The 113090-nt window shown below is 60.2% G+C and carries 107 protein-coding genes, 3 tRNA genes and 1 pseudogene (1 of these 111 running past the window's edge); 60 read left to right on the top strand and 51 right to left on the bottom strand.

The genetic code is table 11. The annotated features are described in order from the left end of the window. The 15 genes from bamA to ispD all read left to right on the top strand — a co-directional run. Positions 1–1987 carry the 3' portion of an outer membrane protein assembly factor BamA gene (bamA, locus tag CKW25_RS02615; protein ID WP_095077475.1) on the top strand. Its footprint begins 422 nt before the window's first position, so only the last 1987 of its 2409 coding nucleotides appear in the window; its start codon lies beyond the left edge, outside the window; its stop codon occupies positions 1985–1987. Between the two features lie 45 nt (positions 1988–2032). Next, on the top strand, positions 2033–2536 hold the full coding sequence (locus tag CKW25_RS02610) for an OmpH family outer membrane protein (protein WP_095077474.1): 504 nt from the start codon (positions 2033–2035) through the stop codon (positions 2534–2536). Between the two features lie 3 nt (positions 2537–2539). After that, positions 2540–3595 (top strand): UDP-3-O-(3-hydroxymyristoyl)glucosamine N-acyltransferase, encoded by a 1056-nt coding sequence (gene lpxD, locus CKW25_RS02605; RefSeq protein WP_095077473.1) that lies wholly within the window; start codon positions 2540–2542, stop codon positions 3593–3595. Between the two features lie 108 nt (positions 3596–3703). Beyond that, complete coding sequence (gene fabZ, locus CKW25_RS02600; RefSeq protein WP_095077472.1) at positions 3704–4144, top strand: 3-hydroxyacyl-ACP dehydratase FabZ; 441 nt, start codon at positions 3704–3706, stop codon at positions 4142–4144. Continuing rightward, entirely contained in the window at positions 4141–4917 is a 777-nt protein-coding gene (lpxA, locus tag CKW25_RS02595; protein WP_095077471.1) for an acyl-ACP--UDP-N-acetylglucosamine O-acyltransferase, read from the top strand. Before fabZ ends, lpxA begins: the two co-directional genes overlap by 4 nt. 2 nt (positions 4918–4919) lie before the next feature. Further along, on the top strand, positions 4920–6050 hold the full coding sequence (gene lpxB / locus CKW25_RS02590; protein WP_095077470.1) for a lipid-A-disaccharide synthase: 1131 nt from the start codon (positions 4920–4922) through the stop codon (positions 6048–6050). An 11-nt stretch (positions 6051–6061) separates the two neighbouring features. Then, complete coding sequence (gene rnhB / locus CKW25_RS02585) at positions 6062–6688, top strand: ribonuclease HII (protein WP_095077469.1); 627 nt, start codon at positions 6062–6064, stop codon at positions 6686–6688. A 131-nt stretch (positions 6689–6819) separates the two neighbouring features. Then, the gene (gene dnaE, locus CKW25_RS02580; RefSeq protein WP_095077468.1) at positions 6820–10341 is read left to right on the top strand and encodes a DNA polymerase III subunit alpha; all 3522 of its coding nucleotides are present in this window, start codon (positions 6820–6822) and stop codon (positions 10339–10341) included. A 140-nt stretch (positions 10342–10481) separates the two neighbouring features. After that, positions 10482–11429 carry an acetyl-CoA carboxylase carboxyltransferase subunit alpha gene (locus CKW25_RS02575; RefSeq protein ID WP_095077467.1) on the top strand — a complete coding sequence of 316 codons (948 nt, stop codon included), beginning with the start codon at positions 10482–10484 and terminating at the stop codon, positions 11427–11429. A gap of 129 nt (positions 11430–11558) precedes the next feature. After that, the gene (gene tilS / locus CKW25_RS02570; protein WP_095077916.1) at positions 11559–12887 is read left to right on the top strand and encodes a tRNA lysidine(34) synthetase TilS; all 1329 of its coding nucleotides are present in this window, start codon (positions 11559–11561) and stop codon (positions 12885–12887) included. A 274-nt stretch (positions 12888–13161) separates the two neighbouring features. Next, a complete protein-coding gene (locus tag CKW25_RS02565) occupies positions 13162–14793 on the top strand; it encodes a CTP synthase (protein WP_095077466.1) in 1632 nt (543 codons plus the stop codon). 5 nt (positions 14794–14798) lie between these two features. Further along, positions 14799–15644, top strand: a complete 846-nt coding sequence (gene kdsA, locus CKW25_RS02560) for a 3-deoxy-8-phosphooctulonate synthase (protein ID WP_095077915.1) — start codon at positions 14799–14801, stop codon at positions 15642–15644. Positions 15645–15801: 157 nt separating this feature from the next. Beyond that, positions 15802–17091, top strand: a complete 1290-nt coding sequence (gene eno / locus CKW25_RS02555; RefSeq protein ID WP_095077465.1) for a phosphopyruvate hydratase — start codon at positions 15802–15804, stop codon at positions 17089–17091. 171 nt (positions 17092–17262) lie between these two features. Then, positions 17263–17541, top strand: a complete 279-nt coding sequence (ftsB, locus tag CKW25_RS02550; RefSeq protein ID WP_027619031.1) for a cell division protein FtsB — start codon at positions 17263–17265, stop codon at positions 17539–17541. Further along, on the top strand, positions 17538–18251 hold the full coding sequence (gene ispD / locus CKW25_RS02545) for a 2-C-methyl-D-erythritol 4-phosphate cytidylyltransferase (RefSeq protein ID WP_095077464.1): 714 nt from the start codon (positions 17538–17540) through the stop codon (positions 18249–18251). The genes ftsB and ispD overlap by 4 nt, the downstream gene beginning before the upstream one ends. A 497-nt stretch (positions 18252–18748) precedes the next feature. Here ispD and CKW25_RS02540 read toward each other — a convergent pair whose 3' ends face one another. Further along, positions 18749–19645 carry a LysR substrate-binding domain-containing protein gene (locus tag CKW25_RS02540; RefSeq protein ID WP_095077463.1) on the bottom strand — a complete coding sequence of 299 codons (897 nt, stop codon included), beginning with the start codon at positions 19643–19645 and terminating at the stop codon, positions 18749–18751. Between the two features lie 106 nt (positions 19646–19751). On the opposite strand from CKW25_RS02540, the gene CKW25_RS02535 reads away from it, so the two are divergent. The 8 genes from CKW25_RS02535 to rpoS all read left to right on the top strand — a co-directional run bounded on the left by CKW25_RS02535 (position 19752) and on the right by rpoS (position 26961). Beyond that, entirely contained in the window at positions 19752–20864 is a 1113-nt protein-coding gene (locus CKW25_RS02535; protein ID WP_095077462.1) for an S-(hydroxymethyl)glutathione dehydrogenase/class III alcohol dehydrogenase, read from the top strand. 87 nt (positions 20865–20951) lie between these two features. Continuing rightward, positions 20952–21797: an S-formylglutathione hydrolase gene (fghA, locus tag CKW25_RS02530; RefSeq protein WP_095077461.1), complete on the top strand. Its 846-nt coding sequence runs from the start codon at positions 20952–20954 to the stop codon at positions 21795–21797. Positions 21798–21839: 42 nt separating this feature from the next. Further along, a complete protein-coding gene (ispF, locus tag CKW25_RS02525; protein ID WP_095077460.1) occupies positions 21840–22313 on the top strand; it encodes a 2-C-methyl-D-erythritol 2,4-cyclodiphosphate synthase in 474 nt (157 codons plus the stop codon). After that, positions 22310–23368, top strand: a complete 1059-nt coding sequence (gene truD / locus CKW25_RS02520) for a tRNA pseudouridine(13) synthase TruD (RefSeq protein WP_095077459.1) — start codon at positions 22310–22312, stop codon at positions 23366–23368. The genes ispF and truD overlap by 4 nt, the downstream gene beginning before the upstream one ends. Continuing rightward, on the top strand, positions 23356–24105 hold the full coding sequence (gene surE / locus CKW25_RS02515; protein WP_095077458.1) for a 5'/3'-nucleotidase SurE: 750 nt from the start codon (positions 23356–23358) through the stop codon (positions 24103–24105). Before truD ends, surE begins: the two co-directional genes overlap by 13 nt. Positions 24106–24146: 41 nt before the next feature. Further along, positions 24147–24782, top strand: coding sequence for a protein-L-isoaspartate(D-aspartate) O-methyltransferase (locus CKW25_RS02510; RefSeq protein ID WP_172736405.1), 636 nt, complete (start codon positions 24147–24149; stop codon positions 24780–24782). A gap of 211 nt (positions 24783–24993) precedes the next feature. Further along, on the top strand, positions 24994–25851 hold the full coding sequence (locus CKW25_RS02505) for a peptidoglycan DD-metalloendopeptidase family protein (protein WP_095077914.1): 858 nt from the start codon (positions 24994–24996) through the stop codon (positions 25849–25851). Positions 25852–25956: 105 nt separating this feature from the next. Next, the gene (gene rpoS / locus CKW25_RS02500; RefSeq protein WP_095077456.1) at positions 25957–26961 is read left to right on the top strand and encodes an RNA polymerase sigma factor RpoS; all 1005 of its coding nucleotides are present in this window, start codon (positions 25957–25959) and stop codon (positions 26959–26961) included. A 511-nt stretch (positions 26962–27472) separates the two neighbouring features. Here the strand turns inward: rpoS and fdxA are convergent. Beyond that, complete coding sequence (gene fdxA, locus CKW25_RS02495) at positions 27473–27796, bottom strand: ferredoxin FdxA (RefSeq protein WP_007908827.1); 324 nt, start codon at positions 27794–27796, stop codon at positions 27473–27475. A 142-nt stretch (positions 27797–27938) separates the two neighbouring features. Next, positions 27939–30518: a DNA mismatch repair protein MutS gene (gene mutS, locus CKW25_RS02490; protein ID WP_095077455.1), complete on the bottom strand. Its 2580-nt coding sequence runs from the start codon at positions 30516–30518 to the stop codon at positions 27939–27941. Positions 30519–30708: 190 nt separating this feature from the next. Here mutS and CKW25_RS02485 point away from each other — a divergent pair, with 190 nt between their 5' ends. The 5 genes from CKW25_RS02485 to recX all read left to right on the top strand — a co-directional run bounded on the left by CKW25_RS02485 (position 30709) and on the right by recX (position 34491). Beyond that, complete coding sequence (locus tag CKW25_RS02485; RefSeq protein WP_095077454.1) at positions 30709–31452, top strand: S24 family peptidase; 744 nt, start codon at positions 30709–30711, stop codon at positions 31450–31452. Between the two features lie 458 nt (positions 31453–31910). Then, a complete protein-coding gene (locus tag CKW25_RS02480) occupies positions 31911–32261 on the top strand; it encodes a phage holin family protein (protein WP_095077453.1) in 351 nt (116 codons plus the stop codon). A gap of 102 nt (positions 32262–32363) precedes the next feature. Further along, a complete protein-coding gene (locus CKW25_RS02475) occupies positions 32364–32864 on the top strand; it encodes a CinA family protein (protein ID WP_095077452.1) in 501 nt (166 codons plus the stop codon). Positions 32865–32947: 83 nt separating this feature from the next. Continuing rightward, complete coding sequence (recA, locus tag CKW25_RS02470) at positions 32948–34015, top strand: recombinase RecA (protein ID WP_095077451.1); 1068 nt, start codon at positions 32948–32950, stop codon at positions 34013–34015. A gap of 8 nt (positions 34016–34023) precedes the next feature. Then, positions 34024–34491, top strand: coding sequence for a recombination regulator RecX (gene recX / locus CKW25_RS02465; protein ID WP_095077450.1), 468 nt, complete (start codon positions 34024–34026; stop codon positions 34489–34491). Positions 34492–34523: 32 nt separating this feature from the next. On the opposite strand, the gene CKW25_RS02460 is transcribed toward recX, so the two are convergent. Next, positions 34524–35642, bottom strand: coding sequence for a TIGR00730 family Rossman fold protein (locus CKW25_RS02460; RefSeq protein WP_095077449.1), 1119 nt, complete (start codon positions 35640–35642; stop codon positions 34524–34526). A gap of 477 nt (positions 35643–36119) precedes the next feature. On the opposite strand from CKW25_RS02460, the gene CKW25_RS02455 reads away from it, so the two are divergent. Continuing rightward, positions 36120–36314, top strand: coding sequence for a hypothetical protein (locus CKW25_RS02455; RefSeq protein ID WP_095077448.1), 195 nt, complete (start codon positions 36120–36122; stop codon positions 36312–36314). Here CKW25_RS02455 and CKW25_RS02450 read toward each other — a convergent pair whose 3' ends face one another. Continuing rightward, positions 36315–36740, bottom strand: coding sequence for a PA3611 family quorum-sensing-regulated virulence factor (locus CKW25_RS02450; RefSeq protein ID WP_095077447.1), 426 nt, complete (start codon positions 36738–36740; stop codon positions 36315–36317). A gap of 190 nt (positions 36741–36930) precedes the next feature. Here CKW25_RS02450 and CKW25_RS02445 point away from each other — a divergent pair, with 190 nt between their 5' ends. After that, positions 36931–37641 carry a tRNA-uridine aminocarboxypropyltransferase gene (locus CKW25_RS02445; RefSeq protein WP_095077446.1) on the top strand — a complete coding sequence of 237 codons (711 nt, stop codon included), beginning with the start codon at positions 36931–36933 and terminating at the stop codon, positions 37639–37641. 3 nt (positions 37642–37644) lie between these two features. On the opposite strand, the gene CKW25_RS02440 is transcribed toward CKW25_RS02445, so the two are convergent. Together CKW25_RS02440 and CKW25_RS26930 are read right to left on the bottom strand one after the other, a co-directional pair. After that, entirely contained in the window at positions 37645–38538 is an 894-nt protein-coding gene (locus CKW25_RS02440; protein ID WP_095077445.1) for a DMT family transporter, read from the bottom strand. Between the two features lie 119 nt (positions 38539–38657). Beyond that, on the bottom strand, positions 38658–38783 hold the full coding sequence (locus CKW25_RS26930) for a hypothetical protein (RefSeq protein ID WP_256577910.1): 126 nt from the start codon (positions 38781–38783) through the stop codon (positions 38658–38660). Between CKW25_RS26930 and erdR the strand changes: the two genes are divergently transcribed. Together erdR and CKW25_RS02430 are read left to right on the top strand one after the other, a co-directional pair. Further along, positions 38776–39426: a response regulator transcription factor ErdR gene (erdR, locus tag CKW25_RS02435; protein ID WP_095077444.1), complete on the top strand. Its 651-nt coding sequence runs from the start codon at positions 38776–38778 to the stop codon at positions 39424–39426. The genes CKW25_RS26930 and erdR overlap by 8 nt on opposite strands. A 75-nt stretch (positions 39427–39501) precedes the next feature. Then, positions 39502–39864, top strand: a complete 363-nt coding sequence (locus CKW25_RS02430; RefSeq protein ID WP_095077443.1) for a diacylglycerol kinase — start codon at positions 39502–39504, stop codon at positions 39862–39864. Between the two features lie 3 nt (positions 39865–39867). Here the strand turns inward: CKW25_RS02430 and CKW25_RS02425 are convergent, their stop codons facing one another. Next, the gene (locus tag CKW25_RS02425; protein ID WP_095077442.1) at positions 39868–40794 is read right to left on the bottom strand and encodes a LysR family transcriptional regulator; all 927 of its coding nucleotides are present in this window, start codon (positions 40792–40794) and stop codon (positions 39868–39870) included. Between the two features lie 122 nt (positions 40795–40916). On the opposite strand from CKW25_RS02425, the gene CKW25_RS02420 reads away from it, so the two are divergent. Further along, entirely contained in the window at positions 40917–41696 is a 780-nt protein-coding gene (locus CKW25_RS02420) for a ferredoxin--NADP reductase (RefSeq protein ID WP_095077441.1), read from the top strand. Between the two features lie 107 nt (positions 41697–41803). Here the strand turns inward: CKW25_RS02420 and tsaA are convergent, their stop codons facing one another. The 5 genes from tsaA to rimO all read right to left on the bottom strand — a co-directional run bounded on the left by tsaA (position 41804) and on the right by rimO (position 45822). Beyond that, positions 41804–42502 (bottom strand): tRNA (N6-threonylcarbamoyladenosine(37)-N6)-methyltransferase TrmO, encoded by a 699-nt coding sequence (gene tsaA / locus CKW25_RS02415; RefSeq protein ID WP_095077440.1) that lies wholly within the window; start codon positions 42500–42502, stop codon positions 41804–41806. A 68-nt stretch (positions 42503–42570) separates the two neighbouring features. After that, positions 42571–43038 carry a DUF1456 family protein gene (locus CKW25_RS02410; protein ID WP_095077439.1) on the bottom strand — a complete coding sequence of 156 codons (468 nt, stop codon included), beginning with the start codon at positions 43036–43038 and terminating at the stop codon, positions 42571–42573. Positions 43039–43114: 76 nt separating this feature from the next. Continuing rightward, positions 43115–43825, bottom strand: coding sequence for an rRNA pseudouridine synthase (locus CKW25_RS02405; protein WP_095077438.1), 711 nt, complete (start codon positions 43823–43825; stop codon positions 43115–43117). Positions 43826–43907: 82 nt separating this feature from the next. Continuing rightward, positions 43908–44381, bottom strand: coding sequence for a GNAT family N-acetyltransferase (locus tag CKW25_RS02400; RefSeq protein WP_095077437.1), 474 nt, complete (start codon positions 44379–44381; stop codon positions 43908–43910). Positions 44382–44478: 97 nt separating this feature from the next. Then, the gene (rimO, locus tag CKW25_RS02395) at positions 44479–45822 is read right to left on the bottom strand and encodes a 30S ribosomal protein S12 methylthiotransferase RimO (RefSeq protein ID WP_095077436.1); all 1344 of its coding nucleotides are present in this window, start codon (positions 45820–45822) and stop codon (positions 44479–44481) included. Between the two features lie 500 nt (positions 45823–46322). On the opposite strand from rimO, the gene CKW25_RS02385 reads away from it, so the two are divergent. Beyond that, positions 46323–48164, top strand: a complete 1842-nt coding sequence (locus tag CKW25_RS02385) for a potassium transporter Kup (protein WP_371854640.1) — start codon at positions 46323–46325, stop codon at positions 48162–48164. Positions 48165–48227: 63 nt separating this feature from the next. Here the strand turns inward: CKW25_RS02385 and CKW25_RS02380 are convergent, their stop codons facing one another. From CKW25_RS02380 to CKW25_RS02360, 5 genes are all read right to left on the bottom strand, one after another. Continuing rightward, entirely contained in the window at positions 48228–49523 is a 1296-nt protein-coding gene (locus CKW25_RS02380) for a virulence factor family protein (RefSeq protein WP_095077433.1), read from the bottom strand. After that, entirely contained in the window at positions 49523–52165 is a 2643-nt protein-coding gene (gene mprF, locus CKW25_RS02375) for a bifunctional lysylphosphatidylglycerol flippase/synthetase MprF (protein ID WP_095077432.1), read from the bottom strand. The genes CKW25_RS02380 and mprF overlap by 1 nt, the downstream gene beginning before the upstream one ends. Before the next feature lie 271 nt (positions 52166–52436). Continuing rightward, positions 52437–52513: transfer RNA gene (locus CKW25_RS02370), tRNA-Met, on the bottom strand. A gap of 221 nt (positions 52514–52734) precedes the next feature. Continuing rightward, positions 52735–52811 (bottom strand) — tRNA-Met (locus tag CKW25_RS02365). Positions 52812–53031: 220 nt separating this feature from the next. Continuing rightward, positions 53032–53108, bottom strand: a tRNA-Met gene (locus tag CKW25_RS02360). 299 nt (positions 53109–53407) lie between these two features. Between CKW25_RS02360 and dinB the strand changes: the two genes are divergently transcribed. Further along, positions 53408–54469 carry a DNA polymerase IV gene (dinB, locus tag CKW25_RS02355; protein WP_095077431.1) on the top strand — a complete coding sequence of 354 codons (1062 nt, stop codon included), beginning with the start codon at positions 53408–53410 and terminating at the stop codon, positions 54467–54469. A gap of 50 nt (positions 54470–54519) precedes the next feature. Here dinB and CKW25_RS02350 read toward each other — a convergent pair whose 3' ends face one another. The 4 genes from CKW25_RS02350 to CKW25_RS02335 all read right to left on the bottom strand — a co-directional run bounded on the left by CKW25_RS02350 (position 54520) and on the right by CKW25_RS02335 (position 59293). Further along, entirely contained in the window at positions 54520–55473 is a 954-nt protein-coding gene (locus CKW25_RS02350; RefSeq protein WP_095077430.1) for a hypothetical protein, read from the bottom strand. Between the two features lie 17 nt (positions 55474–55490). After that, positions 55491–57206 (bottom strand): proline--tRNA ligase, encoded by a 1716-nt coding sequence (locus tag CKW25_RS02345; protein WP_095077429.1) that lies wholly within the window; start codon positions 57204–57206, stop codon positions 55491–55493. Positions 57207–57332: 126 nt separating this feature from the next. Next, a complete protein-coding gene (locus CKW25_RS02340; protein WP_095077428.1) occupies positions 57333–58895 on the bottom strand; it encodes an AmpG family muropeptide MFS transporter in 1563 nt (520 codons plus the stop codon). A gap of 44 nt (positions 58896–58939) precedes the next feature. After that, positions 58940–59293 carry an MGMT family protein gene (locus CKW25_RS02335; RefSeq protein WP_095077427.1) on the bottom strand — a complete coding sequence of 118 codons (354 nt, stop codon included), beginning with the start codon at positions 59291–59293 and terminating at the stop codon, positions 58940–58942. A 164-nt stretch (positions 59294–59457) separates the two neighbouring features. On the opposite strand from CKW25_RS02335, the gene CKW25_RS02330 reads away from it, so the two are divergent. Continuing rightward, complete coding sequence (locus CKW25_RS02330; protein WP_095077426.1) at positions 59458–60465, top strand: DUF481 domain-containing protein; 1008 nt, start codon at positions 59458–59460, stop codon at positions 60463–60465. 109 nt (positions 60466–60574) lie between these two features. Here the strand turns inward: CKW25_RS02330 and CKW25_RS02325 are convergent, their stop codons facing one another. Next, positions 60575–60784, bottom strand: coding sequence for a cold-shock protein (locus CKW25_RS02325; RefSeq protein WP_002554837.1), 210 nt, complete (start codon positions 60782–60784; stop codon positions 60575–60577). A 355-nt stretch (positions 60785–61139) separates the two neighbouring features. Between CKW25_RS02325 and dcd the strand changes: the two genes are divergently transcribed. The 3 genes from dcd to CKW25_RS02310 all read left to right on the top strand — a co-directional run bounded on the left by dcd (position 61140) and on the right by CKW25_RS02310 (position 62558). Continuing rightward, positions 61140–61706, top strand: coding sequence for a dCTP deaminase (gene dcd / locus CKW25_RS02320; RefSeq protein WP_095077425.1), 567 nt, complete (start codon positions 61140–61142; stop codon positions 61704–61706). A 107-nt stretch (positions 61707–61813) separates the two neighbouring features. Then, positions 61814–62023 carry a hypothetical protein gene (locus tag CKW25_RS02315; RefSeq protein ID WP_095077424.1) on the top strand — a complete coding sequence of 70 codons (210 nt, stop codon included), beginning with the start codon at positions 61814–61816 and terminating at the stop codon, positions 62021–62023. Between the two features lie 157 nt (positions 62024–62180). Further along, entirely contained in the window at positions 62181–62558 is a 378-nt protein-coding gene (locus CKW25_RS02310) for a hypothetical protein (protein WP_256577909.1), read from the top strand. Between the two features lie 45 nt (positions 62559–62603). On the opposite strand, the gene CKW25_RS02305 is transcribed toward CKW25_RS02310, so the two are convergent. From CKW25_RS02305 to CKW25_RS02280, 6 genes are all read right to left on the bottom strand, one after another. Next, entirely contained in the window at positions 62604–63368 is a 765-nt protein-coding gene (locus CKW25_RS02305) for an ABC transporter ATP-binding protein (protein ID WP_095077422.1), read from the bottom strand. A gap of 13 nt (positions 63369–63381) precedes the next feature. Beyond that, the gene (locus tag CKW25_RS02300; protein ID WP_095077421.1) at positions 63382–64500 is read right to left on the bottom strand and encodes a succinylglutamate desuccinylase/aspartoacylase family protein; all 1119 of its coding nucleotides are present in this window, start codon (positions 64498–64500) and stop codon (positions 63382–63384) included. A 12-nt stretch (positions 64501–64512) separates the two neighbouring features. Beyond that, on the bottom strand, positions 64513–65223 hold the full coding sequence (locus CKW25_RS02295) for an ABC transporter permease (RefSeq protein ID WP_095077420.1): 711 nt from the start codon (positions 65221–65223) through the stop codon (positions 64513–64515). After that, on the bottom strand, positions 65220–65948 hold the full coding sequence (locus CKW25_RS02290; RefSeq protein ID WP_095077419.1) for an ABC transporter permease: 729 nt from the start codon (positions 65946–65948) through the stop codon (positions 65220–65222). The genes CKW25_RS02295 and CKW25_RS02290 overlap by 4 nt, the downstream gene beginning before the upstream one ends. A gap of 58 nt (positions 65949–66006) precedes the next feature. Then, a complete protein-coding gene (locus CKW25_RS02285; RefSeq protein WP_095077418.1) occupies positions 66007–66789 on the bottom strand; it encodes a transporter substrate-binding domain-containing protein in 783 nt (260 codons plus the stop codon). A gap of 244 nt (positions 66790–67033) precedes the next feature. Next, positions 67034–69484: a penicillin acylase family protein gene (locus CKW25_RS02280; protein ID WP_095077417.1), complete on the bottom strand. Its 2451-nt coding sequence runs from the start codon at positions 69482–69484 to the stop codon at positions 67034–67036. A 208-nt stretch (positions 69485–69692) separates the two neighbouring features. Between CKW25_RS02280 and CKW25_RS02275 the strand changes: the two genes are divergently transcribed. Continuing rightward, entirely contained in the window at positions 69693–70277 is a 585-nt protein-coding gene (locus tag CKW25_RS02275) for a cysteine hydrolase family protein (protein ID WP_095077416.1), read from the top strand. Positions 70278–70281: 4 nt separating this feature from the next. Here the strand turns inward: CKW25_RS02275 and CKW25_RS02270 are convergent, their stop codons facing one another. The 4 genes from CKW25_RS02270 to CKW25_RS02255 are packed head-to-tail and all read right to left on the bottom strand — an operon-like array spanning position 70282 to position 72004. After that, positions 70282–70491: an SEC-C metal-binding domain-containing protein gene (locus CKW25_RS02270; protein ID WP_095077415.1), complete on the bottom strand. Its 210-nt coding sequence runs from the start codon at positions 70489–70491 to the stop codon at positions 70282–70284. Positions 70492–70496: 5 nt separating this feature from the next. Further along, on the bottom strand, positions 70497–70982 hold the full coding sequence (locus CKW25_RS02265) for an LEA type 2 family protein (RefSeq protein WP_095077414.1): 486 nt from the start codon (positions 70980–70982) through the stop codon (positions 70497–70499). 46 nt (positions 70983–71028) lie between these two features. After that, the gene (locus CKW25_RS02260) at positions 71029–71502 is read right to left on the bottom strand and encodes a YchJ family protein (RefSeq protein WP_095077413.1); all 474 of its coding nucleotides are present in this window, start codon (positions 71500–71502) and stop codon (positions 71029–71031) included. A gap of 4 nt (positions 71503–71506) precedes the next feature. After that, on the bottom strand, positions 71507–72004 hold the full coding sequence (locus CKW25_RS02255; protein WP_095077412.1) for a DUF6231 family protein: 498 nt from the start codon (positions 72002–72004) through the stop codon (positions 71507–71509). 190 nt (positions 72005–72194) lie between these two features. Here CKW25_RS02255 and CKW25_RS02250 point away from each other — a divergent pair, with 190 nt between their 5' ends. The 5 genes from CKW25_RS02250 to CKW25_RS26800 all read left to right on the top strand — a co-directional run bounded on the left by CKW25_RS02250 (position 72195) and on the right by CKW25_RS26800 (position 75386). After that, complete coding sequence (locus CKW25_RS02250; RefSeq protein ID WP_095077411.1) at positions 72195–72884, top strand: OmpA family protein; 690 nt, start codon at positions 72195–72197, stop codon at positions 72882–72884. A 90-nt stretch (positions 72885–72974) separates the two neighbouring features. Continuing rightward, positions 72975–73694 (top strand): OmpA family protein, encoded by a 720-nt coding sequence (locus CKW25_RS02245; RefSeq protein ID WP_095077410.1) that lies wholly within the window; start codon positions 72975–72977, stop codon positions 73692–73694. Between the two features lie 139 nt (positions 73695–73833). Then, positions 73834–74112 carry a DUF1145 domain-containing protein gene (locus CKW25_RS02240; protein WP_095077409.1) on the top strand — a complete coding sequence of 93 codons (279 nt, stop codon included), beginning with the start codon at positions 73834–73836 and terminating at the stop codon, positions 74110–74112. Further along, positions 74105–74863 (top strand): hypothetical protein, encoded by a 759-nt coding sequence (locus tag CKW25_RS02235; RefSeq protein ID WP_095077408.1) that lies wholly within the window; start codon positions 74105–74107, stop codon positions 74861–74863. Before CKW25_RS02240 ends, CKW25_RS02235 begins: the two co-directional genes overlap by 8 nt. A gap of 295 nt (positions 74864–75158) precedes the next feature. Continuing rightward, complete coding sequence (locus CKW25_RS26800) at positions 75159–75386, top strand: hypothetical protein (RefSeq protein WP_177409876.1); 228 nt, start codon at positions 75159–75161, stop codon at positions 75384–75386. Here CKW25_RS26800 and CKW25_RS02225 read toward each other — a convergent pair. Next, positions 75383–75847: a CopD family protein gene (locus CKW25_RS02225; protein WP_095077407.1), complete on the bottom strand. Its 465-nt coding sequence runs from the start codon at positions 75845–75847 to the stop codon at positions 75383–75385. The genes CKW25_RS26800 and CKW25_RS02225 overlap by 4 nt on opposite strands. Positions 75848–75946: 99 nt before the next feature. Between CKW25_RS02225 and dinG the strand changes: the two genes are divergently transcribed. The 5 genes from dinG (at position 75947) to pdxH (ending at position 83839) form a co-directional block, all read left to right on the top strand. Beyond that, positions 75947–78091, top strand: a complete 2145-nt coding sequence (gene dinG / locus CKW25_RS02220; protein WP_095077406.1) for an ATP-dependent DNA helicase DinG — start codon at positions 75947–75949, stop codon at positions 78089–78091. Positions 78092–78173: 82 nt separating this feature from the next. Then, positions 78174–80558, top strand: coding sequence for a beta-agarase (locus CKW25_RS02215; RefSeq protein ID WP_095077405.1), 2385 nt, complete (start codon positions 78174–78176; stop codon positions 80556–80558). Positions 80559–80675: 117 nt separating this feature from the next. Then, entirely contained in the window at positions 80676–81821 is a 1146-nt protein-coding gene (locus CKW25_RS02210; RefSeq protein WP_095077404.1) for a serine hydrolase domain-containing protein, read from the top strand. A gap of 121 nt (positions 81822–81942) precedes the next feature. Beyond that, complete coding sequence (locus CKW25_RS02205) at positions 81943–83151, top strand: OmpA family protein (protein WP_095077403.1); 1209 nt, start codon at positions 81943–81945, stop codon at positions 83149–83151. A 40-nt stretch (positions 83152–83191) separates the two neighbouring features. Beyond that, positions 83192–83839, top strand: a complete 648-nt coding sequence (gene pdxH, locus CKW25_RS02200) for a pyridoxamine 5'-phosphate oxidase (RefSeq protein ID WP_095077913.1) — start codon at positions 83192–83194, stop codon at positions 83837–83839. 5 nt (positions 83840–83844) lie between these two features. On the opposite strand, the gene CKW25_RS02195 is transcribed toward pdxH, so the two are convergent. After that, a complete protein-coding gene (locus CKW25_RS02195) occupies positions 83845–84081 on the bottom strand; it encodes a hypothetical protein (protein WP_095077402.1) in 237 nt (78 codons plus the stop codon). Positions 84082–84250: 169 nt separating this feature from the next. On the opposite strand from CKW25_RS02195, the gene CKW25_RS02190 reads away from it, so the two are divergent. Then, entirely contained in the window at positions 84251–84715 is a 465-nt protein-coding gene (locus CKW25_RS02190) for a glycine zipper 2TM domain-containing protein (RefSeq protein WP_095077401.1), read from the top strand. An 80-nt stretch (positions 84716–84795) separates the two neighbouring features. On the opposite strand, the gene nhaA is transcribed toward CKW25_RS02190, so the two are convergent. Then, positions 84796–85983, bottom strand: a complete 1188-nt coding sequence (gene nhaA / locus CKW25_RS02185; protein WP_095077400.1) for a Na+/H+ antiporter NhaA — start codon at positions 85981–85983, stop codon at positions 84796–84798. A gap of 273 nt (positions 85984–86256) precedes the next feature. Here nhaA and CKW25_RS02180 point away from each other — a divergent pair, with 273 nt between their 5' ends. Further along, on the top strand, positions 86257–87351 hold the full coding sequence (locus CKW25_RS02180; protein WP_095077399.1) for a PLP-dependent cysteine synthase family protein: 1095 nt from the start codon (positions 86257–86259) through the stop codon (positions 87349–87351). A gap of 134 nt (positions 87352–87485) precedes the next feature. Here CKW25_RS02180 and CKW25_RS02175 read toward each other — a convergent pair whose 3' ends face one another. From CKW25_RS02175 to CKW25_RS02165, 3 genes are all read right to left on the bottom strand, one after another. Then, the gene (locus CKW25_RS02175) at positions 87486–89099 is read right to left on the bottom strand and encodes an NAD(P)/FAD-dependent oxidoreductase (protein WP_095077398.1); all 1614 of its coding nucleotides are present in this window, start codon (positions 89097–89099) and stop codon (positions 87486–87488) included. A 108-nt stretch (positions 89100–89207) separates the two neighbouring features. After that, positions 89208–89882: a COG3650 family protein gene (locus tag CKW25_RS02170; protein ID WP_095077397.1), complete on the bottom strand. Its 675-nt coding sequence runs from the start codon at positions 89880–89882 to the stop codon at positions 89208–89210. A 62-nt stretch (positions 89883–89944) separates the two neighbouring features. After that, positions 89945–90544 (bottom strand): short chain dehydrogenase, encoded by a 600-nt coding sequence (locus CKW25_RS02165; RefSeq protein ID WP_095077396.1) that lies wholly within the window; start codon positions 90542–90544, stop codon positions 89945–89947. A 105-nt stretch (positions 90545–90649) separates the two neighbouring features. Between CKW25_RS02165 and CKW25_RS02160 the strand changes: the two genes are divergently transcribed. Continuing rightward, entirely contained in the window at positions 90650–91564 is a 915-nt protein-coding gene (locus CKW25_RS02160) for a LysR family transcriptional regulator (RefSeq protein ID WP_095077395.1), read from the top strand. Here CKW25_RS02160 and CKW25_RS02155 read toward each other — a convergent pair. The 9 genes from CKW25_RS02155 to CKW25_RS02115 form a co-directional block, all read right to left on the bottom strand. Continuing rightward, positions 91555–92058, bottom strand: coding sequence for a DoxX family protein (locus CKW25_RS02155; protein WP_095077394.1), 504 nt, complete (start codon positions 92056–92058; stop codon positions 91555–91557). The genes CKW25_RS02160 and CKW25_RS02155 overlap by 10 nt on opposite strands. Further along, positions 92055–92831 carry a DUF2063 domain-containing protein gene (locus CKW25_RS02150; protein ID WP_095077393.1) on the bottom strand — a complete coding sequence of 259 codons (777 nt, stop codon included), beginning with the start codon at positions 92829–92831 and terminating at the stop codon, positions 92055–92057. The genes CKW25_RS02155 and CKW25_RS02150 overlap by 4 nt, the downstream gene beginning before the upstream one ends. Then, complete coding sequence (locus CKW25_RS02145) at positions 92828–93721, bottom strand: DUF692 domain-containing protein (protein ID WP_095077392.1); 894 nt, start codon at positions 93719–93721, stop codon at positions 92828–92830. The genes CKW25_RS02150 and CKW25_RS02145 overlap by 4 nt, the downstream gene beginning before the upstream one ends. A 23-nt stretch (positions 93722–93744) precedes the next feature. Further along, positions 93745–94050, bottom strand: coding sequence for a DUF2282 domain-containing protein (locus CKW25_RS02140; RefSeq protein ID WP_095077391.1), 306 nt, complete (start codon positions 94048–94050; stop codon positions 93745–93747). Between the two features lie 323 nt (positions 94051–94373). Next, positions 94374–95075, bottom strand: coding sequence for an ABC transporter ATP-binding protein (locus CKW25_RS02135; protein WP_095077390.1), 702 nt, complete (start codon positions 95073–95075; stop codon positions 94374–94376). Next, a complete protein-coding gene (gene livG / locus CKW25_RS02130; protein WP_095077389.1) occupies positions 95076–95843 on the bottom strand; it encodes a high-affinity branched-chain amino acid ABC transporter ATP-binding protein LivG in 768 nt (255 codons plus the stop codon). It abuts the gene before it with no gap. Then, complete coding sequence (locus CKW25_RS02125; protein WP_095077388.1) at positions 95840–97096, bottom strand: high-affinity branched-chain amino acid ABC transporter permease LivM; 1257 nt, start codon at positions 97094–97096, stop codon at positions 95840–95842. Before CKW25_RS02125 ends, livG begins: the two co-directional genes overlap by 4 nt. Beyond that, on the bottom strand, positions 97093–98016 hold the full coding sequence (gene livH, locus CKW25_RS02120; protein ID WP_095077387.1) for a high-affinity branched-chain amino acid ABC transporter permease LivH: 924 nt from the start codon (positions 98014–98016) through the stop codon (positions 97093–97095). Before livH ends, CKW25_RS02125 begins: the two co-directional genes overlap by 4 nt. Before the next feature lie 230 nt (positions 98017–98246). Then, complete coding sequence (locus tag CKW25_RS02115) at positions 98247–99374, bottom strand: branched-chain amino acid ABC transporter substrate-binding protein (protein WP_095077386.1); 1128 nt, start codon at positions 99372–99374, stop codon at positions 98247–98249. 348 nt (positions 99375–99722) lie between these two features. On the opposite strand from CKW25_RS02115, the gene CKW25_RS02110 reads away from it, so the two are divergent. Beyond that, the gene (locus CKW25_RS02110) at positions 99723–100028 is read left to right on the top strand and encodes a DUF2288 domain-containing protein (protein WP_095077385.1); all 306 of its coding nucleotides are present in this window, start codon (positions 99723–99725) and stop codon (positions 100026–100028) included. A gap of 335 nt (positions 100029–100363) precedes the next feature. On the opposite strand, the gene CKW25_RS02105 is transcribed toward CKW25_RS02110, so the two are convergent. Continuing rightward, a complete protein-coding gene (locus CKW25_RS02105) occupies positions 100364–102541 on the bottom strand; it encodes a hypothetical protein (protein ID WP_095077384.1) in 2178 nt (725 codons plus the stop codon). Positions 102542–102735: 194 nt separating this feature from the next. Between CKW25_RS02105 and CKW25_RS02100 the strand changes: the two genes are divergently transcribed. Beyond that, positions 102736–103632 carry an NAD(P)-dependent oxidoreductase gene (locus CKW25_RS02100; protein WP_095077383.1) on the top strand — a complete coding sequence of 299 codons (897 nt, stop codon included), beginning with the start codon at positions 102736–102738 and terminating at the stop codon, positions 103630–103632. Here the strand turns inward: CKW25_RS02100 and CKW25_RS02095 are convergent. After that, on the bottom strand, positions 103523–105808 hold the full coding sequence (locus CKW25_RS02095; RefSeq protein WP_095077382.1) for a bifunctional diguanylate cyclase/phosphodiesterase: 2286 nt from the start codon (positions 105806–105808) through the stop codon (positions 103523–103525). The two genes, CKW25_RS02100 and CKW25_RS02095, sit on opposite strands and share 110 nt — an antisense overlap. Before the next feature lie 293 nt (positions 105809–106101). Here CKW25_RS02095 and CKW25_RS02090 point away from each other — a divergent pair, with 293 nt between their 5' ends. Beyond that, entirely contained in the window at positions 106102–107451 is a 1350-nt protein-coding gene (locus CKW25_RS02090) for an MFS transporter (RefSeq protein ID WP_095077381.1), read from the top strand. A 234-nt stretch (positions 107452–107685) separates the two neighbouring features. On the opposite strand, the gene rapA is transcribed toward CKW25_RS02090, so the two are convergent. Further along, entirely contained in the window at positions 107686–110532 is a 2847-nt protein-coding gene (gene rapA / locus CKW25_RS02085) for an RNA polymerase-associated protein RapA (RefSeq protein ID WP_095077380.1), read from the bottom strand. Positions 110533–110738: 206 nt separating this feature from the next. Here rapA and CKW25_RS02080 point away from each other — a divergent pair, with 206 nt between their 5' ends. From CKW25_RS02080 to CKW25_RS02065, 4 genes and pseudogenes are all read left to right on the top strand, one after another. After that, the gene (locus CKW25_RS02080) at positions 110739–111080 is read left to right on the top strand and encodes an aspartate-semialdehyde dehydrogenase (protein WP_095077379.1); all 342 of its coding nucleotides are present in this window, start codon (positions 110739–110741) and stop codon (positions 111078–111080) included. A gap of 141 nt (positions 111081–111221) precedes the next feature. Then, positions 111222–111383: a hypothetical protein gene (locus CKW25_RS26610; protein ID WP_007959203.1), complete on the top strand. Its 162-nt coding sequence runs from the start codon at positions 111222–111224 to the stop codon at positions 111381–111383. Between the two features lie 143 nt (positions 111384–111526). Then, positions 111527–111643, top strand: a complete 117-nt coding sequence (gene ccoM, locus CKW25_RS27255; RefSeq protein WP_007926603.1) for a cytochrome c oxidase subunit CcoM — start codon at positions 111527–111529, stop codon at positions 111641–111643. 488 nt (positions 111644–112131) lie between these two features. Continuing rightward, positions 112132–113090, top strand: a pseudogene (locus CKW25_RS02065) (group II intron maturase-specific domain-containing protein); the annotation flags it as partial.

Raw genomic sequence — 113090 nt, 5'->3', positions numbered from 1 at the left:
AGCCCAGGGTCGCTACTCGGCGACCGTCGATACCGAAGTCGTTCCCCAGCCACGCAACCGCGTTGGCCTCAAGGTCAATATCAACGAAGGCACCGTTGCCGCGATCCAGCACATCAACGTGGTGGGTAACACGGTATTTGCCGACGAAGACCTGATCGACCTGTTCGAACTCAGGACCACCAACTGGTTGTCGTTCTTCAAGAACGACGACAAGTACGCGCGTGAAAAACTGTCGGGTGACCTGGAACGTCTGCGTTCCTACTACCTGGACCGTGGCTATATCAACATGGATATCGCCTCGACCCAGGTGTCCATCACCCCGGATAAAAAACACGTCTACATCACCGTCAACGTCAACGAAGGCCAGAAGTACAACGTTCGTGACGTGAAACTCAGCGGTGACCTGAAAGTCCCTGAAGACCAGGTCAAGGCGCTGTTGCTGGTGCAAAAAGGCCAGGTGTTCTCGCGCAAGCTGATGACCACCACCTCCGACCTGATCACCCGTCGCCTGGGTAACGAGGGCTATACCTTCGCCAACGTCAACGGTGTGCCTCAGCCCCATGACGACGATCACACGGTCGACATCACCTTTGTGGTCGATCCTGGCAAGCGCGCTTACGTGAACCGTATCAACTTCCGTGGCAACACCAAGTCGGAAGACGAAGTGCTGCGTCGTGAAATGCGTCAGATGGAAGGTGGCTGGGCTTCGACCTACCTGATCGACCAGTCCAAGGTCCGCCTGGAGCGCCTGGGCTTCTTCAAGGAAGTCAACGTCGAGACGCCGGCCGTGCCGGGTGTCGATGACCAGGTTGACGTGAACTACAGCGTTGAAGAGCAGGCGTCCGGCTCCATTACCGCCAGCGTCGGTTTTGCCCAGAGCGCCGGTCTGATCCTGGGTGGCTCGATCACGCAGAACAACTTCCTGGGTACGGGTAACAAGGTCAGCGTCGGCTTGACCCGCAGTGAATACCAGAGCAGCTACAACTTCGGTTATGTGGACCCCTACTGGACGGCCGATGGCGTGAGCCTGGGCTACAACGCGTTCTATCGCACCACCGACTACGATGAACTCGATACTGACGTTTCCAGCTATTCGGTTGACAGCATGGGTGCCGGTGTCAGCGTCGGTTATCCGATCAGCGAGACGTCGCGCCTGACCTTTGGTCTGACCGCGCAGCAGGACGAGATCCAGACCGGCCAGTACACTGTCGACGAAATTTTCGACTTCGTGAACCGTGAAGGCGACAAGTACCTGAACTTCAAGGCGTCGGCCGGCTGGTCCGAATCGACACTGAACAAAGGCGTATTGGCAACCCGTGGTCACTCCCAGAGCGTGACCGTGGAAGCGACCACGCCGGGTAGCGACCTGTCGTTCTTCAAGCTCGATTACCGTGGCCAGTTGTTCCAGCCGCTGACTGACACCTACACCATGCGTTTCCACACCGAACTGGGTTACGGTGACGGCTACGGTTCGACCGATGGCTTGCCATTCTACGAAAACTACTATGCTGGTGGCTTCAACTCGGTTCGCGGCTTCAAGGACAGCAGCCTGGGTCCTCGCAGTACGCCGAGTCGTGGGGCTAACGGTCCGAACGGTGCAGGTGGCGGTACGGGTAACCCGGGTACAATCTACGACCCGGACCAGGATCCACTGCCGTTCGGTGGTAACGTCCTGATCCAGGGTGGTGCGGAGCTGTTGTTCCCGATGCCATTCGTCAAGGACCAGCGTTCGCTGCGTACTTCCGTGTTCTGGGACGTGGGTAACGTATTCGACTCCAAGTGCGAGCAGGCGATCAACACCAATGGCACGAAGTCCAACACACAGTGCGAAGACGTCAGCCTGAGCAACCTGGCCAGTTCCGTGGGTGTCGGCGTGACCTGGGTTACCGCATTGGGTCCGTTGAGCTTTGCTCTGGCCATGCCGGTGAAGAAGCCTGACGACGCTGAGACTCAAGTGTTCCAATTCTCCCTCGGTCAGACGTTCTAAGCGTCTGTCCCAAGATAACGACAATGGATTTTGTAGGAGTGCATCGTGCGTAAGTTGACTCAATTGGTTCTCCTGGCAACTGTCCTGGTAGCAACCCCGGCATTTGCCGAGATGAAAATCGCAGTACTGAACTACCAGATGGCCCTGCTGGAGTCTGACGCGGCGAAGAAGTACGCCGTGGATGCCGAGAAGAAGTTCGGCCCGCAGCTGTCCAAGCTCAAGACCCTGGAAAGCAGTGCCAAAGGCATCCAGGATCGTCTGGTGAGCGGTGGCGACAAGATGGCCCAGGGCGAGCGTGAGCGCCTTGAGCTGGAATTCAAGCAAAAGGCCCGCGACTTCCAGTTCCAGTCCAAGGAATTGAACGAAGCCAAAGCCGTTGCCGACCGTGAAATGCTGAAGCAGCTCAAGCCGAAACTGGACAGCGCTGTGGAAGAAGTCATCAAGAAAGGTGCTTTTGACCTGGTCTTCGAGCGTGGCGCAGTGATTGATGTCAAGCCTCAGTACGACATCACGCGCCAGGTTATCGAGCGCATGAATCAGCTGAAGTAATCCATGACAGTGACTAAAAAGCTCGGCCAGTTAGCCGAGTTCCTTGGCGCCACCCTTCGTGGCGACCCGGAAAGAGACATTACTGGGCTGGCCACTTTGCAAGAGGCTGGCCCAGCTCAGTTGAGCTTTCTGGCAAACCCCCAATACCGTAAATACCTGGCCGACAGCCAGGCCGCAGCCGTGTTGCTGAAGGCCGCTGACGCCGAAGGGTTTGCCGGGGATGCGCTGGTCGTGCCTGACCCCTATGCCGCCTATGCGCGGGTTTCCCACCTGTTTGATCCCAAGCCCAAGTCGGCAGCCGGTATTCACCCGACAGCGGTGATTGCGGCGGATGCGGTGGTTGATCCGGCCGCGAGTGTTGGCCCTTTTGTCGTGATCGAGAGCGGGGCACGCATTGCTGCCGGGGTGACCCTTGGCGCGCATTGCTTCGTCGGCGCTCGCAGCGAGATCGGTGAGGGTGGCTGGCTGGCACCGCGGGTGACGCTGTACCACGACGTGCGCATCGGCAAGCGTGTGGTCATACAGTCCGGTGCGGTACTGGGCGGCGAAGGTTTCGGTTTTGCCAACGAGAAAGGCATCTGGCAGAAAATCGCCCAGGTCGGTGGTGTGTCGATCGGTGACGACGTGGAGATTGGCGTAAATACCGCTATCGACCGCGGTGCGTTGGCTGACACCATCATCGGCAACGGTGTGAAGCTGGATAACCAGATTCAGATCGCCCACAACGTACAGGTCGGTGATCACACCGCCATGGCCGCGTGCGTGGGGATTTCCGGCAGTACCAAAATCGGCAAGCATTGCATGCTGGCTGGCGGTGTCGGCCTGGTTGGACATATCGATATCTGCGACAACGTATTCCTGACCGGCATGACCATGGTCACCCATTCGATCACCGAACCGGGTGCCTATTCGTCCGGTACCGCCATGCAACCGGCTGCCGAGTGGCGCAAAAGCGCGGCACGCATCCGTCAGCTCGATGACATCGCGCGACGCCTGCGACAGCTGGAAAAGCACGTAGGGGAAGTGACCCCTGGCGGCAATGCTTCATCAGATGGCTGATACCATTTCCACATCAAGTGTGCACAGCCGTTAGACTGCCTCCTTGATTTGCTAGAGGAGTGTGCGTCCGTCGCGCGCTCCCAATCTTTACATAGGCTTCCCCCCGAAATGATGGACATCAACGAGATTCGCGAATACCTGCCTCACCGTTACCCGTTCCTGCTGGTGGACCGGGTAGTGGACCTGGATGTTGAGGGCAAGTGCATTCGTGCCTACAAGAATGTCAGCATCAACGAACCCTTCTTCAATGGTCACTTTCCCGCGCATCCAATCATGCCGGGTGTACTGATCATCGAGGCGATGGCTCAGGCTGCCGGAATCCTTGGTTTCAAAATGCTCGACGTGAAGCCTGCCGATGGCACGCTCTACTACTTTGTCGGCTCTGACAAATTGCGCTTCCGCCAGCCGGTGCTGCCGGGCGACCAGCTTGTGCTGGAGGCGAAGTTCCTGAGCTGCAAGCGTCAGATCTGGAAGTTCGAATGCCAGGCTTCGGTCGATGGCAAGCCGGTCTGCTCTGCTGAAATCATCTGTGCGGAACGCAAACTATGAGTTTGATTGACCCTCGCGCAATCATCGATCCGACGGCCATTCTGGCCGAAGGCGTCGAGGTCGGCCCTTGGTCGATCGTCGGTGCAGGTGTGGAAATCGGCGAGGGAACAGTGATCGGCCCGCACGTGGTGCTCAAGGGGCCGACCCGGATCGGCAAGCACAACCGTATCTACCAGTTCTCCTCGGTAGGTGAGGACACGCCTGATCTGAAGTACAAAGGCGAAGAAACCCGCCTGGTGATCGGAGATCACAATGTCATCCGTGAAGGGGTGACCATTCACCGGGGGACCATCCAGGATCGTTCCGAAACCACCCTGGGTGACCACAACCTGATCATGGCCTATGCCCACATCGGTCATGACAGCGTTATCGGCAATCACTGCATCCTGGTCAACAACACGGCGTTGGCTGGCCACGTGCACGTGGATGACTGGGCGATCCTGTCTGGTTTCACCCTGGTTCATCAGTACTGCCACATTGGCGCCCACAGCTTTTCCGGCATGGGTACCGCCATCGGCAAGGACGTTCCGGCCTATGTCACGGTGTTCGGTAACCCAGCGGAAGCGCGCAGCATGAACTTCGAGGGCATGCGCCGTCGTGGGTTCAGCGAGGAGGCGATCCATGCCCTGCGTCGTGCCTACAAGGTGGTGTACCGCCAGGGGCTGACCGTCGAGCAGGCGCTGGCCGAACTGGCCGAGCCTTCGGCGCAGTTTCCCGAAGTCGCTGTGTTCCGCGACTCGATCCAGTCGTCGACCCGCGGCATTACTCGCTGATCATGGCCAATCTGCGGATTGCGCTGGTGGCGGGTGAGGCCTCCGGCGATATTCTGGGCGCCGGATTGATGCGGGCACTCAAGGCTCAGCATCCGGCGGTCGAGTTCATCGGGGTCGGTGGCCCGCTGATGGAGGCCGAAGGCCTGGTGTCCTACTTCCCCATGGAGCGCTTGTCGGTCATGGGGCTGGTGGAGGTTCTGGGTCGGTTGCGTGAACTCCTGGCCCGGCGCAAAAAGCTGATCAAGACGCTGGTCGCCGAAAAGCCCGATGTGTTCATTGGCATCGATGCGCCGGACTTCACCCTCAATATCGAACTGAAACTGCGTCAGGCCGGGATCAAGACGGTGCACTACGTCAGTCCTTCGGTCTGGGCCTGGCGTCAGAAGCGTGTGCTGAAGATCCGCGAAGGCTGCGATCTGATGCTGACCCTGCTGCCATTCGAAGCCCGATTCTATGAAGAGAAGGGCGTGCCGGTGCGGTTTGTCGGTCACACCCTGGCCGATGCGATCCCGCTGGAGGCTGACCGCTCGGCGGCACGTGCCGAACTGGGCTTGCCGGACGGGCCGCTGGTTGCCCTGATGCCAGGTAGCCGTGGCGGTGAGGTCGGTCGCCTGGGGGGCTTGTTCCTCGATGCCGCCGAGCGTTTACGCGCCATGCGCCCCGGTGTGCGGTTCGTCATACCCTGCGCCAGTCCCCAGCGCCGTGTGCAGCTCGAAGAGCTGTTGGCCGGTCGCGATTTGCCGGTGACCCTGCTCGACGGGCGTTCTCACCAGGCGCTGGCGGCTTGCAATGCGGTATTGATTGCATCGGGCACGGCCACGCTGGAGGCGCTGTTGTTCAAGCGGCCGATGGTGGTGGCCTACCGCCTGGCGCCGCTGACCTACTGGATTCTCAAGCGCATGGTGAAAAGCCCTTACGTTTCGCTGCCCAACTTGCTGGCTCAGCGTCTGCTGGTGCCCGAGTTGCTGCAGGACGACGCAACGCCCGAGGCGCTGGCATTGACCCTGTCGCCGCTGATCGATGGTGGGGAAGAGCAAACCACCGGGTTTGACCAGATCCACCGGACCTTGCGCCGCGACGCCTCCAACCAGGCGGCCACAGCTGTACTCACGCTGATCGGCAGCCCGCAATGAGTAATGTGAAGATGCAAATGGGGCTGGACTTTACCCTGGTCGCAGACGCCGAAGACCTGGTCGCTGGCGTGGACGAGGTTGGCCGTGGCCCGTTGTGTGGCGCGGTGGTGACGGCGGCGGTGATCCTGGATCCGAACCGGCCGATTCTCGGGCTCAATGACTCCAAGAAGCTCACCGAAGCGCGTCGCGAGAAGCTCTACGACGAAATCCGTGAAAAAGCCCTGAGCTGGTGTATTGCCCGCGCCGAGGTCGAGGAAATCGATGAGCTGAACATTCTGCATGCCACCATGCTGGCCATGCAGCGTGCGGTCGAAGGGCTGCATATCACGCCGAAACTGGCGATGATCGACGGTAACCGTTGCCCGAAGCTGGCGATGCCGGCCGAGGCCGTGGTCAAGGGCGATAGCAAGGTGCCGGCGATCGCGGCGGCCTCGATCCTGGCGAAAGTCAGCCGTGATCGGGAAATGGCGGCATTTGAATTGATTTACCCGGGGTACGGCATCGGTGGCCACAAGGGCTATCCAACTCCCGTTCATCTGGAAGCCTTGGCCCGCCTGGGGCCGACGCCGATTCACCGGCGCTCGTTCGCCCCCGTGAGGCTGGCGTACGAGGCGCGCGAGGGTTTGCTCGAGACCTAGGGCCTGTTGACGTTGGGCGCCGTCGCGGTCGTCACCCAGCGTCAACAGACCCTGGTCGCAAGGCTGATGTTTTTGCCAAGGCCCGGTACAATCCGGGCCTTGTTGTCTTTACGTTTCTGGACAGGATCACTATGCCGGCTTCATTCGTTCACCTGCGCCTGCACACTGAGTATTCCCTGGTCGACGGCCTGGTGCGGATCAAGCCGCTGGTCAAGACGCTGGTCGGCATGAACATGCCGGCCGTGGCCGTGACCGACCAGAACAACCTGTGTTCCCTGGTCAAGTTCTACAAAAACACCATGGGTGCCGGGATCAAGCCGATCTGCGGCGCCGACTTGTGGCTGTCGAACAAGGACCCCGATAACGCGCTCAGCCGGATCAGCTTTCTGGTGATGAATGCCACTGGCTATCGCAACCTTACCGAGCTGATTTCCCGCGGCTTCATCGATGGCCAGCGCAATGGCCAGATCATCATCGAGCGCGAGTGGGTGGCCGAGGCCAACGAAGGCTTGATCATGCTGTCGGCGGCGAAAGAGGGCGAGATTGGTGTCGCGCTGCTCAGTGGCAACCCGGAAGAAGCCGAAATCCTGGCCCGCGAGTGGATGGCAGTGTTCCCGGACCGTTTCTATCTGGAGATCCAGCGCACCAACCGGCCAAACGACGAAGAACAACTGCACGCCGCTGTAACCCTGGCCGACAGGATCGGCGCGCCGCTGGTCGCCACCAACGACGTGCGCTTCATCAAGCAGGAAGACTTCGCCGCCCACGAAACCCGCGTGTGCATCGGCGAGGGCCGAGCCCTCGACGATCCACGGCGCTCGAAGAACTACAGCGATCAGCAATACCTCAAGAGCGCCGAGGAGATGGCCGAGCTGTTCAGCGACCTGCCCGAGGCGCTGGAAAACACGGTCGAGATCGCCAAGCGCTGCAACATCGAAGTGAAGCTGGGGACGCACTTCCTGCCCAACTTCCCGATTCCCGATGGCATGACCATCGACGAGTATTTCCGCAAGGTGTCCTTCGATGGCCTGGAAGAGCGCTTGTCCGTCCTGCTGCCCAAGGACACCACTGAAGACTATGAGGCCAAGCGCCAGGTCTACGTCGATCGGCTGAATTTCGAGCTGGATATCATCATCCAGATGGGGTTTCCCGGTTACTTCCTGATCGTGATGGACTTTATCCAGTGGGCCAAGAGCAACGGCGTCCCGGTGGGCCCCGGCCGTGGGTCGGGTGCCGGATCGCTGGTGGCCTATGTGCAGAAGATCACCGACCTCGACCCGCTGGAATATGACCTGCTGTTCGAACGTTTCCTGAACCCGGAACGGGTCTCCATGCCCGACTTCGACGTCGACTTCTGCATGGATGGCCGTGACCGCGTCATCGACTACGTGGCCGAGAAGTACGGTCGCAACGCGGTCAGCCAGATCATCACCTTCGGCTCCATGGCCGCCAAGGCGGTGGTCCGTGACGTGGCGCGGGTGCAGGGCAAGTCCTACGGCCTGGCGGATCGCCTGTCGAAGATGATCCCCTTCGAAGTCGGCATGACCCTGGAAAAAGCCTACGAACAGGAAGAAATCCTGCGTGACTTCATCAAGGTCGATGAAGAAGCCGCGGAAATCTGGGAAATGGCCCGCAAGCTGGAAGGGGTTGTGCGTAACGTCGGCAAGCACGCCGGTGGCGTGGTAATTGCGCCGACCAAGTTGACCGACTTCTCGCCGATCTATTGCGACGAAGAGGGCGGAGGCCTGGTTACCCAGTTCGACAAGGATGACGTCGAGGCTGCCGGCCTGGTGAAGTTCGACTTCCTGGGGCTGCGGACTCTGACGGTCATCGATTGGGCGCTGAAAACCATCAACCGCGACCGCGCAAAGGTCGACCAACCGCCGCTGGACATCGCGTTCATCCCGCTGGACGACAAGCCGACTTACCAGTTGCTGCAAAAAGCTGAAACCACCGCAGTGTTCCAGCTTGAGTCGCGCGGCATGAAAGAGCTGATCAAAAAGCTCAAGCCCGACTGCCTGGAAGACTTGATCGCACTGGTGGCCCTGTTCCGTCCGGGCCCATTGCAATCGGGCATGGTGGACGACTTCATCAACCGTAAGCACGGTCGCGCCGAACTGGCGTACCCGCACTCGGACTACCAGTACGAAGGCCTCAAGCCGGTATTGGCGCCAACCTACGGCATCATCCTGTACCAGGAACAGGTGATGCAGATCGCCCAGGTCATGGCCGGATACACCCTCGGCGGTGCGGACATGCTGCGTCGGGCGATGGGTAAGAAAAAGCCCGAAGAAATGGCCAAGCAGCGCGGCGGTTTCATTGAAGGTTGCACCGCTAACAATATCGACGCGGACCTGGCCGGTAACATTTTCGACCTGGTAGAGAAGTTCGCTGGTTACGGCTTCAACAAGTCCCACTCTGCCGCCTACGGCCTGGTGTCGTACCAGACGGCGTGGCTGAAAACCCACTACCCGGCGCCGTTCATGGCGGCGGTGCTTTCGGCGGACATGCACAACACCGACAAGGTCGTGACCTTGATCGAAGAAATTCGCACCATGAAGCTGCGTCTCGACGCGCCGGATGTGAATACATCGGAGTTCAAGTTCACGGTTAATGACGAAGGCCGCATTATTTATGGGCTGGGTGCGATCAAGGGGGTTGGCGAAGGGCCGGTCGAGGCGATTACCGAGGCGCGTCAGGAAGGTCCGTTCACGGATCTGTTCGACTTCTGCGCCCGTGTCGACCTCAAGCGTATCAACAAGCGCACCCTGGACGGTTTGATCCGCAGCGGTGCACTGGATCGTCTTGGCCCTTACTTCCATGACGAGCCGAAAGCCTATCAGGCCAATATCGACCGCAACCGGGCGGTCTTGCTGACGGCTATGGAAGAAGCGATCAAGGCTGCAGAACAAACCGCGCGCACCCGCGACAGCGGGCATGCCGACCTGTTTGGCGGCCTGTTCGTGGAAGAAGACGCCGACGTCTATGCCAATCACCGCAAGGCCAAGGAGCTGACGCTCAAGGAGCGCCTCAAAGGCGAGAAAGATACCTTGGGCCTGTACCTGACCGGGCACCCGATCGACGAGTATGAAGGCGAGATTCGCCGTTTTGCCCGTCAACGCATCATCGACCTGAAGCCGGCCCGCGATACCCAGACCGTCGCCGGCATGATCATCGCCCTGCGTGTGATGAAGAACAAAAAGGGCGACAAGATGGGCTTCATCACCCTCGACGACCGCTCCGGCAGGATCGAGGCGTCCCTGTTTGCCGATGCCTTCCACTCGGCGCAATCGTTGCTGCAGACCGATGCGATGGTGGTGGTCGAAGGCGAAGTCAGCAACGACGACTTCTCTGGAGGCCTGCGGTTACGCGTCAAGCGGGTAATGAGCATGGAAGATGCCCGCACCAACCTGGCCGAAAGCTTGCGCCTGAAGGTCCAGACCCAGGACCTCAAGGGCGATCAGTTGCGCTGGCTGGGTGAGTTGTTCAAGCGCCATCGCGGCGCGTGCCCGATCACCCTGGAGTACACCCGTCCCGACGCCAAGGCCTTGCTGCAGTTTGGCGAAGGCTGGCGAATCGATCCGGCAGACAGCTTGATTCAAGCGCTGCGTGACCAGTTCGGGCGAGACAACGTCTTCCTCCAATACCGTTGACGGCCAGGGGCCATTGAAGCGCCCTGACCCTGACCCGAATTTTTAATCTCGACCTGAACGCGCCTGTCCCTTAAGGTAGGGCGCGAATAGACAATCGGCCGACCCAAGGACACTTGGACATCGACCCAAGACGGACGCCTATGAACCCGAATTTTCTAGATTTCGAACAGCCGATCGCCGACCTGCAAGCCAAGATCGAAGAGTTGCGCTTGGTCGGTAATGACAATTCGCTGAATATCGGCGATGAGATCTCCCGCCTGCAGGACAAGAGCAGCACGCTGACCGAAGACATCTTCGGCAAACTGACCAGCTGGCAGATCGCACGTCTGGCGCGTCATCCGCGTCGTCCGTACACCCTGGACTACATCGAACACATCTTCACCGAGTTCGACGAGTTGCACGGTGACCGTCACTTCTCCGATGACGCCGCGATTGTCGGGGGCGTTGCCCGCCTGGACGACCAGCCCGTGATGGTCATCGGTCACCAGAAAGGCCGCGATGTGCGCGAGAAGGTGCGTCGCAACTTCGGCATGCCCCGTCCGGAAGGCTACCGCAAGGCCTGCCGCCTGATGGAAATGGCCGAGCGTTTCAAGATGCCGATCCTGACCTTCATCGACACGCCGGGCGCCTACCCGGGGATCGACGCTGAAGAGCGTAACCAGAGCGAGGCCATTGCCTGGAACCTGCGTGTCATGGCGCGCCTGAAAACCCCAATCATCGCCACCGTGATCGGTGAAGGTGGTTCCGGCGGTGCATTGGCGATCGGCGTTTGCGATCAGCTGAACATGCTGCAGTACTCGACCTACGCGGTGATCTCGCCGGAAGGCTGTGCGTCGATCCTGTGGAAAACCGCGGAAAAGGCACCGGATGCTGCCGAAGCCATGGGTATTACCGCAGAGCGCCTCAAAGGCCTGGGTATCGTCGACAAAGTGATCGGCGAACCGTTGGGTGGTGCGCACCGTGATCCGGCCGCCGCTGCCGCCTCGATCCGTGCCGAACTGAGCGCGCAACTGAAGATGCTGAAGAAGTTCGATAACGACGCGCTGCTGACTCGCCGTTACGAGCGCCTGATGAGCTACGGTCTCTGATCTGATCTCGCTTTGATGTGGGAGCGGGCTTGCTCGCGAAAGCGGTATAACAGTCAACTGATGTGTTGAATGTTGAGCCGCTTTCGTGAGCAAGCCGCTCCCACATTTCATTTGTGCAAAGTGATCGATATGAGTCAGCCCATGATTGATCTTTCTGCCAGGCTCCTGCTGAACTTGACGCCCTGGCGCACCGCGCCCACCTGGCGCATCGCCTTCTCCGGTGGCCTCGACTCCACCGTCCTGCTGCACCTTCTGGTACAGCTCGCAAAAAAACAGACGTTGCCCGCGCTCAAAGCCATCCATGTCCATCACGGCCTCCAGGCTGCGGCCGATGCGTGGCCAGCACATTGTCAGGCAGTGTGTGATGCGTTGGGGGTGCCATTGACGGTCGCTCGCGTTCAGGTGCTGACGGGGGCGAGTCGCGAGCGGGCGGCGCGTGACGCGCGTTATGGCGCCTTCATCGAGGCGACGCAAACTGGTGAGGTGTTGCTGACCGCCCAGCACCGCGATGATCAAGCCGAGACCTTGCTGTTCCGGCTGTTGCGCGGGGCAGGGGTGCGTGGGCTTGCGGCGATGCCGGTGCAACGCCCGTTGGGACGCGGGCATCTGGTGCGGCCGTTGCTGGAGGTCTCCCGGGCCGACCTTGAAGCCTACGCCGCCGAGCATCGGTTGAGCTGGGTTGAAGACCCTTCGAACGCCGACCAGCAGTTCTCCCGCAATTTCCTGCGCCAACAGATCATCCCGGCGCTCACTCAGCGTTGGCCCCAGGCGGTCGCCACCATGGCGCGTAGCGCCGCACACTTGAGCGAGGCGCAAGGATTGCTCGATGAGCTGGCCGGGATGGACCTGGCGCAGGCTGCTACCGTCAGCGAATTCGATTGGCTGGGCGTGCCTTCCCTGGAGATGGGCGCGCTGGAAAACCTGTCCGCTGCCCGCCAGCGCAATGCGCTCAGTCATTGGCTGAGCCCGTTATCGCGCCTGCCCGACAGTGACCATTGGTCGGGTTGGGCCGACTTGCGTGAGGCCGCCGTGGATGCCCGGCCGGTCTGGCGCCTGGCCGACGGTGAGCTGCATCGGGCCAACGGACGCATCTGGTGGTTGTCCCGTGACTGGCTGGCGCTTGCGCCGCTTGGCAGGAACTGGGCTGATCCGTCGGTGCCGTTGTTGCTGCCTGACAACGGCCGGCTCAGCATTCACGGAGCCGTGCCCCAAGGCCTGCTCAGCGTGTGCTACCGGCAGGGCGGGGAGGTCATGGCGTTGCCCGGTCGCGGGCATCGCGATCTCAAGCGCTTGCTCAATGAAAGTCGTTTGCCGTTGTTTGCCCGTGGCAGATTGCCGCTGCTGTACTGCGATGAGCAATTGATAGCGGTGGCAAACCTGCCCGGGCTGGACGGTAGCGCTGGGGGGAACTACGTTTTGCAGTGGCAGCCAGCAATCAACGATCAAGGTTTGAGCTGAAAGGGGCTTTCCGGTAGACTACGCTCCCTTCTTGATACAACTTCTGTGGATTCGACTGAATTGCAGGAGTTGCCGATTACCAAGCAGTCTTTGCTGGGCGATTCCAAAAAATGTGTAGCGAGCAACCTACCGGTGTTTCACCTGCCGGTCTGTCCCAACGCGGCGGTTTTTTTGAAAGATGCACTGTAATTAATGCAGGTGATCGGGGGCTTCGGCCTTCCTTCGCTTTCCCCGGCGGCTCGGACCGCTTTAACGCAGACTTCTAGGGTTTTTCATGACGCGCTACATATTCGTCACGGGCGGTGTTGTTTCTTCTTTGGGGAAAGGCATTGCATCGGCTTCATTGGCGGCCATCCTGGAGGCGCGGGGACTTAAGGTCACCATGCTCAAGCTGGACCCGTACATCAACGTTGACCCGGGCACCATGAGCCCGTTCCAGCACGGTGAAGTGTTCGTCACTCACGACGGCGCCGAGACCGACCTGGACCTGGGCCACTACGAGCGGTTCATCCGCACGACCATGACCCAGAACAACAACTTCACCACGGGGCGTGTCTACGAGCACGTGCTGCGCAAGGAGCGCCGTGGTGACTACCTGGGTGCAACCATCCAGGTGATTCCGCACATCACCGACGAAATCAAGCGCCGCATCATCAAGGGTGCTGGCGATGCCGACGTGGCGATGGTCGAGATCGGTGGCACCGTGGGTGACATCGAGTCCCAACCGTTCCTCGAAGCCATCCGTCAATTGCGTTTCGAAGTCGGCGCCAAGCGCGCGATGCTGATGCACCTGACGCTGGTGCCATATATCGCCACTGCCGGCGAAACCAAAACCAAGCCTACCCAGCACTCGGTCAAGGAACTGCGTTCCATCGGCCTGCAGCCTGACGTACTGGTATGCCGTTCCGACCACCCGATCGACCTGTCTTCGCGTCGCAAGATCGCGCAGTTCACCAACGTTGAAGAACGTGCGGTCATCGCTCTGGAAGACGCCGATACCATCTACAAGATCCCGGGCATCCTGCACGCCCAGGGCCTGGATGATTTCGTCGTGGAGCGTTTCGGCCTGCAATGCGACAGCGCCGATCTGTCCGAGTGGGAAGCGGTGGTCGATGCCAAGCTGAACCCGGAGCACGAAGTCACCATCGCGATGGTCGGCAAGTACATGGAACTGCTCGACGCCTACAAGTCGCTGATCGAAGCGATGAGTCACGCCGGTATCAGCAACCGTACCAAGGTCAACCTGCGCTACATCGATTCGGAAGACATCGAGAACCAGGGCACTGCGCTGCTGGAAGGCGTGGACGCGATCCTGGTGCCTGGCGGCTTCGGTCTGCGTGGCGTGGAAGGCAAGATCACCGCCGTTCAATACGCTCGCGAAAACAAGATTCCCTACCTGGGTATCTGCCTGGGCATGCAAGTGGCCGTGATCGAGTTCGCTCGTAACGTGATGGGCTGGAAAGACGCCAACTCCACCGAATTCGATCGCACCAGTGGTCACCCGGTCGTGGGCCTGATCACCGAGTGGGAAGATGCCACCGGCGCCGTTGAAACCCGTACCGAGTCGTCCGACCTGGGCGGCACCATGCGCCTGGGTGCCCAGGACTGCCTGCTGGAAGCCGGCTCCCTGGTTCATGATTGCTATGGCAAGGACGTGATCGTCGAGCGTCATCGCCATCGTTATGAAGTGAACAACAAGCTGCTGCCACAAATCATCGAGGCCGGTCTGAAAGTCTCTGGTCGTTCCGGTGATGGCGCGCTGGTCGAAGTGGTCGAGGCCCCGGACCACCCATGGTTCGTGGCTTGCCAGTTCCACCCGGAGTTCACCTCGACTCCGCGTGACGGTCACCCGCTGTTCAGTGGTTTTGTCAAAGCAGCTTTGGCTCAACACCAGAAGAAGGCTTGAACCTGATGGCTCAAAAGATCATCCGCGTCGGCAACATCGAAATCGCCAACGACAAACCGATGGTGCTGTTCGGTGGCATGAACGTGCTGGAAAGCCGCGAAATGGCGATGCAGGTCTGTGAGGAATACGTCAAGGTCACCGAAAAGCTCGGTATCCCTTACGTGTTCAAGGCCAGCTTCGACAAGGCCAACCGCTCGTCGGTCGCTTCCTATCGGGGCCCGGGCCTCGAGGAAGGCCTGCGGATTTTCCAGGACATCAAGCAAGCCTTTGGCGTGCCGGTCATCACCGATGTCCATGAGCCTGAGCAGGCTGCAATGGTTGCTGAAGTCTGCGACATCATCCAGTTGCCGGCCTTCCTGTCGCGCCAGACCGACCTGGTCGTCGCGATGGCCAAGACCGGCGCTGTGATCAACATCAAGAAGGCCCAATTCCTCGCCCCTCAGGAAATGCGACACATCCTGAGCAAGTGCGAAGAGGCGGGTAACGATCAGTTGATCCTCTGCGAGCGTGGTTCGAGCTTCGGCTACAACAACCTGGTGGTGGACATGCTCGGCTTCGGCATCATGAAGCAGTTCGAGTACCCGGTGTTCTTCGACGTGACCCACGCGCTGCAAATGCCCGGTGGTCGCTCCGATTCCGCCGGTGGTCGCCGCGCCCAGGTGACAGACCTCGCCAAGGCCGGCATGAGCCAGTCGCTGGCCGGCCTGTTCCTGGAGGCTCATCCGGATCCGGACAACGCCAAGTGTGACGGCCCTTGCGCCTTGCGCCTGGACAAGCTGGAGCCTTTCCTGACCCAGCTCAAAGCCCTGGACGATCTGGTGAAGAGTTTTCCGACGGTAGAAACCGCGTAACCCTCGATTCTCCGGTAAAGTACCGCACGATTTAACGCTCGGACCTTTGGGTCCGGGCCTTATCGTCCGCAAGTCTGCCCGCTGCATATCACTTGCCGACGGTAAAAAGCTTTCCTACAGCTGCGTCGTTTTCGTCAACTTTGGAGTGTTTACAACAATGGCAAAAATCGTCGACATCAAAGGTCGTGAAGTTCTCGACTCCCGTGGCAATCCCACTGTCGAAGCGGACGTGCTTCTCGACAACGGCATCATCGGCAGCGCCTGCGCGCCGTCCGGTGCTTCCACTGGCTCGCGCGAAGCGCTGGAGCTGCGTGATGGCGACAAGAGCCGTTACCTGGGCAAAGGTGTATTGAAGGCCGTGGCCAACATCAATGGCCCGATCCGCACCGCGCTGCTGGGTAAAGACCCGATTGACCAGAAAACCCTCGATCGCATCATGATCGAGCTGGACGGTACCGAGAACAAAGGCAGCCTGGGCGCCAACGCCATCCTCGCCGTGTCCCTGGCCGCCGCCAAGGCTGCCGCTCACGACCAGGACCTGCCGCTGTACGCCCACATCGCCAACCTGAACGGCACCCCGGGTGTCTACTCGATGCCGGTTCCGATGATGAACATCATCAACGGTGGCGAGCACGCCGATAACAACGTCGACATCCAGGAATTCATGGTGCAGCCAGTTGGCGCCAAGACTTTCTCGGAAGGTCTGCGCATGGGCACCGAGATTTTCCATCACCTCAAAGCCGTTCTGAAGGCCCGTGGCCTGAGCACTGCCGTGGGTGACGAAGGTGGTTTCGCGCCGAACCTGGCGTCCAACGAAGACGCACTGAAAGTGATCTCCGAAGCGGTGGCCAACGCTGGCTACAAACTCGGCACCGACGTGACCCTGGCACTGGACTGCGCGGCCAGCGAATTCTACGAAGACGGCAAGTACAACCTGTCCGGTGAAGGCCAGGTGTTCACCGCCGAAGGTTTCGCCGACTACCTCAAAGGTCTGACCGAGCGTTACCCGATCATCTCCATTGAAGATGGCCTGGACGAGTCCGACTGGGCAGGCTGGAAAATCCTCACCGACAAGATCGGCGAAAAGACCCAGCTGGTGGGCGACGACCTGTTTGTGACCAACACCAAGATCCTGAAAGAAGGCATCGATAAAAAGATCGCCAACTCGATCCTGATCAAGTTCAACCAGATCGGCACCCTGACCGAGACCCTGGAAGCGATCCAGATGGCCAAGGCCGCTGGTTACACTGCGGTGATCTCGCACCGTTCCGGCGAAACCGAAGATTCGACCATTGCCGACCTGGCCGTGGGCACCTCGGCTGGCCAGATCAAGACCGGTTCGCTGTGCCGCTCCGACCGCGTTTCCAAGTACAACCAACTGCTGCGTATCGAAGAGCAATTGGGCGCCAAGGCCAAGTACAATGGCCGTAGCGAGTTCCGCGGCTAAGCCTGGACGCGTAAAAAGACACCGGATTGTGTCGAAAAAAAACGCTACAGCGGGTTTTTTGCCACTAATCTGATGCTTTAGAGTACGAGCCTGGTTCTTCCAGGCTTCGTGCTATCAGACGCTTCAAAGTCTTGGCATGGCTGTTTTTTTTCACTGGATACCTGATATTCGATGCGCAGTCCCTACTGGTTGTTTCTTGTCTTGCTCTTGCTCCTGGGTGGTTTGCAGTACCGCCTGTGGGTGGGAAACGGCAGCCTGGCGCAGGTGGCCGACCTGACTCAGCAAATTGCCGATCAGCAAGCTGAAAACCAGACCCTGCTGGAGCGCAATCGAGTGATGGATGCAGAAGTCATGGAGCTGAAAAAAGGCATGGAGACCGTTGAAGAACGGGCCCGCCATGAGTTGGGCATGGTCAAGGACGGTGAAACGCTTTACCAGTTGGCCCAATGATGCACGCCTTGCCGGCCTTCTGGGCCGTGATTCCCGCCGCGGGCGTCGGTGCCCGTATGGCCGCGGACCGTCCCAAGCAGTACTTGCAACTGGGCGGACGCACTATTCTCGAACACAGCCTCGGCTGTTTCCTCGATCACCCAGCCTTGAAGGGGTTGGTGGTCAGTCTTGCTGTTGATGATCCTTATTGGCCGAACCTGGCCTGCGCTGCCGACCCTCGCATTCAGCGGGTGGAGGGTGGCGAAGAACGCTCGGGGTCTGTGCTCAATGCCTTGCTGCACCTGCACGCGCAGGGCGCTGCCGATGAGGACTGGGTGTTGGTCCATGATGCTGCGCGACCGAACCTGACCCGCGACGATCTCGACAAGCTGCTGTCGGAGCTGGCGGATGATCCGGTCGGTGGGCTGCTCGCCGTGCCGGCCCGTGACACTCTCAAGCGTGTGGATAAGCATGGCCGGGTGCTCGAAACCGTTGACCGGAGTTTGATCTGGCAGGCGTATACGCCGCAGATGTTCCGTTTGGGGGCTTTGCATCGGGCGCTGGCCGACAGCCTGGTGGCTGATGTGACCATTACCGATGAGGCGTCCGCCATGGAGTGGTCGGGGCAGGCGCCGCGCTTGATCGAGGGGCGGGCGGATAATCTCAAGGTGACCCGGCCTGAAGATCTTGAGTGGTTGCGTCAGCGGTGGGCTCATCGCGGTTCTTTGTAGGCGACCCCTCTCTGTGGGAGCGGGCTTGCTCGCGAAGGCGGCTTGGTAGCCAACCATTCTCTCGCGTAGGTACACCTGTGGGAGCGGGCTTGCCCGCGAAGGCGGTCTGGTGGCTGGCCATTCTCGTGCAGGTGCGGTGTACATATCCGTTGCTGCGGTCATGGCGACTTATGGTTTCGCCCGACGGCGACTCACTTTTTTTACAAGCGCCTAAAAAAAGTAAGCAAAAAAACGCTTCGCCCCGAGCGTCCGGCCCCTCGCCGAGGCTCGGGGTTCCCTCGCTTCGGCATTCTTCAGGGGGCATCGCCCTCCGGTCGGCTTCGCTCGACCTCCATGCGATGTCCTCGACTGCGTCGAGGGGCGCTGCGCGCCATTCCCCTGATGAACGCCTGCGCTCGGCCTGCCGATGGGGCGGGTGGATCAAGATCAAAAGCCAGAGCCAGAGCCAGAGCAAAAGCCAAAGCCAAAGCCAAAGCCAAAGCCTACTTCAGTCTGCTTCAGCCACTGTACTCCGGTCGTTTGGCCAGCCCGTCCTTGAGGTAGTCCACCAGTTTGCGCACTTTCGGCGATAGATGGCGTTGCTGCGGGTACAGGGCCCATACGGCGGTGTTCGGCGGTTGATGGGCGTCGAGCAGCGATACCAGTGCGCCGCTGTTCAGGTGTTCCAGCACGTAGTAGTCCGGTAGCTGGCACAAGCCAACACCCTGCAGTGCCGCATCCAGCACGGCTTGCCCGCTGTTGCAGCGCCAGTTGCCTTGTACCCGCTGGGAAAATTCTCGCCCGTCCTGTTCCAGTTGCCAGAGGTCCGAGCTGCCGATCAGGCAGTTGTGACGACTCAGTTCGGACAGGCTGTGGGGGCGGCCGTAGCGTTCGAGGTAGGACGGCGAGGCGCACAGGTACATGCGTCGTGGGGCCAGGCGGGTGGCGACCAGTCGTGAGTCTTGCAGGCGGCCCAGGCGGATCGCCAGGTCCAGGCCTTCATGCACCAGGTCCAGGGGGCGGTTGCTCAGCTCGATATCGACGCGCAGTTGCGGGTAAAGCCCCATGAAGCTGGTCACCAGTGGCACGATAAAACGTTCGCCGTAGGCCACTGCGCAGGTCATGCGCAACATGCCCTTGGGTTCGCTGGTCAGGTCGCCGACGGCGCGCAAGGCCTCTTCACGACCGTCCTGCAAGCGTTGGCAGTGTTGCAGGAAGGTCTGTCCGGCTTCGGTGAGGGTCACTCGCCGTGTACTGCGATAGAGCAGGCGGGTTTGCAGGCGTTCTTCCAGGCGTACGATTTGTCGACTGATATGGGAAGACGAAACCCCGAGGCGTTCGGCGGCTGCGGTGAATTGACTGCATTCAGCGACGGCCACGAACTCGTCGATACCTTCCCAGCGGTTGTCGGACATTTAGATTATCCCTGTACGGCAATAATGTTTTGCTTTTGGCTTGATTATTAATCGTCCTGCAGTGTTTTACACTCGTTGCCTCGTTTTTATTCACTGGAGAGTCAGGATGATCAAGTCGCGCGCTGCCGTTGCCTTCGAGGCCAGGAAACCCCTCGAGATCGTTGAAGTCGATGTCGCCATGCCCAAGGCCGGTGAAGTCCTGTTGCGTGTCGTCGCCTCCGGTGTATGCCATACCGATGCCTACACCTTGTCCGGTGCGGACCCGGAAGGCATCTTCCCGTCGATCCTCGGTCACGAAGGCGGAGCCATTGTCGAAGCCATCGGCGAGGGGGTGACCTCGGTCGCGGTGGGTGATCACGTGATCCCGCTGTATACCCCGGAATGTGGCCAGTGCAAGTTCTGCAAGTCGGGCAAGACCAACCTCTGCCAGGCCATTCGTGCCACCCAGGGCAAGGGCCTGATGCCGGACGGCACTACGCGTTTCTCCTACAAAGGCCAGCCGATTTTCCACTACATGGGTACCTCGACCTTTTCCGAGTACACCGTGCTACCGGAAATTTCCGTCGCGAAAATTCAAAAAGAGGCACCGCTGGAAAAAGTCTGCCTGCTGGGCTGCGGTGTCACCACCGGGATTGGTGCGGTGATCAACACGGCCAAGGTCAAGCCGGGTGACACCGTGGCCATCTTCGGTCTGGGCGGTATCGGTCTGTCGGCGGTCATCGGTGCGGTCAAGGCCAAGGCGGCCCGTATCATCGCCATCGACATCAACCCGGCCAAATTTGAAATCGCCAGGCAGTTGGGAGCGACTGACTGCGTGAACCCGAAGGAGTTCGACCGTCCGATCCAGGAGGTCATCGTCGACATGACCGATGGCGGCGTCGACTTTTCCTTCGAATGCATCGGCAATGTTCAATTGATGCGCGCGGCGCTGGAATGCTGTCACAAGGGCTGGGGTGAGTCGGTGATCATCGGTGTCGCCGGTGCCGGCCAGGAAATCGCTACCCGTCCGTTCCAGTTGGTGACCGGTCGCGTCTGGCGCGGTTCGGCGTTTGGTGGCGTACGCGGTCGCAGCGAATTGCCAAGCTATGTGGACATGGCCCAGAGCGGCGAGATTCCACTGGATACCTTTATCACCCACACCATGGGCCTGGAAGACATCAACAAGGCATTTGACCTGATGCATGAAGGCAAAAGCATCCGTTCGGTCATCCACTTTTAAGAGCAGCGACAAGCTGCAAGCCACAAGCGGCAAGTGGGCTCGCCCCACTTGCCGCTTGAAGCTTGCAACTTGCAGCTGGGAGGTCCCATGAGTCTGGAAAATCTCTCATGCCAGAAGAGTTTTGGTGGCTGGCATAAGCGTTACAAGCACCGCAGCGAAGTGCTCGGTTGCGACATGGTGTTTGCCGTGTACCTGCCGCCCCAAGCGGAGCAGGGCGGCAAGCTGCCGGTGCTGTACTGGTTGTCGGGCCTGACCTGCACGGACGAGAATTTCATGCACAAGGCCGGGGCCATGCGCATGGCGGCCGAGCTTGGGCTGATCATCGTGGCGCCGGACACCAGCCCGCGGGGCGCGGATGTGCCGGGTGACCCGGACGGCGCCTGGGATTTCGGCCTGGGAGCCGGGTTCTACCTGAACGCTACACAGGAACCCTGGGCCAGGCACTATCGGATGCACGACTACGTCGTCGAGGAATTGCCGGCGTTGGTCGAGGCGAATTTTCCGGCATCGGATAAACGCGCCATCAGTGGTCACTCAATGGGCGGGCATGGCGCGCTGGTGTGTGCCCTGCGCAATCCGGGTCGCTATCAGTCGGTGTCGGCCTTCGCGCCCATCAACAATCCCATGGATTGCCCGTGGGGCCAGAAAGCGTTTTCGCGCTACCTGGGCGAAGAGCGCTCGAAGTGGCGTGAGTGGGATGCGTGTGTGTTGATCAGCGAGGCCGGCGAAAAACTGCCGTTGCTGGTAGACCAGGGGGACCGGGATGATTTCCTGACCACCCAGCTCAAGCCCGAAGCCTTGCGGCAGGCCGCAAAACTGGCGGGCCATCCGCTGACCTTGCGTCTGCAACCTGGCTACGATCACAGCTATTTCTTCATCGCCAGCTTCATTGATGATCACTTGCGGCATCACGCCCACGCCCTTGGCGCCTAAAGCAGGTAGAATCACGCCCTGACTAAATCGGGGCGTTTTTTTATGCGTATTGGCCACGGCTATGATGTGCACCGTTTCGCTGAAGGCGATTTCATCACTCTGGGCGGCGTGCGGATTGCTCACAGCTTCGGGCTGCTCGCCCACTCCGACGGCGACGTGCTGCTGCATGCGTTGAGCGATGCCTTGCTGGGCGCCGCCGCACTCGGCGACATCGGCAAGCATTTCCCGGATACCGACCCACAGTTCAAGGGCGCTGACAGCCGTGTGCTGTTGCGTCATGTCGTTGCACTGATCCATGCCAAGGGCTGGAAAGTGGCCAACGTCGACAACACCATTGTCGCCCAGGCGCCAAAAATGGCCCCGCATATCGAATCGATGCGCGCGCTGATTGCCGCGGATCTTCAAGTTGAATTGGATCAAGTGAACGTGAAAGCCACCACCACCGAAAAGCTCGGCTTTACCGGTCGCGAAGAAGGCATTGCCGTACACGCCGTTGCCTTGTTGTCGCGCGCATGAACGAATTGCAACTGCTCGGCCCGCGAGCCTATGGAGACGCCCTTGGCACCGCCGTGCTCAAAGCCATCGCGGAAGATTTCCAGGTCGATGAAGTGCTCGACATTCCGTTGACCGGCGAAGGCGAACACCTGTGGATCTGGGTGGAAAAACGTGGCCTGAATACCGAGGAAGCGGCACGGCGAATTGCCAAGGCGGCTGGTGTGCCATTGCGCACGGTCAGCTATGCCGGCCTGAAGGACCGCCAGGCGCTGACCCGCCAGTGGTTCAGTGTGCAATTGCCAGGCAAGGCTGATCCTGACTTGTCCGCGGCAGAAAACGACACGCTGAAAATCCTCAAGACCGCCCGGCACAAACGCAAGCTGCAGCGCGGTGCGCATTCGGCCAACGGCTTCACCTTGCGCCTGACCCAGTTTGCAGGTGACAAGGCGGCCATTGAAGCGCGTCTGCAATTGATCGCCAAACAAGGTATTCCCAACTACTTCGGTGCCCAGCGGTTCGGGCATAACGGCGGCAACGTGGTTGACGCGCGGGAGTGGGCGGCACGCAAGGCGCTGCCGGAGCAGCGCAATGTGCGCTCGCGATTGCTGTCCACGGCGCGCAGCTTTCTGTTCAATAAAGTGCTGGCGGCGCGAGTGGCCGATGGCAGTTGGCAGCGTGCCCAGGTAGGTGATTTGCTGGCCTTCACCGACAGCCGCAGCTTTTTCCCTGCCGGTATCGAGGAATGCAGCGACCCGCGCCTGGCCATACTCGACCTGCATCCGACCGGGCCGCAGTGGGGCGAGGGCGAGTCACCTGCCGCCGGTGCGACCCATGAACTGGAACAGCGAATCGCATCCGGGGAAGCCGACTTGCGCGACTGGTTGGTGAATGCCGGAATGAGCCATGAACGTCGCATCCTGCGGCTGCCCATTGGCGGGTTGACGTGGCATTATCCCGTGCCTGACATTCTGCAACTGGAATTCGTCCTGCCGGCCGGATGCTTCGCCACCGTATTGGTGCGTGAGCTCGTCGATCTGGTGCCGGTGGGGCAGACGGACAGCCCATGCGTATTCTGATTTCTAACGATGACGGGGTAACAGCCCCCGGCCTTGCCGCGCTTTATGCTGCGCTGGCGGATTACAGCGAGTGCGTGGTCGTTGCCCCGGACCAGGACAAAAGCGGCGCCAGCAGTTCGCTGACGCTCGATCGTCCGCTGCATCCGCAAACCCTGGCCAACGGCTTCATCAGCATCAACGGTACGCCGACCGATTGCGTGCACCTGGGCCTCAATGGGCTGCTGGCGCACGAGCCGGACATGGTGGTTTCCGGGATCAACCTAGGGGCCAACCTGGGCGATGACGTGCTGTATTCCGGTACGGTCGCGGCCGCGCTCGAAGGGCGATTCCTGGCCAGGCCATCCTTTGCCTTTTCGCTGGTATCGCGCCAGGTTGAAAATCTGCCGACGGCGGCCTACTTTGCGCGCAAACTGGTAGAGGCTCACGCCGAACTCAACCTGCCGCCACGCACGGTGCTGAACGTGAACATTCCGAACTTGCCCCTGGATCACATTCGCGGCATTCAGCTGACTCGCCTGGGCCACCGTGCCCGTGCGGCGGCGCCCACGAAGGTGGTCGATCCGCGTGGCAAGTCCGGCTACTGGATTGCGGCGGCCGGTGACGCTGAAGATGGCGGGCCAGGCACGGACTTCCACGCGGTGATGCAGGGCTACGTTTCGATCACCCCGCTGCAACTCGACCGGACCTTCAATAGTGCCTTTGAAAGTCTCGACGGCTGGCTGGAGGGGCTGCGCTGATGGCTCGTGAGCAAGACGATATTCTGCGTCGTGGTATCGGGATGACCTCCCAGCGCACCCGTGAGCGATTGATTCAGCGGCTGTACGAAGAAGGCCTGAGCAACGCCCAGGTACTGGAAGTGATCCGCCGTACACCGCGTCACCTGTTCGTCGATGAAGCGCTGGCGCACCGCGCCTATGAAGACACGGCGTTACCGATCGGCCACAACCAGACCATTTCCCAGCCCTACATGGTGGCGCGCATGAGCGAGCTGCTGCTGGAGGCTGGTCCTCTGGATAAAGTGCTGGAAATCGGCACTGGGTCCGGTTATCAGACGGCGGTGCTGTCGCAGTTGGTCGAGCGGGTGTTCTCGGTTGAGCGCATCAAGGTCCTGCAGGACCGGGCCAAGGAGCGCCTGGTCGAGTTGAACCTGCGCAACGTGGTGTTTCGCTGGGGCGATGGCTGGGAAGGCTGGCCGGCACTGGCGCCCTACAACGGCATCATTGTCACCGCAGTTGCCACCGACGTGCCTCAGGCACTGCTTGATCAGTTGGCGCCGGGAGGGCGCCTGGTGATTCCGGTAGGGTCGGGCGAAGTTCAGCAGTTGATGCTGATCATTCGCGAGGAGCAGGGCTTTTCCAGGCGTGTTCTAGGCGCAGTACGCTTCGTCCCGTTGCTCAACGGGCCATTGGCCTGAGCATTTGTTCAAGGGCGCTGAATTCTCTTCGATTGCCCGGGTCTTATAGCGGCAACGATCGGTTAAACGCAGTTGAACAACAGCAAGCAAACGTGTGCGTGTCTTGATTTCGCCTGACCGACGGAAAAGTGCAAACGGCCAGTTATACTTGCGACATTTAATGCCTGAACACGGCATATTCTATTTTCAGCCACCAGAAAGGGAGCGGCGGGTGAGTCTCACGGACATTGCACAGCGTATCGGTACCACAAGCTTTCAGTGCCTGGTGACTGGCCTTGTCTTGAGTTCATTGTTGGTCGGTTGTTCCAGCACGAAATCGAGTGACGTACGGGTCGTCGACGGCGGCAGTGCGGCAGCCAAGCGTCCCGCGGTTACTACCGGCCAGTATGTCGTGCGCAAGGGCGATACCCTGTTTTCCATCGCCTTTCGCTACGGTTGGGACTACAAAGCGCTGGCTGCACGCAACAACATTCCCGCGCCCTACACCATTCGCCCGGGTCAGACGATTCGCTTTGACGGGCGCTCCGGTTCAACGTCGAACCAGACTGTGACGTCGTCCACAACAACGACTTCTTCTTCCGGAAAACTCACCGTCACGCGGAGCCCCGCTTCGGGGTCATCGGCCGGTACAAAGAGCGCTGCACCGTCCGTCGCAAACAAGTCGGCCTCCGCGCCGCTGCCACCAGCCGGGCCCGCGCCCAAGGGCTGGGGATGGCCATCTAATGGCATTCTGATTGGAAAATTCTCTTCAAACGGTAGTTTGAATAAAGGAATTGATATCGCCGGGGATTTGGGACAGCCTGTTTTAGCTGCGTCTGATGGGACGGTGGTTTACGCCGGGAGTGGCTTGCGGGGCTACGGCGAACTGGTCATCATCAAACACAGCGATACCTACGTCAGTGCCTACGGTCATAACCGCAGGTTGTTGGTTCGGGAGGGGCAGCAGGTCAAGGTCGGACAGACAATTGCCGAAATGGGGTCAACGGGTACAGACCGGGTGAAACTGCATTTTGAGATTCGCCGACAAGGTAAGCCTGTAGATCCGCTGCAATTCCTGCCTGCTCGTTGATTTGTTACCAGCCTGTTCCATCACGTAGAGGGAACAGGCTCCAGCGTTGCCAAGGATAAAGGCGCCGCTTGAGCTTGAGGTCGAACTCACCAAAGGACTATAACAATGGCTCTCAGTAAAGAAGTGCCGGAGTTTGACATCGACGATGAGGTTCTCCTGATGGAGACCGACGTCGCATCGGATCAGACGTTGAACGAAGGCTCTCCCATGCCTTCGACTCGCGCCAAATCCAAGCACTCCGCCTCACTTAAACAGCATAAGTACATTGACTACACGCGGGCGCTCGACGCGACGCAGCTGTACCTCAATGAAATCGGCTTTTCCCCCTTGTTGTCCCCGGAAGAAGAAGTTCATTTTGCGCGCCTGTCGCAACGTGGCGATCCGGCCGGACGCAAGCGCATGATTGAAAGCAACCTGCGACTGGTGGTGAAAATCGCCCGGCGCTATGTCAATCGTGGGCTGTCGTTGCTCGACCTGATCGAAGAGGGCAACCTTGGGCTGATCCGGGCGGTGGAGAAATTCGATCCAGAGCGCGGTTTCCGCTTTTCGACCTACGCGACCTGGTGGATCCGTCAGACCATCGAACGCGCCATCATGAATCAGACCCGCACCATCCGGTTGCCGATTCATGTGGTCAAGGAGCTCAACGTCTACCTTCGGGCGGCGCGAGAGCTCACTCAAAAGCTCGATCACGAACCCTCTCCCGAAGAAATCGCCAACCTGCTGGAAAAACCGGTGGGCGAGGTCAAGCGCATGCTCGGCTTGAATGAGCGGGTTTCTTCGGTCGACGTCTCGCTGGGTCCGGATTCGGATAAGACCTTGCTGGACACCCTTACCGATGACCGTCCCACCGATCCCTGTGAGCTGCTTCAGGACGATGACCTGTCGCAGAGCATCGATCAGTGGCTCTCGGAGTTGACCGACAAGCAGCGCGAGGTAGTGATCCGTCGCTTCGGCCTGCGTGGTCATGAAAGCAGCACGCTGGAAGACGTTGGCCTGGAAATCGGCCTGACCCGTGAACGGGTCAGACAGATACAGGTCGAGGGTCTCAAGCGCCTGCGTGAGATCCTTGAGAAGAATGGATTGTCGAGCGAGTCGTTGTTCCAGTAACTGGAGCCAGCCCGCGTGACCACAACAAGCCCCGTTAGCCCCGGGGCTTTTTGTTAGGCGCGATTCGGTGGAATGTTTAATCGTTCGAGGGCTGCCCGTACACCTTCTTAGCTTGATGTAAGCCCTGGCTTACTCTTTCGTAAGTGTTCGGTTTTTATGTTCGGTAGCAGTCGTCCATACGACCCTGGGCTGTTTGTTAATTCATTGTTTTTAAAGGGTGTTTTTACAATCTTTCAGGTTTCTATACGGAGCGTTTGGTCATTGCCTGTGATTGCTCTTGCCAAGGAATTCTCTAGTATGGGTCCTGTGTCGACGGACAGACACAGCCATCAAGGATGATGGTCAAGGAACATCTCAAGGACGTGATTCATCAGGATGATGAAAAGGAATACAGGGAATAGGGAAAAAATGTGGGCGGGTCATACCGCCCCTTTTTTTGCCCGTGAAAAAGTATCGCAACCCAGGAATGCAAAAAGGCCCGCAAGGGGCCTTTTCGAGGGTACTGTCAGGATCAGCGTTCGAGATCCTTGATCTTGCCTTTGACGCCATCCCACTCTTCGGCATCGGGCAGCGATTCTTTCTTTTCAGTGATGTTGGGCCAGATTTCGGCCAGCTCAACGTTCAGCTGAATGAATTCTTGCATCTCTTCCGGGACTTCGTCTTCGGAGAAGATGGCCACGGCAGGGCATTCTGGCTCGCATAGGGCGCAGTCGATGCACTCATCCGGGTGAATCACCAGGAAGTTCGGGCCTTCGTAAAAGCAGTCCACCGGACAGACTTCTACGCAGTCGGTGTACTTGCACTTGATGCAGTTGTCGGTGACGACGAAGGTCATTTCTAATTCTCTCCTCAGGCGCGGCTTGCAGCGCCCCTTCACGGTGGGGTCGCCAGGTTTGGGAGCGATAGTCTGCAGACCAGGCTATGTGCCTGCAGCATCCCAAACCGCGCGAGATTCTATCAGCTTGCAAGCCTGTGCGTTAGATCAGTGTCTTTAGTGTATAGAGCATTTCGAGTGCTCGACGCGGCGTCATGTCATCCAGGCTGAGCTTGGCCAGCTCGTCGAGCACCGGATGGGGCAGGCTGGCGAACAGGTCGCTTTGCTGTGGCGCTGCCGGTTTGCCCTTGGCCGGTGTCGGCACTTCATGGGGCAGGCTGGTGGTTTCCAGGCGGCTCAAATGCTCACGTGCCCGTACGATGACCTCGGTCGGTACGCCGGCCAACTGCGCAACCGCCAGTCCGTAGCTCTGGCTGGCAGGCCCGGGCAACACGTGGTGGAGGAACACGATGCGCTCGTTGTGCTCGGTGGCATTGAGGTGCACGTTGGCCACCAGCGGCTGGCTCTCCGGCAGCACCGTCAGTTCGAAGTAGTGCGTGGCGAACAGGGTATAGGCACGCAGTTGTGCCAGGCGCTCGGCTGCCGCCCAGGCCAGCGACAGGCCGTCGAAGGTGCTGGTGCCGCGGCCGACTTCATCCATCAGCACCAGGCTGCGTTCGGTGGCGTTGTGCAGGATGTTCGCGGTTTCGCTCATTTCGACCATGAAGGTCGAGCGCCCGCCCGCCAGGTCGTCGCTGGAGCCGATCCGGGTGAAGATGCGGTCCACCAGCGACAATTCGCAACTGGCTGCCGGCACGAAGCTGCCGATATGGGCCAGCAGTACGATCAGCGCGGTCTGACGCATGTAGGTGGATTTACCGCCCATGTTCGGGCCGGTGATCACCAGCATTCGCGTGTTGTCATCCAGGCTCAGGTCGTTGGCCACGAACGGCGTGGTCAGCACCTGCTCGACCACCGGGTGACGACCCTGGCTGATGCGCATGCACGGCTCGCTGACGAATCGCGGGCAGCTCAGGTCCAGGTTCAAGGCGCGTTCGGCCAGGTTGCTCAGGACATCCAGTTCGGCCAGGGCGGCAGCGGTATCCTGCAGCGGTGGCAGTTGGCTGATCAGGTCTTCAAGCAGCGCTTCGTAGAGCATCTTTTCGCGGGCCAGCGCACGGCTCTTGGCCGAAAGGGCCTTGTCTTCGAAGGCTTTGAGTTCAGGCGTGATAAAGCGCTCGGCACCCTTGAGGGTCTGGCGGCGGATATAGTCGGCCGGTGCCTGCTCTGCCTGTTTGCTCGGCAACTCGATGAAGTAGCCGTGAATCCGGTTGTAACCGACTTTCAGGTGCGACAGGCCGGTGCGGGCCTTCTCGCGGGCTTCGAGGTCGATCAGGAACTGGCCTGCGTTTTCGCTCAGTGATTGCAGCTCGTCGAGTTCGGCGTCGTAACCGCTCTTCAACACCCCCCCGTCACGAATGACGGCGGGCGGGTTGTCGATGATGGCTTTTTCCAGCAGGGCGGCCAGTTCGGGATAGGTACTGGCGGTGTCGGCCAGCTGGTTCAGGTGTGGTGCTTCCAGCTCGCCCATCGCCACTTGCAGTTCCGGCAGGGCGCCCAGCGCATCGCGCAGGCGCGCCAGGTCACGCGGGCGTGCATTGCGCAGGCCGATTCGCGCGAGAATCCGCTCGATGTCGCCGATTTCTTTCAATTGCGGTTGCAGTCGTTCGAAGCGATAGCTGTCGAGCAGGCATGTGATCGAGCTCTGACGTGCCTGCAACACTTGCAGGTCGCGCAGCGGGCGGTTCAGCCAGCGGGTCAGCAAACGGCTGCCCATGGCGGTCTGGCAACGGTCGACCACCGATTGCAGGGTGTTGTCGCGGCCCCCGGCCAGGTTGGTGTCCAGCTCCAGGTTACGGCGACTGGCACCGTCCAGGACCACGGTATCGTCCAGGCGCTCGTGACGCAGGCTGCGCAAATGGGGCAGGGCGGTACGCTGGGTTTCCTTGGCGTAGCTCAACAGGCAGCCAGCAGCGCCGATGGCCAGGGTCAGGTTCTCGCAGCCAAAACCCTTGAGGTCTTGGGTGGAAAATTGCTGACAAAGGCTTTTCAGCGCCGAATCACGCTCGAAATCCCACGGTGCACGACGACGAACGCCGCGACGCTTCTCCGCCGGCAGGTCTTTTGGCCAGTCGTCGGGAATCATCAGCTCGACCGGGTTGACCCGCTCCAGTTCCGCCAGCAGGTTTTCCCAGCCTTTGATTTCCAGCACCGTGAAGTTACCGCTGGTGATGTCCAGCACGGCCAGGCCGAACAGGCGCTCATCGCCGAGTACCGCGGCGATCAGGTTATCGCGACGCTCGTCCAGCAGCGCCTCGTCGCTGACGGTGCCGGGGGTAATGATGCGCACCACCTGGCGATCCACCGGCCCTTTGCTGGTCGCCGGGTCGCCGACCTGCTCACAGATCACCACCGACTCACCGAGCCTGACCAGCTTCGCCAGGTAACCTTCGGCGGCGTGGTATGGAATCCCGCACATCGGTATCGCCTGCCCGGCCGACTGCCCACGGGCGGTCAAGGTAATGTCCAGCAGCTTGGCGGCCTTCTTCGCGTCTTCGTAGAAGATCTCGTAGAAGTCACCCATGCGGTAGAACATCAACTGATCAGGGTGCTGGTTCTTCAGGCGCCAGTACTGCTGCATCATCGGCGTGTGGGAGGACAGATCGGAGAGTGCTTTATTCATCAGGTAATCAGGCGATTTCATTCAAGGGGGTGGGGTAAAGGTGGGCATCGGCCCGGCTTTTCCGCGATGGGCGCAAGGTTACCATGGGCCGGTCCGGACGACCCAGGGATGAACGGCTCGGGATGGTTTCTGTCGTTGATGTAGCGCTTATGCAAAACAGCAATTGTCATCATCGAACAGAACTCGCACTATGTGCATTATGCAAAAACGCAACGTTTCCACCGTCCTCTGGGCGCTGCTCGACCAGCATGGGATCTCCCCGACGGAGCTTCACCGTCGCACCGGGGTGCCTCAGTCCACTCTCTCGCGGATTCTCGGCGGCAAGATCGCGGATCCTTCGGATAAACATATCTCGAAGATTGCCGAGTACTTTCGCATGAGCACCGACCAGTTGCGCGGCCGCGCCGACCTGGCCGCGTCCATGGCGGCTGTACGCAGCCCGGTGCATGCGGAGCTCAAGGATATAAGCCTGTGGGATGACGACACGCCCGTTGACGACGACGAGGTGTCGGTGCCCTTTCTTCGCGAGGTTGAATTGGCTGCCGGTTCAGGAAGATTCGTCATTGAGGAAAGCGAGCGCGCCAGCCTGCGTTTCGGCAAGCGCAGCCTGCGCCACAACGGCGTGCAGTTCGACCAGGCAAAATGCGTGACGGTACGCGGCAACAGCATGTTGCCGGTGCTGCGCGATGGCGCCACGGTCGGGGTGAATGCAGCGAAGTGCGCAATCGGCGACATTGTCGACGGTGACTTGTATGCCATTAACCATAACGGCCAACTGCGGGTGAAACAGCTCTATCGTCTGCCGAGTGGGATTCGCCTGCGCAGCTTCAATCGCGATGAACACCCGGACGAGGACTACAGCTTCCAGGACGTCCAGGAAGAACAGATCGTCATCCTCGGGCACGTCTTCTGGTGGGGTATGTACGCCCGCTAACCCTCAGCTATCAGGTAGAGCCCGCCACGCGGCGCAATACTGTTCAGTCAAGGATCGGGGGGCTCATACATTCCCTGTGGCGAGCGAACTTGCTCGCGCTGGGCTGCACAGCAGCCCCAGAAACTATCGCCGAGTTCGTTCTGAAAGGCCGTAGTCGCTTTGTTGGGCGCGCTTCACACCCCAACGCGAGCAAGCCTCGGGGTTTTTACTCACTTCAAGCGCTTCTTGACTGAACAGCATTGCGCCACGCGGCGAGCTTTTCTGTCTGTGGATATCTGCAAAGACCTTGTCTGTCGATGCTTTGATGCGTCGGTGCATTTATTTGGCGTTACGAAATGCGTTAGTGCATTGACTGTATATGCATACATGCATAGTCTGTGTTCGAGCCCGTCAGCAAGGTGTTGCTCGACCAGGGACAGGCTGGGTTCATGGCGATTTTTCCACTCGGGAGTAGTGAGATGACAAACGAACAGCAAGCATTGCTGGATATTCCTGTCTGGCTTGTCATTGCCCTCACGTTGCTGGGTGGTGTCTCAGGTGAAATGTGGCGGGCCGACAAGGCGGGCGCTCGCGGCTGGTCACTGCTGCGGCGCCTGCTCCTGCGCTCCGGTTCCAGCATGATCTGCGGCGTCTCGATCGTCATGCTGCTGTATGCCGCCAACCTCTCGACCTGGACGGCGGGGGCGCTGGGTTGCCTGACGGCCATGGCCGGTGCCGATGTGGCCATCGGGCTTTACGAGCGTTGGGCGGCCAAGCGTATCGGGGTGGCTGGACCGGCAGTTCGTCACGACCCTGCGGACCCGCAGTAGATCGGTGCCGACCTACTCACAAATTGATCCAGTCTGTGTCTTGCAAGCGCAATCCGCTGGTGTACGGTAGCGCTCATGCCCGCCTGATTTAAGGAGAGAGTCGTGAACGAAATCACCCAGCTTGCCGCGGAACTGGGGCGGCGCCTGCAGGTTCTCAATGCCCACGTCAGCACCGCCGAGTCTTGTACCGGTGGCGGTATCGCCGAAGCGATCACCCGGATTGCCGGCAGTTCGGCGTGGTTCGAGGCCGGCTATGTCACGTATTCCAATCGCCAGAAGACCCAGCTATTGAAAGTGCCGGCCGAGTTGTTCGTCCAGGTCGGGGCGGTCAGCCGCGAGGTGGTCGAAGCCATGGTCCGGGGTGCCCAGCGCAACAGTCAGGCGCGTTTCGCCGTGGCGGTCAGCGGTATTGCCGGGCCGGACGGCGGCTCGTCGAACAAGCCGGTGGGCACTGTCTGGCTGGCCTGGGGCATTGGCGAGGCGGTTTTCAGCGAGTGCCGGCACTTCCCGGGTAACCGCGATGAGGTTCGCCGACAAACGGTGAAGGCCGCGCTAGAGGGGTTGCTACAGCATGCCGACGCAGAAATCTCAAATCAGGGGTAGGCGATCCACAAACGCTGTGGAATAATACTGTCTACTTATACAGGTGTTGGCCGTCAGGCCTTATTGATTACGTGAGGACTTTAATGGACGACAACAAGAAGAAAGCCTTGGCTGCGGCCCTGGGTCAGATCGAACGTCAATTCGGCAAGGGTGCCGTAATGCGTATGGGCGATCAGGACCGTCAGGCGATCCCGGCTATTTCCACAGGCTCTCTGGGTCTGGACATCGCGCTCGGCATTGGCGGTCTGCCAAAAGGCCGTATCGTTGAAATCTACGGTCCTGAATCCTCCGGTAAAACCACACTGACCCTGTCGGTGATTGCCCAGGCCCAAAAGATGGGCGCGACCTGCGCGTTCGTCGATGCCGAGCACGCCCTGGACCCAGAGTACGCCGGCAAGCTGGGCGTCAACGTTGACGACCTGCTGGTCTCGCAACCTGACACCGGTGAACAGGCCCTGGAAATCACCGACATGCTGGTGCGCTCCAACGCCATCGATGTGATCGTCATCGACTCCGTGGCGGCCCTGGTACCCAAGGCTGAAATCGAAGGTGAAATGGGCGACATGCACGTAGGCCTGCAAGCCCGCCTGATGTCCCAGGCGCTGCGTAAAATCACCGGTAACATCAAGAACGCCAATTGCCTGGTGATCTTCATCAACCAGATCCGGATGAAAATCGGCGTGATGTTCGGTAGCCCGGAAACCACCACCGGTGGTAACGCGCTGAAGTTCTACGCTTCGGTACGTCTGGACATCCGCCGTACTGGCGCGGTGAAGGAAGGTGACGAAGTCGTTGGTAGCGAAACCCGCGTCAAGGTCGTGAAAAACAAGGTAGCCCCGCCGTTCCGTCAGGCCGAGTTCCAGATCCTTTACGGCAAGGGTATCTACCTCAACGGCGAGATGATCGACCTGGGCGTGCTGCACGGCTTCGTTGAGAAATCCGGTGCCTGGTATGCCTACAACGGCAGCAAGATCGGTCAGGGCAAGGCCAACTCGGCCAAGTTCCTGCAGGACAATCCGGACATCGCGGCCACGCTTGAGAAGCAGATTCGCGACAAGTTGCTGACACCGACTCCAGACGTCAAGGCTTCTTCGGTCAAAGCTTCTTCGGTCAAAGAGACTGCCGATGACCTGGCTGACGCTGATATCTGATTGATCCAATGACCGCCGTACTCGATACCCTCGTCGCGGTGCGGCGAACCGCAATGGACCTGCTCGCGCGACGCGAGCACGGTCGAGTCGAGCTGACGCGTAAACTGCGTCAGCGCGGCGCTCCAGATGAAATGATCGACACCGCACTCGACCGTTTGACGGAAGAGGGCCTGCTGTCCGAATCCCGTTACCTCGAAAGCTTCGTTTCCTACCGTGCCCGTTCCGGCTACGGCCCTTTGCGCATCCGTGAAGAGCTCAGCCAGCGCGGCTTGCAGCGTGCCGATATCGAACTCGCCCTGCGCGAGAGCGGAATCAGCTGGCAAGAGCGCCTGGAAGAGACCTGGCGGCGCAAGTTTGCCGGGCATTTACCGATAGATGCTCGCGAGCGTGCCAAGCAGGGGCGCTTTCTCGCCTACCGTGGTTATTCCATGGAAATGATCGGCCGCTTGTTCAGCGGCCGGGGAATGGAAGACTAAAGAAGCCCGACTATGCAAATAGTCGGGTTTTTTTATGTCACCTTGCTCGGTTCCCGTTTGCGCTTTGGCGTAGCCGGCTGAGTCGTGACCCAGTTTTCCGGCAGGTTGATGTAGTCGACCAGTTCACGCAGGCGTCCGTGATCACGGGCGTTGAAGGTGAACGACAGGCGCACCAGGTGGCTGAATTGCACCTCGTCATGCTCCTCGCCGCTGTAGGCATGCTGGTGAAAGTGATCATTCAGGCACAGGTCGGCAAACGCCTCTTGTATGTGCTCAAGTGCCCGTTCGTGGAGCGGGTGATTCATGCGGATCACAAACTGATGTTTCAGCCAGCGGCTGGAGTGGAAGTTGCTGTAGAACTGGTTGATCTGCGCCACGGCCTCCTCGGCGGTGTACACCAGTCGAATCAGCTTCAGGTCGTTTGGCAGGATGTAGCGGTTGGCCTCCAGTTGATTGCGAATGAAGTCCAGCGCCCCTTCCCAGAACGTGCCGCCGGGTGCATCCAGCAATACCACCGGTACCAGGGGGCTTTTGCCGGTCTGGATCAGGGTCAGGACTTCGAGGGCTTCGTCCAGGGTGCCGAAACCGCCCGGGCACAGCACCAGTGCGTCGGCTTCTTTGACGAAGAACAGCTTGCGGGTAAAGAAAAAGTGAAAGGACAGCAGGTTTGCCGTGCCGCCGACGGTCGGATTCGCATGCTGCTCGAATGGCAGGGTGATATTGAATCCGAGGCTGTGATCCCGGCCCGCACCTTCGTGGGCGGCAGCCATGATGCCGCCACCGGCACCGGTGATGACCATCAGGTTCGATTGCGCGAGTTTTGCCCCCAGTTCCCGGGCCTGGGCATACAGCGGGTGTTCGACCGGTGTTCGTGCCGAGCCGAAAACGGTCACCTTGCGTCGTCCCTTGAACTGCTCCAGTACGCGAAAGGCATGTTCCAGTTCGCGAAGGGCTTGCAGGGTGATCTTGGCATTCCAGCGATTATGGTCCTCTTGGGCCATGCGCAGGACCGTCAGTATCATGTCGCGATAAATCGGGATATTCGGACTGTTGGGTGAAAGCTGGTTGAGTTGTTCTTCGATCTTGCTGGTGAGATCGACGCCGTTGCTTTGAAAATGACGTATCAGAAGGTCATTCGGTTGGTAAGGCATTCAACTTCTCCTTCTACACAGAACCTCGGCCCGAACGAGCAGTTCGTTGGAGCCGCGACACGGCTTGTGTCGCTGTCAGCCTGCCCAAAAAGGCTGGGCGCTAAACCCGACCCGAAAGATGTACATGGGTAATCGGGTCATCCAGACGGGTTCTGTTTATCCCTTGGATGAAAGAAATGTTCGCACGACAGACACCTGAGGGCAGCCCCTTTTCTGCCTTGAGCGTTGAGTATCAACCTATATGAATCTAGACCTTTGCAGTGAATTGCGCTGGCTTGATCATGGGCTTCAAAAGTCGGTGCTGGCAATAGCGGGTTAGCGCTTTGTCATTGGCATTCACCGCCGGTCAGGCGTTGCGCCGGATGGCCTGGGCGCTGATTTACTCAGTAACAGACACAGCAAGGTCGCCATGCGTCCGGACCACGGAACAAGGCATCAGGAGCCGTGGGGTGCGATACCCATACAGGGAGGCAGGTCATGACCCAGGTCATTCTAGAAATCGACACGCCATTGTATCGATTGCTGAAGTCGGCAGCCGACGAGCATCACGTCAGCCTCGAGGAGGAGTGTCGCCGGCGCCTGCAGGGCAATGAACAGTGTTCGGCGTACTTGCAGGCGCTGCTGGCAGAGTTGCGAGCCGCTGATGAGCAGCGGCGCGCGGGCTCGCGCTGATTACTTTTTCTTTTGTGCAGGCTGGGCAGGGCAATCCGATTCCTGGAACCTGGCCGAGGCCACAGGACGGTTGGTTTTGTTCTCGGTGAACTCGTACCGCATGATTGCGCCCTTGGCCATCAGTTTGCGGTAGTTGGGGTTGCGGCAGACGCTGGCGCCCAGCTGCAGATAAACCGCCTTCGGATTGGCGCGCATTTGCTCGGCATAAACGGCTTGTACGCTCAGATGGTCGATCAGTTCCTTGCCCTCGACCGTATAGCCTTGGTCGAGAATGTTGTCACTGACCTCGCGCGGCAGCCCGACGTTGCTTTCCTGGGCGACCTTTTGCAGCATTTTGTTCAGGTCGTAGTCCTGCTTGGACGCCGCCTGGGCACTGAGGGGCAGGGCCAGCAACAGGGCAACGGTGGGAACGATAAGGCGCAGCATGAAACTCTCCTGATTCAGTGACTGGTGCTTCGACCCGTCACGGGGCTGAGCGTTCAGTGGCGGCGAATTATAGGGGGCTGCGGGCGGGCGGTACAGGTTTGCGCAGGTGGCTCTGGTAAACTGCCACGACTTTATTGCCTTACCGAGCGCTTTTTGTGTCGAATCAATCCCCTTTGCATCGAAGCCTGCCATGAGCCATGCCGTTTCCCGTTTGCGCGCCCAGCGCCTGGCTCGCGCCGTCAAACCTTTTGTAGCGCGCGGCTCGCGGGCTGAGCGTTGCGGCGGTTGCCGAGTGATTCCCAGCCATTGCATGTGCGCCTGGCGACCGAAAGTGGCGGCGAAGTCGGCCATGTGCCTGGTGATGCACGATGTCGAACCGTTGAAACCGAGCAATACCGGCTGGTTGATTGCGGATGTGATCAACGAGACCAGTGCTTTTCCCTGGTCGCGTACCGAGGTCGAGCCGGGCCTGCTGGCGCTGATCGCGGACCCGCAGTGGCAGCCGTACATCGTGTTCCCGGGGGAGTTCGTTGCCCCGGAGCGGGTGGTGTCCGAGGTCAGGCTGGAGGAGGGCAAGCGCCCACTGTTTATTCTGCTGGACGCGACCTGGAGCGAGGCGCGCAAGATGTTTCGCAAGAGTCCGTATCTGGAACACTTGCCGGTCCTGAGTCTCGCCCCCGAGCAGCTGTCGCGCTACAAACTGCGCCGCTCCAAGCGTGACGACCACTTCTGTACCGCGGAAGTCGCGGCGTTGTGCCTGGAACTGGCCGATGATCAAGTGGCCAGCGAAGTGCTGGACGCCTACCTGGACGTTTTCAGCACCCACTACCTGTCAGCCAAGTTCCAGCTTCCCATTGACCCGCAAGACGAAACCCACAGCCGTCTCAAGCCGTACCTGTAACTCTCACGCCCTGGCCAGCGCCGGTTTCCTTGGCCAGAGCTGGGCCATCAGCATGCCGGCCAGCATCAGTGCACAACCGATGTAGCCGCGTGGTTGCAGGTGTTCATCCAGCAGCCAGGCGCCGGCAATGGCGGCAAACACGGCCTCCATGGAAAAAATGATCGCCGCGTGCGAGGCGATCGCGTCCTTTTGTGCGATCACCTGCAAGGTATAGCCGATACCGACCGCAATCAGGCCGCCATACAAGATGGCCGGGCCGGCCGCGATGATTGCGCTGAGGTCAAAGGTTTCCAGGCACAACGCCAGGATCATACTGACCACCGCGCACGTCGCGAACTGCACAAACGCCAGGCGAATAGGGTCGTGGCGGCTGGCAAACACGCCGACCAGCACCACATGGCCGCCCCAGACAAATGCCCCGATCAATTGCAACCAATCGCCGGAAGCCACCTGGAACTGATCGCCAACGCTGAGCAGGAACATCCCCAGGACTGCCAGGATCGCCCCGAGCCAAGTGCCGAGGCCGGTCTTGTGACCAATCAACAGACCCAGCAGAGGCACCACAATGACGTAGAGGCCGGTGATGAAACCGGCGTTGGTCACGCTGGTAAATAGCAGGCCGACTTGTTGCAGGTTGATTCCCAGGGCCAGGGCCAGGCCCATCAGGCCACCCCCGATCAACAAGCCCCGGGTCAGGAAGGGCTCGGCCTTGGCCTGGTGCCGCGGGCCACGCAAGACCAGCGGCAGCAGGCACAGCGAACCCAGCGCAAAGCGCAGGCCGGAATAGAGAAAAGGACCGATGTGATCCATGCCGGAGGTTTGTGCGACAAATCCCGACCCCCAGATCATGGCGGTAATCAGCATCAGGACATCGGCACGCAGGGCTTTGGTCTGCATGATGGCACTCTTATTAGTTAGCCAGCTAAGATGCCGCAAAGGATGCGGCTTGACCACCCCGGCTTCGCTGGGCATCCTTGGCGCCGATTGGGGTGCGGCCGAAGATTGAAACGCCGGTTTCATGGGCTCTTGGCGTTGAACGTGCCCTGTTGGTGCCGCTGATTGGCGGTGCCTTGAGTTGCTTTGGTGAGGCTTGAATGCATCAGGCCTGCCATGAAAAACAGGATCATTTGAAAAATGGCCACATACGAAATCCTGATTGCCGATGACCACCCCCTCTTTCGCAGCGCACTGCATCAGGCGGTAACCCTGGGCCTTGGCCCCGACGTGCGCCTGGTGGAAGTGGCAAGCATTGCCGAACTGGAAACCCGCCTGACCGAAAAGGCCGATTGGGACCTGGTACTGCTGGACCTGAATATGCCCGGCGCGTACGGGTTTTCCGGGCTGGTGCTGTTGCGCGGGCAGTACCCGCAGATTCCGGTGGTGATGGTCTCGGCGCAGGAAGAAGCGTCGATCATGGTCAAGTCCCGTGAGTTTGGCGCCAGCGGTTTCATCCCGAAATCCAGTTCGCTGGAAGTGATCCAGCAGGCCGTGCGCGCCGTGCTCGATGGCGATGTCTTCTGGCCGCCACAGGCGTTCGAAGAGGTCAGCGTGTCGGCTGAGGCCAAGGCGGCCAGTGAAGGCCTGGCGAGCTTGACCCCGCAGCAGTTCCGCGTATTGACCATGGTCTGCGAAGGGTTGCTGAACAAGCAGATTGCCTACGAGCTGAATGTTTCGGAAGCCACCATCAAGGCGCACGTGACGGCGATCTTCCGCAAGCTGGGTGTGCGCACCCGGACTCAGGCGGCGTTGCTCCTGCAACAACTTGAGTCAATTTCCAACCTGTAACGGCTCTACATTCACGCTTTTTTGACTTTTGTTGATCTAGCTTTTCCATTCCTATTTGTTCAGTTGCCTACTCTTATGTCACCTTTCAAAGGTCAAACCGGTCTCAAACGCATCCTCAACGCTTCCGGCTACTCCCTGGACGGCCTGCGTGCAGCCTTTACCGGCGAAGCGGCTTTTCGCCAGCTGGTGTTGCTCAACGTCATCCTGATTCCGCTGACCTTCTTCCTGGATGTCAGCCGCGTCGAACAGGCGCTGCTGATTGCCGTCTGCCTGCTGGCGTTGATCGTGGAGCTGCTCAACTCCGCCGTGGAAGCGGCCATCGACCGGATTTCCCTCGAGCTGCACCCACTGTCGAAGAACGCCAAGGACATGGGCAGCGCCGCTCAGTTCGTGGCCCTGAGCATGATTGCGCTGGTGTGGGCAGTCATTCTGATCTGAGCCTCAGGCTATGGTCGGCAGTACGATCTCGTCGCTGCGCTGAACCCCGGCGGTGAAGGCGCGGCACAGGTCGAGGAACTCGCGCATGGCCGAGGTCTGATACTTCTGTTTGTGCCAGATGAAGTAAAACTGCCGCGCCAGGTCGAGGTCCGGGGTTTCGACGGCCACCAGGCTGCCGCGACGGAAGGCGTCACGCAGCGCAAGCCGGGAAATGCAGCCTATCCCCAGGCCCGACTCGACCGCACGCTTGATGGCTTCGGTGTGTTCCAGTTCCAGGCGGATGTTCAGCGTGCTGCGATGGTGGCGCATGGCCTGGTCAAAAGTGAGGCGTGTGCCGGAGCCTTGCTCCCGAAGGATCCACGCCTCGTGAGTGAGCTCCTCCATGCTCGCCTGGCCACGGCTCGCCAGCGGATGTTGCGGGGCACAAAATACCACCAGCTCATCCTCGACCCAGCTCTGCACTTCGATGTCCGGGTGGCTGCAGTCGCCTTCGATTAGACCCAGATCAATTTCATAGTGCGCCACCTGTTGCACGATATGCGCCGTGTTCTGTACATGCAGCTTCACCTGGCTTTCCGGATGACGCTGCATGAAGCCGCCGATCAGGAGGGTGGCCAGGTAATTGCCGATGGTCAGCGTGGCGCCGACCGCCAGCGAGCCGAAACCGGACTTGCCGTTGAGCAGGTCTTCGATTTCCTTGGCCTGGTCGAGCATGGCCACCGCTTGTGGCAACAGCTGCTTGCCCAAGGCGTTGAGGCTCAGGCGTTTGCCGGCGCGGTCGAACAACTGGCAGCTCGACTGGCGCTCAAGTTCGGTGATGGAGGTGCTGGCCGCTGATTGCGAGAGGTTGAGCAGGCCCGCGGCACGGGACACACTCTCTTGCTGAGCGACGGCGACGAAGACTTGAAGTTGACGTAGAGTAAATCGCATATCGATATAACCGATAACCCTTATCTTAATAATCCATTTAACAGATATTGTCGCCGCCATTAGAATGCGATGCAATTGCGCACTGCATCGGCGCAGGCAAAATCTCCAGGAGTCCCACGTACATGAGCAACATGAACCACGAGCGTGTCCTCAGTGTTCACCACTGGAACGACACTCTGTTCAGCTTCAAGTGCACCCGCGATCCGGGCCTGCGCTTCGAGAACGGTCAGTTCGTGATGATCGGCCTGCAACAGCCCAACGGCCGCCCGCTTATGCGTGCTTACTCCATTGCCAGCCCGAACTGGGAAGAGCATCTGGAGTTCTTCAGCATCAAGGTGCCTGATGGCCCGTTGACTTCCCAGTTGCAGCATCTGAAGGAAGGCGATGAGATCATCATCAGCAAGAAACCGACCGGCACCCTGGTGCTGGACGATCTGAAGCCGGGTAAACACTTGTACCTGCTCAGCACCGGTACTGGCCTTGCGCCGTTCATGAGCGTCATCCAGGACCCGGAAACCTACGAGCGTTTCGAAAAAGTGATCCTGTGCCACGGCGTACGTTACGTCAACGAAGTCGCTTACCGCGAATTCATCACCGAGCACCTGCCGCAGAACGAGTTCTTCGGCGAGGCGTTGCGTGACAAGTTGATCTACTACCCGACCGTGACCCGCGAGCCATTCGAGAACGAAGGCCGCCTGACCGACCTGATGCGCAGCGGCAAGCTGTTCAGCGACATCGGCCTGCCGCCGATCAATTCTGAAGACGACCGCGCGATGCTGTGCGGCAGTCCGAGCATGCTCGACGAAACCAGCGAAGTGCTCAACAGCTTCGGCCTGAAGGTTTCGCCGCGGATGCGCGAGCCAGGCGACTACCTGATCGAGCGTGCGTTCGTCGAGAAATGATCTGCGGTCACTTGTAGGCGCTGGCAAGCCGGCTCCTACAGAAGTTTGCGCCAGAAAAAAGCCCGCGTTGCCTGAGAAGGCAGCGCGGGCTTTTTCGTTTCTGGCGTTTAACCGTTCGCGGGGATGACTTCCAGAACGCGGATCAGTCCGGTTTCGGGGTAATGCCAGCGCACGTCCAGGTCCCAGAACTGTGCACCGTACTCGCGCTCGGGCGTTGGGGTCTGGTAGGCCGGGCGCGGATCCTGGGCCAGGCACTGCTCGATCAGTTCGATCAGGGGCTCTTCAAGGCGCTGAGCGTGCGTGTGAGCCTGTTGCAGTGCGGTATCTGTCCAGTGCACCGGAATCAGCAGCGGCGCACCGCTGGCGATCGCATTGGACGCCTCAGGAATGATGTCGGCGTAAGGCACGTAGGGCTTGATATCGATGACCGGTGTGCCATCCAGCAGGTCGATGCCGGAGATCCACAGGCGACTGCCTTCAACCTTGTCCAGCTTGACCACCGATTGACCGATGCCGTTGGGGCGATGGGTCGCACGGGTGGCGAATACGCCCATGGATTTGTTGCCACCCAGGCGCGGCGGGCGGACTTTGAGCCGTGGCTTGTCTTCCAGTGCCTGATGAAACAGAAACAGCAGCCAGACATGGCTGACTTGTTCCAGGCCCTGCACGGCATCGCCCTGGTCGAACGGTGCCACCAACTCCAGAATGCCGCGGGCGGCCGGGGCCAGTTGCGGTTGACGGGGGATGGCGAACTTCTCCTTGAAGCAGGAGCGCACGAAGCCGATGGGGGAAACGCTGTAGGTCATTACTGAAGCCTCAAGTTACAAGCTGCAAGCGACAAGCCTTGACTTGTAGCTTGCAGCTTGTCGCTGTCTTACGCTCTGACGCGCAACGTCAGGCCCTTGAGGAAGTTACGCAGCAACTGGTCGCCGCACGTGCGGTAGTTGGTGTGGCCGAACTTGCGGAACAGTGCGCTCAGTTCAGGCTTGGACACCGGGAACTCGGCCGCCTTGAGGATGGCGTGCATGTCGTCTTCTTTCAGTTCGAAAGCCACGCGCAGCTTCTTCAGGATGATGTTGTTGGTCACCGGCAGCTCGATGGGCTGCGGCGGACGGCTTTCGTCCTTGCCGCGCTTGAAGATCACCAGACCATCGAGGAAGTGCGCCATGACGTCGTCCGGGCAGCGTACGAAGCCTTCCTCGTCTTCCTCTTTCTTATCGAGGTACGTCACCAGGTCTTCCATGGTCACGTCCATGCCGCCGAGCTTGATGATCTCGATGACTTTCTTGTCACTGATGTCGAGCATGTAGCGCACGCTGCGCAGTACGTCGTTATGAATCATGGTGTGCAATCCTGATATTCAGCAGTGGGCGCCGCACAAAACTGCGGTGCCGAAATGTATGGCGGCGTGAAAAGTCTTAGAACTTCTCTTTGCCGGACAGGTAGCGCCATTGCCCCAACGGCACCTTGCCGATGGACACGCCGCCGATGCGGATACGGCGGATGGCGACGACCCTCAGGCCGACGGCCTGGCAGAACAGGGCAATCACGCCCGGTTGTGGGTTCTTCATCGCAAAGCGCAGGCGGTTTTCGTTCTGCCAGCTGGCTTTGACCGCTGGCAGTTCCTTGCCCTTGTAGGTCAGGCCGTGGTTCAAGCGGTTGAGGCCGTGAGCCACCATATCGCCTTCAACCTCGACCACATACTCTTGCTCGATCTTGTTGGAATCGGCAGTGAGTTTGCGCAGGATCTTCCAGTCCTGGGTGAACACCAGCAAACCGCTGGCATTGGCCTGCAGGTCGGTACTGGCGGTCAGCCGCAGGAAGTGGCCCTTGAGCGGACGTTTGCCGTAGCGGTGTTCTTCGCTCAGAGTTTCGGCGCTGATCGTCGCCATGGCGGTGTCCGCATCCATGCCCACGGGAACGTTCAGCAGGATGGTCACCGGCTCCGGCGCGGTGGCCTTGGCTTCTGGATCGAGCTCGACTTTCTGGGTGTCGACCTTGAACTGGGGCTCGTCGATGACTTCGCCGTCCACGGTGACCCAGCCGCCCTCAATGAACAGCTCAGCCTCCCGACGGGAGCAGCCGACGAGCTCGATGAGGCGTTTGGAGAGACGAATGGGGTCGGTCATGACAGGGCCGTAACAAAAAGGGGGCAGGCATTGTACCTGCCTCGCGCCGGTTAATCGCGGGTCCATTTGCCTCGTGTGGCTTTTAGCCGCGCAGGGCCTGCTGCTGAGGCTGTTTAAAACGCATGTGCAGCAAGGGATAGGGCTGCCCCATGCCATCGACTTCCGAGCGTCCGATGACTTCAAAGCCCTGTTTCAAATAGAAGCCAAGGGCTTGCGGGTTCTGTTCGTTGACGTCCAGCTCATCGGCGTTGAGGTGCTCCAGGGCATAGCGCAGCAGTTGTTGGCCCAGGCCTTTGCCGCGGTGTTCGGGGGCAATGAACAGCATCTCGATCTTGCCCGCGGCCACGCCGGCGAACCCGGTGATGCGCTGATGCTTGTCACGGGTGCAAATCAGCATCACGGCGTCCAGGTAGCAGTTCAGCACCAGGGTTCTCAAGCGCTCGATGTAAGGGTCCGGCAAAAAATCATGGGTGGCACGTACCGACGCCTCCCAGACCCGGGTGAGCTCTTCGTAGTCGCTGTGTTTCGGCGTGTGGATGACCGAATGATGGCGCATGCCCGCCTGCCCCTTGTGGTGAGTGAGTTCCCTGATCCAAACGATAGTCGTAAAAAAGCCCCGCATCTCGTCTGGAGAGCGGGGCTTTGCGTATTTTTTACGATTGGATCTGTTCAGCCCACAGATCGTACTCGTCGGCGTCGGTCACCTTGCACCAGACCTTGTCGCCTGGCTTGAGGTTGCTGCCGTTGTCGATGAACACGTTACCGTCGATTTCCGGGGCATCGAAGAAGCAGCGGCCAACGGCGCCTTGCTCGTCGACTTCATCGACCAGCACTTCGATCTCGCGGCCAATGCGCATCTGCAGGCGCGCCGAGCTGATGGCCTGCTGGTGCGCCATGAAGCGGTCCCAGCGGTCTTGCTTGACGTCGTCCGGCACGATGTCCAGGTTCAGGTCGTTGGCCGGAGCGCCTTCAACCGGCGAGTACTGGAAGCAGCCGACGCGGTCGAGCTGGGCTTCGGTCAGCCAGTTCAACAGGTACTGGAAGTCTTCTTCGGTTTCGCCCGGGAAGCCAACGATGAAGGTCGAGCGGATGATCAGGTCCGGGCAGATTTCGCGCCAGTTCTTGATGCGCGCCAGGGTCTTGTCTTCGAAGGCCGGGCGTTTCATGGCCTTGAGCACTTTCGGGCTGGCGTGCTGGAACGGGATGTCCAGGTACGGCAGGATCTTGCCGGCGGCCATCAGCGGGATCAGTTCGTCAACGTGCGGGTACGGGTAGACGTAGTGCAGGCGAACCCAGACACCGAGGGTGCTCAGGGCTTCGCACAGCTCGGTCATGCGGGTTTTTACCGGCGCGCCGTTCCAGAAACCGGTGCGGTACTTGACGTCAACGCCATAGGCGCTGGTGTCCTGGGAGATCACCAGCAGTTCCTTGACGCCGGACTTGACCAGGCGCTGGGCTTCGTCGAGCACGTCGCCCACCGGGCGGCTGACCAGTTTGCCGCGCATCGACGGGATGATGCAGAAGCTGCAGCTGTGGTTGCAGCCTTCGGAGATCTTCAGGTAGGCATAGTGGCGCGGTGTCAGCTTGATGCCTTGTGGCGGCACCAGGTCGATCAGCGGGTTGTGGTCCTGGCGTGGCGGCACGACTTTGTGCACGGCGTTGACCACTTGTTCGTACTGCTGCGGGCCGGTGACGGCCAGTACGCTTGGGTGCACGTCGCGAATGTTGCCTTCTTCGACGCCCATGCAGCCGGTCACGATGACCTTGCCGTTTTCCTTGATGGCTTCGCCGATCACTTCCAGGGATTCGGCCTTGGCCGAGTCGATGAAGCCGCAGGTGTTGACCACCACGACATCAGCGTCCTGATAGGTGGACACGACGTCATAGCCTTCCATGCGCAGTTGGGTAAGGATGCGCTCGGAGTCGACGAGCGCTTTCGGGCAACCCAGGGATACGAAGCCAACCTTGGGATTGGCTGACGCAGGAGTGGTGGACATGTCTAACCTCGGTGTTTTATGACGCCTCCAGCCGAAGACGGCAAGGCGACAGATGGGCGCTTAGCGTCCTGTCTCGTGAATACGCCGTTTTTTGACGAATGACTGTTGTTGCCAGGCAAGGCAGCATGGCGGCAACCGTCATTCGTCAAGAAGTCAGCAGTGATTCGCGAGACAGGACGCCTGCCTCTGATCAAAAAGTGCGCAATTCTAGCGATGGTCAGCGCGCTTGACCAGCTTTATGCAGGGAAATACGACGAGTGCTGCGCTATGCTTCGCGCCGTTGGGCCCAAGTGTATTTGGTTCGTCAATGAATCGTCTGTATCAACAAGTAAAACAGCGCAGGCTGCACATCAGTCTGTACCGGTTTGTACAGCGCAGGCGCACGATCTGCGCCGTGCTTTGAATGAAGCCCCGGTCTTGGTGGGCAGGAGTTGTTGATGGGTCAGGCAAGTAGTCAGGCGGTGAGCTCGGAGCATTCCGGGGTAGCAAAACCCTTGGGGATGCTGGTGGCGGCGGTCGGGGTGGTGTATGGCGATATCGGTACCAGCCCGCTTTACACCCTTAAAGAGGTGTTTGCCGGTCATTATGGGGTGCCGGTCAATCACGATGGCGTGTTCGGGATTCTCGCACTGATTTTCTGGTCGCTGGTGTGGGTCGTTTCGATCAAGTACGTGCTGTTCATCCTGCGCGCCGATAACCAGGGCGAGGGCGGGATCATGGCACTGACGGCACTGGCGCGACGTGCAGCCTCTCCCTATCCGAAGCTGCGCACGGTGTTGGTCATCCTCGGGTTGATCGGCGCAGCGCTGTTCTATGGGGACAGCATGATCACCCCGGCGATCTCCGTACTCTCTGCGGTGGAAGGGCTGGAGCTGGCATTTGACGGGCTGGAGCGCTGGGTCGTGCCGTTGGCGCTGATTGTGCTGGTGGGGTTGTTCCTGATTCAGAAACACGGCACTGATCGCATCGGCAAACTGTTCGGTCCGGTAATGGTGTTGTGGTTTGTGGTGCTGGGCGTGTTGGGCATCAACGGCATTTCTCAGCATCCCGAAGTACTCCATGCATTGAACCCGGTCTGGGGTGTGCGCTTCTTCATCGTTCACCCGGGTATGGGGGTGGCGATCCTCGGTGCGGTAGTGCTGGCTCTGACGGGAGCGGAAGCGCTGTATGCCGACATGGGCCACTTTGGGCGCAAGCCGATTGCCCGCGCCTGGTTCGCGTTGGTGCTGCCGGCCCTGGTGCTCAACTACTTTGGCCAAGGCGCACTGCTGCTTGAGAATCCAGAGGCCGCGCGTAACCCGTTCTACCTGTTGGCGCCAAGCTGGGCGCTGGTGCCGTTGGTCGTTCTGGCGACCCTGGCGACGGTGATTGCCTCCCAGGCAGTGATCTCTGGCGCATTCTCCCTGACGCGTCAGGCGATCCAGCTTGGCTACATCCCACGCATGTACATTCAGCACACCTCGAGTGCCGAACAGGGGCAGATTTACATTGGCGCTGTGAACTGGGCGTTGATGGTCGGCGTGATTCTGCTGGTGCTCGGTTTTGAGTCGTCCGGCGCGCTGGCGTCGGCCTACGGCGTTGCAGTGACCGGGACCATGCTGATCACCAGTATTCTGGTATCGGCGGTGATGTTGCTGCTGTGGAAATGGTCACCGATTCTTACCGTGCCGATTCTGCTGGGTTTCCTGTTGGTGGACGGCCTGTTCTTCGCCGCTAACGTGCCCAAGATCTTGCAGGGTGGTGCATTCCCGGTATTGGCAGGGATTGTGCTATTCGTGCTGATGACCACCTGGAAGCGCGGTAAGGAGCTATTGGTGGATCGTATGGATGAGGGCGGGCTGCCGCTGCCGATTTTCATCAGCAGTATTCGCGTGCAGCCGCCGCATCGGGTTCAGGGCACTGCCGTGTTTCTCACCGCCCGCCCGGATGCGGTACCTCATGCCTTGCTGCACAACCTGCTGCACAACCAGGTGTTGCACGAGCAGGTAGTGCTACTGACGGTGGTCTACGAAGACATTCCACGGGTGCCGGTGCAACGCCGCTTTGAGGTGGATGCCTATGGTGAAGGCTTCTTCCGGGTGATCCTGCACTTCGGTTTCATCGATGAGCCGGACGTGCCGCAGGCCCTGAAGCTGTGCCATCTCGAGGCGCTGGATTTCAGTCCGATGCGCACTACCTATTTTCTCAGTCGCGAGACGGTCATCACCTCCAAACTGGTGGGAATGGCCCGTTGGCGTGAGGTGTTGTTCGCCTTCATGCTGAAAAACGCCAACGGCAACCTGCGCTTCTTCAAACTGCCGTTGAATCGAGTGATCGAACTGGGCACCCAGATCGAGATGTAAGCCGCACGAAAAAGCCCCCGTTGCCTGGCGGCAGCGGGGGCTTTTTATCGGGCGCGGGTCAGGTCACTCTTCAGCGACTTTGTTCTTGTCCTGGCGCTTTTCGATGATGTCGACCAGGCGCTGAGCCAGGGCCGGGTAGTTCTCGTCGAAATGGTGTCCGCCGGGCAGCTTCACGGCTTCGCCGACGGCTGTCTTGTCGGTGCAGCCGCTTTCATCGGCCTCTTCCGCGCCGTAGATGCACACGACCTTGGCCGCCGGCAGCCTGGCCATTTCCGGGCCGGTGGCGGCTTCCTTGCCCGCATTGCCGAGCCAGCCTTCGACTTCGATCTCGAAGCTGCCGGTGCGGGCGAAGGCCAGCAGAATGATCGCGTCGACACGCTGTTGCTCCGACTCGGGCAGGCGGTTGTAGATGGCAGGCAATACGTCCGCACCAAACGAATAGCCGGTGAGGATGAAGCGCTTGGTGCCCCATTTCTGCCGGTAGTGCTGCATCAGTTCGCCCAGGTCGATGGCGCTTTGCTCAGGACTTTTGTGCTGCCAGTAGTAGCGCAGGGTGTCGATGCCGACCACCGGGTAGCCGATCTTCGCCATCTCCCCGGCCACGTCACGGTCCAGGTCGCGCCAGCCGCCGTCGCCGGACAGGAACAGGGTGACCGTGTCCCTGGCTTGGCCGGCAGGCACCTCGACCACGGGGATGCTTAGCCCGCCATTGCCCTTGTCGGAGCCGACGAGGATCTTGCGCAGCTCGTTGTTGAGGACTTGCGGCAAGTTGATGTCATAGTCGCTGATGCTGGTTTGGGCATTGGGTTGGTCGCGCACGAAACCGGCACTGGTATCGTCCGGGTTGTCGTTCCAGGCCACCAGCCAATGGCCATGGGCGGCGCTTTTTGGCAGCAGGTGGGTGCAGCCGGGTTTTTCCAGGGCCAGGTCGACCGAGACCGCCTGGGACTTGTCGTCCTGCTGTTCGGCCAGCCAGCGCCAGGCCAGTACCGCGCCCGGACCGATGCCGCTGACCAGCGTCGCCGGGCCCTTGAGTTCCCTGAGTGCCGATTGCAGCGCCCGCCCTTGCAGCAGGCAGTCCTTGGGCAGGATCACTTGCACGATCTGCGCGGCACCGCCACGGCTCAGGGCAATCAGTTGCTTGTCGCTCAGCTTCTGTTCATCGGTCACCGCAACCACCACCCGGGCGTGGGGCGTCGAGCCAGGAATGACCCGGGTCATGGGTGCGCCGTCAGGCGGCGCCAGCACTTCCAGGGTTGGTTCGGGGGCGGGGCGGTTCCAGTACCAGTAGCCACCGCCGAGTATTACAGCCAGTACCACCAGAGTGGCCAGTACATACCGCCAGGCACGTCGGATCATCAGCGTTTCACCAATCCAGTCAAGCCGCCCGCAATCAGGGCGGCGGTATCGGCCAGTGCCACCAGCGGATCGAGTCCGGCGGGTACGGCCATGTAGCGGGGTTCCCAGTCGGGCTGGAACTTGTCTTTGAAGCGGCGCAGCCCCTGGAAATTGTAGAGCTGCTCGCCTCGGCGGAACACCATCGAGCCGAGGCGCTGGGTCAGTGGCGCACCGCGACGCGGCTGCAAGCCTGACAATGGGACCATGCCCAGGCTGAAGCGTGCATAGCCATGGCTTTTATAATATTGAATCAGGCCGACCATCATGAATTCCATGGTCAGCTTCGGGGCTTCGGGGTGTGCACGCATCAGGTCGAGGCTGGCCAGGTCGTGGCTGTAGGTCTCGAGCAGGTTGGAGAACGCCACCGGGCGGCCTTCAAAGTGAATGATCGCAATGCGAAAGTGCTTCAGGTAGTCGTCGCTGAAGCGGCCGAGCGAGAAGCCTTTCTCGCGCACGTTCTTGCCAGTGAGCCAGGCGTCGGAGATGACTTTCAGTTCGTCCATCGGTGCCTGCCCTGGTTCGAAGATCTCCAGCGACAAACCATCGCGGGTGCCACGGTTCCAGGTGTATCGCAGGTCTTTCATCTCCTTGCCCTTGGCGTCGAGGTCGAAGCGCTGCAGGTCGACCCGGGCTTCCTCGCCAAGCTTGATCGCGGTCAGGCCGATGTCCATGTAGTAGGGCAGGTTCTCGGCACGCACCTGGTAGAACACCGGGCGGGCGTGGTGCAGGTCGCACAGATCGCGGAACTGCCAGATCATCTCGGCGCGCTGCTGGGGCGGTCCGATCGGGTCGTACAGCGCCACCAGGCTGCGGCCACGGCGCGCGTACATCAGGAAGGCGTTGTCGTCGGGGTTGAACAGCAGCGCCTTGTCACCGGTCAGGGCCAGGCCTCCGTCCGGCTGCGCCGAGGCCAGCAGAATCTTCTGGGCCTTATCCAGCTCGGTGTTGTCGGGCAGGTGGATCACCGGGCGTTCGGTGCGCAGCAACCAGGTCAGCGACACGACCACCAGTACCACCGCGGCGCCGAGCAGCGAGCGCAGGCCACGGGGCGCATCGGAGTCCAGGGTGAATTGCCACCAGAGTTCGTGGCTGTAGGGCACGTCCTGATAGGCAAACAGCAGCAACCAGATCGAGGCACCCAGTACGCAGACGCTGGCCACCAGGTACAGGGGCGAGAAGGGCAGTTCGGTCAGGCGGCTGGGGCGATAGAACGAGCGACGGAAAATGGCCAGCAGGCTGGCCGTCAGGATCAGCAGGCTGGCTTCTTCCCAGTCGAAACCCTTGAGCAGCGAAAGCAGGGCGCCAGCCAGCAGCAACACGGTGGTCAGCATCCATGCGGCCGACAGCCGGCGGCGCAAGCCCTGGGCCAGCAGCAGGCACAGCACGCCGATCAGGCTGGCGCCGAAGTGCGACGCGTCAATCAGGCGATGAGGGATCAGAAAGCCGATATGTTCCAGGCGAGTATCGATCTCTGGCGTGGCGCCGGAGAACAGCAGGACCACGCCGGAGAGAAATACCAACACGGCCAGTACCGGCGCAGCCAGCCCGGAGGCGGTGCGCAATGCTTCACGGGTGGTGAACAGTCGCTGGGCTTCATTGATCAACAGCAGAATGCACGCCGCCAGCATCGGCAGGATCACATAGATCAGCCGATACAGCAGCAGTGCGGCGGCCAGTGGTGCGGCACCGAGCGTGTCGGCGAACGCGGCCAGCAAGATGGCTTCGAATACCCCGACTCCCCCCGGTACGTGGCTGAGCACGCCCGCGGCCAGGGCCAGAAGATAAACCAGCAGGAACGCACCGAAGGGGGGAGCCTGCGGTAGCAGCAGGTACAGAACGGTCGCGGCAGCCGCCACGTCGAGCGCGGTGATGATCAGTTGCAGGAAGGTCAGGCGCCGGCCTGGCAGGCGCAGGGTTCGCCGACCGATACGCACCAGCAAATTATCCGCATATGGCTGCTCGGGCAGGCGACGACGGTAGAGGCCGATCGCCAGGATCGCGCACAGCAGCAGTATGGCAATCGCAATCGCCGCCAGCACAGGTTGCGACACGTGCAGTGCAACAGACGCGGCGGGCAGGTTGCTCAACGTGGCCAGGGCGGCCAGCGGAGGCAGGGCACAGCCCAGAGACAAACTGGCAAACAGGGTCATGCGGGCGACTTCTGCCGCCCCCAGGCCGTGGCGCGCGTATAGGCGATAGCGCACCGAGCCGCCCGACAGTAGCGACAGGCCGATGGCATTGCCGATTGCGAATGCAGTGAAGCCCCCCAGAAACAGGGTGCGGGCTGGCAGGGTTACGCCGGCAAAACGCGTCGCCGACCATTCATAGCCGAGCAACACCATGAAGCCGACAATCGTTGCGCCCAATGCGCCGAGCAAGGCTGGCTGCGGGACTTGCAGGATCGAATCGTGCAGGGCGTAGAGGTCGAGTTCGCTTAATAGATGACGACAGGCAATCAGGGCGATCGCGAACAACAGCAGCGTCACTGCCAAGCCAATGGGCTGGCGGTATTTGCTGATCAGGTCCAGCCAGTGCAAGCGGCTGGCGTTGATCGGTTGAGTTCCTGTCACGGTGTCTTGTGAGTCAGACGAGTTGGCGCGCATCAATCACCTCTTGGATTGTGCGCGACAGGATGGGGGTATCCAGCCAAGTTACCAATCCCTGCAGAAAAAAATAGTTACAAATATTAACGCGTATCGCCCCGCGGATGTGCGTCGCCAATGCGCAAGGCAGACTTGTGCTTGAGCATAGCTTGAGATGTTGGAGGCGGGAGGGCGAGGGGGGGCGGGCAGCGAGTTGCCAGGCTATTGTTACGAAAGGGTTTTTCGACAGGCACAAAAAAGGCCACTCTTTCGAGTAGCCTTTTTTGATGTTTGGTTGCGGGAGCCGGATTTGAACCGACGACCTTCGGGTTATGAGCCCGACGAGCTACCAGACTGCTCCATCCCGCGTCTGTGTGGCGGCATTCTACAGGCGAACGCCGGAGTGTCAACTGTTAATTATACACGCGGTCAAATAAACGTAAATTCGCCTCAAGCGGTCCTGGGTGTACGGTTAAGTCTCGGACGCACAACGAGAACTTATCGTGTCTCGGTGTTTGCTCCGCAGGGGGAGAGGTAAAAACACGCACGCACAAAAAAGGCCACTCTTTCGAGTAGCCTTTTTTGATGTTTGGTTGCGGGAGCCGGATTTGAACCGACGACCTTCGGGTTATGAGCCCGACGAGCTACCAGACTGCTCCATCCCGCGTCTGTGTGTCGGCATCCTACAGGTGAACGCCTGAGTGTCAACCGTTAATTGTTCGCGGGGTCAAATAAACCTGAATTCACCCCAAGCGGTTGTGGGTTTGCGGTTAAGTATCAGATGTACAAAGAAAAATTATCGTATCTCGATGTTTGCTCCCCAGGGGGAGGGGTAAAACATGCACGCACAAAAAAGGCCACTCTTTCGAGTAGCCTTTTTTGATGTTTGGTTGCGGGAGCCGGATTTGAACCGACGACCTTCGGGTTATGAGCCCGACGAGCTACCAGACTGCTCCATCCCGCGTCTGTGTGTCGGCATTCTACAGAGGATCAGGGTGCTGTCAACGATTGATTCAGAAAAAATGCTGTCTGTTCAATCGGTTAGCGTTTTTTGTCAGGAGGGTTATGGGCTTGAGGGCTTGCTGTGCAAGGCTTTCAGCTCTATTGGCGGCTTGAACTCGATTGAAAAAATAAATCCACCAATCACCTGTCCTACCCTCGGGAGAGAAGATTCAAGGTACTGGTGCTATATACAGTTGTCAGTGAGATACTGGTGATCTGGCTTGTTTGGGTTCCTTTTCCTTCATTGAACACCGCCTTGATATGACGCAACGCAAAATCATTCACGTCGACTGCGACTGCTTTTATGCTGCCATCGAGATGCGTGACGACCCAACGCTGGCCAGCAAGCCGCTGGCCGTGGGTGGTTCGGCGGACCGGCGGGGCGTCATTGCAACCTGCAACTATGAGGCACGAGCCTTTGGGGTACGGTCGGCGATGTCTTCGCGACATGCACTGAAGCTGTGCCCGGACCTGGTCATCGTCAAGCCGCGGATGGAAGCCTATCGAGAGGCGTCGAAGGAAATCCAGGCCATCTTTCGCGATTACACCGAGCTGATCGAGCCCCTGTCGCTGGACGAGGCTTACCTCGATGTGTCCGAGAGTACCCATTTCGCGGGCAGTGCCACGCGAATTGCCCAGGATATCCGGCGCCGGGTCTCCAATCAGTTGCATATCACGGTGTCGGCAGGCGTGGCGCCGAACAAGTTCCTGGCAAAGATCGCCAGTGACTGGAAAAAACCCAACGGGTTGTTTGTGATCACGCCGGATCAGGTCGAGGATTTTGTCTCGCAGCTGCCAGTAAGCAAGTTGCATGGGGTGGGGAAGGTCACGGCGGACAAGCTGGCCCGACTGGGGATCGTCGACTGCCTGCAGTTGCGCGAGTGGAACAAGCTGGCGCTGGTGCGCGAGTTCGGCAGTTTCGGCGAGCGGTTATGGGGGCTGGCGCGTGGGATTGATGAGCGGCAGGTGCAGAACGACAGTCGGCGGCAGTCGGTGAGCGTGGAAAACACCTACGACGTCGATCTGCCAGACCTGGTCAGCTGCCTGGACAAGCTGCCAGCGTTGCTGGAGTCCCTGAATGGGCGCATGGCCCGCATCGACAGCAGTTACCGTCCGGGCAAGCCGTTCGTGAAGGTGAAGTTTCATGATTTTACCCAGACAACGCTGGAGCAGGCCGGCGCGGGGCGGGATTTGGGCAGTTTTCAGCTGTTGCTGACACAGGCATTCAATCGGGGTGGCAAGCCGGTGCGATTGCTGGGGATTGGCGTGCGTTTGCAGGATCTGCGGGGCGGGTTCGAGCAACTGGATCTATTTGGCCGGTAAGACCTCGCGCCTACCGGGGTAGGGGCGAGGCTTGTCCGTGAAGCGTCAGATCAATTCGGGCCAGGGTCGGCCACCAGCCGTCCGGCATCCTTGGTCAGGGACTTGAGGAACTCACTCTGCAACTCGGGATCGTTGCGAGTCAGTTCGATCAGGCTCTGTTCAAGTTCGCTGGCTTCCTCTTCCAGGCCCAGCTCCGACAGCCGCTTGACCCGGTGTACCCACTGGCTGACTTCGTCGTCCTCGAGGTCGTCGTAAATCAGTTCGTGGGCTTCCAGCAGCTTGCTGCGCAAGTTGCTGCTGATGGCCAGTGATGAGTTTGTGTGCACATCATCCTGGGCATCCGCGACGGAAATGTGCAGCGTGTTGATGTGGCTCAGGTCGTTTTCCGAGAACGGGCTGTCGAGCAGGTTCAAGCGCAACAGGCCATTGCGGTCGGTGGTGAGCTCGAAGGTCTGCTTGCCGGTCTTGACCTCTACCGGGCGTTCGCTCCAGGGCAGGCTCGAGTACTCCGTGCGCTTGTCGCGCTGGACTTCATCGATGCCCGCCAGGTTCTGTTGCGCGCGTCCGTGGGACTGTACGTTCATGAACGGGTTGAGCCCGGCAAAGCCGTAGCTGATCCAGTCCTTGGTGGCACTGTCCGGCAGGTTGCCCAGGGCGAAGACATTGACCACATTGGCGCCGACGCCGGCGACCACCGCGACCGCGCCCAGCGGGATCTCGTAGACCTCCCGCCAGGGTTGGTATGGCGTATAGCGATCGTAGTGACGGGTGACTTCGAACTCGGTGACCTCGAAGGTCTTCTGTTCGTTTATCCGTACCCGGCGTTGCGGCAGCTCAAGCACCTTAGGCTCACCGACATCGATCTGCAGGCTGTGATCGAGCAGTTTTCGCTCGATACGCTCCTCGTGCTCGCTGCGCTGCGACATTTGATTGGCGCAGCCGCTGAGCAGCAGGGTGCTGCACAGGGCAGCACCACCGAGGCTTAAGGTGTTTCGCTTGAACATGAGGTCTCTATCTGGTGTCAGCGGCGGATACGAGCCTGAAGGAACGACAGCACGTCGGCGACCGGCAACGCTTGCGGCTCGGCCTCGGTACGGCTCTTGTATTCCAGGTTGCCTTCGGCCAGGCCGCGGTCGCTGACCACGATCCGGTGAGGAATGCCGATCAGCTCCATGTCCGCGAACTTGATGCCCGGGCTGGTTTTCTTGTCGCGATCATCCAGCAGTACTTCGAAGCCGGCCGCTGTCAGTTCTGCGTAGAGCTTGTCGGTGGCTTCGCGAACCAGGTCGGTTTCGTAGCGCAATGGCACCAGGGCAATCTGGAAAGGTGCGAGGGTGTCGCTCCAGATGATCCCTTTCTCGTCGTTGTTCTGCTCGATGGCTGCCGCCACCACGCGGGACACGCCGATACCGTAGCAACCCATTTCCAGGGTCACCGGCTTGCCGTTCTCGCCCAGCACTTCGCACTTCATCGCCTTGCTGTACTTGTTGCCCAGCTGGAAGATGTGTCCGACTTCGATGCCGCGCTTGATTTCCAGGGTGCCTTTGCCGTCGGGGCTCGGGTCGCCGGCCACGACGTTGCGCAGGTCGGCCACGGTCGGAACCGGCAGGTCGCGTTCCCAGTTGACGCCGAAGTAGTGCTTGTCGTCGATGTTGGCGCCGATGCCGAAGTCGCTCATCAGTTCGACCGAGCGGTCGATGATGATTGGCAGCGGCAGGTTCAGCGGGCCGAGGGAACCGGCGCCGGCGCCGATGGCGTCACGCAGTTCGGCTTCGGAGGCCATGACCAGCGGGCTGGCAACGCCAGGCTGATTGGCGGCCTTGATTTCGTTGAGCTCGTGGTCGCCGCGAATGATCAGCGCGATCAGCTTGCCGGCTTCTTCGGCGTGCACCACCAGGGTCTTGATGGTCTTTTCAATCGGCAGGTTGAAGCCTTCGACCAGTTGCGCGATGGTCTTGGCGTTCGGGGTGTCGACCAGACGCAGTTCTTCGGTGGCTGCGGCGCGGGAAGTTTCCCGTGGCACGGCTTCGGCTTTCTCGATGTTCGCCGCGTAGTCGGAACCGTTGCTGAAAACGATGTCGTCTTCACCGGACTCGGCCAGTACGTGGAACTCGTGGGAACCGGCACCGCCGATCGAGCCGTTGTCGGCTTCAACCGGGCGGAACTTCAGGCCCAGGCGGGTAAACACGTTGCAATAAGCCTGGTGCATGCGGTCGTAGGTGGCCTGCAGCGATGGCTGATCGGCGTGGAAGGAGTAGGCGTCCTTCATGATGAACTCGCGGCCGCGCATCAGGCCGAAGCGTGGGCGGATTTCATCACGGAATTTGGTCTGGATCTGGTACAGGTTGATCGGCAGCTGCTTGTAGCTGCTCAACTCGTTGCGCATCAGGTCGGTGATCACTTCCTCGTGAGTCGGACCTGCGCAGAAATCGCGACCATGGCGATCCTTGAAGCGCAGCAGCTCAGGGCCGTACTCTTCCCAGCGACCGGATTCCTGCCACAGCTCAGACGGTTGAGTGCTCGGCATCAACACTTCGAGAGAGCCGGCGGCGTTCATTTCTTCGCGAACGACGGCTTCAACCTTGCGCATTACCCGCAGGCCCATGGGCAGCCAGGTGTACAGGCCCGAGGCAAGTTTGCGGATCATGCCGGCTCGCAGCATCAGCTGGTGGCTGATGACGACCGCATCGGAAGGCGTTTCTTTCTGTGTGGCGAGCAAAAATTGACTGGTGCGCATGGTAGGCCGTTGTCGGTTGCTGAAGACTAGAAATGACGAAACATTGTACGGGCGAGATCCGCTGACGTACAGGCGTGCAGCCGAGGGTATCACCCGGGCGCGGGGAAAGCCCCGCGCTGTCCGCGATTACTCGATGGCGTTAGTCGTCTGGGTGGGCTCCGGCGTCTGTGTCGGCGTCGGGCCTTCGCGGCGGCTTTCCTGGTACCAGTGCACAAGGATCAGGACGAGGGTCGGGATGCCAAGCAGGGCGGTGATGATGAAGAAGTCGTGGTAACCAAACGTTTCCACCATGACCCCGGTGTAGCCGCCGATCAGGCGCGGCAGCAGCAACATGATCGAGCTGAGCAAGGCGTATTGGGTGGCCGAGAACTTCAGGTTGGTCAGGCTCGACAGGTAGGCCACGAAGGCCGATGTCGCCAGGCCGGAGCTGAAGTTGTCCAGGGAGATGGTGGCAATCAGCATCTGCAGGTTGGCGCCCATGTCGGCGAGCATCACGAACAGGATGTTGGTGCCGGCCGAGGCCGCGCCGCCGATGAACAGGATGGGCAGGATGCCGAAACGCACGATCAGCAGGCCGCCCATGCCGGCGCCGATCAGGGTCATGATCAGGCCGAAGATCTTGCTCACCCCGGCGATCTGGTCCTTGGTGAAGCCCAGGTCGATGTAGAACACGTTGGCCATGACGCCCATCACGGTGTCGGACATGCGGTAGGTGGCAATCAGGCCGAGCAGCAACAAGGCTTGCCAGCGATAGCGCATGACAAAGTCGTTGACCGGTGTCAGCACCGGGGCCAGGCCCCGCCGGCCCATGGTCGACAGGCACATGGCAGTGAAGGTGATGTAGAGGATGGCGCGCAGGAAAGCGCGGTCTTCCAGCAGCAGGTCGAACAGGTTGGCGTCGCCGAACAGTACGCTGGCAAAGTCGGTGTTGTAGAGCTGGGTGAACATGGCCGGTACGGACACCAGCAGCACGATCAGGACGAACACGGATGCCAGTTGGTGCACAAAGCTGTAGCGGCCGGCAGACAGTTGTGTGCGCAGCGGCACTGGCGGTTCGCGCATGAGCAGGCAGGTCACCAGCGCCGGGACCATCAGCAGGCCAAAGAGGACGTAGGTACCGGTCCAGGCCGAGTGTTTGTAATTGAAACCGGTGGAGCCGAAGCCTTCGGCAAAGAACAGGGCGCCTGCGGTGGCCAGCAAGGCAGCAACCCGATAGCCGGACATGTAGCTGGCGGCCAGTGCGGCCTGGTGTGTGTCGTCGACGATTTCCAGGCGGTAGGCGTCGACGGCAATGTCCTGGGTAGCCGAGGCAAAGGCCACCACCACGGCAATCGCGATCAACCAGGACAGGTGTTTTTGCGGGTCGCAGAAGCCCATGCCGATCAGGCCCAGGATCACCAGGATTTGCGACAGCACCAGCCAGGATCGTCGTCGGCCCAGTTTGCCCAGCAGCGGCAGGCGCCACTGGTCGAGCAGTGGCGACCAGACCCATTTGAAGGCATAGGCCAGCCCGATCAGGCTTGCGTAGCCAATGGTTTCGCGGGCCACGCCGGCCTCACGCAGCCAGACGGAAAGCGTCGAAAACACAAGCATGTAGGGCAGGCCGGCGGCGAAGCCCAGCAGCAACAGCACGAGCGTCGAGGGGCTGGCATAAGCGGCGAGCGCGGCGCGCCAGGTTTTACGGGGCATGGGCTGGAGTCTGCCTCAAAATATACGGAAACAAAGCGCGCACTCTAACCGCTGTGCTCTACCGGGCGCCAGCCATGGCGCTGAATATCAACACGATTGTTCAGGATACTGACGCCTTCCATGCGCAATCGCGCCCGTTGTTCGTCGCCCGATGGGGTGCCTGCTGGCAGGCTGATCCGGCCGCCCGCGCCGAGTACGCGGTGCCAGGGCAGCGTGCTGTCCGCGGGCAATTGGCTGAGGGTACGTCCCACCCAGCGAGCGGCGCGCCCAAGGCCGGCCAGTTCCGCGAGTTGGCCGTAACTGACGACCTTGCCTTCCGGCACTTGCGCCAGGGTGACGTAGAGTGCCGTTCGGCGGATGTGTGCCGGGTCCTGGGGCTCGTTCTCGCAGTCACTCACGTCCGGGTTTCCTTGGAAAGGGGGCGTCGTACCGTTGGTGGCTCAAGGCGCCAATGATCCAATGATAAATGAACTCGATGCAAATACCCCGGTCAGTCCTTGCTTGGGTGTTCTCTATGGGATAATGCCGCCTTTTTTCGCGAACCTGAGTGTTGTCGTTGCTTATGCTGTCCAGAACCTTGTTGTGCCTCGCCGTCCTCTCTGCCTGCACGCCAGCACTCGCCGACACTGTCTGGTTGAAGAATGGTGATCGCTTGAGTGGCAAGATCAGGCTGTTCGACGGCGGCAAGTTGTTGATCCAGACGGAGTACGCCGGGGCGGTTGCGATCGACTGGAAGCAGGTCAAGACCCTGGAAAGTGATCAGCAACTGCTGGTCAAGCAGGACGACTACAGTGCAGAGGTGGCCAAATCGTTGCAGGCGGCCGATGCAGGCAAGGTCACGTTGGCCAACGGTGATGCGCCGAAAACCGTGGAGCTGGCCAGTATTCAGCAAATGCTCAAGCCCCGACCGGTGGTCGAGGATATGGTGTGGAAGGGCAATGTCGACGTCGCGCTGGATTACGAGCGCTCGGAAAACAAGACGGATGACTACGCCATCGATTTCAAGACCAGTGCGCGTCATGGTCATTGGCGTCACACGGCGGAAGGCGAATACAACCGCGAGTTCCAGGATGAGGTGGTGACCACGGATAACTGGCGTGCGGAATATGCCCTCGACCGCTTTATTACCGAGCAGTGGTTCTGGCAAGGGCGATTCAACTACAAGCGCGACAAGGTTGAAGACTTGAAGCTGCAGCGCACCGTGGGTACGGGGCCGGGCTATCAGTTCTGGGATGATGAGTTGGGTGCGTTTTCGCTAGGCTCGCTGTTGAATCGAACCGACTATGAGTACACGCAGGGAGGGCGGGACAATTTCTACTCCCTGGCGATGAAGTGGGACTACAACCGCTACCTGATTGGCCGGTCGGTCGAGCTGTTCACCACTGGTGAGGTGGGCAAGCCCCTGTCCAGCGTGGCGGACTACGCACTCGATGCCGAGGCTGGATTGCGTTACAGGGTGACGGACTGGGCGTCGCTCAATCTGAAGGCCGAGCGCAATGAAATCAAAGGCACGCAGGAGAGCGACCTGGACAAGACCCATTATTCCGCGGGGTTTGGGGTGACCTGGTAAGGCGCGCAGTGGTGTGGCTGGCCGTGTTGCAGACATTTTTCCGTACAAAACACCCGGGCACAAAAAAGCCCCGCTTTGAGGGCGGGGCTTTTTACTAAATCAGTACAAGTTAGATAACTTGAACTTCTTCAGCTTGCATGCCTTTCTGACCGCGGGTAGCGATGAAAGAAACCTGTTGGCCTTCTTTCAGGCTTTTGAAGCCGTCGGATTGGATAGCTTTGAAGTGAACGAACAGGTCGTCACCGGATTGTGGAGTGATGAAGCCGAAGCCTTTTTCATCGTTGAACCACTTAACGGTACCGGTTTGGCGATTAGACATGGTGTAACTCCTTGAACAAAGATAACTGCGACTCAGGAAGAACCCTGGCCGAGACTGAGTGCAAAGAGCAGGAAAAATTCTTGTAGATGGTTGGATCGAAATTCAACATATCGTGTAGAGATTCTCAGTGACACAAGCAGCACAGTGGCGCCACCTTAACCCTTTTTCTGGTACGTGCCAATGGTCTTTGCGAAGGTTTCTCTGTTTTCGTGACTGACGGTGCGCATGAGCGACGCACGGCTTCTGATATTAAGGGGATCGGCGATTTATCCAGCCCCGGACTTTGAACCCGGCGGCGTGCCCCGGTAAGATGCCGGACAGAATTTTTCCACCTCGCTATTTCAGGACACCCGCCATGAGCATCAAATCGGACAAGTGGATTCGCCGCATGGCGCAAGAGCACGCGATGATCGAGCCCTTCGTAGAGCGCCAGATGCGTGGCGAAGGCGCCGACCGGCTGATTTCCTTCGGGGTGTCGAGCTACGGCTACGACGTGCGTTGCGCCGATGAGTTCAAGGTGTTCACCAACATCAATTCGGCGACCGTCGATCCGAAGAACTTCGATGAGAAGAGCTTCGTCGACGTCAAAAGCGATGTCTGCATCATCCCGCCGAACTCGTTCGCGCTGGCCCGTACCGTCGAATTCTTCCGGATCCCGCGCAACGTGCTGACCATCTGCCTGGGCAAGAGCACCTATGCGCGTTGCGGCATCATCGTCAACGTCACGCCGCTGGAGCCGGAATGGGAAGGCCACGTGACCCTGGAATTTTCCAACACCACCACGCTGCCGGCCAAGATTTATGCCAATGAAGGCGTGGCGCAGATGCTGTTCTTCGAATCCGATGAAGAGTGCGAAGTGTCTTACAAGGACCGTGGCGGCAAGTACCAGGGCCAGCGTGGCGTGACCCTGCCGCGCACCTGAGTCAACCGTCTGACAACGCGTATGAATTCTTGAGCGAGCGTACACTCTATGGAGTGTACTGCTCCGATCCGCGCAAGGCGGGTCGGGCCATCGCTCAGGAGTGCGCAATGAAGATCGATCCTCGAATTAGTGCCGAACTGGCCAGGCTCGAACCCAACCAAGTGGGTGTGCTGGCCTGGTCATTGCTGGCGCATCCGGCCGTCACCCAGGCTGGCGGGATCCCCGGTCAACCCGACCCGGACACCCCCAACGAACAGCCCAGCGAGCCCGGTGAACCAACCCTGCCGGATGAGCCGCCTCCTGCCCCTGTAGTGTGATGACCGGCCTGGCCGCTCATACTCGGAAATAACTGTGTGTGCCTGTGAAACCTTCTGGCAGGCGGGCCGTGCTTTGATCGCGGCCGGCTCGTCGTGCCTGCTTGTGTAAAAGGCCGGGGCTGAGCCGTTATCCCTGAAAATGGAAAAGGAATTTCTGATGAGTTCAAATCGATCGGGCCATTTCAGTGCTGATTTGATCACAGCCGATGGTCGTCAAGCGTTTCGTGTAGCAGAAGGTGTGCATTATTTCGCCCGCGAAGGTGTTCATTGCATCGAGGCGAGTAACGATCAGGGGGAGGCGTTTCTGGTTTACTTGCCTCCAGATATCGAAACGGGAACCTTTCAGCTTGAGCTCGGGCTACCCTCGGTAATCCATGTGACTGAAGCCACTGAAGCGGAGCTTTATCCGCTGGGCACTCTGGTGCTGACGGTAGGCGGGGACGCGCAGTTCGCCGGGCGTTTCACTGGGACGGATGCCAATGGCATCGTGGTAGAAAATGGCAGCTTCAGGTTGGAGCACGAAGCAGTCACCTGACCCGGGATGGTTGTGGGAGCCAGCCAGGCCGGCTCCCGTTTCCAGCTACTTCAGATTGCCACTGAGGAACTGTTTCAGGCGTTCGCTCTTCGGGTTGCCCAGTACATCCTCGGGTGTCCCTTCCTCTTCCACCAGCCCCTGGTGCAGAAACAGCACCTGGTTGGACACTTTGCGTGCGAAGCTCATTTCATGGGTGACCATGATCATGGTCCGGCCTTCTTCGGCCAGGCCCTGGATCACCTTGAGCACCTCGCCGACCAGTTCCGGGTCCAGGGCCGAGGTCGGTTCATCGAACAGCATGATTTCCGGTTCCATCGCCAGCGCACGGGCAATGGCCACGCGCTGTTGCTGGCCTCCGGAGAGGAACGCCGGGTACTGGTCCGCCACCCGCTCTGCCAGGCCGACCTTGTCCAGATAGCGGCGAGCACGCTCTTCAGCCTCCTTTTTGCTCACGCCCAGCACCCGGCGCGGGGCCATGGTGATGTTTTCCAGCACGGTCATGTGGCTCCACAGGTTGAAGTGCTGGAACACCATGGCCAGACGCGTACGCAGTCGTTGCAGCTCGGCTTCGTCCGCCACGCGCATGCCGTGGTGATCCTTGATCATGCGGATGGCCTGGCCGTCCATGCTCATGGCGCCGTCGTTGGGAGTCTCGAGAAAGTTGATACAGCGCAGGAAGGTACTCTTGCCCGAGCCGCTGGCGCCGATCAGGCTGATCACATCACCAGTCTTGGCCTTCAGCGAAACGCCCTTGAGTACTTCATGGCTGCCGTAACTCTTGTGCAGGCCTTCAATGGTCAGTTTGTACATGGGGCAAACATCCTCAAGGCGAAAGTAGGTAGCCGGTGCGATACGCTTCAAGACCTGCAACATGGGCAATCACCATGCCGGCCGTGGCCATGCGTCGCGTGGAGCGGGCGTACAGCAGGCCGGCGTTGGTGCAGTGAACCGGTGTGACCCGGTCACTGATGGGGTCAATGATCTCAGCGATCAATTGCCCGGCCTGCAGGTATTCACCCGGTAGCACGTGGTACACCAGCAAGCCGCCAATCGGCGTGGTCACCGGCTCTACGCCAGCGAGCGGCGTGGCAGGGTAGGGCAGCTCCGGCAAGGGCGGGGCCTGACCTTCAATCGCGCCATGGTGCGTCAGATAGTCGATCAGCGCCTGGCTGTCGAGGCTGGCCAGGGGATGGTTGACATCACCCTGGCCGCGCAGCTCTACGGTGACCGAGAAACTGCCCATCGGAATGTCGAAGTGCTCACCGAAACGCTCCTGCAGTTGCCACCAGAGCAAGGTGAAGCATTCGTCGAACGACTGGCCGCCCGAGTCGGTGGCCAGCAGGCTGGCCTCGGCGCCAATGTAGCGTGCCAGGGGTTCGACCTGGGGCCAGGCGTCAGGGGTGGTGTACAGGTGCGTGACCGCTTCGAAATCACAATGCAGGTCCAACACCATGTCCGCGTCACACGCCAGTGTCTGCAGGGCCAGGCGCTGGGATTGCAGTTGGGTGCTGGCGGTCTGCCGCGCCAGCGCACTGCGCAGGTGGCTGCGGATCAGTGCCAGGTTGTGTTGCGGGTCATCGCTGAGCCGGCCTTCGATCTCGTTGCCGATCTCTTCGCTCAGGTCGACGAACCAGCGATTGAAGTTCTGACCGCTCTCCAGCTCGTAGCGCCCGAGCGGCACATCCATCAGCACCTGTTCCAGGCCGATCGGGTTGGCGACGGGCACCAGCACGATTTCGCTGCGCAGGCGACCGGCGGCTTCAAGTTCCGCCAGGCGCAGCTTGAGGTGCCAGGCGACCAGCATGCCGGGCAGTTCGTCGGCGTGCAGCGAGGACTGGATGTAGATCTTGCCCTGGCCCTGCGTCGGGCCGAAGTGGAAGCTATGGATCTGTCGCGTGGTGCCCGGCAATGGGGCCAGCAAGTCATGAATCTGGTGGCGCATGAGCAGGAAGTCCTAGTGAGTCGGCCCAAGGAACGCCAGCCAGCGGCGTTCGGCCAGTCGGAACAGGCCGACCAGCGCAAAGGTAACGGTCAGGTAAATCAGCGCGGCGATGCCGAACGACTGGAAGGTCATGAAGGTCGCGGAGTTGGCGTCGCGGGCGACTTTCAGTACGTCGGGGATGGTCGCGGTAAAGGCCACGGTGGTCGAGTGCAGCATCAGGATCACTTCGTTGCTGTAGTACGGCAGCGAACGACGCAGGGCAGATGGCATGATCACGTAGGCATACAGCTTCCAGCCGGTCAGGCCGTAGGCCTTGGCCGCTTCGACTTCGCCGTGGGCCATGTTGCGAATTGCCCCGGCGAAAATCTCCGTGGTGTAGGCGCAAGTGTTCAGGGCAAACGCCAGGATGGTGCAGTTCATCGCATCGCGAAAGAACGCATCCAGCACCGGCTGCGCGCGGATCGCGGCCAGGCTGTAGATCCCGGTGTAGCAGATCAGCAACTGGATATAGAGCGGCGTCCCCCGGAACAGGTAGGTGTAGAACTGCACCGGCCAGCGGATGTAGAAGTGTGGCGAAACCCGGGCTATCGACAGCGGGATCGACACCACGAAGCCGATGAAGATCGAGGCGCTGAGCAGCCACATCGTCATGGCCAGGCCGGTGATGTGGTAGCCATCGCTGTAGAGGAACGGCCGCCAGTACTCCTGTAGAAGTTCGATCATCGTACGGCCTCCCTGCTGCCTGCGGCATAACGGCGTTCAAGCCTGCGCAGGACAATGTTCGACACGCTGGTGATCACCAGGTAGATCAAGGCCGCGAGCACCAGGAAATAGAACAGTTGATAGGTACTTTTGCCGGCGTCCTGGGCAGCCTTGACCAGATCGGCCAGGCCGATGATCGACACCAGTGCGGTGGCCTTGAGCATTACCATCCAGTTGTTGCCGATACCCGGCAGGGCAAAGCGCATCATTTGCGGGAACACCACGAAGCGAAAGCGCTGGCCGCGTTTGAGGCCATAGGCGGTGGCTGCTTCGACCTGGCCACGGGGCACGGCAATGATCGCGCCGCGAAAGGTTTCGGTGAAGTAGGCGCCGTAGATGAAGCCCAGGGTGATGACCCCGGCGCTGAACGGGTTGATTTCGATATATTCCCATTCCATGAAGTCGGTAAAGGATGTCAGCCAGGTTTGCAGGCTGTAGAAAATCAGCAGCATCAGTACCAGGTCCGGTACCCCGCGAATCAGTGTGGTGTAGAACTGGGCCGGAATGCGTAGCAGCCTGGAGGCGGAAAGCTTGGCGCTGGCGCCCAGCAGGCCAAGTAACACGGCCACCAGCAGCGACAACACCGACAATTTGATGGTCATCCAGGTGCCTTGCATCAGCAGTGGGCCGAAGCCCTTCAAGCTGAAGGCAGAGAGCCCCAGGTCTTGCAGGAGTTGTTCAAACATAAAATCAGCGACCTGATGGTGTAGAAAAAGCGCCCATCACGAAGATGGGCGCCGGGCATTATTTGCCGCTGTACAGATTCAGATCACCGAAGTGTTTCTTTTGAATGGTGGCGTAGGTGCCATCGTCGTGTAACGCTTTGATACCTTTATCCAAAAGCGCCTTCAGCTCTTTGTTACCTTTCGAGATACCGATCGCGGTCTTGGAGGGCAACAACTCGCTTTCGACAGGCTTGCTGACTTCGAAGTCAGCGCCTTGTGGCGACTTCAGGAAGCCCAGTTCGGCTTGCAGCATGTCCTGGATCGACGCGTCGAGGCGACCGGACGTCAGGTCTGCATAAACCTGATCCTGGTTGGCGTAGGCCTGGGTTTTCACCCCGGCCTTGTCCAGCACGGCCTTGGCATAGGCTTCCTGAATGGTGCCTTGTTCGTAACCGACGGTTTTCCCCTTCAGGGATTCGGTCGCGTTCGTCAGGCCTGAGCCTTTCTTGAAAACGAAGGAGGTTGGGCCGGAGAACAACTCGCTGGAGAAGTCGATGGCTTTCTCACGGGCCGGGGTCACGGTCATCGAGGAGATCACACCGTCGAATTTATTGGCCTTGAGGCCCGGAATCATGCCATCGAAATCACTTTCGACCCATTTGCACTTGACCTTCAGTTCGGCGCAGATTGCATTGCCCAGATCGATATCGAAGCCCACCAGGTTGCCATCGGCAGCTTTGGACTCGAACGGCGCATAGGAAGGATCGACACCAAAACGCAGTTCCTTGTATTCCTTGGCCAGCGCGGAGCCTGCAGCCATGCACAAGGCCAGTGCAGAAAGGGTCAGCAATGCTTTTTTCATTATTCAATCCTTAGGAAGCAATATGAGCGCTTGTGGCGCGTAAGTATTGTTACTGGAAAGCGTAAGACATTATGAAAGTAGCAATTTCCGAACCAGAGTCCCGAACAAGCGTTTTAAAAGTTGATTCAAGAAGCGTCTGGTCAGGCGTCACGCCCCAAAAACGGGCGTGACGGGTTTACCGCACCCACACTGGGCAATCTGTATGAGGGGGGCCTGTTTCCAGGCACCCTCAGCCTCGATCCGGTCATTTGCCGGGGATCAGGGTTAATCGGGTCTTGCCATACACCTTGTCGAAGTTCTGCGGTTGTAGCGGCAGGCCCTGATACTGGCCCTTGAGCCAAGGCTCGATACCGTTGAGGTAGTTCGCGCTGGCCGGGTTACCGGATTGACCGGTGCCGTTTTGAACCATCAGCGGTTCGGCCTGGCCGAAGTCGACAATCAAGCGCATGACCGGCACCCGCGTGGCATTGAAGTCCTGGCCCCAGGTGTAGGCTGCTGTATTCAGTGTCGTGTGGTCGCCACCGGCCGCCATGGCCCCTCGTACCGTCTGGCCGCGACTGTTTTTCCATTCGTAGCGGTGCAGCTTGCCCCACTGCCAGGCTTTGCGATCGCCGCCCATCTGGCTCTCGCCAGCGGTGATCGCCGCCGCCAGGCTACGGGCGAGTATCGTGGGCTTGTCTTCTTTTTGCGCTGTGCGCGTGTCATCCCAGAACGGGCTGTCTTCACGGCCGAGCAAATGGTCGGCCTGGGCCGAGTAGGACAAGGTGCCGTTGGCAACGAACGCTTTCCAGGACGGGCGGGAGTCCGGTCCCAGTTCGTCGAGGAACACCTGCTTCATGCTTTCCTGCAGGAACAGTTCGTAGATCGCAGCGTCGGTCGACGTCGGGCTGAGCTTGCCATCGAATGCCATCAGGCGGCTGAACGCCTCGCGCGCTTTGCCGGCTTCGAGGCCTGGCAGGGCCGAGATTGCCTGTTTCAGTGGCTGCGACATGCCGGGGGCTTCAAACATCTTTTTCAGTTTGGCGGCGAACAGGGTGGTCTGGTCGTACTGCATGGCAATCATGCTGCGACTGTCGTGCTTGCCGGCGCCCGCCAGTTCGGCGATGCGCTCGCCGCGCTCGGGTGCCGCCCAGGAGTTGGACAGCTGCATGCCATAACCGTGGGGGATGATCCGCTGGTTCGCGGTGCCGAGCCAGCCTTGGGCCGGATCCTGGTCGTAGGGGTGGAGCATCGGGTCGGCATAGCCGTCCCAGTCGTAACGCCCCTCCCAGCCGGGCGATGGCAGCAGGCCTTCGCCTTCGCGACGGTTCGGGAAGCGACCGGTGACTTGCCAGCCAATGTTGCTGGCGTCGGCGAACAGCATGTTCAGGGCAATGGCGCGGATTTCACGGCTGGCATCCGAGGCCTTTTCCACACTCTGCGCGCGGGACAAGTCGAAGAACGCGTCCAGACTCCGGTCATCCTTGAATTCAGGCATCTGCAAAGCCACACCCAGGCCATTGCCCAGTGCGCTGCCTTGGGCGCTGTTGAGCAGCGCGCCGTGACGGGTTTCGTACACGGCTTCGCGAATCGGCCGCTGACCTTTGACGAAGTAGGTTTCATTGCGAACCATCACCGGTTGCCATTTGCCTGCGACTTCGTAGGCCAGGCCAGTGCCCTGGCGCTTGAGTTTTTCCAGGAACAGGTCCTGGTTGTCACCCATGACCGCCGTCATGCTCCAGGCCACCTTGCCATTGAACCCGGACAGGATCATCGGCAAACCGGCAATGGTGATCCCGGCGGCCTGGTACTTCGGCGCGCGGATCTGCACAGGGCTCCACAGCGAGGGCGCGCCAATCGGGAACTGGCTGTCGCTGGCCAGCAGGCTCTTGCCGCTGCGGCTGCGTTGTGGGGCAATGGCCCAGTTGTTCGAGGCGGTGGCGCCCAGTGGATTCAATCCGGACAGTTGCTCGCCGGCTTTCGCCAGGTTGGCCAGGCCCGGGATCGCGCCATTGAGCTTCACCCCCTGAAGTTTTTCCGTTTCGGCCTGCGGCAGCTGCTCGTCCGGGTAGGACGGCGAGAGCCACGCCAGTTTGTCGGTCGTGACGTTTTGTGCCATGACCAGTGCGTTTATTTCCTGCGGCAGGTTGGCCGACTGGCTGAAATTGAGCAGGCAGAAAATCAGCGCCGAATCCTCGGCTTTCCAGTATTCCGGCTTGTAGCCCGTGGCCGCCAGGTCCGCTGGCAGTTTGTCGCGATACCGGAACAGGTAGGCGTTGACTCCGCGTGCATAGACTTCAAAGAAGCGTTTGAGGCGTGGAGAGGAGGCTTTATAGAGTTCGTCGGCGTTTTTCTTGAGATTGACCGCGCGCATGTAGCGGTCTGCGTCCAGCATCTGTGCCCCGGACATTTCCGACAAACGCCCCTGGGCCAGCAAGCGTAGGGTGACCATCTGGTTGATGCGGTCGCTGGCGTGCACGTAACCGAGGGTGAACAGCGCGTCGTGGAAGGTGCTGCTTTCAATCAATGGCATGCCCATGGCATTACGTCGTACGGAGACGTTCTGAGCCAGCCCCTTGAGCGGTTGCACGCCGGAGGTCGGTGGCAGCGTGTCCTGGGCGTTCCAGGTCTGGCACCCTGAGAGGCTGAGCACACTGGCTACTGCTGCGGCAACGCCGAACCGGGGAAGAAAAGATGTAAGGGCTGGCGAGGCCATGGCAAAGCTCCTGCAGGGGTAGTACCAATAAAGGCGCTACGTTAGTGAGCGGCCGAGAGCCGCGCAAGCGGGGGCCGATCTTATTTCAAGGTTTGTCCGATAATTCAGCGAATTTGCCGTCGATGACCCGCCATCCGAGGCTTGCCTGGCGGAACAGGTGATGCTCAAGTAGGCAGAATCTTATGACCGGTATGAAGGAACATTCGCCATGGAGTTTCAGGCAAACGCAACGCTGATTCTGATCGATCAACAAAAAGGCATTCATCACCCCAGGCTCGGGCCACGCAATAACCCGCAAGCGGAAGACTGCATGGCGCGCCTGCTGGCCGAGTGGCGGCGATTGGCGCGACCGGTGATTCATGTTCAACACCTGTCCCGCGAACCGGACTCCGTGTTCTGGCCAGGGCAGTCTGGGGTCGAGTTTCAGGAGCGTTTTGAGCCGCGAGCGGGAGAGTGGGTGATCCAGAAGCAGGTGCCGGATGCATTCTGCGGGACGACACTTGTGCATGATTTACGCAAGGCGCAGGTCGAGCAATTGGTCATTGTCGGTGTGGCAACCCATAACTCGGTGGAGGCTACGGCGCGGACGGCCGGTAATCTGGGGTTTGCGACCTGGGTCGTGGAAGATGCCTGCTACACCTTCGATAAAGCGGACTTCTTCGGCAACCCGCATTCGGCCCGGGAGGTGCATGCCATGTCGCTGGGCAACCTGCATGGCGAGTACGCCACGGTTATTCCCCTGGCCGGGATTCTGGGATCGCGGCCCAATGTCCGCGATCCAGCAGAAGACTAATGCATCAAGCGCCGTGGCACTTCTTGAACTTCTTGCCGTTGCCACATGGGCAAGGGTCGTTGCGGCCGACGTCTTTCAACGCGTTGCGTACCGGCTCCTGGTGAGCGTGGCCGCAATGGGGGCCGTGTACATGGCCATGGTCGTGATCATGGTGGTCGTGATGGTCATGATCGTGGTTGCAGTCAGGGCCATGGACATGAGGTTGCTGGGTCATCGAGGTTACTCCGGAATAAAATCGCCGGGAATTATCTCGCCATAACGCGACAGGTGCACGTCATTGCCGATGAATAATCCGGTTTTCAGTTCGCCTTCAAGGCGATAAGGGATGGGTTGATCGGGTTTTTTCAGCAATTTCACCACCTCGCGCAGGTGTTGCCAGAGGTTGGTGCGAATCGGCACTTCGAAGTAGGCACTGCTGTTGGGGTCGACCCTGAACCATTCGCTGGACTCACCTTCGGTGAGCAGGAACTGGCTCAAGTGAATGCGGTATTCCAGCCCGCGAACCGTCAGGCTGGAGTCATTGGGGTTGTCGACACGAAAATGCAGCATGAATTTCTGTTCGAGCAGTTTGGCCCTCACCACTTCGACCTTGAGCAGATGCACCTGGGGCTCAAGGTCGTCGTCGGTGAACCAGGAGACGCAGCCGCTGAGGCCCAGGGCCATCAGCAAGGTGAGTGTCCGCAGTGCGCGCCATTGGCCGAGCATGGTGTGGCTCCTTTCTACACACTGGAATATTCAGGTCCGTCCGTGGTTACGCGAAAAACCCCGCGCAACACTTCTTGAACTTCTGTCCGCTGCCGCAAGGGCAGGCATCGTTTCGCCCGATCCTGAGCGGTACGGTCGGGTCGATGAAGTACCAGCGGCTGGTGTTTTGCACGAAGGAGGAGCGTTCGCGGTGACTGTGTTCGCCGGTGCTGTCGTGCCAGCGCGCGGTGAAGGTGACAAACGCGTGTTCCGGCTGGCCGCCGAAGACTTCCGAGCTTTCTACCTCCAGGCCCAGCCAGGTGCTCTGCGCGCTCCAGTCGCTGATCGACTGGCGATCCAGGCCTGACTGTTGAGCCGGCAAGGTGGTGGCGACCAGATAATCGACCAGGCCCAGCACATAGGCGCTGTAGCGCGAGCGCATCAAGGCCTCGGCGCAGGGAGCGGGGTGGCCGGCATGGTAATGGCCGCAACAGGCATCGAGCGGCGTGCCGCTGCCGCAGGGACAAATGGATGTGCTCATTGTGTTACCACCAGTATTTTCCGAAGTTTTCCGGATTGGCCCAGAATCGTGAGTTGAGCCAGTCGGGCACTTGCTTGTAGTCAAGCAGATCGTAGGTGAACAGGGTCAACACCTGTTCGTTGCGCTGGAAGCGTTCACTGGCTTGCAGGGCCAGGGAATAGAAGTCGGTTTCCTGCCAGCCACAGGCATTCAGGTCCGCGAGCACGGCGATGCGGCTGGCGTTGAGGTTGCGGATCCCGCCGAGCAGGTTGAGGCCGTCGCGCTTGGGCAGGTGCTCAAGGCAATCGAGCGCCAGCGCCAGGTCGAAACGTTGGGCTGCCAGCTCCGGAGGTAGTACGCCCGGTGCTGCCTGGGCGATCTGGGTCTCGGGGTGTGCCTGCCGGAACGCCTGCAGTGCCGGGAAGTCACTGGCGCCGATCAGCAGCAGTCGCTGCGGCGCATAGCGATCGAGCAGGGCGGCGAGGGCTTGCTGGGGTGTGCGCGAAGAAATGCCTGCAGTCATCGAAGATCCTCAATCAGAACTGCAGAGACTAGCCTGCCGGAACGCTCGGGCCTAGAGCCTGATTGCGCATCAGGTTTGCAGAGCCAGTGATTGCGGGGGGAAACAGAGGTGGCCTAGTGCTGGCGGATATTAAAACCCCGGTCTTTACTCCATGAATCGGTCGTAAGCCGATCCCTCAGGAGATAACTCGATGAGCATAGTTCGGACAGCATTACCCTTGGTTCTGCTAACCAGTGTGTTGACTGGTTGTGCAGGTTTGCAGAAAACAGACTGGCCGACCTGTGGTCTGGTCGGTGGCGTTGTGGGTGCCGGTCTCGGCGCGACGGAGAGCGCGGCCTGGGCCGGCAGCGGCGCGCTGATCGTGGGGAGTCTGGCAGCCGCCTATTGCTGGGTTCATGGCGACGGTGACGAAGATGGCGATGGTGTGCTGGACAGTCGTGACAAGTGCCCTGGGACACCGAAAGGTACGCAGGTCGATGCGGATGGTTGCCCTCCACCGGCTCCCGTGGTTGAAGAGGTCGTGGTGATCAAGGAAGAAACCATCGTTATCCGTGATGTGAATTTCAGCTTCGACTCGGCCAAACTGACCGAAGCCGACAAAGCCAAGCTTGAAACCATCGCCACCCGCCTGAAACAGGAAGCACCTTCCGCCCAGTTGAGCGTGACCGGACATACCGACAGTGTCGGCAGCGATGCCTATAACCAGTCACTTTCGGAAAAACGCGCGCGTTCGGTGGTCGAGTACCTGATCGAAGAGGGCGTACCACGGGCCAGTTTCGTTTCGGTGAACGGCGCCGGGGAAAGCCAGCCAGTGGCCGACAACTCAACCGCTGACGGCCGTTCGATGAACCGTCGTACCGAAATCAAAATCAACCGTTAGACCCTCTCGCCTCCGTGCCTTGTGCAGTCGCGGAGGCGGGTCTTTACTCCTGTGTGACCGGTATGGGCCGGTCACACAGGAGCAATCACCATGAGTGTTCGCCTGCGAGCCGCAATACCGGTTCTTCTGCTCGGCAGCCTGTTGACAGGTTGCGCCACACACAGCGACGGCACTGCCCCCCTCAATCAAGGTAACTGGCCGATCTGCAGCTTGATCGGCGGCCTGGTGGGCGGCGGTCTGGGGGCCATTGAAAGTGCGGGCTGGGCAGGGGGTGGTGCGGCACTCGGTCTGTTGACCGGTGGCTTGATTTGTTACGCACAGGATGGCGATGACGATGAAGACGGCGTGTTCGATCGCCGTGATCATTGCCCCGACACTCCCGCCAATACCCCGGTCGACAACAGGGGTTGCCCGATTCCCCAGTACCCGGCCAGCGTCAAGCCGGTCGAGGCGCCTCAAGATGAAGTCATCACCCTCAGCGATCAAGGCAATGTGCTGTTCGCCTCCGGCTCGACCGAGCTGACACCGGCTGCCAACGAACAACTGATGGCGCTGATGGGCAAGCTGAAAAATGCCGACGTGGCGAGTATCAAGGTGGTCGGTCACACCGATAGCCAAGGGACGGATGCTTTTAACCAGGGGCTTTCCGAGATGCGTGCCAGCAGTGTGGCCGCATTCCTGCTGGACCAGGGCCTGGCGCCAGACAAAGTGACCAGCCTGGGCGTGGGGGAAAGCCAGCCAGTGGCCGATAATGCCACTGAAGAGGGGCGGGCGAAGAACCGTCGGGTGGAACTGGTGATCGGGCACTGATCACCGCTGTCGGACCGGCGATTCTCGTCGAGCCGGTAGCCCGGCAGCGGGTTCAAGAAGAATTTTCACGGGCCTCTGGCGTACTCCTCGTGGAAGTCGTTACTGTGCGCGCAAAGAACAATGATCCACAGGGGCGCGTATGAAAGTGTTTTGGGGACTGGGGAAGTGGCTGACCCTGATGTTCTGGCTGGTGGTGCTGATCAATCTGATCCAGCCGTTCACCAATCCGATTCATTTGATGGTCAATCTGGCGGGTAGCCTGTTGCTGCTGACCCATCTTCTGGAGCTGGTGCTGTTCAACCGCAACCTGAAAAACCGGCCTCACCGGTGGCGTGATCGTTTTCAGGTCCTGGTGGTCGGCATCTTTCATGTGCAGACCATCGCAATGTCTGATGCAATGGAGGCCTCCCATGCGTAAGTTCTGTTTGCTGGCTGCGTTGGTCAGTCCGCTGGCGATGGCCCAGGTGGTCACGGTCGAAACCCATTCGCTGATACGCCTGCCCACTACCACCAGTGTCTTGCAACTGGAGCGGCTGGAGGTGGCGGATTACGGTACGTTGCTGATCCCTTCGAATGTCACTGAGTTGAATGTGGGCCAATTGCATCTGGGGCGCGAGGCGCGGATTGCCATTGTCCCCGGTGAACAGAGCCTGCAACTGAAGGTCAGCCGTGCGCAGTTGGACACGGGCAGCCAGATCACGTCCCGCGGTGCGCCTGGCACTTACCTCAAGGCTGCACGTGCGGGGCGCAACCTGAACCTGCGGATTGCTTCGCTCAATGCACCCGAATTGTCGATCGATGCCCGTGGTGGCGCGGGTGCGCCGGGTTACGTGGGGCTTGATGGCGCCAATGGTCAGGAGCCAGGTTGTACTTGGGGGGCGGCGGGGCAAGGTGCCGATGGCGATAACGGCGGCGATGGTCGTGCTGGTGCGCCGGGCGCGTTGGTGCGCGTGGAGTTGCCCCGTGATTATCCCGAGCAGCAGATCAAGGTGCTGGTCGAGGGTGGCGTCGGTGGCGTGGCGGGGGCGGGTGGCAAGCCAGGGGCGGGTGGCGAGGCCAAGGGGTGCTTCGTTTATCGCGCCGATGGCGGCAAGAGTGGGCGAGCCGGTGCGCCGGGGCAGCCTGGGCCGGCTGGTGCGCCGGGTTCGGTGACGGTTCAGCGGCTGTAAATCTGCTTTGATTGGTATGGCCCGCGATTTTCTGTGGGGGCGGGCTTGCTCGCGAAGGCGGCCTGGCAGCCGGCCATTCTCTTGCAGGTGCGGTGTACATATCCGTTGCTGCGGTTACGGCGACTTATGGTTTCGCCCGACGGCGACTCACTTTTTTTACAAGCGCCTAAAAAAAGTAAGCAAAAAAACGCTTCGCCCCGAGCGTCCGGCCCCTCGCCAAGGCTCGGGGTTCCCTCGGCTCCGGCATTCCTCAGGGGGCATCGCCCTCCGGTCGGCTTCGCTCGACCTCCATGCGATGTCCTCGACTGTGTCGAGGGGCGCTGCGCGCCATTCCCCTGATGAACGCCTGCGCTCGGCCTGCCGATGGGGCGGGTGGATCAAGATCAAAAGCCAAAGCAAGATCAAGAGCGGCAGGCGAGCTAACGCTCGGCCTGTTGAGTGGTGTGTGGTGGTGGTGGTGGTGGTGGTGGTGGTGGTGGTGGTGGTGGTGGTGGTGGTGGTGGGTTGTCAGCGAAGTTGTTAAAACATCGGCCGCGCGGCGGCGATGGCTACCAGTAGTAGTCCCAGCAGCAGATTGATCCCTACCAGGCGGCGAATCCGGCCCAGGGTCGCGGCGCCGGTCGGCCAGTCCTCGGCCAGCACGGCTTCGCGCAAGTGTGGAAGTTGCAAGGCTTGAATGCGGATGAACAGGGCGGCCATCACCAGGTACAGGCCCATCATGATCTGCACATACCGTGGCGCGGTTTCAAAACCGCTGAAGTGCAGGTGAATCATCCCCACTCCGCTGACCGGCAGGATCGCCACCGCGATCCAGACCCAGACAAAAAAGCGTTGAAACACGTCTACCCACAGTTTCAATCGGGCCGGGCCTTCCAGTGTTTTTACGGCCGCCGGGCGCAGGACCATCCAGGCGAAAAACATACCGCCCACCCAGATCGTTGCAGCCAGTACATGGAAGGTATAAATGATAGCGAAAGGTGTCATTGGGGTACTCCGTTCTGCGCGGGATTCATTAGCGGGGTATGATAGCGACCGATCCGAACCACTGAAAATTTATCCAGCGTTTTTTGCGCCCGACAATCCATGATCAGCACTGAACTCAAAACCACGATCCAGGGCGCCTACTCGCGTTTTCTCGAAGCCAAGAGCCTGAAGCCGCGTTACGGCCAGCGCCTGATGATCGCCGAAGTGGCGAAAGTCCTGGGGGACATCGACACCGACGACGAAGGCCGGCGCAGTGGTGACCCCGCTGTCGTGGCGGTGGAAGCCGGCACCGGTACCGGCAAGACCGTGGCCTACAGCCTGGCGGCGATCCCGACTGCCAAGGCCGCTGGTAAACGCCTGGTGATCGCCACCGCGACCGTCGCCCTGCAAGAGCAGATCGTCTACAAGGACCTGCCGGACCTGATGCGCAACAGCGGGCTGAACTTCAGCTTTGCGCTGGCCAAGGGCCGTGGTCGCTACATGTGCCTTTCCAAGCTCGATATGCTGTTGCAGGAAGGCCACGCCCAAACCGCCACCGCGCAACTTTTCGAAGAAGAAGGCTTCAAGATCGAGGTCGATGAGGCCAGTCAGAAGCTGTTCACCAGCATGATCGAGAAGCTCGCCGGCAATAAATGGGATGGCGATCGCGACAGCTGGCCCAATGCCCTCGAAGATGCCGACTGGGCGCGCCTGACCACCGATCACAGCCAGTGCACCAACCGGCATTGCCCCAACTTCGGCCAGTGCGCGTTCTACAAGGCCCGCGAAGGCATGGGCAAGGTGGATGTGATCGTCACCAACCACGACATGGTCCTGGCCGACCTGGCGCTCGGCGGGGGGGCGGTGCTGCCGGATCCCCGTGACACGCTGTATGTGTTCGACGAAGGTCACCACTTGCCTGACAAGGCCATCGGCCACTTCGCCCATTACACACGCCTGCGTTCCACCGCGGACTGGCTGGAACAGACCGCCAAGAACCTCACCAAACTGCTGGCCCAGCACCCGTTGCCCGGCGACCTGGGCAAGTTCATCGAGCAGGTGCCCGAGCTGGCGCGCGAGATCAAGACCCAGCAGCAGTTCATGTTCAGCGCCTGCGAACAAGTGGCTGACTTCAAGCCCGGCGAAGATGTCGAAGGCCGGGAACGTCCACGTCACCGTTTCGTGGGCGGAGTGGTTCCCGAGCACATGCGCGAGATGGGTATCGAGCTGAAGAAAGGCTTTTCGCGCCTGACGGACCTCTTTACCCGGCTCACGGACTTGCTGAAAGAAGGCATGGATGGCGAGGTCAACATCGGCATCGCCAGTAACCAGGCGGAAGAGTGGTACCCACTGTTTGGCAGCCTGTTGTCCCGCTCCCAGGGCAATTGGGAATTATGGACGGCATTCACCGCGGAAGACCCGGAAGACAACCCGCCGATGGCGCGCTGGCTGACCCTGGCCGAAAGCGGTTCGCTGTTCGACATCGAGGTCAACGCCAGCCCGATCCTTGCCGCAGAAATGCTGCGTCGCAACCTGTGGAATGTGGCTTATGGCGCACTGGTCACTTCGGCGACCCTGACGGCCCTCGGCACGTTCGACCGTTTCCGCATGCGTGCCGGCTTGCCGAAGAAAGCCGTGACGGCCGTGGTGCCCAGCCCCTTCATGCATGCCGACGCCGGTGTGTTGCGGGTGCCGGACTTGCGGGCCGATCCTCGCGACGCCCCCGCCCATACGGCGGCGATCATTCGTGACCTGCCGGGACTGGTGGAAGGTTCGCGCGGCACCCTGGTGCTGTTTTCTTCGCGCAAACAGATGCAGGACGTGTTCGACGGGCTGGATCGGGATTGGCGCAAGCAAGTGTTCATCCAGGGCAACCTGTCGAAACAGGAAACCTTGAACAAGCACAAGGCGCGAGTCGATGGCGGGGACTCCAGTGTGTTGTTCGGGCTGGCCAGTTTCGCCGAAGGCGTCGACTTGCCGGGCGCCTACTGCGAGCACGTGGTGATCGCCAAGATTCCGTTCTCGGTACCCGATGATCCGGTTGAAGCCGCGCTGGCCGAATGGATCGAGGCCCGGGGCGGCAATCCGTTCATGGAAATCTCGGTGCCCGACGCCTCGCTCAAACTGGTCCAGGCCTGCGGTCGCTTGCTGCGTACCGAAGAAGACCGCGGCACCATCACCCTGCTTGACCGGCGCCTGGTCACGCAGCGCTACGGCAAAGCGATCCTCAACGCGTTGCCGCCGTTCCGTCGCGAAATATCTTGACTCACGGTGGGCGAAATCGCCCGCCGCGTTGTCTATCCCCTATCACCGATTGCACACTGGCCCTAGGGAGAACCTGGTTCATATGATTCGCCGCACGTTACCCGCTGTTTTTGCCCTGATGTTTGCCGCGCCGCTGCTCGCGGCACCCGCCGGGCAACAGACGCTGTTCAACTTTGTTCGGCCCGCCGACGTCGTCCAGGTGGCGACGCAGGATGCCAGCCTGCCGCAATCCAATGCGGAGCAAACAGCCGAGGGTGAAGTGCTGCGTCGGGTGACGTTCAACCCGGTGGCGCAACCGAGCCTGCGCCTGACACCGCAAACCGGTGTCTGGGACTGGTCGCAGTCCGGGGTCATGAGCCTGCGCCTGCAGAGTGCGATGAACTGGGCGATCACGCTCTACGTGAAGATCCAGAGCAGTGACGGCAAGGTCCTGGTCAGCCGCGTCGACCTGCCGGCGGGACCTGCGCAAACACTGCTGGTACCGCTGACACCCAGCTCGCCACTGAGCCAGGGGATGAAAGCCGGGCCGCCCATGCCAATGATGGTGGATGGCCAGCGGGTATTGCTGGCCAGCAGCGAAGGGCAGTTGGATCGCAGCCAGGTGGTCTCGGTCACGCTGTCGATGGATCATCCGAAAGTCGCCCAGAGCATCATGCTTGAGCGCTTTGGCGTGCAGGACGGCGAAGCGGTGACCAGTGCTGTCTATGGCTCGTTGGTCGATGGCTATGGCCAGTCCAACCGGGCAAAGTGGCCGGAGAAAGTGGCCACTGACGATCAGCTCAAGACCGCGGCGAATAAAGAACAGCAGCAACTGAACAGCTGGCTGGCAGAGCGCGGGCGTGCGTCCCTGGACACGTTCGGCGGCTGGAGCAAGGGCCCGGCCTTCAAGGCCAGCGGCTTTTTCCGCACGGAAAAGCGTGATGGTCGCTGGTATCTGGTGACTCCGGAAGGTCATCCGTTCTATTCCCTGGGGGTCAACACCGTCACCGCGGATGCCGCCCGGACTTACGTCGCCGGGCGTGAAGGGATGTTCCAGTCGTTGCCGACAAGCGACGAACCGTTGGCCCGTTACTACGGAGAAGGCGATAACCGTGGCGGTAACGGTGCCGACCAGGGTCGTGGGTTCAATGCCGGCCGTTGGTACGACTTCTATGGCGCCAACCTGCAGCGTACCTATGGCCAGCCGTGCGTCGTTGTAACGGCTGCCAAAGTCGATGAGGCCACGGCCGACGCCAGTGCCGCGCCTTGCGTGCCTTCTGCCTTCGATGAAAAGCGCTGGGCCGGGCACACCCTCGACCGCCTGCAAGCCTGGGGTTTCAACACCCTGGGGAACTGGAGCGCTCCAGCGCTTGGCCTGAGCGACCGCGTGCCCTACACCTTGCCGCTGTCGATCGTTGGCGATTACACCAGCATCAGCACCGGCAACGACTGGTGGGGCGGCATGCCTGATCCGTTCGACCCGCGCTTCGCCATGGCCACCGAGCGCGCCGTGGCCATTGCCGCCCGTGATCATCGCGACGATCCGTGGTTGATCGGCTATTTTGCCGACAACGAGCTGGCCTGGGCAGGTCCCGGCGATGACCCGAAGGCCCGTTATGCGCTGGCCTACGGTACGTTGAAAATGACCACCGATGTACCGGCCAAACGGGCGTTCCTCAAGCAATTACGCGACAAATACCGTAATCAGGCCGGGCTTTCCAAGGCCTGGGGCATCGACCTGCCAGCATGGGAGTTGATGGAGGATCCGGGGTTCGTGCCGCCGCTACCAAGTGCGGAGTACCCGGAAATCGAAGCCGACTTCAAATACTTCCAGAAAGTCTTCGCCGATACCTACTTCAAGACCATTTCCGATTCGCTGAAATGGCATGCCCCCAACCATCTGTTGCTGGGGGGGCGGTTTGCTGTCAGCACACCAGAGGCCGTGGGGGCCTGTGCCCAGTATTGCGACGTGCTGAGTTTCAACCTGTACACGGTCAAGCCGCAGGAGGGTTATGACTTCGCCCAACTCCAGGCGTTGGACAAGCCGGTGCTGATCACCGAGTTCAACTTCGGCTCGCGCGATCGCGGACCGTTCTGGGCGGGTGTCACTGAGGTGGCCAGGGAAGAGGATCGTGGTCCGGCCTACGCCAACTTCGTCAAGCAAGCGGTGAGCGAACCATCGATTGTCGGCGTGCACTGGTTCCAGTACCTGGACCAGCCGGTGACCGGTCGTCTGCTGGATGGTGAGAACGGTCATTTCGGACTGGTCGGGATCACTGATCTGCCGTTCCAGGGCTTCGTCGACAGTGTGCGCAAGGCTAACCTGCAGGCTGTTGATCAGTTGCGTAAAACCGCCGAAAAAGCCAGGGTTGCGATGGAAAAAGCGCAAAGCACCAGCCCGGTCGACGAGGGCGGGAAAGGCGACCGCCAGGCGAAAACCTCGGATTCGGGCAGTCACGTCGGCGGGCATTCGGGAAATGGCCACTGAACACTGAAACCCCATGCTTCACAGCACTGACCGCCCGGCCTGCACGGGTTCCCAAAACCCTCAAGGGCTGGAACAATGCGGGCCTTCGTGTCGAGATGTTTTTCCGGGGAGTGGCGGGTGCAGATTCAGGGTCATTACGAGCTTAAATTCGAAGCGGTACGTGAGGCGTTTGCGGCCCTCTTCGACGATCCTCAGGAACGCGGCGCAGCATTGTGCATTCAGATCGGCGGCGAAACGGTCGTCGACTTGTGGGCCGGTACGGCGGACAAGGACGGTAGCGAAGCCTGGCACAGCGATACCATCGCCAACCTGTTCTCCTGCACCAAGACCTTTACCGCCGTGACGGCCCTGCAACTGGTTGCCGAAGGCAAGTTGCAGCTCGATGCGCCGGTTGCCCGGTACTGGCCCGAGTTCGCCGCGGCGGGTAAGGAGTCAGTCACCTTGCGCCAGCTGCTCTGCCATCGGGCCGGCCTGCCGGCACTGCGCGAGATGCTGGCACCCGAAGCGCTGTACGACTGGCAAACCATGGTCGATGCACTGGCTGGCGAAGCGCCTTGGTGGACACCGGGCGAGGGGCATGGTTATGCCGCGATCACCTACGGCTGGTTGGTGGGGGAGTTGCTGCGCCGTGCCGACGGCCGGGGGCCGGGCGAGTCGATCGTGGCGCGTATTGCCCGTCCATTGGCGCTGGATTTCCACGTCGGCCTGGCCGATGAAGAGTTTCATCGCGTGGCGCACATCGCACGCGGCAAAGGCAATGTGGGGGATGCTGCCGCGCAGCGCTTGCTGCAAGTGACCATGCGTGAGCCCATGGCGATGACGACGCGGGCCTTTACCAACCCACCGTCGATCATGACCAGTACCAACAAGCCGGAATGGCGCCGGATGCAGCAGCCGGCGGCCAATGGCCACGGCAATGCGCGTAGCCTGGCCGGGTTCTACAGCGGTCTGCTCGATGGTAGCTTGCTCGAAAGCGACATGCTCCAGGAACTGACCCGCGAACACAGCCTGGGTGAAGACAAGACGTTACTGACCCGGACCCGCTTTGGCCTGGGTTGCATGCTCGATCAACCGGACGTTGCCAACGCCACCTTCGGCCTTGGCCCTCGGGCGTTCGGCCATCCGGGGGCGGGCGGCTCCGTCGGATTTGCCGACCCGGAACACGATGTCGCCTTCGGTTTTGTCACCAATACCCTCGGGCCGTACGTCTTGATGGATCCACGTGCGCAAAAGCTGGTGCGGGTTTTGTCCGAATGCCTGTAAATAGAGTTGCCGTAGGTGCTTTTTCGATAAAAAATGCCGGGTAACTTTCCATGTTTCAAAGCGTCTGATGTATACGGGTCGCAGCGACCCACAGCTATTTATCTCATTTTGTGGATATCCCATGTCACCGAACAAATCTCTAGCCTTGGCACTGTGTCTCAGCATCACTGGTTGTGCACAGACCCCACAAAATGACGCAGACGGTGGCCACTGGTGGTCATTGGGTTCCGGTCCCGACAAGGTCGCGGGCAAAGACACTGCCAAGCAGGACGTCAAAGCCGATCCCAAGACCGCCAGTGCGCCGGCTCCTGCCAGCACTGCAACCAGCACTGCCAGCAAGGCCAAGCCTGGCGTAAGCGCTGCAGCGCCCGCGCCGGCTCCGGCAGCAACCCCGATGCCGGTCGCCAAGGCCCAGGACACGGGCAGCAGCTGGTGGCCGTTCGCCTCCTCGGCGTCCGCCGACAAGGTACCCGCCTCGGAAATCAAGGTGCTGGCGCCAATCCCTGCCAGCACGTCCGCCGCAGCGGCGGCCAAGGCCGATTCCGAAAGCAAATGGTGGTGGCCGTTCAACGACCAGCCAAAAGCGGTGACCAAGGCAGACATCAAGGATGTTCCGATGCCTGATCCGAAAATCACCCAGGCCTGGCTGGACGACTACGAGCCACGCCTGCGCAGTGCCATTCAGGACAAGCGTTTGCAGGTAGAGCGTCGCGAAAACGTGCTGGTGGTGATCGTGCCGATAGACGAAACCTTCAACCTGAAACGGCCGACCATGCTGCTGCCATCGACGCTGGGTCCGTTCTCCCGGATTGCCAAGCTGGTGGAAGGCGATACCAAGACCTCCGTCCTGGTCCTTGGCCATGGCGACTCCTCAAGCGCCGCCTCATCGGCACAAGCGTTGAGCAAGGATCGTGCGACCTCCGTGGCGTCGATCTTCAGCCTTGGCGGCTTGAAGCGTGACCGCCTGATGTTGCGTGGCATGGGCGACCTGATGCCGCGTGCCGCCAATGACAGTGTTCAGGGGCGTGCCTTGAACCGTCGTGTGGAAATCGTGTTGACCCAGCGCACCACCATGTTGGCGTTGCTGAGCAAGTACAGCCAGCCAACCCCGCCCGTCGCTGAAATGGTTGCGGTACAGAGCGCGAAGCCTGCGACAGCAGCGTTGAGCGATAAGAAAGCCGCGCCCGTGAAGAAAACCGCTGCGACGAAAAAGGCACCGGCCAAAAAAGCCGCGCCCGCCAAGAAGCAGCCGGCCAAGACCACCGCTGCGGCGAAAAAGCCAGTGACGTCGACGGCTGATGCAACGGCAAAGAAAGCCAGCGGCCAGTAATCAGGCCAGGAACTGATTGATCAAGCACAAGGAAAATGCGATGACCCGGGCTCTGGCGGATATGCGCCGCGACTACACCCGCGATGGTTTGACCGAGGCTCAGGCCCCGACCGAACCGTTCGCGTTGTTTCATCAGTGGTTTGCCGAGGCGGTGAAGACCGAACAACCTCCGGTCGAGGCCAACGCCATGACCCTGGCCACTGTTGATGCGCAAGGTCGCCCGCATTGCCGGATCCTGCTGCTCAAGGGGCTTGATGATCAGGGTTTTACCTTCTTCACCAACTACGACAGTGCCAAGGGTCAGCAACTGGCGGTCAACCCGTTTGCCGCCATGACCTTCTTCTGGCCGACCCTGGAGCGCCAGGTACGGATTGAAGGGCGCGTGGTGAAGGTGACGCCCCAGGAGTCCGATGCTTATTACCAGGTGCGGCCAATGGGCAGCCGCCTGGGTGCCTGGGCATCTCCCCAGAGCCAGGTGATCGCGGATCGCGCCGAACTGGAAGAGCTGCTCAAGGTTACCGAGCAGCGCTTCACTGATACTCAACCGCATTGTCCGGAGCACTGGGGCGGTTATCGTTTGCTGCCAGAGCGCATCGAGTTCTGGCAAGGCCGTCCGAGCCGCCTGCACGACCGTTTGGACTACCAACTGCAAGACGGCGGCTGGGGCCGTGAGCGCCTGGCCCCCTGAATCCTCTACCGGGCTGGGTAGGTGGCTGCGGCCGCCTCCAACCACTTTGGCAGGTCCCTGCGTTTGATCTTCTGCTGCCGGGCGTTGTCCAATTGCTGCAGCATGAAGACTTTTTTCTGTTCGTCGTTGCCCGCCAGCGCCAGTGCCAGGTCGCGGTCCATCCAGCGTTTGATCCGTACATACAGCCACCCGTGGAAGTACAGGCCGGCAACGGTGGTGACGACAATGATGAAGTAGTCCATGAAAGTCCTTGGGTGTTGCGGCGCAGGTTCTGAAAATGACCGCTGCTGTATGAGGCGTTCTCGGGTGCGGCTGTACTGGGCCTGAATGAAACCACTTTTATCCGGGCGGCGTCGTGACAGGCGTCAAGCTGCGGAGTTTAATGAATACTGATCCTTTGGAGTTGATGCTATGCGTAAGTCTGTTCTGTTGGTTGCTTCCTTTTCCACGATGGCGATGTTGCTCACGGGCTGCCAGTCCAGCCTGACGGGTGATTCCTATTCCCGTGACGAGGCACGTCGGGTGCAGACAATCCGCATGGGGACCATCGAAGCCCTGCGTCCAGTGAAAATCGAAGGCACCAAGACCCCAATCGGCAGCATTGCCGGTGCGGCCGTCGGTGGCGTCGGCGCCAGCTCCATCGGTCAGGGCAATGGCAGCATTGTTGCCGGAATCATCGGCGCGGTCGCTGGCGGCTTGATCGGTTCGGCTACCGAAGAAGGCCTGACCCGTACCCAGGGCGTGGAAATCACCGTGCGTGAAGACGACGGCAGCATGCGCGCCTATGTACAGCAGGTTCAGGCGAACGAAGTGTTCCGTGTCGGCGAGCGCGTACGTATTGCCAGTGTCGACGGCACCAGCCGCGTAACGCACTGAGTTCCAGGCGCTCAAAACAAAACCCCGATCAGGTGACTGGTCGGGGTTTTGTGTTTTCAGTTGCTTGCAACGCTAGCGGCTTACGAGGAAATCGCCGGGCGCTTGCGACTGGCCATGGCCGTTACCGTGTAACCGATCAGTGCGGCGAGGATCGAGCCGGTCAGGATGCCCATGCGGTCCATGCCGGCGTATTCGCTGCTGCCGGGCACGAAAGCCAGCGAGCCGACGAACAAGCTCATGGTGAAGCCGATACCGCAGAGAATCGCGACACCCAGTACCTGGCCCCAATTGGCACCGGCTGGCAGGGCGGCGATGCCGGTTTTCACCGCCAGCCAGGACAGACCGAGTACGCCGACGGTTTTCCCCAGCAGCAAGCCAATGGCGATACCCATTGGCACATGGTGGGTGAAGCTTTCAACCGTGACACCCGCCAGCGGTAGGCCGGCGTTGGCGAATGCGAACAGCGGCAGGATGCCATAGGCGACCCACGGGTGCAGCGCGTGCTCCAGGCCCAACAGCGGTGACGGCTCGGCATTCTTGGTGCGCAACGGTATGCAGAATGCCAGGGTCACGCCGGCCAGAGTGGCGTGGACTCCACTCTTGAGCACGCAGACCCACAGGATCAGGCCGATGATCATGTACGGCCCCAGCTTGACCACCCCCAGGCGGTTCATCGCCACCAGTGCGGCAATACAGGCGGCGGCCAGCATCAACGACAGCGTCGAGAGGGCGCCTGAGTAGAAGATCGCAATGATGATGATTGCACCCAGGTCATCGATGATGGCCAGGGTCATCAGGAACAGCTTCAGCGACACCGGTACACGTTTGCCCAGCAGGGCGAGCACGCCCAGGGCGAAGGCGATATCGGTGGCGGTTGGAATCGCCCAGCCATTGAGCGCGGGAGGATTGTCCTTGTTGAGGAACCAGTAGATCAGTGCGGGTACGAGCATGCCACCAATGGCGGCGGCTCCCGGCAGTACGATCTGCGAGGGCTTGGACAAATGCCCTTCAAGGACTTCGCGCTTGACCTCAAGGCCAATCAGCAGGAAGAACAGCGCCATCAGGCCGTCGTTGATCCATAACAACAGGGGCTTGGCGATTTTCAAGGCGCCGATCTGGGCGACCACGGGGGTCTCCAGCAGGCCGTTGTAGAGCCAGGACAGGGGTGAGTTGTTGATGATCAAGGCAAGAACTGCAGCGGCAATCAATAACAGACCGCTGGCAGCTTCCAACTGAAAGAAACGCGTGAAAGTGCTACGCAGAGGCAAGGTCGCTCTCCATCTATAGATTCAAAAGGTGGAACACCCTAACCCGTACGGTTAGTTGTTAAAACAAAAGTTATATTCTTTTTTGTTATATGCCGTTACAACAGTGCGCCGACAGAGCCTAGCAGTTGCCTGGTGTATTGAACTCCAGCTGTACCTGTGCGTTATGCAGGTTTTTTCCTAAGCTTGAAGGCTGAGCCTTTTGACCAGGCCAGACCGCGCCTGTTGTCACCGCCAGGTTTCCCTACGGCCAACCGATTCAATGAGAAAAAGACCATGAGCGACAACCGACAGTGGGCCCGCGAAGCCATCCGGATCATCGAAGCCGACTTCCAGCGCAGCGCCGACACGCATTTGATTCCCTTGCCGCTGCCAGGCCTGCCGGGCATCGAGTTGTACTTCAAGGATGAGTCCAGCCACCCCACGGGCAGCCTCAAGCATCGGCTGGCGCGTTCGCTGTTTCTGTATGCGCTGTGTAATGGCTGGCTCAAGCCGGGCGCGCCGGTGATTGAAGCGTCCAGCGGTTCGACGGCGATTTCCGAGGCTTACTTCGCGCGATTGCTGGGCCTGCCCTTTATTGCGGTGATGCCGGCGACGACGTCCCCGGAAAAAATTGCGCAGATCGAGTTCTATGGTGGAAAAAGCCATCTGGTGCAGGACCCGACACAGATCTACGCCGAGTCCGAGCGTCTGGCGCGCGAGCATGACGGGCATTTCATTGACCAGTTCACCTATGCCGAGCGCGCCACTGACTGGCGAGCCAACAACAACATTGCCGAGTCGATCTTTCAGCAGATGCGCTTCGAGCGTTATCCCGAGCCGAGCTGGCTGATTTCCAGCCCCGGTACGGGCGGCACCACGGCAACCCTGGGGCGTTATGTGCGTTATCGCCAGCACAGCACTCGCGTGTTGTGTGCCGATGCCGAGCGTTCAGTGTTCTTCGATTACTACCAGAGCGGCGATGCGAGCTTGCGCCTGGATTGCGGTTCGCGCATCGAGGGTATTGGCCGGCCACGGGTGGAGGCCTCGTTCATGCCGAAGGTGATCGATGCGATGGTCAAGGTGCCGGATGCCTTGTCGCTGGCGGCCATGCATTACCTGGCGCAGCGCCTGGGGCGGCATGTGGGCGGCTCCAGCGGGACCAACCTGATTGGTGCCCTGATGGCGGCGCAGCAGATGACGACGGCAGGGGAGAGTGGTTCGATCGTGGCGATCCTGTGTGACAGCGGTGAACGCTACGCCACCACTTACTACGACCAGGACTGGTTGAAAGCGCAGGGGTACGAGTTGAGCGGTTTGATCGCGGCCGTTGCGGCCAGTGTCGAGCGTGGCGAGCCGTTACCGGCCAGCGTGTTACGCGCCAATATCTGACTCACCCAAGATCAAATGTGGGAGCGGGCTTGCCCGCGATGACGGATGAACATTCAACACCTGTGTTGATTGATCCACCGCTTTCGCGGGCAAGCCCGCTCCCACTGGTTCTGCTTTGTCTCAGTGACTGCGTGTCAGGCTTCGATTCCGAGAATATCCCGCGCCACCGCTTCGGCGATGCGAATCCCGTCCACGCCCGCCGACAGGATCCCGCCGGCGTAACCAGCGCCTTCACCGGCCGGGAACAGGCCTTTGACGTTCAGGCTCTGCATCGTTTCGTTGCGGGTGATGCGCAGCGGTGACGAGGTGCGGGTTTCGATCCCGGTCAGTACGGCGTCGTGCAGCGAGTAGCCGCGAATCTGCTTCTCGAACGCCGGCAGGGCTTCACGAATGGCTTCGATGGCAAAGGCTGGCAACGCCAGTGCCAGGTCACCCAGCGCCACGCCGGGCTTGTAGGACGGTTCGACACTGCCCAGGGCCGTCGATGGTTTGCCCGCAATGAAATCGCCGACCAGTTGGGCTGGCGCTTCATAGTTGCTGCCACCGAGCACAAACGCGTGGGACTCCAGGCGCTCCTGCAATTCGATCCCGGCCAGCGGGCCGCCCGGATAATCCACTTCCGGGGTGATGCCCACCACGATCCCGGAGTTCGCATTACGTTCGTTACGCGAATACTGGCTCATGCCGTTGGTGACCACACGGTTCGGTTCCGACGTTGCCGCCACCACCGTACCACCCGGGCACATGCAGAAACTGTAGACAGAACGACCGTTCCTGGCGTGGTACACCAGTTTGTAGTCGGCGGCACCGAGCTTCGGGTGGCCGGCGTACTTGCCCAGGCGCGCGCTGTCGATCAGCGATTGTGGGTGCTCGATACGGAACCCCACCGAAAACGGTTTGGCTTCCATGAACACGCCACGGCCGTGGAGCATGCGGAACGTGTCGCGGGCGCTGTGGCCGAGGGCCAGGACCACGTGCCGGGAGCGGATCTGTTCGCCACCGGCCAGCTCGATGCCGGTCAATTGGCCGTCTTCGATCAGGACGTCGGTGACCTTCTGCTGGAAGCGTACTTCGCCACCCAGTGCACGAATCTGCTCGCGCATGTTTTCGACCACACCGGTCAGGCGGAACGTACCAATGTGCGGCTTGCTGACGTAGAGGATTTCTTCCGGCGCGCCGGCCTTGACGAATTCATGCAGGACTTTACGGCCGTGGTGCTTGGGGTCCTTGATCTGGCTGTACAGCTTGCCGTCGGAGAACGTCCCCGCGCCGCCTTCACCGAACTGCACGTTGGATTCGGGGTTGAGTACGTTTTTGCGCCACAGGCCCCAGGTATCCTTGGTGCGCTGGCGTACTTCAGTGCCACGCTCGAGAATGATCGGCTTGAAGCCCATCTGTGCCAGCACCAGCCCGGCAAAAATCCCGCACGGGCCGAAACCGACCACCACCGGCCGCTCGTTCAGGTCTTCAGGGGCCTGACCGACCACCTTGTAGCTGACATCCGGCGCGGTGTTGACGTTACGGTCATCGGCAAACTTGAGCAGCACCTTCGCTTCGTCGCGCACGCTGAGGTCGATGGTGTAGATGAAGCACAGTTCGGAGGACTTTTTCCGCGCATCGTAGCTGCGCTTGAACAAGGTGAAGTCGAGCAGGTCATCACTGGCGACGCCCAGGCGCTGCACGATGGCAGGGCGCAGGTCTTCTTCGGGATGGTCGATCGGCAACTTGAGTTCGGTGATTCGTAACATGACAGGGTCCAATTCGCGGGCGCACCAATGCGCCAAGGCGTTTCACAAACCGTCGATTATAAGCCTCAAAGGCCGGTTCCAGTGAGGCTAAAACAGCAGCTCGTCGAATCAGTCGCTGCGGGCACCACCGAAATACGCACAACCGCGCTGAACCTGGCCGTTGACCCGCAGTTCGGCGCTCATGGACTGGACGCTGGGCAGGGTCGGGTCAACGCAACGCTGTGGGGCGATCCAGAGTTCGACATGCTGGTTGTTGGCTTCGCTGCTGAGGTTGAAGCGGCCGTCACCGACTTGTTCTTCCAGGTAGGGCAAGGCCAGTGCCGGTTGCCCCGCGCGTTCGATGACCATGCCCTTGCCCGTCACGTTGACGCTCCAGCCGGGGGTGTTGCCGCTGGCCCGCAGGATCAGGCGCTGGAAGTCGGGGTTGTCGCAGGATGCGCCCAGGCGTTGCAGGCGATACAACTGCTGGACGTCGAGTTGTGCCTGATTGCCGGAGACGGTGGCCGATGGCACCCGCCCGCGCAGGTCGGCAAACACTTTGTGCTGGGTGCCGGCCAGCGTTGCCGCTTCCTGCAGGATGCTGGTGGCGCCCGCGTCATTGACGAGGTACTGGCGGTTTTCCTGGCACGGCGAAAACACCAGCTTGCCATTGGCCATGCTCAGTTCGCCCTGCATGCGGGTCAGGCCGGCCGTGGAGGGCGCCTGCGGCGAACTCTGGAGCAACTGGCATCCGCCGAACAAGGGCAGCAGGGCGACAAACATCAGGGAACGGGCAGCACGCATCGATGGCTCTCCAGGCAAGTGCCGTCACGTTACGCAGGCTGACCGTTCATCACAAGGGCCGATTAACCGACGTGAAACACCTGGCCGGTCTGCAGGCCCTCCACGCTCTTGGCGTAGGCCAGCCCGACATCGGCCCCCGATACCGGCTTGTAACCCCGGAAATACGGGGCGTAGCTGCCCATGGCTTCGACCAGCACGGTAGGGCTGACCGAGTTGACGCGCAGGCCACGGGGCAACTCGATGGCGGCGGCGCGTACAAAACTGTCCAGTGCCCCGTTGACCAGGGCGGCCGATGCGCCGCTGCGGATCGGGTCATGGCTGAGGATGCCGCTGGTGAAGGTGAACGACGCGCCATCGTTAGCGTATTCGCGGCCGATCAACAGCAGGTTGACCTGGCCCATGAGCTTGTTTTGCAGGCCCAGGGCAAAGCTTTGTTCGCTCATTTCCTCCAGGGGGGCGAAGGTGACGCTGCCGGCCGCGCAGACCAGCGCGTCGAACTTCCCGGTTTTTTCAAACAGGGCACGGATCGACGCGCTGTCACTGATATCGACCTGAAAGTCGCCGCCATTGCGACCGATGCGGATGATTTCGTGGCGCTGTGACAGTTCTTTGTCGACTGCCGAACCCACGGTACCGCTGGCGCCAATCAAGAGAATTTTCATCGTGCTGTTTCCTCGAGTAAGTGAACGAGGTTTTAGTCTAGAGTGGTTTTTTCTGTTGATAAGCGAGCTAATAGGCAACCTTTGGTTTTCAAAAGGAAACAATCCATGAGCGAAATGGATGATCTGGCGGCCTTCGCGGTGTTGATCGATGCTGGCAGCTTCACCTTGGCGGCGCAGCAGCTAGGGTGCAGCAAGGGGCAGTTGTCCAAGCGCATCAGCCTGCTGGAGGCCCGGTTCAACGTGGTGTTGTTGCAACGCACCACGCGCCGCCTGAGCCTGACGGCCGCGGGAGCGGCGTTGTTGCCCCAGGCGCAGGCCCTGGTGGTCCAGGTCGAGCGGGCGCGCCAGGCCTTGGCGCGGCTGAAGGACGACATGGCCGGTCCGGTACGCATCACCGTGCCGGTATCCTTGGGCGAGACGTTTTTCGATGGCCTGCTGCTGGAGTTCTCCCAGGAGTATCCCCAGGTCCAGATCGAGCTTGAACTCAACAACAGCTACCGTGACCTGTCCCGCGACGGTTTCGACCTGGCGATCCGCTCAGAGGTGGCCAACGACGAACGCCTGGTGGCCAGGCCGCTGTTGGCCTGGCACGAGGTGACCTGTGCCAGCCCAGTCTATCTGGAGCAGTTCGGCGAGCCTCGGACGCCCGCGGACCTGGCCGAACATCGGTGCCTGCTCAACAGTCATTACAGCGGCCGGGAAGAGTGGCTGTACCACCAACGACACGAGTTGTTGCGAGTACGAGTGGGCGGACCCTTTGCCAGCAATCACTACAACCTGCTGAAGAAAGCCGCACTGGCCCATGCCGGCGTCGCGCGGCTGCCTTCCTACCTGCTACAGGCGGAACTGGCGGATGGCCGCTTGTGCTGGCTGCTACGCGACTACCAAACCCGCAGCATGCCGATGTACCTGGTGCATCCGTATCAGGGGGGGCTGCCCAGGCGCACGCAAGTGTTGGCCGATTACCTGATTGGCTGGTTCAAGCGCAGCGGCGAAGCGCTCGATAGCCTTCAGCGATAACGCCTGGCAATCAGGTGGTCGATCGACAGCGTGCCCGGGCCGCTGGCCATCAGGTACAGCAGGACTGCCGCCCAGGTGCCGTGGGTCGGGTAGGCATCGGGGTAGACGAACAGTTGAATGGTCAGGGTCATCCCCAGCAACGCCAGTGCCGAGAAGCGTGTGGCCAAGCCCACCAGGATCAGGACTGGAAACAGATGCTCGGCAAAGGCCGCCAGATACGCGGCGATTTCCGGCGATAGCAGGGGGACGTGGTACTCGCTCTGAAACAATGGAATAGTCGAGTCGGCGAGGTGCGGCGCGCCGAGTTCAAAGGTGCCGTCGATCAGGTCGATCGCCAGCCCCTCGACCTTGGTTTGCCCCGACTTCCAGAACACCGCGGCAATCGAGAACCGTGCGATGAAGGCGATCAGTCCCTGTGGAATTCTACTCAGCCACTCGATGGCGCGCTCGACCAGGCGGGCAACAGGGTTGATGTGTTCGCGGTGGGTGCTCATGGCGATACCTTGTCGTGTTGTTGCAGATGGGTAATGGCGTTACGGCTGATCAGCAGCACCAGGCATTGGCTCAGGTCGAACGCCGGTGCAATATCCAGGGCCCGGACGACGGCTTGCTCCAGGCAATCACCGGCTTGCAGGCGTTCGATGAAGCAGGCAGCCCCCTGATCGATGGCGAACACTTCGACCTGCAGGCCGTTGCGCAGGATCAGGGCACACTGCTCTTGGTAGGGCGCCAGGCTTGCTGGCAAGTCGTCGCCCTGATGGGCGTTCCACACGCTGACCAGCGCATAAGGTGAGCAGAGGGTGAACAGTGACGGGTGCAACTGAATCCGCAACTGCGCCAAGGTATCGGGCTCATTCAGGACGGCGGCGAGCTGCATCGGGTCGATGCCGGCGGCATCGGCTGCGTGATAAGCGTTGATCCGCAGCCGCTCCAGGCGGGCAACATCGGCCAGGTACGGCACGCCGGCCGCAGGTGCAAACCCCTGGATGAAGTCGGCAAAGTCATGGCCGTAGTCATTGATCACGGCATGGCGCGGGGGAGCGCCTTGAACATAGGCGCGCGCCATGGCTCGGAAAAACTCGTCACCGACCAACTGCAAGACCACCGGATAGCTGTCCGCCAGAGCGTTGATCAGCGAACTTTGGACGTTGTTCCGATAAACCGCGAAGCGACTGTCGGGGGCGGCGCCGTTGCTGCTGAACAATCCGGATGGGCAGGCCAGCGATGGATCCAGCAGCGCGGCGGCGAAGGTGGCTTGATTGCTCATGACCGGGCTCCGGCGCAACGCAGCATCCCATCCGCCTGACGGGCTTCGTCGCACAGGACTGACAACGCCGGGACCTGATGGTCGCGTTCGATCAGGGTACCCACCGGACCGATGCGTTCCAGAACCTGCTGATACAGGGTCCACACGGCGTTATCGATGGACGCGCCGTGATCGTCGATCAGCAGGCGGTCACCCAGGTTGTCGGTGTCTTCGGCAAACCCGGCCAAGTGAATCTCTCCCACCGCGTGCAGTGGCAGGGCGTCGATATAGGCCAGCGGGTCGCGCTGGTGATTGATGCAGGACACATAGACGTTGTTTACGTCCAGCAACAGGCCGCAACCGGTGCGGCGTACAACGGCGTTGATGAAATCGGTTTCGCTCAGGCTCGCGTGGCGCCATTGCAGGTAGGTGGCGGGATTTTCCAACAGCATCGGACGTTTCAGCCGGTTTTGCACCTGATCGATATGCTCGCAGACACGGTTGAGGGTTGATTCGTCGTAGGCCAGTGGCAACAGGTCATTGAGAAATACCGGGCCATGGCTGGACCAGGCCAGGTGTTCGGAAAATGAATGGGGTTGATAGCGCTCGATCAACCCGGCGAGGCGCTCGAGATGCCGGGTGTCGAGTGGGCCTTCGGCACCGATCGACAGGCCGACGCCGTGCAGCGACAGCGGGTATTGGTCGCGGATCAGGCCCAGGTAGTGATGAAAGGGGCCGCCGGCAACCATGTAGTTTTCAGCGTGGACCTCGAAGAAACCGATGTCCGGTGATGAGTCGAGCACTTGGGTGAAGTGCTCGCTCTTGAGTCCCAGTCCGGCGCGGGGCGGGAGCTGGTTTGCGCCTGCCTGGGCAACGGGCCGGGTGGAGTGTACGGGTGAGGTCGGCATCATCAGTGCTCAGGCAGGTACGGCAATTACGACTTGGCTTTGAAGGCGGCCAATTGACCAAAGCCGGTCGACGACGTGGAGCTGGCGGTCTTGTCGCAGGTACCTTTTGGCACCAGTTTCCAGGCGTTGGCCTGGTGATCGACCTTCGAGGTGCCGGCGCAGGTGGTGCCTGCACCTGCGGCGCAATCGTTCTTGCCTTTCATGGCGACGCCAAAGCACTTCTCCATGTCGTCGGCCGCGTGGGCGATTGTCGGCAAGGTGGTCAGGCTCAGCGCGGAACCCAGGGCCAGGGCCAAGGTGGCGGCGGACAGGGTGCGAGTGGTAGCGGTCATGGTGTTTCTCCAGCAGTGAGTGGGACAAGGAAGCGTCTGTGCTTGCTTATCCCAGTAGAGAAAGCTCACTGCGATTCGTTACAGCGCAGGCCAAAAAAAACGGCCCGAAGGCTAATGCCGATCAGTTAAGCCAAAGACCAGCCGAACATAGTACCCGTGGCGAGGGAGCTTGCTCCCGCTGGGCTGCGCAGCAGCCCAAAAACAGGGCCGCTTTGCGCCCCAGCGGGAGCAAGCTCCCTCGCCACGGGTTTCGTGTTCGGCTTTATTTCTCTTAACTGACTGGCATTAGCCCGAAGGCCGTTTTTTTGTCGCGACAGCAGTGTTTAACCGCCCAGATACGCTTCGCGGACCTTCGGATCGGTCAGCAGCGCTTCGCCGGTACCTTGCATCACCACGCGACCGTTCTCCAGAACGTAGGCGCGGTCGGCGATCTTCAGGGCCTGGTTGGCGTTCTGTTCGACCAGGAACACCGTCACGCCATCCTTGCGCAGCTGTTCGATGATGTCGAAGATCTGCTGGATGATGATCGGTGCCAGGCCCAGTGACGGCTCGTCGAGCAGCAGCAACTTGGGTTTGCTCATCAGCGCCCGGCCGATGGCGAGCATTTGCTGCTCACCGCCGGACATGGTGCCGCCCCGCTGGCTGAAGCGTTCCTTCAGGCGCGGAAACAATCCCAGGACCTTGTCCATCTGCTCCTGAAAATCGCCCTTGTCGGTGAAGAACCCGCCCATGGCCAGGTTCTCTTCGACGGTCAGGCGGGAAAACACCCGGCGACCTTCAGGGACCACGGCGATGCTCTTGCGCATGATCTGCGCCGAACTCTGGCCGACGAGTTCCTCGCCCATGTAGCGGATACTGCCGCTGTGGGCTTGCGGCGAGCCGCAGAGGGTCATCAGCAGGGTCGACTTGCCAGCACCGTTGGCACCGATCAGCGTGACGATTTCGCCCTGGCGGATTTCCACGTTGACGCTGTGCAGGGCCTGGATCTTACCGTAGAAGGTGGAAACGTTTTCGAACTGCAGCATTTACGCTTCCCCCAGGTAGGCTTTGATCACTTCAGGATTGTCGCGGATCTCATCCGGCGTACCATTGGCCAACGGTGTGCCCTGGTTGATCACGACGATATGGTCGGAAATGCTCATGACCAGTTTCATGTCATGTTCAATCAGCAGCACGGTGACGTTGTGCTCTTCACGCAGCATGCTGATCAGCGCCTTGAGGTCTTCGGTTTCCTTGGGGTTCAGGCCGGCGGCCGGTTCGTCGAGCATGAGGATCCGCGGACGGGTCATCATGCAGCGAGCGATTTCCAGGCGACGTTGCTGGCCGTAGGCCAATGTCCCGGCGGTACGGTTGGCAAACTCTTTCAGGTTGACCTTGTCCAGCCAGTACTCGGCGAATTCCATGGCCTCGCGCTCGCTCCTGCGGAACGACGGGGTCTTGAACAGGCCGGACAGGAAGTTGGTGTTCAGGTGACGGTGCTGGGCGATCAAGAGGTTCTCGACCGCGGTCATGTCCTTGAACAGACGCACGTTCTGGAAGGTACGCACCACGCCCTTGAGGGCGATCTTGTGGCCGGGCAGGCCTTCGATCGACTCGCCGTCCAGCAGGATGCTGCCGCCGCTCGGCTTGTAGAAACCGGTCAGGCAGTTGAACACGGTGGTCTTGCCGGCGCCGTTGGGGCCGATCAGTGCCACCACCTGTTTTTCCTTCACGGTCAGGGCCACGCCGTTGACCGCCAGCAGGCCGCCGAAGCGCATGCTCAGATTTTCGACTTTCAGGATCTCGCGGCTCATTTGCGCAGCTCCATGTGAGGACGTTGCATGGGCAGCAGACCCTGAGGACGCCAGATCATCATCAGCACCATCAATGCACCGAACATCAGCATGCGGTATTCGCTGAACTCACGCATCATTTCCGGCAACAGGATCATCACGGTGGCGGCGAGCACGACACCCAGTTGCGAGCCCATGCCGCCCAGTACCACGATGGCGAGGATGGTTGCCGATTCGATGAAGGTGAAGGACTCCGGTGTCACCAGCCCTTGGCGCGCGGCGAAGAAGCTGCCGGCAAAACCGGCAAAGCAGGCACCCAGCGTAAAGGCCGACAACTTGATGATGGTCGGGTTCAGACCCAGCGCGCGACAGGCGATTTCGTCTTCACGCAGTGCTTCCCAGGCACGGCCAAGGGGCATGCGCAGCAAGCGGTTGATGACGAACAGGGCAAACAGCGACAGCAACAACGCAATCAGGTAAAGGAAGATCACCTTGTTGATCGAGTTGTATTGCAGGCCGAAGTACTCATGGAAGGTTTGCAGGCCTTCAGCGGCTTTGCGTTCGAAGGTCAGGCCGAAGAACGTTGGCTTGTCGATGTTGCTGATGCCGTTCGGACCGCCGGTGAGGTCCGTCAGGTTACGCAGGAACAGACGGATGATCTCGCCGAAGCCCAGGGTCACGATCGCCAGGTAGTCACCGCGCAAGCGCAGCACCGGGAAGCCGAGCAGGAAGCCGAAGGTGGCCGCCATCATCCCGGCGATCGGCAGGCAGATCCAGAAGCTCAGACCGTAGTAGTGCGACAGCAGCGCATAACTGTAGGCGCCGACGGCATAGAAGCCGACGTAACCAAGGTCCAGCAGTCCGGCCAGGCCGACCACGATGTTCAGGCCCAGGCCGAGCATCACATAGATCAACACCAGGGTCGCGATATCCACCGCGCCACGGGAGCCGAAGAACGGCCACACCAGTGCACCAACGATCAACGCAATGATGATCCAGCGCTGGGTGGTTGGCAGGGTCAGGAAGTTACTGGCCTTGGCTGGCATGACTGGCATGCTCGGCGAGGCTTTCCACGCGGCGCTGATTTTCTGGTCGAACAGCACCCGCAGGAACATCAGCACCGAGCAAACGGCGATGGTGATCAAGGTGGTGTTGCTGGTGCCATGGACTTCGAGGTTGATCCCGACAATGGTCAGTTTCAGACCGAGTACCGGATATGCCACGGCCCAGACCAACAGTGCGCTGAAGAGCGCCTGCTTAAGATTCCTAGTCATACTTTCTCAACCTCCGGACGGCCCAGCAGGCCGGTTGGCCGGAACAACAACACCAGGACCAATAGGCCGAACGCCACGACGTCCTTGTATTGATCGCCGAAGATATCGGCACCAAAGGCTTCCGCCACCCCCAGTACCAGACCGCCAAGCATGGCGCCCGGAATACTGCCGATGCCGCCCAGTACCGCGGCGGTGAAGGCCTTGAGTCCGACCAGGAAGCCCGCGTTCGGGTTGATCACGCCGTACTGCATGCTCAGCAGCACTGCGGCGATGGCCGCCAGCGCGGCACCGATGACGAAGGTCAGGGCGATGATGTTGTTGGTGTTGATACCCAGCAGGTTGGCCATCTTGATGTCCTCGGCGCAGGCACGGCAGGCGCGGCCCAGGCGAGAACGGGAGATGAACATGGTCAGGCCGAGCATGGCGATCAGGGTCACCACGAACACCACGATTTGCATGTAGGAGATCAGCACTTCGTGTGCGCCACCTGGCCCGATGGAGAAATTGCCGGGGATCAGGTTGGGGATGGACTTGTCCTTGGAGTCTTGCGCCAGCAGAACGGTGTTCTGCAGGAAAATCGACATGCCGATGGCGGAAATCAACGGGATCAGACGGTTGCTGCCGCGCAAGGGGCGGTAGGCGATCCGTTCGATACTGTAGCCGTAGGCACTGGTGACAACGATGGTTGCAATGAACGCAGCGGTCATCAACAGCGGAACGCTGTCGAGTCCCATCATGGTCAGTCCGGCAATGGCAATGAATGCCACATAGGAGCCGATCATGTAGACCTCGCCGTGGGCGAAGTTGATCATTCCAATGATGCCGTAAACCATCGTATAGCCGATGGCGATCAGGGCATACGTGCTGCCAACGGTCAGACCGTTAACCAGCTGTTGGAAAAAGTGATAGATGTCAGGCATTACAACGCTCCTAAAAACCTGATACGCATTTCACTGGTGGAGTCATTTTCCTGCTCCGGCCCCGTGGTTCTTCATCCACTTCGAGCGTGAGTTTTGCCAGCGAACCGCTGATGACGGTTTTGAGATTTTCAGGTGGGCAGACCCGCGGATCACGCAAGTGCGGCCCAAATCTTCGTAAAACAAAGCCCACGGCACGCCGTGGGCTTTATTGGCAGTCAGTCAGGAAAGCCTTACTGAGGCGAAGCTTCGGTTTTAGGTTTGTCGAAGTGCCACTCGTAAACCACGAACTTGAAGTCTTTCAGGTCGCCCTTGGCGTCGAAGCTCAGGTCGCCAGTTGGGGTCTTGAAAGTGCCTGCGTGGATGGCTTCCGCCACTTTGGAAGCATCTTCGCTCTTGGCCGCGGTGATACCGTCGGCGATGACTTTAACCGCCGAGTAGGAAGGGAACACGAACGGGCCGCTCGGGTCTTCTTTCTTGGCTTTGAAGGCGTCAGCCAGGGCAATGTTGGCAGGATCCTGGTCGAAGGATTTCGGCAGGGTTACCAGCAGTCCTTCGGACGCGCCCTTGGCGATCTGCGAGATCGAGTCGTTACCCACGCCTTCCGGACCCATGAACTTGGCTTTCAGGCCTTTTTCCTGGGATTGACGCAGGATCAGGCCCAGCTCCGGGTGGTAGCCGCCGTAGTAGACGAAGTCGACGTTGGCTTGCTTGAGCTTGGCGATCATCGAGGAGAAGTCTTTGTCGCCAGCGTTGATACCTTCGAACACGGCAACCTTGACGCCCTTGCCCTCGAGGGTTTGCTTCACGGCCGAAGCGATGCCTTCACCGTACTGCTGTTTGTCGTGCAGGACCGCGACGATTTTCGGTTTTACGTGATCGGCGATGTAGTTACCGGCGGCAGGGCCCTGGGCGCTGTCCAGGCCGATGGTGCGGAACACCATTTTGTAACCACGGGAGGTGATGTCCGGGCTGGTGGCAGCCGGGGTGATCATGATCACGCCTTCGTCTTCGTAGATGTCCGAAGCCGGTTGAGTGGAGCTGGAGCACAGGTGACCGATCACGAACTTGATGCCGTCGTTGACCACTTTGTTGGCAACGGCCACGGCTTGTTTCGGATCACAGGCGTCATCGTATTCAACGGCTACGAGTTGCTTGCCGTTCACGCCGCCTTTGGCGTTGATCTGCTCGATGGCCATTTTGGCGCCACTGAACTGCATGTCGCCGTATTGGGCTACAGGACCGGTCTTAGGGCCGGCGATGCCGATCTTGATGGTGTCAGCTGCGAACGAATGGCTGGCAACCCCGGCCAGAACCATAGCGGCAAACAGTTTGGAAATCTGCTTAGTAGCCTTATTCATAGTGCTCCACTCTTGCTGTTGTAATTTTTATAGTCCTGGCGCCGTAGCAGCAGAACCGGGTCAGATATCTTGGATATCCTCCGGAAATGCCCCCGGCAACTGTACCGGTACAGTGTAGAGCGCCAATTGTCGGCCTGGGAAGCTGGCGCCAGGGGGCAAAACCTGAGGGTGTCGCTTTTATGAAAGAAAAAGACAGAATTGCGGCGGGGTTTTCGCTGGACAGTCTGTTGATTCAGCGCATTCCTTGGCGTTCCGGCTGTTTTCGATCAGTCACTCATTTGCATCCGGGTTTTTCTGCCGGGGCACCGACGTTATCATTCGCGTCGATTTCTTTTCCGGACAGAGCCCATGAGTCAAGAACCTAGCACCCTCTATGCCAAGCTGCTTGGTGAAACCGCATCTATCCGCTGGAAGGAACTGGAACCCTTCTTTGCCAAGGGTGCCCTATTGTGGGTCGAAGCTGATCTGGATCTGATCGTGGCGGCTGAAGCCATGGCAGAGGACCAACGGGAGAAAGTGGCTGCCTGGCTGGCCGCGGGGAAGGTTGCCGAAGTGTCTGCGACGCGGGCGCTGGATCTGGTCGAGCGTGATCCTGAACTCTGGGCGGTGGTGGTTTCGCCGTGGATCCTGATTCAGGAAAGGGCGCAACCTTGAAAGGTTGCACGCTATTGGTGCCTGGTGGGCGCTGAAAAAAGTGTGTAGCCGAGTAGCGTGATAGCACGGTGCCGTAGAGAAAGACCACAGAGTGGCCAGCATCACGGTGACGTAAACGTAACGGGAACAGTTCAGTAAGCAGCCTAACGGCTGCTTAATTGTTTCTGGGGTGAGGGAAGGCGTTGGTCATGGGGGGGGATTCCGATCCCTCTTCGCGGGGCAGGAGAGTGCCAGTTGGTCCGCTCCCACCTTCGACCGAATGCTGTCTGAAGGGCCCCGGCCATTTGTGGGAGCGGGCTTGCCCGCGAAGGGTACGACTCGGTTTCATACCTGTCTCAGCAGGTTTTGCCAGTGTGGTTGTTCAGCGAAATGACCTTGGTCTTGCCAATGCGGTGACGGTAGATCTCGCGCAGGTATTTGATGGCCTTCTTCACGCAATCGCGAGACAGGCGGATGTCGTTGATCGAGACAAACTTGTCCTTGTCGTTGATCAGCTCGCGGTACTTCTTCTCATACATCGGTTTGATCGCATACCAGTTGGTGTCGAGGATCTTCGCCGGGTTTTCGAACTCGTTGAGCAAGTCGTCGATCATGGCCTCATCGAAGTCCTCATGGATGATGAAGTCCAGGATCGAGTTGTCCAGGGTGTCGTCGAAACGATACGGGTTGCGCGCAAAACAACGTTTGATGAAGGCCACGATCAGGGTCAGGAAGTCGTCCGACAGGCACGGGCTCTTGGCGATCAGGGTGGTCAACGACAGGTTGGCCGAGGCCCCGATCACCAGCGCATAACGCTTGAGCGTGGTGTTGGGGAACAGGCTGTTGAGGTGAGTCTTCAACCGGTTCAGGTCCATGTAGGACAGCTTGTAGTCCTTGGGCAAGGAGACGATCGACACCACCGAGGAGCAGTTCTTGAAGAAGTGCAGGTCATGCAGGGCGGCGGCGTCGTACCCCGAGTTCTTGTATTGCTCCAGCGCTGCGCGATAGCGCTTGGACTCGATCGGCAACAGGCTGATGCCCTCGATCGCCTGGGTGACTTTGTTGAAATGGGGCAGGTCGATGGAGCGGAAGAACAGGTCGTCGATGTTCAGGCGTTGCGGTTCTTTGTCGAACACTTTGAATTTGTCGCTGCTCGGTGCCGGTTGTTCCGGCACCACGGATTCCGCGTAGGCAATGGCCACGGGGCCGGCCAGACTCATGAACAGGTCGTTGGCGTCCAGGCGAATGGTTTCGCCAATGTCGATGCCGGCACGACGGAAGTAGTTCTGGTCATAGTCGGTCGTGACTGCCTGGGCCGTCAGAATGTTGAAAATCTGTTGGGAGATGTATTGGTTGGCGTGCTTCTCCATGGCATTGACATCAATGTTCTGGATGTTGCCGTCATCGTTCTCCTCGGCGTAACGCATGATGTCATTGGAGATCAGCATCATGGCGTTCCATGGGCGGATGCGGCCCATGACGCTGGCTTCGCTGCTGTCTTCGTTGGCGAAGTTGTAGGAGAAGTCCCACTCTTCCGACAGGTACTTGCACAGCAGGCGGCCGGCGTTGATGTGCAGCGCTTCCGACATTTCGCTGCGGTGATCGGAAATGTTCGGCAGTACGCAAATACCGCTGGTGAAGATCGGCTCGAAAACAAAGGAATGGCCGCTCTTGCTGTCGTGCTCGTCCACCGGCTTGGTGTCGAACGTCTTGTTCATGTACGAGTGCTGTTGGGCCAGGCCGAACTCCGAGGCCATGCCCGAGCCGGTACCGCCACCGGCGCTGAAGATCGAGAAGTACAGGCGCGACTGGTTGGCCTTGATGCCGCAACTGTCGATCAGGTACGAATGGATCATCTTCCAGTCAGGGCTGGAGAAACGCTGGGTATCCTTGTTCAGGATGATCTTGGCCAGGTACTGGCCGAGGATCGGCGCATTACCGGCGCCACCGGCATGGACTTCGGAAAGGTCCATGATTTTCATTTTGCTGTAATCGCGCAGGAACCCGCTTTTTTCGCCCTTGCGTGAAAAGCGGATGCGTCCGGCGATGTCCTTGTCCAGGTCCCCCAGCATGACCAGGGGTTCGACCAGGAACACCGGCTTGGACGCCTTGCCCGCCCCCAGTCGCAGGTTGGTGCGAATCCACTGCGCAGGGCTGTAGCCCTTGTCTGCGTAGGACTTGTCTTCGTTGTTGAACTCGTTGAGGTAGAACTTGCGGGCGTTGTACACCAACTCTGCCACGTCCAGCGCAATGTTCGAGCCGCAACGTCCCAGGCCGATCAGGCACACCGAAGGAAACTCCTGTTGGTGCTGCTCGGCATCGCCTTCCAGGTGTGGTGGCTGAGGGAACACCATGTCGCGCAGGCCGTCGAGGTTATCGAGGATGCGGTCGGTGTTGGTTTCAGTGAAATACAGGTACTGCTGAGTCGCAAGCGGGCGCGAGCTGGTCAATGGCTTCATGCCTGAGGGTCTGTCCATGGCGGCGGTGAGCGTCAGTTCGGATACCGCGGGGGCAGGATTGTTTTTAGAAGTCATTGTGCGCCATGTGCCTGGACTGATGGGTTCGGAGGTGAGATGTCATCTGGCTATTGCCCAGAGGCGTTCGCGTCGTTACGGCGCGGCGGTCTCTCCAGCGATAGGGGGCTAACCTGAGCCTCGCTGTGGGAATACTTCCCCAAGCCTTGTTGAATCGGCCACTATTCGGTGATCTTTAATCGAGCAGAGGCAATTTGATGGCACTGTTACCTTCGCTGGCGTTTGCTGGAATCGGTCTGATGGGCTTGCCGATGTGTCGGCGCTTGTTGGCGGCGGGTTATCCGCTGACCGTGTGGAACCGCAATCCCGAGAAGTGCGCGCCTTTGGTCGAGGCCGGGGCACGGCAAGTCTCGACGCCAGCCGAATTGTGTCAGCACGCGGATCTGGTGATGTTGTGCCTGGCCAATACGGACGTGGTGCGTGATGTGGTGTTCGGCGTCGCTGGTGTGGCCAGCGGTGCGAAACCGGGCCAGCTGTTGGTGGACTTTTCCAGCCTGGAACCCACTGCCACCCGGGAAATGGCTGAACAACTGGCCAGCCAAACGGCAATGGGCTGGCTGGATGCGCCGGTGTCCGGTGGCGTCGCAGGGGCCGAAGCGGGAAGCCTGGCAATCATGGTCGGTGGTGAGTCGGCGGACGTTGAGCGGATTCGCCCGATGCTGCTGAACCTTGGCCAGCGGGTGACGCACATGGGGGCCGTCGGCGCGGGGCAGGTGACCAAGGCCTGTAATCAGATGATCGTGGCCTGCAATGCCTTGGTAATTGCCGAGGTGGTGGCGCTGGCCGAGCGTTCAGGTGTGGATGCGAGCCTGTTGGCTGAAGCCTTGAGTGGTGGGTTTGCCGACTCCAGGCCTTTGCAGATTCTGGCTCCGCAAATGGCCGAAAGCCGTTTTGAGCCGATCAAGTGGCATGTGCGAACCCTGCTCAAGGATCTGGATGGCGCGGTAAAGTTTTCCCGCGAGCAGGGTTCGGCGACACCGATCAGTGGACTGGCCGCACAGTTGATGCGCTTGCATGGAGGTCAGGGGTATCTGGAAAAAGATCCTGCGACATTGATTCATCTATACCGCGAGCCAGGCTCGAAGGGTTGAGGCTGTGAGCCTGTTTTCGCCGGTTGATTTCGTTCAGGACCGGCTGCAATTGGGCCAGCGGTACCGGGTGGCTGAGCAGGTAGCCCTGGACGAAATCGCAGCCGAAGCGCTCGAGGAACTGGTACTGCTCCAGCGTCTCGACGCCTTCGGTGACCACAGTTAACTGCAGGGTATGGGCCATGACGATAATGGCGTGGATGATCTCCATGTCCTGGGTGGAGCAGGGAGTGTCCTGGATGAACGAACGGTCGATTTTCAGGGTGTTCAATGGCAAACGCTTGAGATAGGCGAGGGATGAGTAGCCGGTGCCAAAATCGTCGATTGACAGTGAAACCCCCAGCGCCCGAATCTGCCGCATCAGCACCTGGGTGTTGGCGATATTGCCCATCAGCGCATTTTCGGTGACTTCCAGCTCCAGGCGTTGAGGGGCCACGCCAGCTGAGCGTAATGCGCTGTCGATTTCGTTGGCGAGTTCTTCGCGCCCCAGGCTCAGTGGCGAGCAATTGACCGCGATGTTCATTGTTTCGTGGCCATTGCGCAACAGATCGCCGAGATCCTCGCACGCCTTGCGCAGCACCCAGTTATCGAGCTCGGCAATCAGGCCGTTGGCTTCGGCGATGGCAATGAAGCGATCCGGAGCCAGCAGGCCGTGCACCGGATGCTGCCAGCGAATCAGCGCTTCGAGCTTGGTCACCCGGCCGGCCTTGAGGTCGTAGATAGGCTGGTAATGCAGCACTAGCTCGCTGTCATCGTGCAGTGCATTGCGCAGTTCTTCTTCAAGCTGCAATTCCATCGTGGCCCTGGTTTTCAGGTTGCTGCTGAAAAAGTGCAGGCCATTGCGGCCGTTGCCTTTGGATTGGTAGAGCGCCAGGTCGGCGTTTTTCAGGAGTTCTTCGCAGGTCTTGCCGTCTTCAGGAAACAGGCTGATGCCAATACTGGTGGTCATGACCATGCGTCGGCCAGCCAGCTCGATGGGGTCCTTCATTTTTTGCATGATGCGCTGGGCCATGTGCCGCGCTTCCTCGCGATCGTGCAGGTTGATGAGAATACAGAACTCATCGCCGCCAAACCGCGCCACTACGTCTTCGTGGCTACGGGTCGAACCCTTGATGTGGCCGGCGATGACTTTCAGCAACTCGTCGCCGGCATCATGGCCCAGGCTGTCGTTGATGCGCTTGAAGTGATCGATGTCCAGAAACATGATCGCCAGCATGCCGCCATGGGTGCTTTTCTCGATGAGTTTCTCGGCGAAGATCTGATTGAAGCCGCGACGGTTGATCAGGTTGGTCAGGGCATCGTAGTGCGCCACCTGCTGCAGCGACATGCGTGCCTGATCCAACTGGCCGAGCAATGCGTTGACCCGGCGCAGGTCGTGTTCTTTGTGTTGCAGCTTTTTGTCGGCCAAGGCCGCGCTGATGCTACTGCCGGTCACCAGCAGGGCAATGACGGCAATGGTCAGCCCAAGTTGCATATGGTCGTTGTTCACCGATTGCAGCGTTGGTGAGCCAGCGGGCAGCACCAGGCTCATGGACCACATGCCGGTGAAGTGCACGCTGACGATGCCTGCGCCCAACAACAGGCTGGTGGTGTATTTGAGCAACTGATGGAATACGCCGTTGCCGTTGCGCAGGCAGTGGGAAAGCAGCAAGACGACGGCACTGGTCACGATAGCGATCGCGATCGACAACGCGAACAGCGTTGGCTGGTAGTACGCCTGGGCATCGGAGCGTATGGCGGCCATGCCCACGTAATGCATGGCGCAGATACCCAGGCCGATGCCGATGGAAGCCTTCATGTACTGCCAGGGATGTAGCTGGAGATCACTGAGGGTATCCATGGCCAGGAAGGCAGCAAGGAAGGCCATCAGCAGGGACAGCAGGGTGATCGACAGCTCGTAGTGGACGTCGATGGGGGGATGAAACGCCAGCATGGCGATGAAATGCATCGCCCAGATTCCGCCCGCCAGGCAGGAAGTACCGACCCAGCGCCAGCGTCGTCGAGAGGCCGGGGTCTCGGCATGGCCAACGCGTTCGGCCATGTCCAGCGTGGCAAAGCAGGCCGCGCAGGCAACCAGATAGGCCAGCAGCACCAGAACCGTGTTATGACCACTGTTGAGTACAACCTGTGCACTGCTCTCTGGCAGTTCGGTCATGAAATGCAGGCCAAGCCACTCCATAGCACATCCCGTCTCTGAGTCATCCTGCCGGCGCCATGAACGCTGGCGAATGCATGGAGTATAGAGGTCATGCACGGTGCGCAAGCGATAGTGGCACATTGGCCCAAATGATTTTGTAATGGGTTTTAGAGCGTTTGGACCTAACTTGTTTCATGCGCCCGGGCAGGCGCGATGAGTGGGTATCAGCCTGGCGAATAATGACAGACAGGTGTCTTGCTCCTGACTAGATTGCAGGTTCCGGGCTCGAATGCTGTCGGAAATGAAGCCCCTATAACAATAAACGAGACGGACTCATGCAGAACTCGACCCAAGCGGCGAATGCCTGGCGCATTCTGTTCCTGCTGTTCCTTGCCAATCTGTTCAACTTTTTCGATCGCACCATTCCCTCCATTATCATCGAGCCGATCCGCATGGAATGGCACTTGAGTGACTTCCAGTTGGGGATCATCGGTACCGCATTCACTATCGTCTATGCCATTGCCGGTCTGCCATTGGGGCGAATGGCCGATACCGGCTCGCGTAGCAGACTGATGGGCTGGGGGCTAGCGGTGTGGAGTGGGCTGACGGCGGTCAACGGCCTGGCGGGAAGTTTCTGGAGTTTCCTGATTGTGCGCATGGGGGTCGGCATTGGTGAGGCCAGTTACGCGCCGGCGGCCAACTCATTGATCGGCGACCTGTTCCCGGCGCACCGTCGGGCACGGGCCATGGGCATCTTCATGCTTGGGCTGCCATTGGGGCTGTTGCTGGCGTTCTTTACCATCGGCTGGATGGTCAAGGCGTTCGACAGCTGGCGCGCGCCATTTTTTATCGCGGCGGTGCCGGGCCTGATGCTCGCGGTGTTCATGTTCTTCATCAAGGAGCCCAAGCGCGGTGCCGCGGAAACCGTGCACGTATCCCAGGAACCCGTGGATCGGCCGATTCGTCGGGTGCTGGCGATTCCGACTTTTCTCTGGCTGGTGATGGCGGGCTTGTGTTTCAACTTCGCTACCTATGCCTGCAACTCGTTTCTGGTGCCGATGTTGCAACGCTACTTTCAGTTGCCATTGCAGGACGCGGCAGTGGCCACGGGGATAATTGTGGGCGTTACCGGGTTGTTCGGCTTGACCCTGGGCGGCTGGGCGGCCGACAGGATTCACCAGCGAGTGGCCAATGGCCGGTTACTGTTTGCCGCCTTCAGCCTGGTCATCTCGACGCTGTGCACGGCCTGGGCGCTGCATGCCGGGCGTATTGAAATCGGTGTGTTCGTGGCCGTGTTCAGCCTTGGCTGGTTGTTTGCGTACAACTTCTATACCTGCGTCTACACGGCGATTCAGGACGTGGTCGAGCCGCGTCTGCGAGCGACAGCGATGGCCTTGTTCTTTGCCGGGCTGTACCTGTTGGGCGGCGGATTGGGGCCGGTGGTCGTGGGCGCGCTGTCTGACCACTTCTCCCACACCGCGATGCTTGCAGCCGGGGCCGGGCAGATGAGCGAAGCATTCAAGGCCGCCGGCCTGCACGATGCGATGTACCTGATCCCGGTGGCGTTGTTGCTGACGATGGTGTTTCTGCTCCTGGCGGCGCGTTGCTTTGTACGCGATGCCAAGCGGATGAAAGAAGGGTTGGGGGCGGTGGTTGAGCCTGAGGGTTCAGCCGCGATTGCCTGATCGCCTTGGCGGGGATGCCGAACACATGCCTTGTGGCGAGCGAGCTTGCTCGCGCTGGGGTGCGAAGCGCCCCCAACAAGACGATTGCAGGCTTTCAGATAAAACGCGGTGACCGATTTTGGGGCTGCTGTGCAGCCCAGCGCGAGCAAGCTCGCTCGCCACGGGAGGACGGGACTGCAGACAAAAAAAGGCCCGCATCGCTGCGGGCCTTTCGTCTGGCGGGGCAGGGAGGGGTTAACCCGCTACCAGCACCCGGATCGCTTCCAGTCGCAGTGCGGCTTTGTCGAGCATGGCCAGGCCTTGCTCGCGCTGTTGGCGCAGGGCAACCAGTTCGCTGTCGCGTACGGTCGGGTTGACCGCTTGCAACGCGGTCAGGCGCGCCAGTTCTTCTTCGGTATCGGCAGCCAGGCGGCGTTGCGCTTCGGCCACGCGTTCGGCGTGACGTGGCGTGATCTTCTCTTCGCCCGCGTTGATCCGTGGTGTCAGTTGGTCGCGCTGGGCCTGGATGAACTTGTTGGCGCTGGCACGAGGCACGCTTTCGAGTTGATCGTTCAGGGTCTCGAAGGACACGCGGGCCGACAGATCGTTGCCGTTGGTATCCAGCAGGCAGCGCAAGGCTGCCGGTGGCAGGTAACGACCCAACTGCAGCGAGCGAGGGGCAACCACTTCACTGACGTAGAGCAGTTCCAGCAACACGGTACCGGGCTTGAGTGCCTTGTTCTTGATCAGCGCGACGGCGGTGTTGCCCATCGAGCCGGACAGCACCAGGTCCATGCCACCCTGAACCATCGGGTGCTCCCAGGTGATGAACTGCATGTCTTCGCGAGACAGTGCCTGGTTGCGGTCGTAGGTGATGGTCACGCCTTCGTCGTCACCCAGCGGGAAGCTGGCGTCGAGCATTTTCTCGCTCGGCTTGAGGATCAGGGCGTTTTCCGAATGGTCCTCGCTGTCGATGCCGAAGGCGTCGAACAGGGTTTCCATATAGATCGGCAGGGCGAACTGATCGTCCTGCTCAAGGATCGCTTCAACCAGGGCATCGCCTTCGCCGGCACCACCGGAGTTGAGCTCCAGCAGACGATCGCGGCCGCTGTGCAATTCCGTTTCCAGGCTTTCGCGGGTCGCGCGGGCTTCGTCGATCAGCGCTTGCCAGTCGCTGTCATCGGCTTCTTCGAGCAGCGGCAGCAGGCGTGGGCCGAACTGATGCTGCAAGGCGTTGCCGGTCGGGCAGGTATTGAGGAAGGCGTTCAGCGCTTCGTGATACCACTGGAACAGACGCTCTTGCGGGCTGGTCTCCAGGTACGGCACGTGCAATTCGATCACGTGCTTCTGGCCGATCCGGTCGAGACGGCCGATCCGCTGTTCCAGCAGGTCAGGGTGCGAAGGCAGGTCGAACAGCACCAGATGGTGGGAGAACTGGAAGTTGCGACCTTCACTGCCGATTTCCGAGCAGATCAGTACCTGGGCGCCGAACTCTTCGTCCGCAAAATAAGCGGCAGCGCGGTCACGTTCCAGGATGTTCATGCCTTCGTGGAACACCGTGGCCGGGATGCCCGAACGCACGCGCAGGGCGTCTTCCAGATCCATCGCGGTTTCGGCGTGGGCGCAGATCACCAGTACTTTGGTGCGCTTGAGCATCTTCAACTGGTCGATCAGCCACTCGACGCGCGGATCAAACTTCCACCAGCGCTCTTCTTCGCTGGCATCCGGCTGGGCCTGGAAGCTGACTTCCGGGTACAGCTCGGCATGTTCGCCCAGCGGCAGTTCGAGGTATTCGTCGGGGCACGGCAGCGGGTACGGATGCAGCTTGCGCTCCGGGAAACCCTGTACGGCGGCGCGGGTGTTGCGGAACAGCACACGGCCGGTGCCATGGCGATCGAGCAGTTCGCGAACCAGGCGCGCACTGGCCTCGGCGTCGCCATCGTTGACCGCGGTCAGCAGCGCTTCGCCTTCCTCACCCAGGAAACCCTGGATGGTTTTATGTGCGGCCGGGGACAGGCGACCCTGGTCCATCAGCTCCTGGACGGCTTCGGCCACCGGGCGATAGTTCTCGCTCTCGGCACGGAAGGCGTTCAGGTCATGGAAACGGTTGGGGTCGAGCAGGCGCAAACGCGCGAAGTGGCTGTCCTGCCCCAGTTGTTCCGGGGTGGCGGTCAGCAGCAGCACGCTCGGGATTGTCTCGGCCAGTTGTTCGACCAGCGAGTACTCCGGGCTGACCTGGTCTTCGTGCCACACCAGGTGGTGGGCTTCGTCGACCACCATCAGGTCCCAGCCGGCCGCGAACAGCGCGTCCTGGGCCTTCTCGTCGTCCACCAGCCACTCCAGCGCAACCAGCGCAAGCTGGGTGTCTTCGAACGGGTTGCCGGCATCGCTTTCGATGAAGCGCTCTTCGTCGAACAACGCAACCTGCAGGTTGAAACGGCGACGCATCTCTACCAGCCACTGGTGCTGGAGGTTTTCCGGAACCAGGATCAGCACGCGGTTGGCGCGACCGGAGAGCAGTTGGCGATGGATCACCAGGCCGGCTTCGATGGTTTTACCCAAGCCGACTTCGTCTGCCAGCAACACCCGTGGCGCGATACGGTCAGCGACTTCACGGGCAATGTGCAACTGGTGGGCGATCGGTTGCGCACGTACGCCGCCCAGGCCCCAGAGCGAGGATTGCAACTGGCGGCTGGTGTGTTCCAGGGTGTGGTAACGCAACGAGAACCAGGCCAGCGGATCGATTTGCCCGGCGAACAGACGGTCGCTGGCCAGACGGAACTGGATGAAGTTCGAGAGTTGGGTTTCAGGCAGGGTCACCGCTTCGTTCTGCGCGTTGAGCCCGTGGTAGACCAGCAGGCCGTCGACGTCGTCGACTTCGCGCACGGTCATCTTCCAGCCTTCGAAGTGCGTGATAGTGTCGCCCGGCGAAAACCTCACGCGGGTGAGGGGCGCATTCCGTAGCGCATACTGACGAGTGTCGCCAGTGGCCGGGTAGAGCACGGTCAGCAAGCGACCGTCCTGTGCCAGAACGGTGCCTAAACCTAGCTCGGCTTCGCTGTCACTAATCCAGCGTTGCCCCGGTTGATACTGCTGCGCCATGCTGCCTGACTCCCGCCTTGAAAAAGCCGACTATCTTAACGGATCGCTGCCTTCAGAGCCAAAGGACTCTCATAAAAACTACTAGTCTTACGGTAGCGCATCGAAGCGAATGGGCATAAAGAGTGGCAACCGGCTCACAAGTTTGCGACCGATGGCTCAAGTCATGCCTCTGGCAGCCGACAGTTTGCCCACAGGAGACCCTAAACATGCTGCCACCAATGCTTCCCTTGAGCGCCGTGCCGATCACCTCTCAGCAGGACCCGGTCCGCCCGAAGCCGGACATTGCGCCAGTGGTGCCGGTGCAGGCCAGTTCCAGTGAAAGCACCATCGACTTGCAAAAGCACGATGGCGAGGAGTCGGCGCTGTTGTTGCGCGAAGAGCAGCGTCGCCAGCAGGCGCGCGACAAGCGCCGCCGCGAAGCAGACGACGACCCGCAGGCACATCTGGCGGTACCGGGCGATGAATTGAATGCCGACAATACGGTGCCCGTGGTGCCGTTGATGGATGAGTCGCCGCGCCAGGGGATGTGGGTCGACATCGAGGTCTGATGCCTGCACCTTTTTTGTTGTGCCCTGCAGGTGGCTGGTCTTCGTCGGTCTTTGACCGCATTATTGGCGAACCTTGAGCGGGCAGGGTGACGATGGTCGCCGTGCTACGCCTGTACTGAACCTGAAGATGTAAGCCACGCCATGAGCCAAGACGACAAGCTGATCGACCTCAACACCGAGCGTGCCAAGCGCGTGCATGACCTCAATGAAAAACGCCTGAACGAAGTGCGCCAGGCGTTCGAGCAGGCCATGCCCTTGGGCAAGCCCAAGAAAAAGCCGAAAAACAAACCGAAAAAGCGTTGAACCACCTGGATTCGTTGATTCAGGTCAGTTATTTCCCCTCCTTTACGCCCAGTCTTGGGCGGCATTGATCCCGGTCAATTTTCTCCTGTGCCTGATTGGTTAACTTAGCCCCATCGCAACGAGGCAAATGCAGGAGGCCAGTCATGTTTTTCGACAATGTGGTGATCGCCGGAGTGCTGACAGTCGGCCTCATGGTTCTGTTTTTTGCCGGGTTTGGTTTCTTTATCTGGAAAGATGCACATAAGCGCAAAAAGCCTTAGGTCTTTCTGGAAGCACGAGCACGCAAGGCATTTTGGGCAACTTCGGTTGCCCTTTTTTTTTGGTGCGCCAGGCATGGCGCGTTGCGCGCAAGCGCAACCAGCTTGGCCGTGGTGGCCTCGCTGGTGACTTGGAGGTGAAAGTCCTCTACACACCCGGCAAGGGGAAGTGTTAGCCAGAGGCAAGGGTGTCGCGGGTGACTGCGAATCTGAAGGAAGCCCGAGGCAAAATGCTGGCCTGACGAACAGGAAGCGGATTAGGCGGTGCAGCGGGGTAAGGTAGCCAAAATTGCCAAAGCCCAATACTTGCACGGAACGCTGTGACGTAGATCCGACAGGCATAAGCAGGAAGGTCGCGCGAATTACCCTGGGAGATCTGTGCGTTTGCCACTGTGCTACCGAGCGCCGCGAGGCGACGGGATGAGCGTGCAGAAGTCAGCCGAAGCCGTAGTAAGTGACGAATAACCCCGTCACCAAGGGCTGAACAGGTTATGCCGCCAGTAGGCGTCAGAGTCTCGTTGAATACCGAAATGCAGAAATTTCTCCCAGAGAAGACTGTGACTCCAAGTCCCGGACAGAATCCGAGGATGACGGCTGACAGCGCAAAGGTATCGGCGGCGTCTGTGGCGTGGACGAACGCGGAGCCGGACACGCTGATGGCGCGGGTGCTTGCACCGGCCAACCTCAGACGTGCATATCAACGTGTGGTCAGCAACAAGGGCGCACCGGGTGCCGATGGCATGACGGTCGACCAATTGGCGGACCACGTGAAACAGTATTGGCCGATCCTCAAAGTTCGGTTACTGACTGGCGAGTATCACCCGCAAGGTGTACGCGCCGTCGAAATCCCCAAACCCAAAGGCGGAAGGCGGCCCGCTCTCGCCGTTGCTGTCGAACATCCTGCTTAACGAGCTCGACCGCGAGCTGGAACGGCGAGGCCATCGCTTCGTGCGTTATGCCGACGACGCGAACATTTATGTGCGTAGTCTCCGTGCAGGTGAACGAGTGATGGCTGGCGTCGAGCGCTTCTTGAGTCAGCGCTTGAAACTGACCCTGAACCGGGAAAAGAGCCGGGTAGCCGGGTCATGGATGTGTGATTACTTGGGCTACGGGATGAGCTGGCATCAACAGCCGAGACTGAGGGTGGCGACGATGAGTCTGGGTCGCTTGCGCGACCGACTCGCAGAGCTGCTACGCGGCGCGCGGGGCCGCAAGATGGCGTATGTCATCGAGCGGATAAACCCCGTGCTGCGCGGTTGGGCTGGGTACTTCAAGTTAACCCAAGGCAAGCGAGCGCTGGAGAAACTTGATGGCTGGGTGCGCCACAAACTTCGCTGCGCCGTATGGCGTCAATGGAAGCAGCCCTCGACGAGGGCACGCAACCTGATGCGTCTAGGGCTCAACGAAGCTCGTGCTTGTCACTCAGCATTCAACGGTCGAGGCCCTTGGT

It is taken from the genome of Pseudomonas sp. Irchel s3h17 (genome assembly GCF_900187505.1).
In the GTDB taxonomy this organism is placed as follows: Bacteria; Pseudomonadota; Gammaproteobacteria; order Pseudomonadales; family Pseudomonadaceae; genus Aquipseudomonas.
The sequence above is the reverse complement of the archived record's forward strand: the minus strand, read 5'-3'. Positions and strand labels throughout refer to the sequence as shown.

Bases quoted from the DNA above. Each gene is read 5' to 3' on its own strand.
- lpxD (WP_095077473.1), top strand. From the start codon at position 2,540: ATGACAGTGACTAAAAAGCTCGGCCAGTTAGCCGAGTTCCTTGGCGCC.
- fabZ (WP_095077472.1), top strand. From the start codon at position 3,704: ATGATGGACATCAACGAGATTCGCGAATACCTGCCTCACCGTTACCCG.
- lpxA (WP_095077471.1), top strand. From the start codon at position 4,141: ATGAGTTTGATTGACCCTCGCGCAATCATCGATCCGACGGCCATTCTG.
- lpxB (WP_095077470.1), top strand. From the start codon at position 4,920: ATGGCCAATCTGCGGATTGCGCTGGTGGCGGGTGAGGCCTCCGGCGAT.
- rnhB (WP_095077469.1), top strand. From the start codon at position 6,062: ATGCAAATGGGGCTGGACTTTACCCTGGTCGCAGACGCCGAAGACCTG.
- dnaE (WP_095077468.1), top strand. From the start codon at position 6,820: ATGCCGGCTTCATTCGTTCACCTGCGCCTGCACACTGAGTATTCCCTG.
- CKW25_RS02575 (WP_095077467.1), top strand. From the start codon at position 10,482: ATGAACCCGAATTTTCTAGATTTCGAACAGCCGATCGCCGACCTGCAA.
- tilS (WP_095077916.1), top strand. From the start codon at position 11,559: ATGAGTCAGCCCATGATTGATCTTTCTGCCAGGCTCCTGCTGAACTTG.
- CKW25_RS02565 (WP_095077466.1), top strand. From the start codon at position 13,162: ATGACGCGCTACATATTCGTCACGGGCGGTGTTGTTTCTTCTTTGGGG.
- kdsA (WP_095077915.1), top strand. From the start codon at position 14,799: ATGGCTCAAAAGATCATCCGCGTCGGCAACATCGAAATCGCCAACGAC.
- eno (WP_095077465.1), top strand. From the start codon at position 15,802: ATGGCAAAAATCGTCGACATCAAAGGTCGTGAAGTTCTCGACTCCCGT.
- ftsB (WP_027619031.1), top strand. From the start codon at position 17,263: ATGCGCAGTCCCTACTGGTTGTTTCTTGTCTTGCTCTTGCTCCTGGGT.
- ispD (WP_095077464.1), top strand. From the start codon at position 17,538: ATGATGCACGCCTTGCCGGCCTTCTGGGCCGTGATTCCCGCCGCGGGC.
- CKW25_RS02540 (WP_095077463.1), bottom strand. From the start codon at position 19,645: ATGTCCGACAACCGCTGGGAAGGTATCGACGAGTTCGTGGCCGTCGCT.
- CKW25_RS02535 (WP_095077462.1), top strand. From the start codon at position 19,752: ATGATCAAGTCGCGCGCTGCCGTTGCCTTCGAGGCCAGGAAACCCCTC.
- fghA (WP_095077461.1), top strand. From the start codon at position 20,952: ATGAGTCTGGAAAATCTCTCATGCCAGAAGAGTTTTGGTGGCTGGCAT.
- ispF (WP_095077460.1), top strand. From the start codon at position 21,840: ATGCGTATTGGCCACGGCTATGATGTGCACCGTTTCGCTGAAGGCGAT.
- truD (WP_095077459.1), top strand. From the start codon at position 22,310: ATGAACGAATTGCAACTGCTCGGCCCGCGAGCCTATGGAGACGCCCTT.
- surE (WP_095077458.1), top strand. From the start codon at position 23,356: ATGCGTATTCTGATTTCTAACGATGACGGGGTAACAGCCCCCGGCCTT.
- CKW25_RS02510 (WP_172736405.1), top strand. From the start codon at position 24,147: ATGACCTCCCAGCGCACCCGTGAGCGATTGATTCAGCGGCTGTACGAA.
- rpoS (WP_095077456.1), top strand. From the start codon at position 25,957: ATGGCTCTCAGTAAAGAAGTGCCGGAGTTTGACATCGACGATGAGGTT.
- fdxA (WP_007908827.1), bottom strand. From the start codon at position 27,796: ATGACCTTCGTCGTCACCGACAACTGCATCAAGTGCAAGTACACCGAC.
- mutS (WP_095077455.1), bottom strand. From the start codon at position 30,518: ATGAATAAAGCACTCTCCGATCTGTCCTCCCACACGCCGATGATGCAG.
- CKW25_RS02485 (WP_095077454.1), top strand. From the start codon at position 30,709: ATGTGCATTATGCAAAAACGCAACGTTTCCACCGTCCTCTGGGCGCTG.
- CKW25_RS02480 (WP_095077453.1), top strand. From the start codon at position 31,911: ATGACAAACGAACAGCAAGCATTGCTGGATATTCCTGTCTGGCTTGTC.
- recA (WP_095077451.1), top strand. From the start codon at position 32,948: ATGGACGACAACAAGAAGAAAGCCTTGGCTGCGGCCCTGGGTCAGATC.
- recX (WP_095077450.1), top strand. From the start codon at position 34,024: ATGACCGCCGTACTCGATACCCTCGTCGCGGTGCGGCGAACCGCAATG.
- CKW25_RS02460 (WP_095077449.1), bottom strand. From the start codon at position 35,642: ATGCCTTACCAACCGAATGACCTTCTGATACGTCATTTTCAAAGCAAC.
- CKW25_RS02455 (WP_095077448.1), top strand. From the start codon at position 36,120: ATGACCCAGGTCATTCTAGAAATCGACACGCCATTGTATCGATTGCTG.
- CKW25_RS02450 (WP_095077447.1), bottom strand. From the start codon at position 36,740: ATGCTGCGCCTTATCGTTCCCACCGTTGCCCTGTTGCTGGCCCTGCCC.
- CKW25_RS02445 (WP_095077446.1), top strand. From the start codon at position 36,931: ATGAGCCATGCCGTTTCCCGTTTGCGCGCCCAGCGCCTGGCTCGCGCC.
- CKW25_RS02440 (WP_095077445.1), bottom strand. From the start codon at position 38,538: ATGCAGACCAAAGCCCTGCGTGCCGATGTCCTGATGCTGATTACCGCC.
- erdR (WP_095077444.1), top strand. From the start codon at position 38,776: ATGGCCACATACGAAATCCTGATTGCCGATGACCACCCCCTCTTTCGC.
- CKW25_RS02430 (WP_095077443.1), top strand. From the start codon at position 39,502: ATGTCACCTTTCAAAGGTCAAACCGGTCTCAAACGCATCCTCAACGCT.
- CKW25_RS02425 (WP_095077442.1), bottom strand. From the start codon at position 40,794: ATGCGATTTACTCTACGTCAACTTCAAGTCTTCGTCGCCGTCGCTCAG.
- CKW25_RS02420 (WP_095077441.1), top strand. From the start codon at position 40,917: ATGAGCAACATGAACCACGAGCGTGTCCTCAGTGTTCACCACTGGAAC.
- tsaA (WP_095077440.1), bottom strand. From the start codon at position 42,502: ATGACCTACAGCGTTTCCCCCATCGGCTTCGTGCGCTCCTGCTTCAAG.
- CKW25_RS02410 (WP_095077439.1), bottom strand. From the start codon at position 43,038: ATGATTCATAACGACGTACTGCGCAGCGTGCGCTACATGCTCGACATC.
- CKW25_RS02405 (WP_095077438.1), bottom strand. From the start codon at position 43,825: ATGACCGACCCCATTCGTCTCTCCAAACGCCTCATCGAGCTCGTCGGC.
- CKW25_RS02400 (WP_095077437.1), bottom strand. From the start codon at position 44,381: ATGCGCCATCATTCGGTCATCCACACGCCGAAACACAGCGACTACGAA.
- rimO (WP_095077436.1), bottom strand. From the start codon at position 45,822: ATGTCCACCACTCCTGCGTCAGCCAATCCCAAGGTTGGCTTCGTATCC.
- CKW25_RS02385 (WP_371854640.1), top strand. From the start codon at position 46,323: ATGCTGGTGGCGGCGGTCGGGGTGGTGTATGGCGATATCGGTACCAGC.
- CKW25_RS02380 (WP_095077433.1), bottom strand. From the start codon at position 49,523: ATGATCCGACGTGCCTGGCGGTATGTACTGGCCACTCTGGTGGTACTG.
- mprF (WP_095077432.1), bottom strand. From the start codon at position 52,165: ATGCGCGCCAACTCGTCTGACTCACAAGACACCGTGACAGGAACTCAA.
- dinB (WP_095077431.1), top strand. From the start codon at position 53,408: ATGACGCAACGCAAAATCATTCACGTCGACTGCGACTGCTTTTATGCT.
- CKW25_RS02350 (WP_095077430.1), bottom strand. From the start codon at position 55,473: ATGTTCAAGCGAAACACCTTAAGCCTCGGTGGTGCTGCCCTGTGCAGC.
- CKW25_RS02345 (WP_095077429.1), bottom strand. From the start codon at position 57,206: ATGCGCACCAGTCAATTTTTGCTCGCCACACAGAAAGAAACGCCTTCC.
- CKW25_RS02340 (WP_095077428.1), bottom strand. From the start codon at position 58,895: ATGCCCCGTAAAACCTGGCGCGCCGCGCTCGCCGCTTATGCCAGCCCC.
- CKW25_RS02330 (WP_095077426.1), top strand. From the start codon at position 59,458: ATGCTGTCCAGAACCTTGTTGTGCCTCGCCGTCCTCTCTGCCTGCACG.
- CKW25_RS02325 (WP_002554837.1), bottom strand. From the start codon at position 60,784: ATGTCTAATCGCCAAACCGGTACCGTTAAGTGGTTCAACGATGAAAAA.
- dcd (WP_095077425.1), top strand. From the start codon at position 61,140: ATGAGCATCAAATCGGACAAGTGGATTCGCCGCATGGCGCAAGAGCAC.
- CKW25_RS02315 (WP_095077424.1), top strand. From the start codon at position 61,814: ATGAAGATCGATCCTCGAATTAGTGCCGAACTGGCCAGGCTCGAACCC.
- CKW25_RS02310 (WP_256577909.1), top strand. From the start codon at position 62,181: ATGAGTTCAAATCGATCGGGCCATTTCAGTGCTGATTTGATCACAGCC.
- CKW25_RS02305 (WP_095077422.1), bottom strand. From the start codon at position 63,368: ATGTACAAACTGACCATTGAAGGCCTGCACAAGAGTTACGGCAGCCAT.
- CKW25_RS02300 (WP_095077421.1), bottom strand. From the start codon at position 64,500: ATGCGCCACCAGATTCATGACTTGCTGGCCCCATTGCCGGGCACCACG.
- CKW25_RS02295 (WP_095077420.1), bottom strand. From the start codon at position 65,223: ATGATCGAACTTCTACAGGAGTACTGGCGGCCGTTCCTCTACAGCGAT.
- CKW25_RS02290 (WP_095077419.1), bottom strand. From the start codon at position 65,948: ATGTTTGAACAACTCCTGCAAGACCTGGGGCTCTCTGCCTTCAGCTTG.
- CKW25_RS02285 (WP_095077418.1), bottom strand. From the start codon at position 66,789: ATGAAAAAAGCATTGCTGACCCTTTCTGCACTGGCCTTGTGCATGGCT.
- CKW25_RS02280 (WP_095077417.1), bottom strand. From the start codon at position 69,484: ATGGCCTCGCCAGCCCTTACATCTTTTCTTCCCCGGTTCGGCGTTGCC.
- CKW25_RS02275 (WP_095077416.1), top strand. From the start codon at position 69,693: ATGGAGTTTCAGGCAAACGCAACGCTGATTCTGATCGATCAACAAAAA.
- CKW25_RS02270 (WP_095077415.1), bottom strand. From the start codon at position 70,491: ATGACCCAGCAACCTCATGTCCATGGCCCTGACTGCAACCACGATCAT.
- CKW25_RS02265 (WP_095077414.1), bottom strand. From the start codon at position 70,982: ATGCTCGGCCAATGGCGCGCACTGCGGACACTCACCTTGCTGATGGCC.
- CKW25_RS02260 (WP_095077413.1), bottom strand. From the start codon at position 71,502: ATGAGCACATCCATTTGTCCCTGCGGCAGCGGCACGCCGCTCGATGCC.
- CKW25_RS02255 (WP_095077412.1), bottom strand. From the start codon at position 72,004: ATGACTGCAGGCATTTCTTCGCGCACACCCCAGCAAGCCCTCGCCGCC.
- CKW25_RS02250 (WP_095077411.1), top strand. From the start codon at position 72,195: ATGAGCATAGTTCGGACAGCATTACCCTTGGTTCTGCTAACCAGTGTG.
- CKW25_RS02245 (WP_095077410.1), top strand. From the start codon at position 72,975: ATGAGTGTTCGCCTGCGAGCCGCAATACCGGTTCTTCTGCTCGGCAGC.
- CKW25_RS02240 (WP_095077409.1), top strand. From the start codon at position 73,834: ATGAAAGTGTTTTGGGGACTGGGGAAGTGGCTGACCCTGATGTTCTGG.
- CKW25_RS02235 (WP_095077408.1), top strand. From the start codon at position 74,105: ATGCGTAAGTTCTGTTTGCTGGCTGCGTTGGTCAGTCCGCTGGCGATG.
- CKW25_RS26800 (WP_177409876.1), top strand. From the start codon at position 75,159: ATGTCCTCGACTGTGTCGAGGGGCGCTGCGCGCCATTCCCCTGATGAA.
- CKW25_RS02225 (WP_095077407.1), bottom strand. From the start codon at position 75,847: ATGACACCTTTCGCTATCATTTATACCTTCCATGTACTGGCTGCAACG.
- dinG (WP_095077406.1), top strand. From the start codon at position 75,947: ATGATCAGCACTGAACTCAAAACCACGATCCAGGGCGCCTACTCGCGT.
- CKW25_RS02215 (WP_095077405.1), top strand. From the start codon at position 78,174: ATGATTCGCCGCACGTTACCCGCTGTTTTTGCCCTGATGTTTGCCGCG.
- CKW25_RS02205 (WP_095077403.1), top strand. From the start codon at position 81,943: ATGTCACCGAACAAATCTCTAGCCTTGGCACTGTGTCTCAGCATCACT.
- pdxH (WP_095077913.1), top strand. From the start codon at position 83,192: ATGACCCGGGCTCTGGCGGATATGCGCCGCGACTACACCCGCGATGGT.
- CKW25_RS02195 (WP_095077402.1), bottom strand. From the start codon at position 84,081: ATGGACTACTTCATCATTGTCGTCACCACCGTTGCCGGCCTGTACTTC.
- CKW25_RS02190 (WP_095077401.1), top strand. From the start codon at position 84,251: ATGCGTAAGTCTGTTCTGTTGGTTGCTTCCTTTTCCACGATGGCGATG.
- CKW25_RS02180 (WP_095077399.1), top strand. From the start codon at position 86,257: ATGAGCGACAACCGACAGTGGGCCCGCGAAGCCATCCGGATCATCGAA.
- CKW25_RS02175 (WP_095077398.1), bottom strand. From the start codon at position 89,099: ATGTTACGAATCACCGAACTCAAGTTGCCGATCGACCATCCCGAAGAA.
- CKW25_RS02170 (WP_095077397.1), bottom strand. From the start codon at position 89,882: ATGCGTGCTGCCCGTTCCCTGATGTTTGTCGCCCTGCTGCCCTTGTTC.
- CKW25_RS02165 (WP_095077396.1), bottom strand. From the start codon at position 90,544: ATGAAAATTCTCTTGATTGGCGCCAGCGGTACCGTGGGTTCGGCAGTC.
- CKW25_RS02160 (WP_095077395.1), top strand. From the start codon at position 90,650: ATGAGCGAAATGGATGATCTGGCGGCCTTCGCGGTGTTGATCGATGCT.
- CKW25_RS02155 (WP_095077394.1), bottom strand. From the start codon at position 92,058: ATGAGCACCCACCGCGAACACATCAACCCTGTTGCCCGCCTGGTCGAG.
- CKW25_RS02150 (WP_095077393.1), bottom strand. From the start codon at position 92,831: ATGAGCAATCAAGCCACCTTCGCCGCCGCGCTGCTGGATCCATCGCTG.
- CKW25_RS02145 (WP_095077392.1), bottom strand. From the start codon at position 93,721: ATGATGCCGACCTCACCCGTACACTCCACCCGGCCCGTTGCCCAGGCA.
- CKW25_RS02140 (WP_095077391.1), bottom strand. From the start codon at position 94,050: ATGACCGCTACCACTCGCACCCTGTCCGCCGCCACCTTGGCCCTGGCC.
- CKW25_RS02135 (WP_095077390.1), bottom strand. From the start codon at position 95,075: ATGCTGCAGTTCGAAAACGTTTCCACCTTCTACGGTAAGATCCAGGCC.
- livG (WP_095077389.1), bottom strand. From the start codon at position 95,843: ATGAGCCGCGAGATCCTGAAAGTCGAAAATCTGAGCATGCGCTTCGGC.
- CKW25_RS02125 (WP_095077388.1), bottom strand. From the start codon at position 97,096: ATGACTAGGAATCTTAAGCAGGCGCTCTTCAGCGCACTGTTGGTCTGG.
- livH (WP_095077387.1), bottom strand. From the start codon at position 98,016: ATGCCTGACATCTATCACTTTTTCCAACAGCTGGTTAACGGTCTGACC.
- CKW25_RS02115 (WP_095077386.1), bottom strand. From the start codon at position 99,374: ATGAATAAGGCTACTAAGCAGATTTCCAAACTGTTTGCCGCTATGGTT.
- CKW25_RS02110 (WP_095077385.1), top strand. From the start codon at position 99,723: ATGAGTCAAGAACCTAGCACCCTCTATGCCAAGCTGCTTGGTGAAACC.
- CKW25_RS02105 (WP_095077384.1), bottom strand. From the start codon at position 102,541: ATGACTTCTAAAAACAATCCTGCCCCCGCGGTATCCGAACTGACGCTC.
- CKW25_RS02095 (WP_095077382.1), bottom strand. From the start codon at position 105,808: ATGGAGTGGCTTGGCCTGCATTTCATGACCGAACTGCCAGAGAGCAGT.
- CKW25_RS02090 (WP_095077381.1), top strand. From the start codon at position 106,102: ATGCAGAACTCGACCCAAGCGGCGAATGCCTGGCGCATTCTGTTCCTG.
- rapA (WP_095077380.1), bottom strand. From the start codon at position 110,532: ATGGCGCAGCAGTATCAACCGGGGCAACGCTGGATTAGTGACAGCGAA.
- CKW25_RS02080 (WP_095077379.1), top strand. From the start codon at position 110,739: ATGCTGCCACCAATGCTTCCCTTGAGCGCCGTGCCGATCACCTCTCAG.
- CKW25_RS26610 (WP_007959203.1), top strand. From the start codon at position 111,222: ATGAGCCAAGACGACAAGCTGATCGACCTCAACACCGAGCGTGCCAAG.
- ccoM (WP_007926603.1), top strand. From the start codon at position 111,527: ATGTTTTTCGACAATGTGGTGATCGCCGGAGTGCTGACAGTCGGCCTC.